Genomic DNA, 115,343 nt, shown 5'->3' with positions numbered 1-115,343 from the left:
GCGGGACGAGCCGGAGCCGTACTCCTTGCCGGCCAGGACGACGAGCGGGATGCCCTGCTCGATGTAGTTGCGGGACGCGTCGTAGATGAACGACACCGGCCCGTCCGCCTGGGTGAAGTCGCGGGTGTAGCCGCCCTCGGTGCCCGGCGCGATCTGGTTGCGCAGGCGGATGTTGGCGAAGGTGCCGCGGATCATGATCTCGTGGTTGCCGCGGCGCGAGCCGTAGCTGTTGAAGTCGCGGCGCTCGACGCCGTGCTCCGTCAGGTACTTGCCGGCCGGGGTGTCGGCCTTGATGGCACCGGCCGGGGAGATGTGGTCGGTGGTGACCGAGTCGCCCAGCTTGGCGAGCACCCGGGCGCCGGAGATGTCCTCGACCGGGGCCGGCTCCATGCCCATGCCCTCGAAGTACGGGGGCTTGCGCACGTAGGTGGACTCGGCGTCCCACTCGAAGGTGTCGCCGGTCGGGATGGACAGCGCCTGCCACTGGGCGTCGCCCGCGAAGACGTCGCTGTAGGACTTGGAGAACATGTCCTCGCCGATGGCGTTGGCGACGACGTCGTTCACCTCGGCCTCGGAGGGCCAGATGTCCTTGAGGAAGACCGGGTTGCCGTCCTGGTCGGTGCCCAGGGCGTCCTTGGTGACGTCGACCTTCATGGAGCCCGCGAGGGCGTAGGCGACGACCAGCGGCGGGGACGCCAGGTAGTTCATCTTGACGTCGGGGTTGATCCGGCCCTCGAAGTTGCGGTTGCCGGAGAGCACCGAGGTGACGGCGAGGTCGTGGTCGTTGACGGCCTTGGAGACCTCCTCCGGCAGCGGGCCGGAGTTGCCGATGCAGGTGGTGCAGCCGTAGCCGACGAGGTTGAAGCCGACCTTGTCGAGGTAGGGGGTCAGGCCCGCCTTCTCGAAGTAGTCGGTGACGACCTTGGAGCCCGGGGCGAGGGTGGTCTTGACCCACGGCTTGCGGGTCAGTCCCTTCTCGACCGCCTTCTTGGCGACCAGGGCGGCGGCGACCATGACGTACGGGTTGGAGGTGTTGGTGCAGGACGTGATGGCCGCGACCGTCACCGCACCGTGGTCCAGCTCGTACGAGGTGCCGTCGGGGGCGGTCACACGGACCGGGTTGGACGGGGCGCCGTTCGGGGTGACGGCCGGGGAGTCGGAGGCCGGGAAGGACTCCTTGCCCGCCTCGTCCACGACGTCCACGTAGTTGAGGACGTCCGACTTGAACTGCTGGGCGGCGTTCGCGAGGACGATGCGGTCCTGCGGGCGCTTCGGGCCGGCGATGGAGGGGACGACCGTGGAGAGGTCCAGCTCCAGCTTCTCGGAGAAGTCCGGCTCGGCCTTCGGGTCCAGCCAGAGGCCCTGCTCCTTGGCATACGTCTCGACGAGCGCGACCTGCTGCTCGCTGCGGCCGGTCAGGCGCATGTAGTTCAGCGTCTCGTCGTCGATCGGGAAGATCGCGGCGGTGGAACCGAACTCCGGCGACATGTTGCCGATGGTGGCGCGGTTGGCGAGGCTCGTGGCCGCGACGCCCTCGCCGTAGAACTCGACGAACTTGCCGACGACACCGTGCTTGCGCAGCATCTCGGTGATGGTCAGCACCAGGTCGGTGGCGGTGGTGCCGGGGGTCAGCTCACCGGTCAGCTTGAAGCCGACGACGCGCGGGATGAGCATGGAGACCGGCTGGCCGAGCATCGCGGCCTCGGCCTCGATGCCGCCGACGCCCCAGCCGAGGACGCCGAGGCCGTTGACCATGGTGGTGTGCGAGTCGGTGCCGACCAGGGTGTCGGGGTAGGCCTTGCCGTCCCGGGTCATGACGACGCGGGCCAGGTGCTCGATGTTCACCTGGTGGACGATGCCGGTGCCGGGCGGGACGACCTTGAAGTCGTCGAAGGCGGTCTGGCCCCAGCGCAGGAACTGGTAGCGCTCGCGGTTGCGGCCGTACTCCAGGTCGACGTTCTGCTTGAACGCGTCGTTGGTGCCGAACTTGTCGGCGATGACGGAGTGGTCGATGACCATCTCGGCCGGGGAGAGCGGGTTGATCTTGTTCGCGTCGCCGCCGAGCTCCTTGACGGCCTCACGCATGGTGGCGAGGTCGACGACGCAGGGCACGCCGGTGAAGTCCTGCATGATCACGCGGGCCGGCGTGAACTGGATCTCCTGCGACGGCTGGGCCTGCGAGTCCCAGCCGCCGAGGGCGCGGATGTGGTCGGCGGTGATGTTCGCGCCGTCCTCGGTGCGGAGCAGGTTCTCCAGCAGCACCTTCAGGCTGTAGGGAAGGCGCGCGGAGCCCTCGACCTTGTCCAGCCGGAAGATCTCGTACGACTCGTCGCCCACCTGCAGTGTGCTGCGGGCGTCGAAGCTGTTCGCCGACACGACAGTCTCCTTCATTTATGTGCGCGTACCACCGCATCCTGCCGCCACGCCGCCCTGGCAGATCCGCTGAGGTAAGGCTAAGTTAGGTAACCCTTACCAGGGTGGCGGCTGCGGTGCGCCTCGGCAGATATCTCGATGTCGAGATAACTCTAGTACATGGGGGCGCTCCGGTCATGTCCGGGCGCCATGTGGCGTGCGCCCCACCCCGAGTGACCCGTGCGGCCATCACTACGCCGAACGGGGGTATCCGATGCCTGCCGGGCAGTCCCGGCACGACCCGGAAGGGGGCACGATGCCGCTCACGTTCCGCAAGAGTTTCCGAATCCTCCCCGGAGTGCGGCTGAACATCAACAAGCGTTCCTGGTCCCTCACGACCGGCGGCGGGAACGGCCCGCGGCACACCCGCAGCAGCACCGGACGCCGTACGACATCGATGGATTTGCCGGGACCTTTCGGATGGCGCCGCACCACGACGGCCAAGCGCCGCTGAGGTGCCACCGGGGGTTCCTTGACGTCACGTCACCCGAACGGACCCCCCGAGAGGCGTGATCTCATATCTGAGATAGCCTCAACCTCATGGCAGACGACTACCTCGTACGCATCGGCAAGCTCATCCGTGACGCCCGGCAGCACCGCGGCTGGACGCAGTCACAGCTCGCGGAGGCGCTCAACACCAGCCAGAGCGCCGTCAACCGCATCGAGCGCGGCAACCAGAACATCAGCCTTGAGATGATCGCCCGGATCGGCGAAGCGCTGGACAGCGAGATCGTCTCCCTGGGCTACTCGGGCCCGATGCACCTGCGTGTGGTCGGCGGCCGTCGCCTCTCCGGTGCCATCGACGTCAAGACCAGCAAGAACGCCTGCGTGGCCCTGCTGTGCGCCTCGCTGCTCAACAAGGGGCGCACGGTGCTGCGCCGGGTCGCCCGCATCGAGGAGGTCTACCGCCTCCTGGAGGTGCTCAACTCCATCGGCGTACGCACCCGTTGGATCAACGACGGCACCGACCTGGAGATCGTGCCGCCGGCCGAGCTGGACATGGAGGCCATCGACGCCGAGGCCGCCGTCCGCACCCGCTCCATCATCATGTTCCTGGGCCCACTGCTGCACCGCATGGACCGCTTCCGGCTGCCCTACGCCGGCGGCTGCGACCTCGGCACCCGGACCATCGAGCCGCACATGATCGCGCTGCGCCGCTTCGGCCTGGACGTCGCCGCGACCGAGGGGCACTACCACGCGGTGGTCGACCGCACCGTCCGCCCGAACCGCCCCATCGTCCTGACCGAACGGGGCGACACGGTCACGGAGAACGCCCTCCTGGCGGCCGCCCGCCACGACGGCGTCACCGTCATCCGCAACGCCTCCTCCAACTACATGGTCCAGGACCTGTGCTTCTTCCTCGAAGCCCTGGGCGTGCGCGTCGAAGGCATCGGCACCACCACCCTCACCGTGCACGGCATGCCGGTCATCGACGCCGACGTCGACTACTCCCCCTCCGAGGACCCGGTCGAGGCGATGAGCCTGCTGGCCGCCGCCGTGGTCACGGAGTCGGAACTGACGGTGCGCCGGGTCCCGATCGAGTTCCTGGAGATCGAGCTGGCGGTCCTGGAGGAGATGGGCCTCGACCACGACCGCACCCCGGAGTACTTCGCCGACAACGGCCGCACCCGCCTGGTGGACCTCACCGTCCGCCCCTCCAAGCTCGAAGCGCCGATCGACAAGATCCACCCCATGCCCTTCCCGGGCCTGAACATCGACAACGTCCCCTTCTTCGCGGCCATCGCGGCCTCGGCGCAGGGCCAGACCCTCATCCACGACTGGGTCTACGACAACCGCGCCATCTACCTCACCGACCTGAACCGCCTCGGCGGCCGCCTCCAGCTCCTGGACCCCCACCGCGTCCTCGTCGAGGGCCCCACCCGCTGGCGCGCGGCCGAGATGATGTGCCCGCCCGCCCTGCGCCCCGCCGTGGTCGTCCTCCTCGCGATGATGGCGGCCGAGGGCACGTCGGTACTGCGCAACGTCTACGTCATCAACCGCGGCTACGAGGACCTCGCGGAGCGGCTGAACTCGATCGGGGCGCAGATCGAGATCTTCCGGGACATCTGAGAGCTTTAAGAAGTCGTCGCGCGAAACCCCTCTTGACTTGCGCAGATGCGAGCCAGGAGGGGACTCGGCTTCGCCTGTGGGACTTCTCGGGGACATTTAGGCCAGACCGAGCAAGGGCGGACGCGGTCGCCGAGGACATCGCGCATACGCAAGCCATACCCCAGTGTATGGGCCTGTTACCGCACCACCCTGGACGAGGGGTAGCACGACGATCCACCCCGCTACCTCAACCAGGCCCTGCTCCCGGAACTGAGGCCCGTGCTCCGCACCCTCGTCGGCCGCAGCTGTGCGCAATATGGGCTGCACACGCGGCCCTGGCGGATGTGATCGCGCCCACTCACGATTGTCCGGAACACGGGTACATGCACCGCGACTCAACGGCGAGTGGCCCGCCTCGCGCCTCTCACAACGGTGACGAACTCCTCCAAGCACGGACGAGAGCGCTTCCGTCAGGAAGAATTCCTCGTACCTGCCGGAACAGAATGCGCATCACGCCCAGCGCCAAGATGGCCCCGCACCCCACGGCTATCCATCCCATTGAGTCGCCTCCTCGCGTCGGACACCAGAGTCTCCGCGCAGAGGGGGAAAGTCTGTACCGCCGGTGGTACTTTTCGCGTTCTCGAGCCTCGGTCCCGTAGCATCACTGTCTACATCGGAGATCGAAGTCAGCCTCATATAGCAGGCTTTTTGTGATCTCCGGATCCAGGGCCTCGGCCAGACACCTGGACGTAGCCGCAGCAACTGCGCTCGGTCCAGTGTCCGCTTCAGGTATCGCTTCGGGGCGGGAGCAGCGGCGCCAGGAAGCGACTCGGTTCTCCGTGCCAGGTGATGGCCAGGGCGTCACGGGCGCGGGTGGCCGCGACGAAAAGCAGCGAGCGCGCCCGGTGCAGCTCTCGCCGATGGCGGCTCGGGTCGGTGTGCTCCCACGTGTCCACGGAGGCGCGGGGGACGAGGCCCTCGGCCACCCCGGCGATGATCAGGCAGCGGTACTCCAGTCCCTTGAAGCGGTACATGGTGCCGATGTGGACGCCCTGATCGCCGCGCGGCCCGTCCTGTGTGATCTCGGTCGGGCTGATGCCGCGCCGGGCGAGGCGTTCGGCAAGCTGGGTGACCATGTCGTTGGTCGGGACGCAGATCGCCGTGGACTCACGGGGCACGTCGCGCCAGGCCCGCAGCTGTTCCACGACGAGGTCCATCTCCTCGTCCCAGCTCCGCGCACCGCGCAACGACGGAGCCGGGCCGTGCAGGACCGAGCGGTACCCAGCGAGGGTGTCGCTGTCACCGTCCAGGTCGTCGTAGTCGGCGTCGCCCAGCACCCGGATCGAGTCGCGAAGGATCTCCCGGGTCGTGCGATAGCTGAGGGTCAGCCGGGAGGACCGGCCACGGATGTGGACACCGAGGCTGCCGAGGGTGACCTGGTTGTCGTAGATCCGCTGGTGCGTGTCGCCCACGAGGAAGATGTCGTCGGCCTCGGACGGCGCCATGGCACGCAGCATCTTCCAGTGGGCGGCGCTGAGGTCCTGGGCCTCGTCGACCACGATGTGCCGGTACCGGTGGCGCAGCCGGGCTCCGGACCCGGCCTCGACGTGGAGGTTGTCCAGGCCGCCCCGGTCCTCGCGCTCCTGTGACCGCTCGTCGATCCTGGCCTTGCGGGTCATCTCCAGCCGCGCCGCCCGTTCGGCGACCTGGCGGTGGGTCTCCAGCCCCTTGGTCTCCAGCCGTTGCGTGAAGCGTTCGGCGAGTTGCCAGATGCCGGCGCGCTCGGCGCGGGTGACGCTGCGCCCCCTGCCGGCGCGCCGGACGGTGAAGTAGTCGCTCCGGGAGGCCACGGCCTGGCCGAGGATGACCTGGTTCCATTCGTCGCTGAGGAACTCGGCGCTCCAGCGGGTCTCTCCCGCCTCCACCAGCAGGTCTCGCCACTCGCGGAGCGCCGCCGTGTCGTCGATGCGCCGCTTGGCGTTGCCCGGGTCGGCCTCGCTGACGATGCGGGTGGCGAGTTGGTCGACGTGTGCGATGTCGACCCTGGCCAGTACGTCGGGTCCGCCGAGGGAGAGGAGCCGGGAGCGGAGGTCGGCGGCAAGGTTCCGGTTGAACGTGGTGAACAGGACGGGCTTGGTGTGGCCGGGCGGGAGCTGTCGCACCAGATGGCAGACACGGTGGAGGGCGACGATGGTCTTGCCCGTTCCCGGGCCGCCACCGACCCGGGCCGGGCCGGAGTAGCGCCGGTGGACCAGCTTCTCCTGGGTGGGGTGGAGGAAGATCTTCCAGCGCCCGAAGTCGCCCTCCTCCAGGATGCTCTGCAGGAATTCGTCGTCGGTGATCGCCACGGTCTGTGAGCGGTCGACGGCTGCCTGCCAGTCGGCGGAGTCGAGGTTGCGCTCCGGCTCTTCGACCGCGACGGGCGCGGTGACCTCGTCCATGACCGTTTCGTAGGAAGCACCGTCGCGCAGCCGGAGGAGGACCTCCCCGGTGTGGCGGGGTGCGTACTCGGCGAGGCCGAGCAGTTCGTCGTCCGTGGTGAGTTTCCGGACGATGGGGATGAGCGGTTCGGCGACGCCGAGATCGGCGAGCTGCTCGTCGGTGTAAGCCTCGAAGAGGGGTTCTTCCGGCTCCTCCAGCCCTTCCGGCTCCTCCGACGGCTTTGGACGGGCCGGTTCCGCAGCGGGCACGGGCGTCGGAGCCGGGACCGGAGCGGCGGGCGGGGTGAGTCCGCGGCGCAGCACGCTCTCCTCGACGACCTGGAGGTCGACGTATTCGATGGCGCCGGTGATGTGGTTGATGCCGTAGTTGAGCCGGTCCAGGTTCTTGTGGACGTGGCTGCGGTGCTTGACCGAGACGAGCAGCCAGTCGTCGCCGCCGAGGCGGATCATCAGGGCCCGCCACTCGCGGTTGACGCGTGCCGACCAGAGACGGTCGTGGCCTTCCAGCTGCTTGAGGTCGAAGCCGCCGGCGTCGGGGTTGCGGCGGAAGTCGTGCTGGAACTTGTAGAACGCCCCGAGGACTGCGCGGTCCAGTTTGACGATCTCCTTGTCGGCCTTGTCCAGTAGGCGCAGCGTCACGCCCGTCCTCGGCACGCCGGTGACCGTCATCGCTCGTTCTCCTCGTGGTGGTGCGTTGCTCTGTCCGCGTCCCGGCCGGCCAGGGCGGCGAGTGCGTCGACGTCCCATTCCGCCGCGGTACGGACCTGCCAGCCCGCGTCCCGGTAGGCCCGGTCCCGTTGTTCGGCATCGATGTCGCGTCGGGTGGCGGGGTCCGGCCGGTGCGCGAGGACGATGCCCACGCGGGGGCCGGGCCAGGCGAGTTCGGCGGGCCAGGCGGCCGTTCCCAGTTCGTAGCCGGCCTCCGGGGCGGGCAGGCCCCGGTCGGCGAGCGCCCTGGCGAGGGCGGGCAGGCCCGGCTCGTCGACGAGGTACTCGATGACTTCGTCCCAGGCGGGGTCGCGCACGGCGGCCGGAGCCTCCTCGGCGCCCTGCCCCTCCGCGACCGGCTGCCGCCCGAGGGCCGACTGCGATCCGACGGTCGGCTGCCGTCCATCCGGAACAGGTTCCTGCCGGTGCTGCCGTGAGCTGAGCCATCCGGCGCCGCCGGTGACCGCCAGCTCGGCCGGGTCGAACGCGGGGAGCATGCCGGTCGTGAGCTGGACCCCGTCGCCCTCCCCGGCGTCGAGGAACTGAAGCAGGTTGCTCCAGTAGAGCCAAGCCTGCCAGCGTCTGCGGTGGGCGGTCTCGTCGGCGTCGACCGTGTCCGTGCTGTCGTCGAGGACGGTCAGTGCCGTCCAGGCTGCCGCGCTCTGGCCCCCGCGCAGGTCGAGCGCGATGGCGAGAGGGCACCCCGAGGCGTCCCGCGTCGCCATGACCTGGACGGCGCCCTGTCCCTGCGCCAACCGGTGACCGTGCAGCGCCTCGCTGATCCTGAGCCCGGTCTCCTTGCCTGCGGCCAGGGCCCTGCTGGTCGCCGACACGGCGGCGAAGCCCGCGAGGGCGCTCTGGGTGCGGCGCCGCCAGACGTCGGGGTCGGGGTCGGTCAGGTAGCCGATCAGCGTCTCGACCGGGTTGGCCCACACCAGCCTCGGCAGGTCGCGGGTGTCTCCGGCGTGCATGCGCCGGTGGACGTCCATGGCCGTCTTCTGCGCGGTGTTCGGGTACGGCTTCCACGGGGGGTCGGCCCGGAGCGTGGTCCGGCCGGTCCAGGTCTGTACGTCGTCCCAGGTGAGCTGGAAGACCTGCCAGCCTTCCGCGCGCAGCCGGGTGCGCTTGACGGCGTCGGCCTCGGCGGTGAGGTGCTCGGGGCTCGCGTGGTAGCGGTAGCCGTCGAGGTAGACGGCGACCCGGCGGTCGTCGTCGGTGCTGCGGAAGACCACGTCCGGCCGGGTGAAGTCGAGCGGGGTCTGGGTTTCCATCTGCCAGCCGCGGACGGTGCCGTCGGGTGCCGTGAAGCGCAGTGTCGTGTCCCGGGTGCCGTCGGCCGTGAGAGCGGTGCGGACGCTGACGTCGTCCACCCGCTCGGCCCATTCGAGCAGCCCGCGCCGGAAGAGTGCCTCCAGCTCGCTCTCCACCTGGTGCACCAGGGTGATGTCTCGGGTGGTGGCGACCGGTCCGACGCTCCAGTGGTCCGCGGTGCGGCCGAAGAGGTCGCCGAGCATGTCGAGGGCGTGCTCGCGGGAGACGAGTTCGTACTCGCCGTCGGTGACGTGCCGCAACAGGCAGCGGTGGCACGCGGACCGGCCCTGGCCCACGCACACGCACGTCTCGATCACCTGCCGGGCGTCGTCCAGGACACCCTTGAGACCGTCCCGGCCGGCGAGGCGGTGCAGGTAGCCGGTGCCGCCGGGGAGCGTGTCGTACAGGACGAGGAAGTGGCGGCGGAGCGGGGTCTCACCGCGTTCCTCGGGCATGGAGTCGGTGACGACCGCGAGGTGGTCGGGGTCGCCGCCGTAGCTGCGGGCGATGCCGGCCAGCAGCAGCGCCTTGAAGGACGCGAGCCGTTCCCGGGTGTGCGCGGTGACGGCGGGGATGAGGACGCGCAGTGCGTCGGTGCGCAGTTCGTGGGCGAGCAGCACCCGCTCGCCGCGTCGTACGGCGTCGGCTCCGGCGCGCCGTCTGGGACACCACGGCCGGTGGTACTTGGCGTGTGCCGACGCGTCACCGGCGTCGTGCGCGGCGGGTCCGCCGTCCGGGTCGGCGTAGCCGCAGGCGTCGCAGACCCAGAAGGGGTTGAGGCGGACCTCCTGTCCGGCGAAGGTGGTGTCCGCGCCGCCGTCCACGCGGGCGGCGCCGACGTTGAGATGCCGGACGTGCGCCTGCCGGGTGAACTCCCAGCCGAAGGTGGCGTGTTCGTGCTTCCAGGCCTGTTCGATGTCGTCGGCGTCGATGTCGACGGCGGGAACGACGGTGTAGTGGCGCCGCTCCCGTTCGTCGCTGTCGTCGCGGACACGGACGTCGTCGCGTTCGTCCCGGGAGGTGACGCGGCGCGGCACGAGCACCTTGTGCAGGCAGCCGACGTCGCCGATGGCCGCGGACCGGCAGCGAGGGCAGGGGGACGCGTCGTCCTCGGCGAGGTGGGTGCGGACGTGGCCGCAGTCGGGGCACACGCGCCACCAGAGCCAGGCCGGGCGGCCGGGCCCGCCGATGTCCACTCCGGTGACGCGGTGCTTGTAGCCCTGGACGTAGTAGTGGTTGCCGGGCGCGAACTCGGTGAGGGCGAGGCGGGCGGGGCGGCTGTGGCGGAGGGTCTTGCTGTGGTTCTCGCGGCCGCCGTCGGCGGTCTTCTCGGTCCAGGTGAGGGTGGCCTCCAGCTCGGTGGCCGAGTCGATGAGGCTGTAGTTCGGCAGCAGGCCGAGGTCGACCAGGGCGCCGTGCGCGGTGGTGCGGCTGATCTCCCGGGAGATGCGGCCCACCTCGCGCCGCTCGGCCCGCAACTCGCGCCCCTGCCGTGCGTGGTCGGGGTCGCCGGCGACGAGCAGCCCGTGCGCCCGGTCGATGGCCTCGGTGCGGCGCTGGAGGTCCGCGCGGCGCTCCTCCCAGCGCCTGCACGCGGCGACCAGAGCGCCGGCCAGTCCCTCCTCGCCGGGGTCGGTGGCGTAGGCGGTGAGGGCGGTACGGGCCTGCGGGCTGACGCCCGTGCCGCGGCTCTCCTCGTACGGAGGGAACAGGTCCAGGAAGCCCCGGACGAGTCGTTCGCCGTCGGCCAGCGCGGCCTCGCTGAAGTCGGCCTGCCAGGCAGAGGCGCCGAACAGTTCTGTGGCCCGCCCGGGCAGCGGGCGCAGCGGTGTCCCGTCGGGGGCGGTCAGCCGTCCGGCGCCGGCGAGGTCGAGGAGGTGGGCAAGGTACTGGCGGCGCAGGATCTCGGCCGCGGACAGGTAGCAGCCGGGCGGCCGAACCTCCCCGGCGATCATGAGGCGGGGTTCTTCGAGGTAGTAGCGGTCGCGCGGCCCCCGGTCGACCATGGTGAGCAGGTAGGCGTTGCCGGTGGAGCGGCCCGCGCGGCCCACCCGCTGGATGTAGTTGGCCGGTCCCTTGGGCAGCGAGGCGAGGACGACCGCCGAGAGGTCGCCGATGTCGATGCCGAGTTCGAGGGTGGGGGTGCAGGACAGCACCTGCGGGTTGGCGTAGTGGACGCGGGTGCCGTCGCGGAAGGCCTTCTCGACCGCCTCGCGCCGGGCGCGGCTGAGGGTGCCGGTGTGTTCGGCGGTGTTGATGGTGAAGACGCCGGCCTCGCGGTACATGCGCCGGTAGAAGTCGTCGGTGTAGTCCCGTTGCCTCAGTCCGCTGTCCAGGTCGCGGCCGGTGCCGAGAGTGCCGCCGCAGCGGTAGCGGGGGCAGGGCTGACCGTGCCACTGGCCGGCCAGGTCGGGGTGGATGGTCTGTTCCCAGAAGCAGCGCGGGCAGTGCGCGGTGGCGTCAGGCAGCGTGTCGTCGGCGAGTCTGCGCACCCGGATGTGGCCGGGCTGGAGTCCGTAGACGCGGGTGGCGCCGTCGAGCGCGGTGCGCGCGGAGACGACACCGATCTCGGCGAGCGCGGGCAGCAGCCGGCTCAGGAACGTGGCGGCGGCCTCCGGGCGCAGGCCCAGGGAGCGTACGGCCCAGTCCTGGTACCAGCCGAGCCGTCCGGTGAGGACGTCGAAGTCCTCGCTGCCCTGCTTGGGGCTGCCCAGCAGGAAGGCGGGCGCGGAGACCCCCCGGGGGAAGGCGGGCATCCCGTTCTCGCGTCCGCCCCAGATCGCCCATCGACGGACCCCGGCCTGGTCCAGCCAGAGGTCCAGCCAGGCGTGCCGGACGGCTCCCCGGATGCGCATGCGCTCCAACAGGCCCCGGACGAAGCCGATATGCCGGTCGTATCCGGGCACGGACCCGTCGGGCAGGGCGATTTCTCCCGGCGTGGTGAGCAGTGTCTCCCGTACGAGTTCCGCCACAGCGTCGGGGTCCTGGAGGGGCACGTCGGCGGCGACGGTGCGGGTCAGTTCCAGGGTGCGGCCCTGCCTGGAGCGCAGGCCGAACTCCATCACGGTGGCGAACGCCAGGCGTTGTGCGATCAGTTCCCAGGTGGGCCGGGAGCCGCGGCTGCGGCCGGAGAGCAGCGTGTCCACACCCCTGACCAGGTGCAGGTCGGGCGGGATGACGGCGGCCTGTACGGCCTTGCTGTCGACGACGTCCGCGATCAGGTCGGCGGCCAGGTCGTTCAGCGTGATCGGCTCGTCCTCATCGATACGGCTGGCGAGCAGGGCACGGAGCGAGAAGGTGTACGAGCGGCTGGCGACGTATCCGGCGCGGTGGGCGGCGTCCTGTACGGAGTCGTTGAAGAGGAGGGTCTTGTCCTCCCCCAGGTTCTTGTCGAGTTCGCCGCCGGTGAAGAGCTGGGTGACGGCGGCGGCGGCGAGCGCGGCGAGGCCGGTGCCGAGGTAGCGGACGGAGTTGAAGGTGCGGCAGGCGGGGCACTGGTCGCGTTCGGCGGCCCGGTCGCCGTCGAGGTCGGCGTGGACGAACGCGGCGTTGTGGAGGGTGCGTGGCCGGCGCGGTCCCTCGCCGTCCGTCGGGGCGGTGAAGTCGGCGTCGGGTGACAGGGGCCGAAGCCGCCCGCCGTGGCCCTCCAGCACCATGACGGATGGGCCGCCGCGCCGACGCTCCGCCCCCGCCCCGAAGGCGGCCTCGTGCACCTCTCGCGGAGTCGCGGCGATCATGTTGCGCACCCGACGCTTGTCCCGGCCGACGGAGGCGCGGCGGATCTTCGTGGCGTTCAGTTCGAGCTCGGCGGGGTCTACCTCGGGCGAGTACGCGGCCCAGCCGGAGCGTCCGCACTCGCGGCAGAACACGGCCGGCAGAAAAACCTCGGCGGGCGGCGGCGCGCTGTCGTCGGCCGGTACGGCGGCCTGCTCGGCGGCGTCGAGGGGTACGGCGGGTCCCTCCCCGTCGTACGGGGACGGCCGGGCGGCCGGGCCGGGGACCTTGCGGGTCAGCGCACCGCCGGAGGTCACCCGTTCGTCGTCCCAGCGGAACTCGGCGCGGGCCGCACTGATGCCCCGCAGCACACGGGAGACCGAGCGTACCCAGTGGTGGATCTCGATGGACAGCAGCGGCCGTCCGGGGTGGTCCGGGTCTCGGGCGTACGACAGGAGGGCGATGTACCGGGCCAGGCCCTGGGCGGCGACACGCGGCTGCTGCTGTACGGCCATGCCCCAGTGGTAGGCGTAGCGGGGCAGGACCTCGGTGATCTCGGAGATCGTCCTGGGCGTGCCGTCGAGGATCTCCAGGACGGCGGCGGTCAGCCGGTGCCGGCGCAGCACGGCCCCGAGGTCCTCCGGGCTCGGCCCGCTCAGCCCGGAGAAGGCGGTGACGAGGTCGTCCATCGCGCCCGGGTCGCGGGTGGGGTCGCCGAGTCCGGCGACCTCGTGGGGCGAGGGGAACGGCAGGCTGAAGTCGCTCTCGCCGGTGAAGTCCCTGGTGGAGCGCCGGTCCTCCCCGACGACCGCGTCGGGCGGGAACGGCACACCGAAGACCTGCTCGGCGACTTCCAGCATGCCGGGGCCGCTGCCGGGGCGGGCCGCCGGGCCCCCCGCACCGCTGTCGGTGGCGCCGGTGCCGTTCTCGCCGAGGGTGGCCGACGTGGCGACGGGGCAGACCGGCCCCAGTGGCCGTCCGGGTTCGGCGAGCCCGGTGACCGAGCCGAGGCGGCGCAGCAGCATGGCGACGTCCGTGCCCTGGGCGCCGTCGTAGGTGTGGAACTCGTCGAGGACGACGTAGGCGAGCGCCGAGTCCTGCCACAGCCGCTGGTCCTCGGGCCGTTGCAGGAGCAGGTCGAGCATCTTGTAGTTGGTGATCAGGATGTCCGGCATGGTCCGCCGGATCTCGTCCCGGTCCACGGTGATCGCCGGATTGGCCTGCTTGAACTCCTGGGACGGCCGGTCCCCGATGTAGAGCCCGGCGCCCACCCCGGCGTCCCGCAGCCGGGTGTCCTTCGGGTCGTTCAGCCGCTCGCCGATGCGGTGGGCCTGGTCGGTGGCCAGGGCGTTCATCGGGTAGAGCAGGATCGCCTTGACGCCCTTCCGCCCGGCCAGCCGCTGGCGGTAGCAGTGGTCGAGGATCGGGACCAGGAACGACTCGGTCTTGCCGGATCCGGTGCCGGTGGTGACGAGGGTGGGCCGGGCCGGGCCGTGCAGGGTCGACAGCCGCTCCCAGGCGGCTTCCTGGTGCCGGTACGGGGTCAGCTCGGGGTGCCAGGTCAGATGCCGCTTCCAGTCCGTGCCCACGGCGGTGCGGAAGGGGGTGCGGACGCGGAGGTAGGGGCCGCGGAAGATGCCGTCCTCGGGGTCGCCGAGGAAGTTCTCCAGGGCGCGGCGGGTGCTCTCGTCGGCCAGCGCGTACGTCGTCGCGAGGTACTGGCTCAGGCTGGCCCGTACCTGGTCGGCGGCGAGGGTGGGACGCACGCGCGGTCCTCCTTGGTGCTGGTGGGGCCGGTGAGCGGCCGGTCAGGGGCCTACGTTAGCCGGGGCGGCCGGGCGGGCTCCGGGGTGGATCATCTGTTGCCGCGTTTCCGCCCGACGTACGCGATGCGCAGGGTGCGCTCCTCGTGGAGCAGGCGGAAGTGCAGGCGGCCCGGCATGCGCCCCCGCTCCGGCAGGAACTCGCTGTGCCAGTCGAACAGACGCGTCTCACCGTCGGTGTCCTCGAACCAGCACAGGCGCCGCCGGTTCTCGAACTCGGTGCGCACGTAGGAACGCCACTGGGGGCAGATGGGCCGCAGGGCCGGGTCCCAGTCGCCGACCGCGTCCTGCAGTTCTCCGAGCCGCTCACCCACCGGTCGCACCCACGTCTCCGGCAGCTCGGTGAAGTGTTGCTCAGCCAGCGTCGTGAACTGGAGCAGTGGGAAGAGGTCCGAGCGCAGGCGCCACAGTTCGGCACCGGACCGCAGGCCCTGGACCGCCTTCTGCCGGCCGGCGTCCGCACCGCGTCGGATCCAGGGCAGGTGCGGCGCGACGTGCTCGGTGCCGGCGACGTGCCTGACCTCGACCTCGGTGAGCACGGACCCCGTGTCCTCGTCGTCCACGAGCTGTTCCCGCACCAGGGTGAGCGTGTCGGCGTTCCAACGAGCTTCCAGCGGGAGGGAGATGCCGATGCCGCCCAGCAGATGCGCGTAGCGCAGCCCGTCCACCGGATCGCCGTCGTGCCGACACGCGACGTCGGAGAAGGTCTCGCCCTCGGGGAAGACCGTCTCGTAGGGCGATTTGTCCTCCAGCTTCTTCAGCAGGACGCGCAGGTCCTTGGTGTCCGGGGCGCCCATCCACTTGCTGATGGGATGTCCCTGGGCCAGCTGTAAAGCCATCAGGGAGCTGGCGTGGGTGACCAGCGCCGTGCCCTTGGGGTCTTCCCTGGCGATGGCGAGGACGGCCTCAACCATGGTGCTCATGGCCCGGTTGACACGGTCCGGCTCGGCCGTCGTCTCGCAGGACTTCTCGTTCAGGAACAGCTGCGGCACGTGTCCCCCTCCGCGATGATGTGTGCGCCTCGACTCCGCCCTCCCCAGGCGGGTATCAGGCGATGAGCTGGTCGAGCGTGTTCTCCAGCTCGTCGAAGAACCCGTCGGGCCACTGGTCGAGTTTGCCTGCAGGGTTGACCCGCGGGCTGACGACCTCCACGCCGGTGCCGACGCTGCGGAAGTAGTGGAACACCGTCTGTTCGGGGGCGATGTGCCCCTGCTTCACGGCGAGCCGCACGCCGTTGATGACGTGGTCGCTGTGCGTCTCCGTGATCACCTGGGCCCCCTGCGCGGCGGCCGCGGCTGCGAGCGCGGCCATCCGGGTCTGCCCGTGGGGGTGGAGGTGTGCCTCCGGGTTCTCCAGGAGGACCAGGGAACCGGGCCGGGCGGTGAGGCAGGCGACCACGATCGGCAAGACGTAGGTGAGGCCGAAGCCGACGTTGCCGGGGCGTCGGCGACGAGTGCGACCGAGCGGCCCCTGGAAGTCGTACGAGAGGAGTACCGCGTCGGCGCCCTCGATGGCGTCGGCCTGGACGTTCACCCCCGGGCACAGGTCGCCCATCCATGCGGCGACCTGGTGGCGCAGCACGGCGGACCGGGCACGCGGATGGTGCAGGGGCCCCTCGGGCACCGGGTCGTCGGCATGGTGGCGGAGGAAGTTGACGGTGTGCTCACCGCGTACGCCGAGGAAGCCGCGGCCGATGGCCGCGTGGTGGTCGCGCGGGTAGAACTCGGCAGGCGAGATCCGGTCGGCGTGCAAGTACTGGAAGGGGGCGGTGAGGAACGCGGGCGTCACGGCCTCGGGCCCGACGGGCGCGGCGACGCCCTCCGAGTCAAGTGGCAGTTCCACGCCGAGCAGGGGCAGCAGGTTCTGTCCGGCCTCGTACTCGACGGTCCAGCCGTAGTGGTACGGGCCTTCGTCGACGGCGAGGGCGATCCGGGTCTCGTCCGACAGTGCGTCGCCCTCGCACAGCACATCCTCTCCGGTGCCGAGGCCGACGAGTTCACCGTTGAGGAGGAAGCCCTGATTGGCGACGGTGGTACGCAGGCCGGACCTCCGCGCCTCGGGCAGGTACCGGGAGGCCTCCAGGTCGCCCGCCTCGTAGGACTGGCGCAGCAAGGCGATTGCCTGGAGGACGCTGCTCTTGCCGGAAGAATTCAGCCCCGTGAGGAGAGTGAGGGGACCGAGCGGAAGCGACATGTCCTGGAACGCCTTGAAGTTGCGCAGCGTCAGTCGGTCGATCACTGTTCGGCCACCCCTCGGAACACTGGCTCTACGTGCTGGAATCTCGTGCGGATCTTCGCCGGGTTCCCGGTGCCCACGGAGATCGCCCGGTCGAAGTCCCAGTTGTTCATGAGCACGAAGAACCTGTCGAGGACCTTCGACCGAGAAGCTACCAGCCGCGCCCGCCCGTGATCGTCAAGAAGGGCGAGAGTGACGGAGATTGTCTCGAACAGCGCCTTGTTGATCACTGGGGAACTGCGTTCCCCACCATCCCACTTGCGGAAGGCGTGCTCGCCGAACAGTTCTTGCGCGCACTGCATGGCCGCCCGGAACTCCCGGGCGTACTGCTCCCGCCGATGATCGGGGAGTTCGTTGACCCTTTCCATTGCGCCGATGAGGAACCTGTCGAAGTCCCTCTCGGTGTGCTTCGAGGGACTACTCATCCGGAAGGCGAGGAAGCGCAGCACCATCTCCCGGTCGGCCATCCGCTCGTTGGACACGCTCCAGCGGGTGGCCTCGCCGAACGCCGGGTGCTCGGCCAAGTCGGCGAGGTAGTCCCGGACGGGTCCCGGCACCAGTGCGTGCCGCAGCTCCTGCGGCTTCAACGGCACGCCGCCGGTGTTGATCCGGGAGAACACGTTGTACTTGACGGCCTCCGGCGTGCCCTGTTCCAGGATGTGCACGGTGATCTGCGTCTCGCGCAGCCGGATCTTCAGTCGCCCGGTCAGGTCCTGGTATGTGTTGCCGTTGAACCTCCACAGGTACTCCAGGCCCCGCAGGGTCAACGGGCTGAGGCCCGTGAGTCCCGGCTCCATGAAACGGGCGACAGCGGTCAGCCGCTGCACGCCGTCCACCACGGCCCACTTGTCCGCGTCGCCCTGGGCCATGTGGAGGTTGGAGATCGGGATGCGCAGCAGCAGCGACTCGATCAGACGGCTCTGCCTGCGGTCGCTCCAGATCCCGGCCCGCCGCTGGAAGTCCGGCGCGAGGTCGATCATGCCCTCCCGGAGGCGGGAGAGGAGGAGGTCCACGGTGGTGGTCTGCGTGCGGATCCTGATGCTGTCCGGCTGGAACGGCGCGGAGGAGTCGTCGTCACCGTCCTCGCCCTCCTCGTCGTCCGGCAGCTCCAGTTCCACGCCGGTCGGCCGGCCGTCGGAGCCGACTTCGACGGGCACCCCCAGCGGCATGCCGAGGGCATCCGGCTCGTCGATGTCCGCCGCCGTGGCGTACCCTCGGCGCCGCACGGACCGGTCCCGCCCGGCGCTCTCACCACCGGTACCGCCCTCCAGGTCCGTCATGGTCGCCGTAGCCCTTCGCCGCTGCCCAATGCCGTAACCGGTCCAGCCTATAGACGGGCCTTCCCGCCTGTCAGCGCGACAGGTCCAGCTCGGCGACGACCGTCTTGCCGACGGGGACGCGGTCGAGCACGTCCCAGCGGTCGGCGAGCGCCTCCACGAGGAGCATGCCCCGGCCGTTCTCCGCGAGCGGCTCCCCTTCGGGGCGGGCGGCGCCGGGAGGCGGGGGCCGGAGCTCGCCCCGGGTGTCGGAGACCTCGACGCGCAGGGTGCGGCCGAGGAGCTTGACGGTGACCTCGAAGTCCCGGCCGGGTACGCGGCCGTGCGTGACGGCGTTGGCGGCGAGTTCCGCGACGAGCAGGGCGGCGGTGTCGGACGCCTCGCTGCCGTGCGGGACGCCCCAGGTGTCGAGCTGGTGCAGCGCGAGCCGGCGGGCGAGGCGTGCTCCGCGCGGGGTGGAACTGAACCGCTGGGTGAACACACGTACGGTGACGGGCGCCTGGTGGGTCGCGGGGGTGGGCGGTGGTGTCATATGCCCAATCTGGCGGCGGGCTCGGGCGGTTCGCCAGCACCGACCCGCGTACGCAGAGTCAGCGTACGTACACATTCGGTGGACAGTACGTGTCACTCCGCGTGACGATGGAGCCGAGTCAGAAGCGGTACGGGCGGTGACGGTGCGCGGGAGGTGGCCGACGGTGGCCTACGAATGTACGGACGGCGGTACGGGGGCGGGCGTCGCGGAACCGGGGGCGTCGGACAGTCTGCGCACGTTCGGCGCGGTCGTCCAGGCCCTGCGGGAGCACGCGGGCCTGAGCCGCGAGGAGTTCGGCGCCCTGGTCCGCTTCTCCAAACACACGGTCGCCTCGGTCGAACAGGGGCGCCGGATGCCGGACCGGGACTTCGTGGAGCGCGCGGAGGAAGCCCTCGGCAACACGGGGGCACTGCGGAAGGCGGCGCCGCATCTGTCGCGGCAGGCGGGGTTGGCGAGCTGGTTCCGGCAGTGGGCTCGGCTGGAGGCGACGGCGATCAGCCTGTACACCTACGAGTGCCGGGTGGTGCCGGGCCTGTTGCAGACGGAGGCGTACGCGCGGGCGGTGTCCCTGAACGTGCCGCCCCTGCCCGACCCGGAGGAGCTGGAGGAGCGGATCGCGGCGCGGATGGCTCGGCAGGAGCTGCTGGCGGTGACGCGGAAGCCGCCGACAGCGTTCAGCTTCATCGTGGAGCAGGCGGTGTTGGAGCGGTGGACGGGCGGGGAGGCGGTGACGCGGGAGCAGTTCGACCGGTTGCTGGGGGTGATCGAGGGGAACTGGAATGTGGAGTTTCAGGTGATGCCGCTGCGGCAGCCGTCGCATGCGGGGACGGACGGGCCGATGCGTCTGGCCGAGACACCGGACAACCAGTGGTTCGCCTACTCTGAAGGGCAGCAGAACGGACGGCTGATCGCCCATGCGAAAGAGATCAGTCTGCTCCAGCAGCGGTATGCGAAACTGCGCTCGCAGGCCTTGACCCCCGAGGACTCCTTGGGCCTGTTAAAGCGATTGCGAGGAGCGCTATGAACACGTCCGACCTGGCCTGGTTCAAGAGCAGTTACAGCGGCTCGCAGGGTGACGACTGCATCGAGGTGGCGAACGGCACGCACGCGATCCACGTCCGGGACTCCAAGGACCAGCGGAGCCCCGAACTTGCCCTCTCCCCGGCCGCGTGGAGCAACTTCGTCTCCTACGCCGGCCAGAACTGACCCTCACGCCCCGCGCCGGAGCCGTCCGACGCGGGGCGCTGCCCTTCACTTGCCCTTGGCTGTGGCTTCCTGTAGCCGCGCGGTGAAGTAGGCGTGCGCCTCTCGCATCTCCTTCTCGCGCTCGGCCTTGTAGAAGGGGGCGGTGTAGCCCTCGGGGGGCTCGGCGCGGCCCTGCTTCTGGTAGGCGAGCAACTGCTCGTAGTGGTCCTTGGTCTGGCCGAAGCCGTACGTATGCCGAACGCCCGCAATCTTCCGCTCGTTGGCGTCGAACCAGGTGACCGCGTCGAACTCCTGCATGATCGGGAAGCGGGACTTGTACATGGCAGCGAGGGCGTCTGCACTCACTCCGAGCCAGACCGCGACAAGGGCATCGATCTCCACGAGCGCGGCTCTGCGCGCCCGCTCGCTGCGCAGCGGGGTCGACCGCTCCCATGTTGGGCCGACCTCGTGAAGAGGCTGCATGGCCGGCCATTCCACTGCCCAGGGTTCGTAGCCGGGCCAAGTCGACTCGTACAGCTCCTCCCACAACTCCGCGTAGGCAGCCGTGAGGCAGTTCAGGCGCAGGGTTCGCAACAAGAGTGCCGAGGCCAGCGGGTGGTCGGCGGCCGGCGCGGGGAGCCGCCTGGCCGGAGCCACATCAAGGTTCCTTACTCGGGCTGTGCGCAGCAGGTAGTCCACCGGGAGTGAAGCCCAGAAGCCGGCTAGCAGGGCAGTGCTTCGGTTGTCAGACAGCGCGCCACTGCGCAACGCATCAATGTGTGCGGCACCCGGGGGCAGCAAAGCTGTGTAAAGGGCCCTCTCCGTGTCGGGCGCGATCATCTTGCGCCACGCCACCCGATAGAACTCCGTGTACGGCCTCCGCAGCCGCCGCAGCAGCTCCGCCTCCACCTGCTCCTCGGTGACCTCCGATGCCGTCACCCCGAAGCGCCCGGCGGCAGCGTTCTGCGCCCGTGTCACCTCACGTTCGGACGCCTTGAGCTGCTCCAGCGTTCGGTCGTCGCTCCACACGTCCTGTGCGGCCCGGTACACCTCGGACTTCGCAACGTAGACGTACTCGGACTCGGGCACGGCGTCGTCGGCCAGCGTCATCGGGTTGAGGCCCAAGACCTCGCCGCCGCCCTGGCTGGGCTGCTTGAACATGGGGTTGGCGAGGCCGATCTGCGGGCCCTTGAGGATGACCTCGGACCAGTCGGCTGGCCGTCGCACCACACCCGTGTCGTCCGGCGCGTTGTAGTCAATGAGGTCGGCTGCCTTGGCTCCGCTCTCGTGATAGCCACTGCTGATCTGTGGCTCGTGCTGAGCGAGACGCAAAGGGTAGTCCGCCAGCGCCTCGATCGCCTGAGCCTCCGCCGTACTCACCGGCGACAGCAGGCGGGCCTGACGGACTGGCTGTGTCTCGTCGCCGGTCAGTTTCTGCCATTGGGCGAGCAACGCCTCGTCCACGCGGACGATCCGTTTGCGATGCGGACGTTCGTCCCAACTGACGCCGAATTTGATCCCAGGATCCGGAGCCGTTCCGTCGTCTTCCGCTGACAGTCGCAGGGCATCTACGGAAACGAGCCAGGACAAATGGTCAAAGCCGACCTCTCCTTCTTCCCCGTAGATATGCACGCCGAAGTGACTGGCGTGACCGACAGGGGGCGGGAAGAAGCGGTTCCCCTGGTTCACGAAGTCCCCGTGCACCCGCAGCCTGGTGTACGCGGCCTCCCGCAGCCGCCCCTCCCTGTCACCGCTGAAATGCGAGTCCGGGTGGACCAGGCCCACCGAGCCGTTCTTCGCCATGTGCTGCCAGGTCTGGCACATAAACGCCCGGTACAGGTCCGGCTGAGTTCCCGCAAGGAGGGGGTACACCGGGCCGGAGCCCAGCATCTCGCTCATCCCGGTCGTTGCCGCGAGCTCGGCAAGCAGATATGCGTGGACACGGGGAGACTCCAACAGCTGCTCACGCCGCCGCGTCCGCTCCGCCTTCGTCGGCTTCTCGATGAGCATGAACCACGGTTCGTGCTCGGCGAGGATCGGGTTCTCCAGCCACCTGGGCTGTACCCAAGGCGGATTCCCCACCTGAAGGTCGAACCCGCCCCCCGGCCCCCGGAACACGTGCGCGAAGTGCAGCTCCCAGTGGAAGAAGCCGTGGCCGTCCTCCGCCTTTATGTCCTTCTCCGTCGTGCCCGCGATGTCCTCGACCGTGTTCAGCCAGGGGAAACGGAACGGCAGGCGGCCGGGCGCGTCCATGCCGAGGATGCCGTCGAGGCGTACCTCGATGTCCGACAGGAACTCCAGTGCCCGGTCCACCGACATGTCCTCGATGCCTTCGAGGGGCGAGCCCTCCGGGTCCCTGGTGCCGAGCAGGGCCTCCAGGAAGTCCAGCCAGTCCCCCATGTTCCGCAAGGGGATGCACGGCCGGCGCGGGTCGGTGATCCGGGCCTCGCGGCCCGTCGTACCGCGCTTGCCCCGGGTCTCCAGGCCGGCCTCCTCGTCCGCCGCGCCCAACTCGCCCTGCTCACCGTCCGGATGGTCGAACAGCCCAGCCGCCCGCCACAAGCGGCGGTCCACGGGAGACTCCACCGGCTCCACGGGCCGCACGGCGGAGGCGAGCAACCCCGCCACCGACGACTCGTCGACCAGCGTGCCGCCCGTCTCGTACACCGGGTCAGTGCCGTCGAGTTCGCCTGCCTTGTCCAGCGGCCAGAACCACAGCGCGCACCACGCGTCCATCACGGTCTTGAGGCGCCAGTACGGCGTGCCGTGGCGGGTGAGGTCGTCGAGGACCTTCTGCTTGTCCTCCGCCTCCGCCCGCGAGGTCTGCTCCAGCCAGTCCGCGCCCCACACGTCGATACGGCGGGAGACCGCCCGCTCGGAGAGTTCGAGGCGCGTCGCGACGAGCGACCACAGGAACTCGGCGCGGCGGGCCAGGGCCTGCAACCGGCCCAGTTCGGTCTTGTCCGCGGCCTTGCGCCACCGGTCGTAGCGCTTCTGCCGGGCCTCGGCGGTCTCGGCGCCGCGCTCCTGGAAGGGCTTCGGTGCCTTGGGGGCCTTCTGGACGCCCTTGCGCCACGCCCCCAGCGCCTTGGCCGCGTCCTCCGCGAGCTTCTTCGCCTCGGACTCTGCCGCGACCGCGCCCCAGCCGATGGCGGGCAGCAGGAACTGGTGGACCGCGCCGTCCGGCAGCGGGCCGGCGCGGAAGGGCAGGTCGGTCGGCGGGAGAGTGTTCTTCTTCGCCAGCCACCCGCCGCCCGGCAGAGCGTCCGCCTTGTAGACCTTGCGGCCCGCGCCAATGAGTGAGTTGCCGCGCCGCAGGTGCAGGCCGAACCAGGGGGCCCGCATGCCCGGGTGCATGGAGTTGAGCCAGAGGGAGACCTCGGCCAGTTCCACCGCGGTGGCGTTGAGGTCGACGCCGTAGGCGTTGTGCAGGGCGATGTACGCCTTGGTCTTCTGGAGTTCGAGCTGCCGCAGCTCGGGGTCGACGCGGCGGCCCAGTTCGCGTTCGCGGCGCCGCAGGTACTCGGCGGCCACCTGATCGATGGCCTCGTTGAGGAAGGCGCCGGAGCCGAGGGCCGGCTCGCAGATCGTCCAGGCCAGGAGCTCCCTGGCCTGGGTGACGGTGCCATGCTGGTCCAGCCGGTGCTTGAGGGCCAGCTCGACGGTGACCTCGGTGAGGGACTTCGGGGTGTAGTAGGAGGCGGAGGTCTGGCGGTCGCGGCCTGCCAGGCGGTAGACGAACGAACCCTTGGGGTGGACCACGCGGTCCTTGCGGCCGGTCTCCTCGTCCGTCCGGGTGACGAAGACCTTGTCGTCGTAGTGCTGGACGCGGGAGGCGGGGATCGTCCAGCTGCCGCCCGACTCGTCGCCCTTCTTGGCGACTTCGTACAGCTCCTCCTCGGCGATGGAACCGGTGTAGGACATCAGGCCCTCGTACACCGCGCCGAGCTGGTTGATGCCGAGCTGGGCGTACGAGATGAAGCCGCCGCGCTCCCTGCCCCGGCCCTTGGTGAGCATCAGGCGGCGCAGCACCTTGTGCAGGGTCTCGTTGCGCAGCCGGGTGTCCAGGAACGGGCGCCGCTTCTCTCCTTCGCCGCCCCGGTAGGCCGGGTTCTCGATGCGGTCGTCGGCGATGAGGCGGACGGCGTCCTTGGTGAACAGCTCGGAGTGCAGGGCCTCGAAGCGCAGGCCCGCGCTCGTGCTGCGAGCGGCGGCGCGGCGGGCGCGGTCGGCCTCGCGGACGCGTTCGGTGTGCTCGGCCGGGGTGATCTCGCCGGCCGCGAGGAGCCGCGCCGCCTCCCGTTCCGCCTCGGTGGCCTCGCGGGCGGCGGCCTCGGCGGCGAGGTCCTCGGGCTCGGTGCCGTAGCGGCGGTGGCCCTTCTCGACCTTGTCGAAGAGCAGGTTCAGCGACTCGTACAGGTGGAAGCCGCGCCGGGAGCGCTCGCCGACGAGGTCGCGCAGGACGAGGTCGCCGAGGCGCTGGAGGCCGTAGCCCTGCTCGTACTCGGGATAGTCGGAGGGCAGGATGCCGAGGGTGGGGCTAGCCTCCGCGTAGAGCAGGAACAGGATGCGGTAGAGGTAGCGCAGGGACTCTCGGCTGAGTTCCTTGGCGAGGCGCGCCGGGTCGTCGAGGTCGGCGGGGGTGATGCCGTTCTCGGGGTCGCGCAGGCGTTCCAGGACGGCGTTCGCGATCCACTCGACGCTCAGGCGCAGCCCCTCGCGGAGTTCGGTGGAGACGCCGACGGCGTGCTTGCCGGACCGGTCGACGAAGGAGGCGAGGGGGGCGGTGCCGCCCTCGGTCGGGACGCGCAGCGCGTCGGCGCCGAAGAGGGCGGCGAGTGTGTCGAGTTCGCCGCCGTGGCGGTCGTCGCGGCGGTGGAGGGCCGCGTCGAGGTCGGCGGCGAGGTAGCGGCCCTCTGGCCAGGCGAGGCGGTCGGCGAGGACGATGACGCCGCCGACGAGCAGGAGGACGTAGCGCGGAGGCGCGTCGCAGGCGAAGAGGAAGTCGGTGAGGGCCTTGGCGTCTTGGAGGGGTGGCGCCGACTGCTCCAGTGTCACGGGGTGGAGCAGTCGGCCGGCGCCGTCCGGGTCGAGGGCGGCGTCGGGCTGGGTGGTCCAGCCGCAGGAGACCGCGTAGAGGCCCGGTTCGGCGTGAACGACCTGGACGGCGTATGCGTGGTCGGTGCGGTGGACGGTGACGGGCTGCTCGTGCGCGGCGGTATAGCCGAGGGCGTGCAGGGTGTCCAGATGTGATTCGGTCAAGCGCTTGCGCCAGCCCTCGGGCTGGGGAGCGCCGGGTTCGGCGAGGGCTTCCGCGTCCTTGGCGAGGGCTGCGCGGCCCGCGAAGTAGGGGCCGTGCAGGGCGCGCAGGCCCTCGCGGGGGGTGCGGGCGCGCGGCGGTACGGAGTCGCGGCCGAGGCCCTGGCGATCGGCCTCGGCGACGGCGTCGGCGTGGCGGCGGCGTTCGTCCTCCTCGAAGGCGGCCCAGCGGGAGAGGAGGCCGTCCTTCGCCTTGAGATCCTTGGGGAGGACTTCGGCGAGATAGTGGGGCGAGAGGTAGTCGCCGTGGTTGACCAGCGAGTCGTACGTCACGTCAGTTCTCCGCCTGTGCGTCGGACGGGTGGGCGTCGGCTGCAGGCTCGTCGGCTTCGGGGGTGTCCGGAACGCCGGGGCGGGCGAGGACGGCGAGGACGCGCAGCAGCGGGCGGCCGGTGGTATGCAGTTGGTCGAGGAGCCGGGCCAGTTCGTCGGCGGTCTCCTCGACGACGCGTTCGCGGCGGCCCGTGACTCCGGGCAGCAGGGAGTCGGTGCGCCACTGGGCGACGTGGGCGCGGTAGGCGGCGAGAGGCTCGCTGATCCGCTCCTCCCACTGGGCCCGTCCCTCGTCCAGGTGGTGGCGGGCCGCGGCGACGGCGGCGGGCACGAGGGTCTGGAGCCGGTCCAGGTCGCGCGGGCCGCCGGTGCGGGCGAGCCGCGGGCCGACCTTCGCATCGCGCAGCGCGTCGGCCATGGGTCGCACCTCGGGTGTGCCGGTGCCGTCGGCGCCGAGCCCGGTGACGGCCATCCAGCGCACCACGGTGGGGCGGCCCAGGGCGTTGGAGTGGATGCCCTGGACCAGGAAGACAGGGCTGTCCACGTGCGGCGTGGTGATGACCGGGGCTTCCTGGCGGCCGAACTCGACGAGGACTTTGTCCGTCAGCCATTCCACCACCGGGTGGATGTCGGTGAGGAAGGAGACCTCCGGCCACATGCTGGTGCTGCTGTCCCTGGCCTCGGTGAGCTTGCGCTGCGCGAGGGTACCATCGAAGGTGACCAGCATCCGCTCGGCGACCCGCTGCTCTTTGAGATAGGAGGGCGGGAGGGCCTTGAGGCGGTGGAGCAGGTCGGGGGCCTGGGCGGGAGAGAGCGAGAAATAGGCGCCGCCCTTGGCGTCGGTGCCGGAGGAAAGGCCGATCGCGTCCTCGGCGCGCTCCTGGTAGACCTCGTCGAGGGCGGTGGAGACGAAGGCGGCAGTGTCGCCTTCGAAGAGCGAGATCAGTTCGGCGCGTGCGGGCAGCTCCTGCTCGGTGATCGTGTCCACCTGGCCGAACAGGTCGGCCAGGGCGGTGTCGTCGGCGCCGGGACCGTCGTCCAAGAAGTCCTCGACGGTGCCGCCGCGGACCAGCTCCTTGATGAGCCGGCGCTCTTCCTCCTCGGCGCGGTAGAAACCGGACACGGCCTCGGCGGTGCCGTCCAGTTTGTGCGCCTCCTCCTCACGGCGGAGCAGCTTCTCGGCGACCGTGCGGTCGTCCTTGGCGCCGGGTACGGCCGAGGTGAGGATCAGCGCACTGAACTGGGGCTCGTACGTCTGCCCGTACCGGTCGATGCGGCCGTTGCGCTGCTCGATGCGGATCAGCGACCACGGGATGTCGTAGTGGATCAGGTGGTGGCACTGGCGGTGCAGGTTGACGCCCTCGGAGGCGACGTCGCCGGTGAACAGCAGCCGGACCGGGGTGTCGGCGAGGCCGAACGCCTCCAGGACGTCGCCCTGTTCATCGTCGCTGAGGCCGCCGTGCATCACGGACACGGCCTTCGCCGTGCCGTCGGCCGCAACGGGGAAGCCCAGCCGGGCGGGAACGACCTCGGCCAGCCACTTGAGCGTGCGGACGCGCTCGGAGAAGATCACGGCCCGCGTGGTGGACCGGGGGCCGACGCCGATCTCCCGCAACTGCTGGACGAGCGCGTCGAGTTTGGCGGAGTCGCCGGGCGCTCTGCCGTCTCCCATACCGGCGACGATCTCCCGCAGCCGGGCGAGGGCGGCCTGCTCTCCGGCGATGGCCGGGTCGGGGCGCAGCCCCTTCTCCTCGGCCCTGCGGACCCTGTCGCCCAGCGCGGTGATGCGGTTGGCGACCGTCTCGCCGAGAGCGACGTGGGAGGAGAGGAACGTCTTGAGCAGGTTGTAGGCGAAGACGGCTTCAGTGGCGACCGAGGCGGGGTCCTCGTCCGCCGTGCCGAACTCCGTGCTCTTCGGCGCGGCGGGAATCCAGTGCTCGGCCAGTTCGGCGAAGACCCGTTCCTCGGCCCCGGTGGCGGCACAGTGGAGGGAGACGGTGGGGCCGCGGTCGGGCCACTCGGTGCCCATCTCGTCCCGGACCTCGCGGCTGATCTTGGTGCGCCGGATGTAGAGGTGGCCAAGGTCCTCGGCCGGGTCATAGTGGTCGCGGTCGGCGATGGCGGCCGGGTCGAGCAAGGAGATCAGGTCGGCAAAGGACCGCTTGTCACCGTTGTGCGGGGTGGCGCTGGCCAGCAGCAGGGCGTCCGTGCGCGGGGCGAGGATCTCGGCGAGGGCGCGGCGCTGGCTGCCCGGGTTGATCAGGTTGTGGGACTCGTCGATGACGACGGCGTCCCAGCGGATGCGCTCCAGGTGGTGCCGGTACTGGCCGATGTTCTTGAGGGTGTCCACGGAGATGATCACGCGCTTGTAGTGCGTGAACGGGTTCCGGCCGGCCGGCAGCTCGCGCTGGATGCGCTGGACCCCGAGCGAGTCGAGCCGCACTAGCGGGATCGAGAAGCGGGTCCACAGCTCGTGCTGGAACTGCTCCAGGATGCTCTGCGGCGTCACGACCAGGATGCGCTCGCCCCGACCGCGACGGATCAGCTCCGCGAGGGTCAGGCCGATCTCCAGCGTCTTGCCGAGACCCACCACATCGGCGATCAGGACCCGCGGGCGCAGATTGCGCATCGACAGGGCCAGTTCGGCGGGGCGCTGCTGGTAGACGAGCGGGTCCAGCAGGAAGCCGTCCGCGAGGGCGAGGCCGCGCTCCGACTGGGGCAGCGGGGTTTTGCGCAGGACGGCTTCGAGGAAGAGGCGGCTGCTGCGGAAGTACGAGGAGGTGTCGGGGATCAGGCGGGTCTTCTCCGGATCGAGCAGTTCCACCTCGTCGATGCCGCTGAAGAAGACGGCCTCCTCATCGCGCACGAACTCCGAGACGCCGACCGCCTCGATCCGTTCCCCGTCGTGGTCGGTCGTGGTGGTGTTGCGGACCAGCCACTCCTCGTCCCGTACGGAGATCTGCGCCCCCGGCGGAAACCGGGTCCCCTCCTGTGTCGCCCCCTGGTCGGTCACCCGCGGCCCCTTCGTCTTCCCGTGCGTCGTGCGGTCCTGCGACGGCAAGTCTGTCACGGAGGCGGAGGGGTCCGTACGGGCTTCGGGGCGCGAACCGCGGCTGCTCAGAAGCGTGCCTCTCGGGCGTACGCGGCGCGGATCCGCTCGGCGATCCTCAGGGGTGCCGAGGGACGGACGCCGATGGCCCCGCGGCTTCGCGGCGGGGCCCCGATCTCCTCGGGAACGGTCTCCCGCGGGGCGAGGGAGACGGCGTTCCCGGCTTCCTCGCCGGCTTCGGCGTCGGCGTCATGCCGCCCGGCCCCGGCGGGCACCGACGCGTCCAGCCGCTCCCCGTCCTCGGCCGCCGTCGGGTCGATGGCGCCGGGCGTGTAGGCGTAGGTGTCGGTTCCGGACGCCTGGCCGGGGGGCGGCGCGGGAAGGTGGGGCACGACGATTTCGGGCGTCAGGTCGGTCAGGCGACGCTTGGCCTGGAGAGCGGTCAGCCCCTGGTCCCGGATGGCCCGTACCAACCGCTCGATGACCTCGGGCAGGGCCGGCCGCGCAGTCGGATCCGGGGCCAGCATGTCCGTGATCAGCGGTGCCAGCTCCGGTGGGACACCCGTGAGGTCGGGCGGGGTGTGCGGGTCCTCGATCTTCAGGGCGACGGCCTGCCAGGTCGGCCCCTCGTACGGGTAGTGCCCGGTCGCGGCGAACAGCAGTACCGCACCCAGTGCGTAGACGTCGGCCGACCGGTCCAGCCGGTGCTCGCCCCGGGCCTGCTCCGGCGGCATGCAGAGCACGCTGCCGACGACGAAGCCGGTCGCCGTCAGGGTGGTACGGCGTTCCGCGAGCACGGCGAGACCGAAGTCGATCACCTTCGGACCGTACGGGGACAGCAGGATGTTCGGCGGCTTCAGGTCACGGTGGAGCAGCCCCGCGTCGTGCACCGTGCCGAGCCCCTCCGCCAGCAACGCGCCCAGGCTGGCGGTCTCGGCAAGCGGCAGCGGACCATGTCCGGTGACGAGCGTGCGCAGGTCCGGTCCGGGGACGTACTCCACGGCGAGCCAGGGCTGGTCCGCGTCCGCGTCCGCGCCCACGAACGCCGCGACGAACGGCCCGTACACCGTGCGCAGACTGTCCACTTCGGACACGAAGCGCGCCCGGGTGTCCTCATCGAGGACCGACGGCTTGATGACCTTCACGGCGGCCTGGTGGCCGGCCGCGGACTCCCCGAGAAACACCTCTCCCATGCCGCCGGACCCGATCCGGCATACGAGCGAGAAGCCCCCGATCTCCCTCGGGTCCTCGTCCCTCAGTGGTTCCACGTCGCCGAAGCCTCCCCTGCGTGACCTGCGACCGCTGCTCTGGAAGGCGGACCGGCCCAGAACGCAGCCAGTCTATGCAAGGCCGCGCGCTGCACGTTCGCCGCCAGGTGCGGACGCCGGGCCCGCTCGCTCAACTCCTGACCGAGGCGAAATACCGCGGCCACACCGTGGCAATTCAGGTCGAGATCCATCACAGCCAGACCGGACACCGCTCTCCTTGAGACTTCCCTCTCCGTGCTGAACAGCACGCGCGAAGCTGCGACCGTGAGCGCGTGACTCAGACGACTCCAGTGATCTTGAATGCGGCCCAGAACAGCGGATTCTCGGCGACCTGCTGGTCAAGGTGGCTCCGCCAGTCCGGAAGTATCGTGTCGATGGCTGATTCGGCGGCGCCCGCCGGACCTGCCCCAGAGGGCACGTGCCACCGATACTCACGTAGGTAGCGGATGGTGTCGGCGTAAGCGCTGTGGGAGTCCAATCCAGCACCGAGGTGTGCGTGGAGCACGGCGGAGAACACGACACCCTGCAGGTCCGTGATGTCCCACAGGGTGGAGATGACCGCTTTCGCGCCGCGGGCGAGGAACGCGGACTCGATGCTGCGCAAGGTCTGCACGGTACGGCCGGTGCCTTCGTGCGTGCCTGTTCTGCAAGCGTTCAGGATGACCAGGTCGACACTGGAGAAGATCCCGTCTGCGAGGATCCCACTGGAAGTGAGCATGGCCTTCCCGAGCGAACCGCCGTGCAGGGCGAGTCCGGCGGCCCAGCGATTCGGGTGGGTCAAGCCGTGTGCCGCGACGTGGACGATCCGGGCCATGGGCATCATGTGCAAAGCGCGGGCCGGAGTCGCCTCCTCTTCCATGACAACTTCCACGCTGTCGTGAAGACCTTCGATCACATGGGCTTCGCACAGTGGGCCGCCAATCAGCTCGAGGCCGGGGAGGTGACCACCGCCGTGTGCCACTACCAGCACCTCGACCACAGCCGCTTGCCGCTGGGAACTCTCGATGGCGGACACGAGTCGAGCCGTAGGGGCGTAGACCACCTGCTCGAAAGCATCGATCAAGGTGGAGGTGCGCGCGCTGCCGAGCGGAGCTGCGTGAAGGGGCAGGAGTTCCAGCGGAGCTGTGGGGCTGAGCACCAACCGACGGACTTCATGGGGCGTAACCGTCTCGACGATGGCTTGTGCCGGCCCACCGCACTCAGTAACCAACTGCTCCAGGTAGTCGTGCCACTTACGTTGGGGGTGATCCGGTGCTTGCCGCGTCCATTCATCGACCGCACCGGCGAGAGGTACGAGGGGAAACCCCTCACACGTAACTAGATCGAAGTGCGAGTGGCCCGCACGGGTCCGGCACACCGCAAGCTGGAGAGTTCCGTACCGGTTGATGAGGTGGACGAACGCAGTCTGTTCGTCCACGGAGGGTCTGTCGGAGCGGTCAGTCCATCGTGGCTTGCCCTTCCCACGCCCCGTGGTCGCCCGAAGCAGTTCCAGAGCTCTCTGCCTGTCCTCGGCAGCGGCCTTCAGTTCCGTATCTCCCTCCAACGGACCTTTCCCGTCGAGCAGGTCGGCGGCATCCCGAGAGCGAAGCATGGCGAGATGGCGTGCGGCTGCGATGAAGGACTGGTGCTCAGGGGCGTCGGACTCCAGAGCTAGCTCGTCATGAATGTCCTCGCCCTTGGCGGTTTCACAGGTCTGGAAGGCGACCTCTGCGGCCTGGTCTCGGCCCTCAAGGGCGATCCTCTGCCTAATCGTCTGCGTCTCGTCACCGACCAGCCGACGAAGCGCTGCGATCGAGGCTTCCTTTGCCCGGGCGCACACCTCTTCCGGCAGACCGAGCCGGATACTGCCCACTGCCCTGAGCTCACCGTCGCCTACCAGACGGACGACGCTGAGACGGGCGTACCCAACGGTCGCAAGATGGAGGAGTTCCAAAGCATGTTCCGCCCAGGAGAGGGAGTAGGTGTAGGGGGCCCGGAAGGGAGGGTCGGGGTCGGCCGGATGTGCGGGGAACTGGAACCACAGTTTCAGACCGTCATCGTAGTCTTCGACCCCGAAGCCGTACCGTGTTGGCGGCTCCATCAGCATTCGCACGGCCGCCATATGCGCGTCCGTCTCCACTGTGGCCAACCAGACGGGGTGAGGACCTGCCTGCCTGTGGAAAAAGCGGGTACCGCACGTGATGATTTCCTCGGCCATCCAATCGGGCACCGAGGAGTCCCGGGCGACGGAATCCGGTTGCCACAATAAAGCGTCGTCTGGGTTCAGTTCGGCTCGATGCAGGCCCCAGCCCGCCCGAAGGCACTCCTCGCCGTACCGCTCATCCTCCGTCATGGGCGTGAACAGCTTGACCTCTTGTGCCGTCAAGTGAGAGGCCAGCTGGCCCATTCGGGCATCCCACGCTTCGAAATCTCTGCGTAAACCCGTCAAGAGGTCTGGCGAAAGACCCCGGACACGCTGCACAGTCTCTTCTAGATCGACGCGGTGGTACCAGCGTTTCAGAACCTCCGTGAGCTCCGGTCTGTCCACCAGCCCTGGCCTGGTGCTCAGGAAGGCGTCCGGGAGGGTGATCTTCATCAAGCCTCTGGTGACGAGGAACTGCGTGCACCCCCTCGCCGTTCCGGTGGCGGACTCGTGCAGGAGATCCGTGGGCAGGAAGGTGAAGGGGTCCTCCGTGTTGTCCAGGACGGCGTCTACAACCCGGTCGTCCTCAAGGCACCAGACTGCCTTGAGCTCGTCGCGGACCTTCTCCGGTGGATGTGTCGACAGTCGGCGTCCCGCCCACAACTCGATCAGCAAGGCGTGCAGTCCGTACACATCCCACCACTGTTCCCACGGCACGCCGCCCTTGCGGACCGTGCGGAGGACCGGCACGACAAGGTCGCGGGCCACCACAGATCCGGGTACTCCTGGGAGGACGAGGCCGGTCGATCGAAGTCGATCGCTAATGGTCTGCGGAGAGCGGCACTCAATGTCGTCCGTCGCGACGCGGGTCAGCACAGTGGCGAGTGTCAGTTGATCATCCGCGACCCATGAGGGGAACATGTCGGAGCGGCATGTCTCGGGCCTGAGACCGTGGCAGACCCGAGCTGCGAGACTGTCAACCCACGTGGTGCGTAGGCGCAGCAGATCGTCATGCATCAGTTGTCCCAGCCTCCCCAACAGTGGGCAATCATCACGCCAGTATGTCTGTGGTACCTGCAAGTCATCGTGGGATCAGGCGACATTGGGCCATCAGGTCGCGAAGATCCTGCACCCGCTGTTCGGAAGGGCATACGACGATGCCGCACGCGCCCACCACAGTCACCCAGGTAGTGATCGTTCTTCTTCTGGTGCTCCCCGGCGTGACCTACCAGTTCGTCCGCGAACGCGCCCGTGGCCCGGTCCCGGGTCACAGAGACCTCGGAGAGCGCATACTCCGAGCCGTGACCGCGGGTATCGCTCTCGACACCCTCTACGTCCTGCTCGCCGGCCCATGGTTGGTGCATCTCGTCTACGACCGTCGCCGGGGCTGGCTGACCGGCGCGGCCGACAACCCTCGCGTCGCCGCGCTGACGGCGACGACCCTGTTGATCGTGGTGCCGGCCGCTGCCGCCTGGCTCACCTCATGGCTGGGCTCGCGAGGAAGCCGGTCCACCTACGACCCGACCCCCACCGCATGGGACAAGGTCTTCCAGCGCAGGAGCCACTGTCTGGTACGCGCCCGTCTGAAGAGCGGCCTCTGGGTGGGCGGGTACTACGGGGAGCGGTCCTACAGCTCTGGCTATCCGGAAGCCGCAGACCTGTACTTGCAGACCGCATGGGCCATGTCCGGCGCCGGATCCTTCGAACGTCCACTGCCGCGTTCCGGCGGAATCTATATTCGGATGGATGATGTGGAGTTCCTCGACTTCATCGAGGTACTTCCCGGGGCCGAAGAAGGAGACACGGCAGGTGACCGAGACACGACCACAGTTGGACCCCAACGGGAAGAGGGGGTACCGGCCCGCCGGCAATCGGCCCGAGCCGACTCAAGCTCCGCCGACGCCGGCTCCGACCGCTGAGCCGGACAACGGCGCCGGCACGGCCGACGAAGAATGACGCGGCGCTCAACACCCCGCCCCGGACCAAGCACTGGGTCGCGAGCCAGGTCGACCTGTGGAACGTGGCGGTCACCCGGACCAAGTCGCAGCTGCTCACCGTCGGCAGCCTCGCGTTGTGGCAGGAGCAGAGCGGCTTACCGGCCCTCCTCCCCGCACGCTCGGCGCCGCTGGAAGCGGGCGACGACGGCGCTCCAGCCGAAGCGGGCACGCCCGGCCCTGCGGCCGAGGCCCGCGAGGACCTCGCCGACCGCCTGCAGCGGTACCTGACCGGACGGGGGATCACCGATCTGGAGCGAACCGTGCTGGTGGGCGGGCACCTGGTGGAACCTGCTGTTCACCGACGCAAAACCCTGCCCGGTGAGCCGGACTGTGCGGGTGCCCGCCTGGCGGATCCTGTCGGGCGAGCACGCGCTGGCACCGCTGATCGACTGAGCCGCGCACAGGACGGCCGGCCTTTCCTCGGACGTTCAACCCTCGGACAGGCTCCGTACGACGTGCGTCATGTGCTGAAGGTTTCCCGCCTTCAGCCACTCCGCGGGCCCGCCCACACCCTCACTGCTCGTGAGCGGGCCGTTCGCACAGTCACTCAGCCACTGCTCACCCGGCCCGGCCCCAGAACCCCGAAATTCAGCCAGCTCGATGATCCGGCGGGCCGCGGCGCGGTTGACGGCGACCCGGTCCGAGCCTCGGGTCAGCGTCTTGACGACGAAGTACGAGCTGTCGGTCGTGTAACGGAGCGCCCCCCATGGTGGTCCACCCTTCCTCTCCGGCGCCGGGGCCTGCGCGAGGGCGCAGGGGGGCTGCACTCCGTAATCGCCGAAGCCAAGCACCGGGGCGTAGGCCCGGCCCGTCGCGCGCACCTCGTGCCACATGCGCCACTCCGCCCGCGACGCCTCGCACGATCCCTCCTCCAGCATGTCGGCGGTGGCCCTCGGAAAGCCACCTCCGAGCAGGGCGGCGCCCCGCCAGACGGCCAAGGGCATCAGCGCGTCGAGGGCGCGCAGCGCCTCCTTGCCCGCCTCGGGCCGGTCGTCGAGGACCGCGCCCATGTCGAGCAGCAGATGCAGGGGCATCTCCGGACCGGTCAGCGCCAGCAGGCCCCTGACGCCCTCCCCGAGGCGGCCGTCCCACTCCCCCGTGACCCGCACCCGCACGCCCAGGCCGCGCAGGCAGCGCCGGGCCGTCTCCACGGCAGCCGCCTGCTGCTCCGCGGTCCTCTCCGGCCCGGTGACCGGTCGCAGCCGTCCCAACTCGCAGTAGACGGTCAGCGCTTCGGCGATGGCGGCGGTTTGAGCGTCCTCACCGAAGGGAGCGTCGATCCATCCACCGTGACAGCTCACGGCACTCACCCGACCGACGTACGTGCCGATCACCGTACCCAGCGTCTCCGGCAGCACCCCGGGCAATGGCGGCAGGTTCCACAGCGGCCTGATCGCAATCTGGACGTCCGGCCAGAGCCGCCGGAAGGCCCCGGCCGCGTGCGGCTTCGTCGGCAGAACGGGAACGTAGAGCGGTCCGGACATCGCGGTTCCCCCCTCGGCACCGTCCGTGAGCGTCCCTTCCCGCCAGGGTCCATCCGCCTCGGAGCAGTTGAAAAGAGGGAGATTTCGGCCCGCGTGGCCGATGTGGGCCAGTGCCTGGTGAGGGTGTGACGCGAGTGTCCGCTTCGTGATGCTCGGTAGTCGGTCAGACAGCTTGAAGGGTGGTCGGGCATGAGCAAGGGGAGTCCCCTGGGACTTTTCTGGGACTTCCGGCTGCATCAACAGGCACGAACGTGAAACAACCGAAAGCCCATTCGCGCAGGTCAGCGCCCCGTGATTGACCATTACTGCAGGTCATGGCGCTGGCCGGTCCCTCCCGGGACATCTGAAGGAACCCCTCCGGGACTCACCGGGTGCGACGCAGGCGGGGCCGGAGGGACGTGTCGTGCCTCCGGCCCCGCCGTGCTGCCTGGGCCCCGCCGGCCTCCGCGCGGGACCGGTCGTCCCGGGGGCTCAGGCGGTCTGTGGGTCCGCCGGTCAGTAGGCGGAGTCGACGTTGTCCATGGAGCCGTACTTGTCGGCCGCGTAGTTGCAGGCGGCGACGATGTTGGCGACCGGGTCGGTGATGGAGTCCTTCGTGCCCTTGACGTGGTAGGTCTCGAAGGTGGGCTGGATCGTCTGGAGCAGACCCTTCGAGGGGATGCCGTTCTGGGCGTTGACGTCCCAGTTGTTCTGGGCGTTCGGGTTGCCGGACGACTCGCGCATGATGTTGCGGTGCAGGCCCTCGTAGGTACCCGGGATGTTCTTGGCGTCCATGACGTCCAGGGCGGTGCGGATCCAGCCGTCGAGGTCGTCGCCGTGCTTCTTCACGCCGGCCTTGACGATGGCCTCGATCTTGTCGGTCTGGGCCTGGGTCTGCGCGGTGGACGTCTTGGCCGGCTCGGCGGCGTGTGCCGGGCTCGGGGCGAGGGTGAGGGTGACGGCGGCGGCGCCCGCGGCGGCGAGGGAGGCCACGGCGGACTTGCGGATGCTGGGGCGGCGCATGATGGCGTGCACGGGTGTACCTCTCCATTCGGGAACGTGATGGGGAGGCCGACGGGGGGTCGGCGACGCGGTGTCCGCGTGGGACGCGGCTTCGCGTCATCAGGGCCGGTGTCTGGATCACGGACGGGCGCTTCCCGTCCGGTCCCGGCGCTCGGCTCCCCGGTACGCCGAACAGACTGCGGAACGCCCCGGCGCCGCGACAAGTGTGTGACCTACTACGCCGCTTCGTAGACCGGCCGCCTGACTCGCCCGGACGACCGCCGCCCCCGCGGCGAGCGGCCCTCCGGCGTCTACTAACCCCGGCCCCGTGTGACGTGGGCCCTGTGCGCGCCCTCACAGAGCCGGTCACCCGGCGGTCGCCCCTCGTCACCCTGCGGAGGCCGGTGCCTCACTCGACGAAGCGGCGCAGTCACCTTTCGGGGTCGCCTGTGAAGGCCGGCGTCCCGGTACCGGGCCAGGTGGCGCACGAGGACGCGCGTGACGAGGGTGTGTCAGCCGGTACGCGCGGAACTCCGCACCCGCCGCGGCCGGGGGCGTGCCTCAGCGGGACCGCGTGCCGAGGTCCGTGAGCAGGTCGTTCAGCAAGCGCGGGTCAGCCACTCAAGGCTCCCAGACGTCGCAGGTCACGGCCTTGGCCGGTCTCCCCCGGGACATCTGACGCGCGAGCGGGGTGCTAGTTGGCGGACCTGCGCGGGCGGCCCAGGTTCTCCTCCAGGAAGCGGCCCAGGGTGTCGTCCACCTTCTTCTCGACTGCCAGTCGATGGCAGGCCTGCCGACCGCTGCTGGTGGCGCTGATCATCTCGCTCCGCCCGCCCTTGACGATCAGATAGTCACAGCCGAAGAGGTACTCCAGGAACTTGCGGGCCAGCGGCACGTTCCGCTCGGCGGCGCCCCGCTGCTGGACCCCACGTCGCTGGTGCTGCGCCCCGTCTGCGAGAACCTTGCAGATCTTCTCGATGACCTCGAAGTCGGAGTTGGTGGCGAACACGTAGTACGGGTTGACGTCGTCGGTGACCGCGCCCTGCGCCCGCAGATAGCCGATGAGGTGCTCGCCGGTGATGATCTGGGCGCCCCGGGAGGTCTTGACCACGGCGGTCGAGTCCCGGTCCAGGGCGGTGAAGTCGGCCTCGGCGCACCGCAGGCCGGTGATGTCGCAGTCCATGATGAGGGCCCGCTTGAAGGAGGCGCCGTCGGCCACGGCCTGGGACAGATTGCACGCCTCGAAGATCGAGTCGGAGAAGTTGGACCGCTCGATCCGGGCCGCGCGGAAGGAGACCCCCGACAACTCGGTCTCGGAGGCACTCAGCCGGTGCAGGTCCGAGGGCCGGGCGTCGGCGGAGAAGTCGACCTGGCTCAGCCGGGACTTGGAGATGTCCAGACCGGGGCCGACGATCCGGGCGAGGATGTCCCGCTTGTCCTCGGTGGCGGGGGCGTTCTGAAGGAGGGCGGGCCAGAGCAGCGTCAGGATGCGGTCCAGGCTCTTGCTGTAACTGCGGTTGGGCCAGCCCATGGCGAGTTGGGCGAGGGAGCCCTCCAGGACGTCCTTCGGCATGGACCGGGAGAAGGTCAGCATCGCGTCGGTGAGCTGGATCTGCCGGGGCAGTGAGCGGCCGGACTGGTGCTCGCTGACCAGGAAGGTGAGGGCGAGGTACTCGCGCAGGGAGTTGTGCGAGAACTGCCAGGCGTACTCGCCGGGTTCACGGGAACGGGTGAGCGTGGAGGAGGAGCGGAGGTCGTCGAAGAGGGCGTCGGCGGCGTCGGCGGTGCCAGTGGCCCGCTGTTTGGCGAGATGGCCGGGGAAGCGCTCCTCGATGAGTTCCCGGAAGGCGGCCTCGCGGATCGACCGGCGGCTCTCGGAGGAGAGCCGGACCGCGAGATGCCGGAGGAACTCGAGGCGGTCCGACGGGGGGAGGTTCTTCACCCGAGCCCAGTCGCGCAGCATCAGCTTGTTGATGATCAACTCGTAGATCTGCCACTCGGTGAGCTTGCCGCCGCTGCCACTGGCCTCGTCGCGCTTGAGTTCCTCGACCACGTCCAGGAGGTAGCTGACGATGACGGGTTTGCCGCCGAGGGAGTACTCACGGGTGCTCTCGGGGCGGAAGACCCGGCTGAGGATGCCGGTGACCGCCTTCTCGCCCGCGGGGTCGTCCCCGAGGCGCTTCTTCACCAGATGGATCGTCTGTTCCGGACTGAGGTCGCGCAGTTGCCGCTCGGCGCGCTGGATGACGAACTGCTCCAGCATCCGGTCGACCTGCTGCTCCTGTTCCAGGACCTCCTTGTCGAGGGCTGCGGCGCCGATCTGGGACCGGGTGTCGAGGTTGCGGTAGAGCACCTCGAAGACCTGGAGTTCCTCGGCCTCGGTGAAGTAGTTGGGCCGGCTGGTGAGGATGCCCCGGACCCCGTCGCCGGAGAGTTCGGTGAGCGCCTCCAGGCAGGCTCTGCGCTCTCGCACGTTGAGGAACTGGGCCATCTCGTCGTAGCCGTCGAGGATGAGCATGACGCGCCCGTTGGCGATCATGGACTCGACGAAGCTGATGTTGAGGTGGGCCAGTTCGTTGCGGTCGAGGAAGTGGTGGAGCAGGCCGCGGGCGTCGAACTGGCGACTGAAGTCCCTGAGTTCCACCCGGAACGGCAGCCTGGTCAGCCGGCCCTCGCGGTAGTCGCTCATCCAGCGCCGCTGGAGAACCCGGGTGAGGGCGGTCTTTCCCGTGCCGTACTCGCCGACGACCACCACCCAGCGGGACGGCTCGGTCTCGTCGCCCACCCAGTGGGTCAGCCACTCGGTGGCGCGGTGCACGCCCCGGTCGTCGTCGAAGTCGGGTTCCTCGTAGACCTCGTCCAGATCGCGCAGGGATTCGGCGAAGTCGCCGTCCCCCAGGACGTGCTCGATATACGGGTCGGTGCGCTCGAACTGCCGGAAGAGCTCCTGGAACGTGTAGACCAGAATCCCTTCCATTCGCGCATGGTCGCGCGCCTCGTCGGTGAATCCGCCGGACGACACGAGTACCTGCTGCGAACCGAGCACCTGCCTCCGCGCCAGGACCAGTTTCGCTATCAGCCCCTCGTGCTTCACCATGTTCACATGGTCGATCGTGACTTCGATGAATACCTTCTGCTCGACCAGTCCCGCCATCTGTTTCGCGAGGAGCGGGAAAACCACGTCCTGGACGCTGACATCCTCGGTGACCGAGTAGCCGTTCGACTCGAAGAGCCAGGCCACCGCGCGGGGCAAGGTCTGCTCGGTATAAGTGAAGTCCACTGATCAACCCCCCGGTTCCGTGTACCTTCACCTGCCAGCCTAGTGGCCCGTGGGACGCCTGTCTGTGTGTCCCGCCAAAGTGCAATTCACCTGATATCAGCCCGATTCCTCATCAGATATAATCAATACCCGAAGAGTGCGACGCCCTATACTGCCGCCGCCCACTTCATGGACCGGGGGGAACATGGAAACGCCAGCCACGACCCACCGCTGTTTCTACATAGCGCCGATCGGAGCGACGGGCTCCGACATCCGGCGACGCAGCGACCAGATTCTCCGACACATCGTGAAACCGGCGGCCCTGGAATGCGGGTATCAGGCGACCAGGGCCGACGAGATCGACTCCTCGGGGCTGATCAGCACACAGGTCCTCGAGCGGATTCTCGGCGACGGACTGGTGATCGCCGATCTGACCGACCAGAATCCGAACGTCTTCTACGAACTCGCGGTGCGGCACACCACCGGCAAGCCCTTCATCCAGATCATCTCCGAGGGCCAGCCCGTTCCGTTCGACGTACAGGGGCTGCGGACCATCGAACTGGACCACCGGGACCTGGACAGCGCCGCGGAGGCCCGGGAGGCGATCGTCCGGGCGATCAAGGCCGTCGAGGCGGGCGAGGCCGTGAACACACCCATGACGTACACGATGGACCTCGCCGAACTCCGCAGCTCGGACAAGGTGGAGGAGCGCGGGGTGGCGGACATCCTCGAGGTAGTCAAGGGCATCCAGCGGCAGCTCAGCAGGCCCGCCACCGAGACCTCCGCCCGGCACGACCTGGCCCTCCTCCAGAACGTCATCGGGATGTGGGTCCAGCAGGGCCACCTCCAGCGGGACAGCCTGATGGTCCTCATGGGCGAGCTGAAGTCCAAGAACGGCTCCGCATGGCTCCAGGACCTGATGCACAGCACGTTCCCGGGGACCACGGCCCCGGCGCAGGAGGCCTGAGCCCCGGGCGCCTCCATGCACGCGTACCGCAGAAGAGAGGAGCACGCCGTGTCCTGTGGCTCAGGGGCTGCTGGGGCCCGACCGTGATCGTCTTCCGGGCGGACCGTTACAGGGGCCCGGTCCAGGGGACTCGCCGCCCATGGCACTCACACAGGGCACGCACCGCTCGCGCGGCTCCGGCCGAGGGGCGGCCGCGAGTATCGGCATCGGTACCGCGGCGGGTATCACGGCCGCGGCCGGCCTGCTGTTCGGCCGGAAGGCGGCCACGGTCGGCAGGATCGGCAAGGGGCACCCGCTCAAGCACCGCGCGCTGGACCTGGCGGCCGGGGCCATGCAGCGGAAGTACCCGCTGGAGGCGATGAGCACGTACCTCAACGGCTTCCACATGTACGCCGACGACATGGGCCGGCAGGTGGAGGCCACGCACTTCTGCATCCACCTCCAGCACGACCTGCACCAGTGCGTCATCTTCGACCGCAACGCGCCCGACGCCCGGCTGATCGGCATCGAGTACATCATCAGCGAGGAACGCTTCCGCGGTCTGCCGGAGGACGAGAAGCGGCTCTGGCACAGCCACCACTACGAGGTCAAGTCGGGCATCCTCACCGCCCCCGGCATCCCCGACCTGGCCGAGCACACCTACTTCGAGGATCTCGTGACCACGTACGGGAAGACGTTCCACACGTGGCAGTACGACCGCGACGACTTCCCGTACGGCATCCCCCAGCTCATGATGGGCTTCACCGAGGACGGGCAGGCGTCGGACGAGATGATCCGGGCCCGGGACGACCGGCTCGGCCTCTCGACGTCGGGCAAGCGGGAGAACCGGGCGGACATCCCCATGCCGGAGGTGGCACCGGGCGCGAATGGCTGGGAGAGCGGCCGGACGGTACAGACCCGCGTCGAGGAGACGGACCTCAGGCGCTGACCGTCGCGGCGCGTCACCCCGTCGGGCAGGGGCGGCGCCGAGGCACCTCTTCCCCGTCGGCGCACGGGAACGTAATATCGCCAGGTCATCGCCCACCGTGTCCGGTGGTTCGGCCTGGTCGGTCCGGGCTCCCCGGCGGCATCCAAGGAACCAGCGGCACGTGGTACGTCGAAGTCAGAGCAGCAACCCCCGTTCGACCGTCGTCCTGACCTCGGGTACGGACTGGGGCACCCGTGCCGCCGGGCAGCGGCGTGCCAGTGGGGCCGAGGTTCCCGTACCCAGGCGGCAGCCCGCGAAGATCAAGGCGCTGCACCAGGCCCTCGGCCTGGCCCGCGCGGCGATCAACAGGAAGAACTGGAACGCGGCACGCTACGCGCTCAGCCGGGCCCGGGCCGTCGCCAACGCCCTGCCCGCCGACGTGGTCGTCCAGGAGCGCGAGCAGCTCTCGGCGCTCCGCAAGAAGTACGCGGCACGGGACACGCCGGCCGCGAGGGCCGCCCGGCAGGCGAAGGGAACGCCGGTCAAGCGTACGGGCGGTGGCGGCAAGAAGGCCGCTTCGAAGCCGACCGCGAAGCAGGTCCCGGCCAGGAAGGCCGTGCGGACGCCGAAGCCCGCCCCCGTGCGCGAACTCGGTGACCGTCTCATCGACCGCGCGTCCCTCGGCTACGCCCCCAGGGACCAGGCCGGGGGCCGCCCCGTCTGACCGGCGATCGCCCGATCGCGCGCCCTTGGACGCTTTTCGTACAACGACATGGGCGAGCCGGTGTGAATTCTGGATTGCGTAAGTATCGCAGAAATCGTTCACTCGACTGCCGCGCATCCGACGGACTAGGCAGACGTTACTTCGGATATGACCGAGGAACACGGGGAATTGACGGCGCTTGGCCCGTACACCTACAGGCCCGGCAGATATCACTGTCCGTCACCGAGCGGCGGAACTCTGACCAGAGGCGGGCACCTCGTCCCTCTCCGTGTGACCGAGCCCGTTCTGCAACGCTTCCTGGACGTCATGACCGAGTTGGAGTCCGGCCTCGCCGAGCGGTGGGGGCGCGCGCAGGGCTCCCTGGCGTACAGCCGGACGGAGTGACCGGCCCGTCGTGTACGAGGAACACACTCATCCCCACATGCCCTACGGCGAAGGACTGCTCCACCCCACGGGCACCGGTCGGCACCGGGCGCCCGAGGGGTTCTTTCAGGAGACCCTGGTCCCGCCCGAACCCGGTTGGGACCCGGCCGAGGAGCTCGCGTTCCTGCTGCAGGACGCGATGGAGCAGCAGGCCCCGGCCCCGCCCGTGACGGACGCCTCGGCGCTCGCGCCCGCCCCGGGCACCCCGTTGAGCAATCTGCAGGAGATCACGGCGGAGCTGCCCCCGTTGAGGGAGTCCCCGACGAGTCACCGCAGGGTCCGCAGGAAGGTGAGCCGGCTGCGGGCGGCGAGCCTGTTCGTCGCCGCGCTCGCCGCGGTCATCGCGGCCTCGGTGAGCCTGTTCGGCGGCATGGTGGCCTACGAGCCGTTGCGTCTGGCCGCCGTGACGCGCACCCGCGGCAGCGTCGTGTCCTGGTGGCCGCTGCTGGTCTACGGGCCCTGGCTGGTGGCCTCGCTGGCGGTGTTGCGGGCCGCGCTGCACCAGCGCCGCGCGGTGCACTCCTGGGCCGTCGTCCTGCTGTTCTCGGCCATCGCGATGCTGCTGTGCATCGCCGAGGCGCCCAGAACGCTCAGCGACGGTGCGGCGGCGGCGCTGCCCGGTCTGGCCTCGCTGGTCTGCTTCCAGCAGGTCATCCGGCAGATCACGCTCACCCGTCCGCCCCGGCGGGCGGTGCCGCGCCATCGGCAGCGCCTCGCGGTCACGCCGGGTGACGAGCCGTCGGGCGGGGCGGCGTCCGACGCGGTGTCCCTTCCGCAGCAGCGGCGGAATGCCGTGCGTTCACCGCGACCCGGCGCGGGCCCCCGGTAAACGACCCGACCAGGTACGGAAGAACACGGGCGGAATACGCTTCCATTCCTTCCGGAGGTTAGGCGGAAAGGGAATGCGGAAGTCGTCGGCGGTCTCGGTCCGAGGTGGGCGACGGAGACCGCCGGGAGGGGTCAGGACGCCGTCAGCGTCACGTCCTGAGCGTGCCGGGCGTGGAAGCTCGGGAGCGGCACGATGCCCATGGGGCGCAGCTCCATGAGGGTGGCCTCGACGTGGGCCGCGCCGGGCTTGAGGACGACCGTGTCGGGGGTGCCGGTGTTGACCCAGCGGTGCTCCAGTCCGTCGCAGACCGCGCGGGTGCCGCCGACGCCGTACCGCGCGGACTGGTCGCTCTGGCTCACGGTGGAGCTGACGAAGACCGGGCCGGTGCCGCCGGTGCAGCGGTAGGTGCCGGAGAGGGTGATGCTTCCGTCGGCGGCGATGCGGCCGACCGGGTCGACGGTCACCGACTCCGCGACGAGGCGGGCGTCGTGGGGTGCGGCGGGGGTGGCGGGTCCTGCCGTGGCGGCGGGGGCGACGGGCAGGAGCAGGGCGGCGCCGGCGGCCGTGGCGAGGGCGGCGGATCGTACGCGCATGGGGATTCTCCCGGTCAGGTCGGAACGAGGGGTTCCACTGGTACCGGGCAGAGGGGCGGGCGGCAGTGACCGTCACTCCTTCGGTGGCGAGTCCGCGTCGGTTGTCTCGGTCGTCTCGGTCGTCTCGGTCGTCTCGGTTGCCTCGGTTGCCTCGGTCGTCTGTCTCGGTTGTCTCGGTCGTCGTGGAACCGTCGCCGGCTTGTCCGGGTGTTGTCACGCCTGCCGCCAGGGTCTTGGCGACGGCTTCCCGGCGGGCGCACGGTCGGTACACGCGACGGTCCCGACGACGGGACGGTCTCCCGACGTGGAGGTGCGCCATGTGTACCCACCGGTCTTCCTGCCCCGCAGCCGAGTCCCCCGCCCCCGCGCACATCGTCGTCGGCCACCCGGAGCAGGGGTGGAGCCTGCTGTGCGACGGCACCATCGTCTTCGACGACACCGGCGAGCTGCGGCCGGGCGGCCGGGTCGTCGCCCCGCACCGGATGCCGGGCGGGCCGGTGGCGATGGCTGCGTGATCCGGCCGCCGGGGGCGATCAGTCCTTCTCGGCGATGAACTCCCGCAGCAGCGAGGCGAGCAGCTCCGGCTGGTCCTCGGGGACCAGCGTCCTGGCGTCCTCGACCTCCACCAGCCGCCCCTTCGGGAGGAGTTCGGCCAGGCGTCGCCCGTGGGCGCGGGGCATCATCAGGTCCTCGGTCGCCCAGACCACGAGCGCGGGCCGGTCGAACGTCCGCAATCCCCGGGCGGCCTCGATGAGTTCGTCGCGGCGGACGTGCGTGTTGTAGTACCGGAAGTCGCGACGGATCGCCGGGTCGGTGCGCAGCGGGCGCAGCCAGCCGTCGACGACCGTGTCCGGGACGGGCCGCTTGGTGAGGGCGCCGATGCCGACGGGGAGGCGTCGCAGGGCCTTGAGGCCCAGGGTGCGGACCAGCAGGGGCACGCCACCGGGTGTCCGGCAGGCGACGCCGATCAGCTTTCCGGGCAGGCCCGGCGGGTAGTTGTCGAACGCCTCGCACGCGACGAGCACCAGCCGCGCGAGGCGCTCCGGGTGCCGGGCGGCCACCGTCTGGGCGCGTCCGCAGTCGTTCTCGACCAGGGTGACGTCGGTGAGGTCGAGGCGGTCGAGGAACTCGGCGATCAGTTCGTTGACGAGGTCGGGTGTCGGGGGCCGGCGCATGGGGTGGCGGTGGGCGCCGTAGGGCAGGGTCGGGGCGACGACGCGGTGGTCGGTACGCAGGTCGGCGACGACCTCGCGCCAGACGGTCCGGTCGTGGACGAGACCGTGGAGGAGGACGACGACCGGGCCCTGGCCGCCGGTGTCCTCGTACTCGATGGTTCCCGCGCTCAGTTCGATGTCCGGCATGCCGGAATGGTAGAGGCCGCGGACCCGCTGCGGCAGTACGGCGGCTACGGCAGTACGGCGAACCCGTCGAGTTCCACCAACGCCCGTTCGTCCCACAGGCGTACGACCTGCACGACCGCCATCGCCGGGTAGTCGCGGCCGGCCAGGTCGCGCCAGGTGCGGCCGAGGTCGGCGGCGTGGGTACGGTAGGCGGCGACGTCGGTGGCGTAGACGGTGACGCGGGCGAGGTCGGCCGGGGTGCCGCCGGCGGCGCGCAGGGCGGTGAGGAGGTTGGTGAGGGCCTGCTCGAACTGGGCGGCGAGGGTGTCGCCGGTGATCCTGCCGTCGGTGTCGAGGGCGGTCTGGCCGGCCAGGAAGACGACGCGGGTGCCGGTGGCGACGACGGCGTGGGAGAAGCCGGTGGGCGGGGAGAGTGCGGGCGGGTTCACCCGTTGGGCGGTCATGCTCCGGCCTCCTCGGTCGTGGCGTGCTGGGTGCGGTGCGTCCGGTACAGCTCCTTGGCGATGATGCCGCGCTGGACCTCGCTGGCGCCCTCGTAGACGCGGGGGGCGCGCACCTCGCGGTAGAGGTGTTCGAGGAGGTGGCCGCGGCGCAGGGCGCGGGCGCCGTGCAGTTGGACGGCGCGGTCGACGACGTACTGGGCGGTCTCGGTGGCGAGGAGTTTCGCCATCGCGGCGCGCTTCGGGACGTCCGGGGCGCCCGCGTCGTACGCCGTCGCCGCCGCGTACACCATCAGGCGGGCCGCCTCCGTGCGCAGCGCCATCTCGGCGACCTGGTGGGAGACGGTTTGGAGGTCGCGCAGCTTGCCGCCGAAGGCGTCACGGGCGGTGGTGTGCGCGAGGGTCGCGTCCAGGGCGGCCTGCGCCATGCCGACGGCGAAGGCGCCGACGCTGGGGCGGAACAGGTTGAGGGTGTCCATGGCCACCCGGAAGCCGTGGTCCGGCTCGCCGAGCACGTCGTCCGCGGTGACGGGCACGGCGTCGAAGGCGAGGGCGCCGATGGGGTGCGGCGAGAGCATGTCGAGCGGGGTGCCGGTGAGGCCGGGGCGGTCGGCGGGCACGAGGAAGGCGGTGACGCCGCGGGCGCCGGCGCCGGGGGTGGTGCGGGCGAACACGGTGTAGACGTCGGCCTCGGGAGCGTTGGAGATCCAGCACTTCTCGCCGGTCAGCCGCCAACCCGGGCCCGGTCCCCCGCCCGCGTCCGGTTCCGCCCGCAGGGACAGGGCCGCCGCGTCCGAGCCCGCGTCGGGCTCGGAGAGGGCGAAGGCGGCCACCGCGGTGCCGTCGCCGACGCGGGGGAGCCAGCGGGCGCGCTGGGACTCGGTGCCGTGGGCGTGCACCGGGTGGGCGCCGAGGCCCTGGAGGGCGAGGGCGGTCTCGGCCTCCGTGCAGGCGTGGGCGAGAGACTCCCGCATCAGGCACAGGTCGAGGGCGCCCGAGGTGAACAGGCGGGCCGGCAGACCGAGGGCGCCGAGTTCGGCGAGCAGGGCGCGGTTGACCCGGCCCGGCTCGCCCCTGTCCGCGAGCGGGCGCAGCCGTTCGGCGGCGAGGGCGCGCAGCTCGTCGCGCCAGGCGAGTTGTGCCGGTTCGAGCGAGAATGCGGTCATCGCCGGTCCCTTCCCCTGCTCCCCTGTCCCGCCGGGTCACCGCCGAGGCTATCGCGCCCCGTTGACTGCCGTCACCGACACGATACGCTCGTTGCGCGAGCCCACCACGACAAAGGGGGCGAACCGCCATGGCCGACGCGCGCCACGCGGAACCGCACGGCTCCGCCCACGTCGACACCTTCGCGCGCGAGCACCTCCCGCCCCCGGACCAGTGGCCGGAGCTCCTCCTCGACCTGCCGGAGCTGCGCTACCCGGCGCGGCTGAACTGCGCCGCCGAGCTGCTCGCCGGCCCGCCCGACGACCGTCCGGCCTTCCGCACCGGGTCCGGGGACACCTGGACCTACGGCGGGCTGCGGGCCCGCGTCGACCGGATCGCCCACCTGCTCACCGGCGGCCTCGGCGTCGTCCCCGGGAACAGGGTGCTGCTGCGGGGGCCCACCACCCCGTGGCTGGCCGCGTGCTGGCTGGCGGTGCTGAAGGCGGGCGCGGTGGCCGTCACGGTGCTGGCCCAGCAGCGCCCGCACGAACTGCGCGCGATCTGCGAGATCGCCCGGGTGCGGCACGCCCTGTGCGACGTCCGGTCCGTCGACCACCTCGCCGAGGCCGAGGTCCCCGGCCTGCGGATCACGACGTACGGCGGGGACGCGCCGGAGGACCTGCTGCACCGGGCGGGCGACGGTGCGGCTCCCGGCACGCCCTTCGAGGCCGTCGGCACCGCCGCCGACGACGTGGCGCTGATCGCGTTCACCTCCGGGACCACCGGGCGCCCGAAGGGCTGCATGCACTTCCACCGTGACGTGCTGGCGATCGCCGACACCTTCTCCGCGCACGTGCTGAGGCCGCGCCCCGACGATCTCTTCGCGGGCAGCCCGCCGCTCGGCTTCACCTTCGGGCTCGGCGGTCTCGTGGTCTTTCCGCTGCGGGCCGGGGCGAGCGCCCTGCTGCTCGAACAGGCGGGCCCCAGGCAGCTGTTGCCGGCCGTCGCCGAGCACCGGGTGTCGGTGCTGTTCACCGCGCCGACGGCGTACCGCGCGATGCTCGACGAGCTGGACGCGTACGACGTGAGCAGCCTCAGGCGCCTCGTCTCGGCGGGCGAGAACCTGCCCGCGGCCACCTGGCGGGCCTGGCACGAGCGCACCGGCCTGCGGATCATCAACGGCATCGGCGCCACCGAGCTGCTGCACATCTTCGTCTCCGCGGCCGACGACGACATCAGGCCCGGTACGACGGGCGTTCCGGTGCCGGGGTGGCACGCGCGCGTGCAGGACGGGTACGGGGTGCCCGTGCCCGACGGGGAGCCGGGCCTGCTGGCGGTGCGCGGGCCGGTGGGGTGCCGTTATCTCGCCGATCCGCGTCAGCGGGAGTACGTGCGCGACGGCTGGAACGTCACCGGGGACACCTACGTCCGCGAGCCCGACGGATACTTCCGGTACGTGGCACGCGCCGACGACATGATCATCTCGGCCGGGTACAACATCGCGGGGCCGGAGGTGGAGGACGCGCTGTTGCGGCATCCGGACGTGGTGGAGGCGGCGGTGGTGGGCCGGCCCGACCAGAGCCGGGGGCAGGTCGTGGTGGCGTACGCGGTGCTGCGGGAGGGGGCCGGGCGGGACGCCGACGCGCTGCGCGACTTCCTGCGGTCGGAGCTGGCGCCGTACAAGTGCCCGCGCGAGATCGTCTTCCTGGACGCGCTGCCCCGCACGGCGACCGGCAAGCTCCAGCGCTACCGGCTGCTCCCCTCGCCGGAGGGCGGTCCGGGCTCGCTTCCGGATCCCCGGGGCGACCGGGCGTGAGGCCGACGACATAAGATGATCAATGTGTCCGACCAGCACGCGCAGCACACCCCGAGGTCCCTGATCGTCACGTTCTACGGCGCCTACGGTCGCTTCGCGCCGGGCCCGGTGCCCGTCGCCGAGCTGATCCGGCTGCTGGCCGCGGTCGGGGTGGACGCGCCCTCCGTGCGCTCGTCGGTGTCCCGGCTGAAGCGGCGCGGACTGCTGCTGCCCGCCCGTACGGCCCAGGGCGCGGCCGGTTACGGACTGTCGGACGAGGCACGCGAGCTGCTGGACGACGGGGACCGGCGCGTCTACGCCACCGCACCCCACGGCGACGAGGGCTGGGTGCTCGCCGTGTTCTCCGTGCCCGAGTCGCAGCGGCAGAAGCGGCACGTCCTGCGCTCCCGCCTGGCCGGCCTCGGCTTCGGCACCGCGGCCCCCGGGGTCTGGATCGCCCCGGCCCGGCTGTACGAGGAGGCCCGGCACGCGCTGGGCCGCCTGGGCCTGGACTCCTATGTGGACTTCTTCCGCGGTGAGCACCTGGGCTTCACGCCGACCGCGGAGGCGGCGGGGCGCTGGTGGGACCTGGCGGCGATCGCCAAGGAGCACGAGGCGTTCCTCGACCGGCACGCGCGCGTGCTGCGCCACTGGGAGGCCCGGGCCGACACCCCGCCCGAGGCGGCCTACCGCGACTATCTCCTCGCCCTGGACTCCTGGCGCCACCTGCCCTACGCCGACCCGGGTCTGCCCGCCCGGCTGCTGCCCGGGGGCTGGCCCGGCACGCGCTCGGCGGCCGTCTTCCGGGCCCTGCACGAGCGCCTGCGGGACGCGGGCGCGCGGTACGCGGCTCTGGGAGGGACCCCACCACCCAGGTGAGTGAGTCACGTCACACTTCCCGGGGTCAGGGAACCCTCAGCCTCCTCAGACCCTCTTCTCAGGTTCGCCGCCTACCGTGCGGAGGCATGAGTCTCGCGCGCAGAGTGAACCGGGCCCTCGCCGCCACCACCGGCCTCCAGGTACGGAGAGCGCCCCGGGCGGCACCGGGCAGGGAGTCCGCCGCCGCGGATCCCGCGGCGCGGCGGGAGGCCGCGTACCGATGTCCGTCGGCCGGGGAACTGCCGACCGACCGGCTGCTGCGGCGGCCCGTGTTCATCATCTCCTCCATCCGTTCCGGCTCCACCCTGCTGCGCATGATGCTGGGCGCCCACCCACGGCTGCACGCCCCGCACGAACTGCACATCGGCAAGTTGGAGGTCACCTGCGCCAACTGGTTCTCCGAGCGGGCCATGGGCGCTCTCGACCTGCGGCGCGGCGACCTGGAGCACCTGCTGTGGGACCGTGTCCTGCACCGCGAACTCGTCAGATCCGGCAAGGACTTCGTGGTGGAGAAGACACCGGCCAACGTGTACATGCACCAGCGTCTCAAGGACTGCTGGCCCGACGCGCGCTTCGTGTTCCTGCTGCGCCACCCCGAGTCGATCGCCCGCTCCTGGCACGAGACGGACCCCGTCAAGCGCCCGTACGACACGGCCGTCACGGATGTGCTGCGCTACATGACGGCCGTCGAGGAGGCCCGCGCGGCGGACTCCGACGGCTTCTGCGTGCGCTACGAGGACATCACCGAGGATCCCGGGCGCGAGATGCGGCGCCTGTGCGCGTTCCTCGGCGTCGACTACGCGCCGGCCATGCTGAACTACGGCAGGAAGAGCGACGCCGACCTGGTCAGGGGCCTGGGCGACTGGCGCGAGAACATCCGCACCGGCACCGTGCAGCCGGGGCGCTCGCTGCCCGGCGCCCAGGAGGTTCCCGAGCGGCTGCGCGCGATGTGCGGGGCCTGGGGCTACCCGTCCTGACGTCGGCCGTGCGGCGTGAGCCTCGGCTTGGGGTCGTCGGTGCGTCCGGTGCGCGGCGGGCGGCTGCCCGCGCGGTACGGCGCCGGCCAGACGGCACCCGGGCCGTCGTAGCCCTGCTCGGCGGCGGCGTGCAGCGTCCAGTGCGGGTCGTACAGGTGCGGACGGGCGAGGGCGCACAGGTCGGCGCGTCCGGCCAGGACGAGCGAGTTGACGTCGTCCCAGGAGGAGATCGCGCCGACGGCGATCACCGGGACGCCCGCCTCGTGCCGGATGCGGTCCGCGTACGGTGCCTGGTACGACCGTCCGAACTCCGGCCGTTCGTCGGCGACGACCTGGCCCGTGGACACGTCGACGGCGTCGGCGCCGTGCGCGGCGAAGGCGCGGGCGATGTCCACCGCCTCCTCGGCGCCGGTGCCCCCCTCGGCCCAGTCGGTGGCGGAGACCCGTACGGTCATGGGCCGTTCGTCCGGCCACACCTCGCGTACGGCGTCGAAGACCTCCAGGGGGAAGCGCAGCCGGTTGTGCGGTGAGCCGCCGTAGGCGTCGGTGCGGTGGTTGGTGAGCGGGGAGAGGAAGCCGGAGAGCAGATAGCCGTGGGCGCAGTGCAGTTCGAGCAGGTCGAAACCGGCCCCGGCGGCCCGTGCAGCGGCGTCCCTGAACCGCCGTCGCACGTCGGTCAGTTGTGCTCGGGTCAGCTCGCGCGGGGTCTGGCTGCCGGGCCGGTACGGCAGTGGGGAGGGTGCCACGAGGGGCCAGTTGCCCTCGGGCAGTGGTTCGTCCATGCCCTCCCACATCAGCCGGGTCGAGCCCTTGCGCCCGCTGTGGCCGAGCTGCACGCCGATCGCGGTGCCGGGCGCGCTGTCGTGCACGAAGTCCGTGATCCGACGCCACGCCTCGCCCTGCCGGCCGGTGTAGAGGCCGGTGCAGCCCGGGGTGATGCGGCCCTCCGCGCTGACGCACACCATCTCGGTCATCACCAGCGCGGCACCGCCCAGCGCCCTGGCGCCCAGGTGGACCAGGTGGACGTCGCCGGGGACGCCGTCGGTGGCGGAGTACATGTCCATCGGGGAGACGACGACGCGGTTGCGCAGGGTCAGGCCCCGCAGCCGGAGGGGGGTGAACATCGGGGGCGTGCCCGGTGGGCAGCCGAACTCGCGCTCGACGGAGTCCGTGAAGCCCGCGTCGCGCAGCCGCAGGTTCCCGTGGGTGACCCGGCGGCTGCGGGTGAGCAGGTTGAACGCGAACTGGCGGGGCGGCTGGCCGAGGTAGCGGTCCAGGTCCTCGAACCACTCCAGGCTGGCCTTGGCCGCCCGCTGTGTGGAGGCGACGACGGGGCGCCGCTCCTCCTCGTACGCGCTCAACGCCGCCTGGAGGGTGGGGTGTTCCTCCAGGCAGGCGGCGAGCGCGAGGGCGTCCTCCACGGCGAGCTTGGTGCCGGAGCCGATGGAGAAGTGGGCGGTGTGGGCGGCGTCGCCGAGCAGGACGGTGTTGCCGTGCGACCAGCGTTCGTTGACGACCGTGCGGAAGGTGGTCCACGCCGACTTGTTGGACCGCAGCGGGCGGCCGCGGAGCGCTTCGGCGAAGATCTCGGCGCAGCGGACGGTGGACTCGGTCTCGCCCAGTTCGTCGAACCCGGCGGCCCGCCAGACCTCCTCGCGCATCTCGACGATGACGGTGGAGGCGTCCGGTGCAAAGGGGTAGCCGTGCAGCTGCATCACGCCGTGCTCGGTCTCGGCGATCTCGAAGCGGAAGGCGTCGAAGGCGAAGTCGGCGGCGAGCCAGATGTAGCGGCAGCGGTGGGAGGTGAGGTGGGGCCGGAAGACGTCGCGGTAGCGCTCGCGGGTGGCGCTGTGCACGCCGTCGGCGGCGACGACGAGGTCGTGGGTGCGGGCGAGCTCGTCCGGGGGCGGCGCCTCGGTGCGCGGGCGCAGGTCCACGCCGAGGTCGCGGCAGCGGTCGTGCAGGATGTCGAGGAGGCGGCGGCGGCCGAGGGCGGCGAAGCGGTGTCCTCCGGAGGTGTGGCGGGTGCCGCGGTGGACGATGTCGATGTCGTCCCAGCGGACGAAGTGCGCCTTCAGGGCCTCATGGACGACGGGGTCGGCGTGTTCGATGCCGCCGAGGGTCTCGTCGGAGAGGACTACGCCGAAGCCGAAGGTGTCGTCGGGGGCGCCTCGTTCGTAGACGGTGACCTCGCGGTCGGGGGCGAGGCGTTTGAGGAGGGCGGCGGTGTAGAGGCCGCCGGGGCCTCCGCCGACGATCGCCGCGTGCAGGGGGTGGCTTGTCTGCGCCGGCGAGTGCGGGTTTGTTGTGGTTGTTCGCGCAGTTCCCCGCGCCCCTGGGCCGACCGGACTTCCCTGGGACGAGACCATCCCCTTACCTCCCTTGCCACTTCGGGGGGCGTTTCTCCGTGAAGGACGCGTGGAACTCGGCGTAGTCCTCCCCCGTCATCAGCAGGGCCTGGGTCGACGCGTCCAGTTCCACCGCGGCCGCCAGCGGCATGTCCAGCTCGGCCGTGAGCAGGGCCTTGGTCTGGGCGTGCGCGAGGGCCGGGCCGTCGGCGAGGCGGTGGGCCAGGGTGTGGGCGGCCTCGTCGGCACGGCCCTCCTCGGTCAGTTCGCTGATCAGGCCGATGCGCTCGGCCTCGGGGGCGCGCACCGGGTCGCCGAGCATCAGCAGGCGGGTGGCGTGGCCGAGGCCGACGACGCGGGGCAGCAGGTAGGCGGCGCCCATGTCGCCGCCGGAGAGGCCGACGCGGGTGAAGAGGAAGGCGAAGCGGGCGGACGGGTCGGCGACGCGGAAATCGGCGGCCAGCGCGAGGACCGCGCCCGCCCCGGCGGCGACCCCGTGCAGCGCGGCGATCACCGGGAACGGGCACTCGCGTACCGCCCGCACCACCTGGCCCGTCATCCGGTTGAAGTCCAGCAGCCGGGCGGTGTCCATGGACAGGGTCGCGCCGATGATCTCGTCCACGTCGCCGCCTGAGCAGAAGCCGCGCCCCTCGCCCGCCAGCACCAGCGCTCGTACGGAGCGCCCGCGGGACAGTTCGGCGAGCAGGTCGCGCAGGTCGGCGTAGGCCTCGAAGGTGAGGGCGTTGAGCTTGTCGGGGCGGGCGAGGGTGACGGTGGCGACGCCGTCGGTGATCTCGACACGCAGGTGCCGCCAGTCGGGGGTGGGGGCGGCGGAGCCGGTGAAGGGACTCATGACACTCGAAGTTATCACCGTTCTGTGACTGTCGTCACGAGTGCGCGACAGATCGACGGTGTCGAGGGCCGAAGGTCCCGGACCGTGCCCGTCCAACGGCTCTGCCGGGCGGCGCCGTACCATTCATAAGGTTGAAAGCAGGACAGGACACCCTGCTCCACGAAACGGACCCGCCGTGCACGATCACTTCCCCGTACCCGCCTCCTGGCGCATCGCGCTGCCGCACTCCGCCGCGGCGGTGCCGGTGGCCCGTGCCCTGGTGCGCAGGGCCCTGGCCGAGCTGAAGCACACGGCCGACGGCGACACCGCGGAGCTGCTGACGGCGGAGCTGGTCGCCAACGCCGTGGAGCACACCTCGGGCGAGACGCCGATCGAGCTGGTGGTGGAGCTGCTGCCGACCGGCTGCCAGGTCGAGGTCCACGACCCGGACCCGGTGCCGCCCGCCGACCTCACCCGCCCGGGGGTGGAGCCGCCCGACCCGTGGCGCGAGGACGGGCGCGGTCTGCTTCTGATCCGCGCCCTCAGCTCGTCCTGCGGTCACCGGCCCACGGGGTCGGGCAAGGCGGTCTGGTTCAGGCTCCCCGCGGTGCCCGCTCAGCGTCGTCCGCGGTGACCGCGCTTCCCGCGAGGCGGGAGTGGCGGCGCCCGTAGGCGGCGTACACCAGCAGGCCCACCGCGAGGAACACCGCGAACTGGAGCCAGGTCCCGCCGCCCGTCTCGTACATCAGGTAGAGGCAGAAGCCGACCCCGAGCAGCGGTGTCACCGGGTAGAGCGGCACGCGGAAGGTGCGGGCGAGGCCCGGTTCGCGGCGCCGCAGGGTGATCACCGAGACGTTGACGGCGGCCATGGTGGCGAGGGTGCCGATGGTGCACAGGTTGACCACCGCGTCGAGCGGGGCGAAGGCGGCGGGGACGGCGAAGACCACGCCGACGATCAGGGTGCCGGCGACGGGGGTCGCGGTGCGCGGGGAGACCTTCTCGAAGACCCGGGGGATCAGGCCGTCCCGGGACATCGACATCAGGATGCGGGTCTGGCCGTACATCACGGCGAGCACCACCGAGGCGATGGCGACGACCGCGCCGAAGGCGACCACGCCGCCGCCGATCGCGGAGCCGGTGACCCGGTCGACGACGTAGGAGAGCGCGGCGGGCCGGTCGCCGACCGCGTCGCCGCCGACGGCGCCGGTCGCGGCGAGGGCGACCGCGCAGTAGAGCAGGGTGACCAGGCCGATGCAGACCAGGATCGCGACGGGGATGTCCCGGCGCGGGTTCTTGGCCTCCTCGCCGGCCGTGGTGATCGCGTCGAAGCCGATGTACGAGAAGAAGGCGGCGGTGGTGCCGGCGCCGATGCCGCCGAGGCCGGCCGGTGAGAAGGGCGTGAGGTTGCCGTCCTCGAAGGCGTAGAAGCCGATGGCGCAGAAGGCGAGCAGGACGGCCAGCTTGAGGACGGCCATGGCGGCCGTGGCGCGGGCGCTCTCCCGCACGCCGCGCACCAGCAGCACGCAGGCCAGGGCGATGACGATCACCGCGGGCAGGTTGACGGCGCCGCCTTCGCCGGGGCCCGCGGAGAGCGCCTGGGGCAGCCGGAGGCCGAGGACGCTGTCGAGCAGTTCGTTGACGTACTGGCTCCAGCCGACCGCGACCGCCGAGACGGACACGCCGTACTCCAGGAGCAGGCACCAGCCGACGAGGAACGCGGTCCGCTCGCCGAGACCGGCGTAGGCGAAGGAGTACGAGGAGCCGGAGACCGGGATGGCGCCGCCCAGCTCGGCGAAGGAGAACGCGGTGAACACGCAGGTGATCGCGGCGAGGACGAAGGAGACGACCACGGCCGGGCCGGCCTCGGCGACGGAGTCGGACAGGCCGACGAAGATGCCGGTGCCGACGATCGCCCCGACGCCGAAGCAGACGAGCTGGAACAGCCCCATGGTGCGCTTGAGACCGTGGCCTTCGCGGTCCGCGCCGGATTCGGCGACGAGGAGGTGGGGGGACTTGACGCGGGAGGCGGGCATGGCGGGTGGTGCTCGTTTCTGGTGGTGCGGGGGGCGCGACGGTGGTCGCGGTCGGCGGCGGCGGAAGGGGTGGCTCCGCTGCCGCCGGTCAGGATAACGGGCCCGGCGGGGCCGTCCGGTCAGGCCAGCGTGGCGACCAGGACCGCCTTGATGGTGTGCAGGCGGTTCTCCGCCTCGTCGAAGACGACCGAGTGCGGCGACTCGAAGACCTCGTCCGTGACCTCCAGGGAGTCCAGACCGTGTGCCTCGAAGATCTCCTGGCCGACCTTGGTGCCCAGGTCGTGGAAGGCGGGCAGGCAGTGCAGGAACTTGACGTCCGGGTTGCCGGTGGCGCGCAGGACGTCCATGGTGACGGCGTAGGGCGCGAGGGCCTTGATCCGCTCCGCCCAGACGTCCTTGGGCTCGCCCATGGAGACCCAGACGTCGGTGACGACGAACCCGGCGCCGCGCACGCCCTCGGCGACGTCCTCGGTGAGGGTGACGCGTGCCCCGCTGGTCTCGGCGAGCCCGTGGGCGCGGTCGACGACCTCCTGGGCGGGCCAGTACTGCTTCGGGGCGACGATGCGCACGTCCATGCCGAGCAGCGCCCCGGTCACCAGGTAGGAGTTGCCCATGTTGAAGCGGGCGTCGCCGAGGTAGGCGAAGCTGGTGTCCCGCAGGGGGCGGTCGCCGTGCTCGGTCATCGTGAGCACGTCGGCGAGCATCTGCGTGGGGTGCCAGTCGTCGGTCAGGCCGTTGTAGACGGGGACGCCCGCGAAGGCCGCCAGCTCCTCGACCTTGCCCTGGCTGTCGCCCCGGTACTCGATGCCGTCGAACATGCGGCCGAGGACGCGCGCGGTGTCCTTCACGGACTCCTTGTGGCCGATCTGCGATCCGGACGGGTCGAGGTACGTGGTCGAGGCGCCCTGGTCGGCGGCGGCGACCTCGAACGCGCAGCGGGTACGCGTCGAGGTCTTCTCGAAGATCAGCGCGATGTTCCTGCCCTGGAGGTACCGCTTCTCCGTCCCGGCCTTCTTCGCGGCCTTCAGCTCCGCGGCCAGCTCGACCAGGCCGCGGAACTCCTCCTCGGTGAAATCCAGCTCCTTGAGGAAGTGGCGGCCGGCGAGGGCGGTCGGGACTGTCGCCATGGGGGCGCTCCAGAGGTGCAGGTCGGGGACTGACTCCTGGAAGTCTATACGAACTTCTGAATTTCTATACAGGGCGAGTCCCCCGACGGACTCCCGCTATACGGGCCCCCGCTCCACCGGGCAGCTCATGCAGCGCGGCCCGCCCCGGCCGCGGCCCAGTTCGCTGCCCGGGATCTCTATCACCTCGATGCCCTGTTTGCGCAGGTGGGTGTTGGTGGTGGCGTTGCGTTCGTAGGCGACGACGACGCCCGGCTCGACGGCCAGGACGTTGCAGCCGTCGTCCCACTGCTCGCGCTCGGCCGCGTGGACGTCCTGGGTCGCGGTCAAGACCCGGATCTCGCCGAGCCCGAGGGCGGCGGCCATGGCGCGGTGCATGTGCTCGGGCGGGTGGTCGGTGACCTTCAGGTCCTTCTCCCCCGCGCCCGGCTCGATGGTGTACGAGCGGAGCATGCCGAGCCCGGCGTACTGGGTGAAGGTGTCGCCGTCGACCATCGTCATCACCGTGTCCAGGTGCATGAAGGCCCGCCGCTTCGGCATGTCCAGGGCCACGATGGTCCGGGCGGACCCGGCGGCGAACAGCTTGTGGGCGAGCATCTCGACGGCCTGGGGCGTGGTGCGCTCGCTCATGCCGATGAGCACGGCGCCGTTGCCGATGACGAGGACGTCGCCGCCCTCGATGGTGGAGGGGTAGTCGGCCTGCCCCTCGGACCAGAGGGGGAACGTCGCGTCGCGGAAGAGCGGGTGGTGCCGGTAGATCGCCTCGAAGTGGACCGTCTCGCGCTGCCGGGCGGGCCAGCGCATGGCGTTGATGGAGACGCCGTCGTAGATCCAGGCCGAGGTGTCCCGGGTGAAGAGGTGGTTGGGCAGCGGCCCGAGCAGGAAGTCGTCCAGCTCCATGGCGTGGAAGCGCACCGAGGTCGGCTCCGGGTGAGCGTCCAGGAACTCCCGCTTGGTCATGCCGCCGACCAGCCACTCGGCCAGTTCGTGGGCGGGCAGCGTCTCGAAGGCGGCCCGGAGGTGGTCCGTGGCCAGCACTCCGTACTCCTTCTCGTCGAAGACCCGGTCCAGGACGAGCCGCCGGGCGGCGGGGACGTCCAGGGTCTCGGTGAGCAGGTCGCCGAAGAGGTGCACCGCCACCCCGCGGTCGCGGAGCACGTCGGCGAACCCGTCGTGCTCGGCGCGCGCCCGGCGCACCCACAGCACGTCGTCGAAGAGAAGGGCGTCCTTGTTGCTGGGGGTGAGCCTTTTGAGCTCGAGATCCGGCCGGTGCAGGATGACGCGGGTGAGCCGCCCGGCTTCGGAGTCGACGTGGAATCCCATGTCTCCATCCTGACCACTCGGGCGGGTGTTCACCCCCCGTTCGTGCGGGCCCGTCTCCTGTGGTCCGTCGCCTGTCAGCCGCCGGGCCGCGGACGGTGCAGCTCCGGGCGGGCCAGGACGCGCCGGGTGGCGTGGCCCGGGTCCAGGGCCGCGCGGGCGACGATCCAGCCCGAGAGCGCGTGCGGGTCGGCCGGATCCCGCGCCAGGTCCTCGGCGTAGCCGTTCAGGGCGGTGGCCGGGTCGCCGACGGCCAGGTACTCGTCGGCGGTACGGGGAACGGCGGGGCGGACGGCGAAGACGTGGGTGCGGGTGTCGGGCCAGAAGCCCCGGTCGGGGCGGAAGCGGAGGGTGCCGTCCGGGGCGGGGGGTGTGGCGACGTTGCGCAGCCGCCACTGGGCGCGGTGCAGGGCGGCGGCCGTGCGGGCCCGGCGCAGGGCGACCGGGTCGACGGGCACGCGCAGCCAGCCGTCCAGCGTCCGGGCGAGGCCCTCGACCAGCCGGCGCCCGGGCGCGGTGAGCCGGGTGCTGGTCAGCAGGGTGCGCACGACCAGCCGGCACTGCAGCCGGCGCAGCGCGAAGTGGTAGGCGGCGGCCTCGGCGTACGCCGGTTCGGCCAGCCGGTCCCGCCAGAAGCCCGCGACGCCGGTGAAGGCGTACGCGCCGTGCAGCAGCCCGGTGAGGTGGCGGGGGTCGGCACGCCAGGGGGCGTAGTAGCGCTCCTCGCGGTCGTCGTCGAGGAGGGGGAAGAGGTGGAGCAGTGCGGCGAGCTTGCTGTGCTGGAACTCGTGCACGAGGGTCTCCGCGAGGGCGAGCGCGGATCCGGGGCGGGAGATCACCATGGCGCCGAAGGCGTCGCCGCTGGACGCGGAGACGGCGACGGCCGGTGCGGCGGGCGGGGTGGCGGCGGTGCGCCCGTAGGGCACGACGGCGCGTATCAGCGCCGGGTCGAGCCGCCCCGGGCCCTGGTCGGTGCCGGTCGCGGCGAGCACGGCGACGGCACCGTCGAACACCCGCTGCCACTCGGCCGCCTCCTCGGCGTCGAGCCGGGCGGGCGGGACCGGGTCGTCGAGGTCGCGGTAGGGGTCGAGGTCCTCGAGGGGGATGGCGACGGGGCCGGTGGGGGTGGTGTGGGTGAGGGTGCGGAGCGGGAGCCAGGCGCCCGTGCCGACCGAGGTGCTCGCGCGCGGGACGGCGTGCCGTGCGTCCGCGGGCCCGTCGAGCCGCCGCTCGCCCGCCGACACCCCCTCCGCACCGGAACCGTCCGTCGCAGCGGAACCGGTCGCCGCCTCGGGTTCGCCGCCAGGATTCGGCCCCGGCCTCCCGGACCGCGCCAACGCCTCGGCGCCGGATCCGCTTCCCGGGCCGCATGTATCCGGGCCGCCCACCGGCACGGAAACCGGCCGGCACGTCACGGGTCGAAGGGACCGGCCTCGGGCCGGGGGGCCCGAGACAGTGAGTTCGCCCGACCGCGTGGTGGCGCGAGCGACGGACGGGCCGGGCGCGGAGGGGAGGCGGAGGAGGCCCAGCCCCGGCAGGTGCAGGCCGCGGCCGGTGAGCGGGACCGTGAGCACCGTCTCCGTACCGGCGCGCACTGCGGCGGTGAGGGCCAGGACGTTCAGCCGCCCGGCCTCGGCCCACAGCGGCGGCCCAGTCGCGGTGCCGTGCACCCGGCGCAGCATATGGGCTATCCAGGCACCGGTGGTCGGCGCGAGCAGCAATCCGTCGACCCCCTCGGGGTTTTGTGCGGCGGCGTCCTTGAACACCTCCCAGACGTCCGCGACCGGCGTCAGCGGCGTGGGCAGCTCCGCCAGCCGGTCCAGCAGCGTCCGCAGCAGGAGCAGCCGCCGCGCCCGTTCGCCGCGCTCCAGGAAGACCACGGCCTCCGCGGAACCGCCTCCGGCGGCCAGTTCCGCGAAGAGCCGGTCCGGTACGCGGAACGGGGCGGGACGCGGCTCACTGGTCATGGGCGGGGACCTCCGGTCGGGACGGCGTGCGGGAGCCCCCGGCGGGCACTCGGTCTCGTCGGGTTCCGTCGTCGGCGGGCCCGGGCGGTACCGCGGTGGCGGACGGGAAGTGCGGCTTCGTCGTCGGGTGCGGGCGGCGGCTACTCGGCCCGGGCGCCGCCGCCACCGCCCTCGCCGCCGCCTCTGATGCTGCCCCTGGCCCGCAGGACCTCCTCCAGCAGGCGGGCGGTGGGGCGCAGCGGTGCGAGACCGTCCACGGCGGTCAGGGGCAGCGCCGCGACGTCCGCCAGGTCCGACTCCCAGACGTCGGCGCGCCCCGGGGTGGCCGACTGTGCGCGGGTCGCGGCTTCGGCATGGCGCAGAGCGGGCGGCTGGTCCAAGATGCTCCCCCTTCTCGCACGATGGCACTCGATGCCTCGTGCACGTGTTCCTTCCATCATGGCCATTTCCGGCGCTGTCGAAAACCGTACGATCACGCCACTCGATCACCGCCGGCCTCCGCCGGGTCTCTGCGACGCCGCCAACGCTTCGAGGGCGAGGCCCAGTTCGTCCTGCCGGTCGGCGTCGCCGTCGACGGACACGACGGCGTCGTACAGCGTCCACAACTCCTCGGGACGGCGGCGGGCGAGCGCGTTGAGGATTCCGGCCGCGTCCGTGCGTGCCTTGGTGTGACGGGGCAGTACCGCGGTGACCGCCGGGTCCAACGCGGCCACCACGGTCTGCCGTTCGGCGGGGTCGCCCATCAGGGGGTAGGCGAGGAGTGCCTCGACCGCCCGGGCCAGCGGCGAGGCCGGGCGGGGCGCCGACGGGCGGGGTGCCGGGTCCAGCGTCTCGGTACGCTCGGGACTCCGCAGCCGGATCTCGGGGTACTGCAGAGTACGACCCGACTCCCTGAGGGCCCCGATGCGCGCGCGTACGGCCGGAAACAGTTCCTCCGCATCGGGCGGCGCGGGCAGCGTGTCGCTCCGCTCGGCCAGCAGGGCGAGCAGCACGTCGGAGAAGAGACCGGTGGCACGCCGCGGGTCGTTGGCCGCGGCCCGGCCCCGGCCCGCGGCCCGCAGCACCGTCTGCCGGTGGCCGAGGGTGCGACGCCCCACGGGCAGGGCGTCCGGCGGGAGTTGCTCGCGGAAGGCCAGGTCCTCCTCGAAGGTCTCGCAGGCGTCCACGACCCACAGCTGCTCGGCGAAGCCCGGCACGGCGTCCCCGCCGTACCGGGTCAGCGCGGAGTCCAGGTCGATGCCCAGCTTGTCCGCGGTGGTGGCGTCGGCGCAGAAGAGCCGCAGCCGGTCGGCGAGGTCCAGGACACCGTGGCCGCCCCACCACACCCACAGGACGTCGCCGGAGGCCTGCGGGAGGTGCCGTACCAGGGTGCGGCGCAGGGTGGCGTGGTCCGCGGGGGCGTAGGGCACGTCGGGGGTGTAGGGAGGCAGCGGGGACAGGTGGACGTGGAGGTTGTCCTCCGGGACCCCGGCCGTCCGCAGCAGGTGCCTCAGGCGCACGGCGTCCCGGGCGGGCCCGGGCAGGTCCCAGGACGGGCCGGCGTCGTAGGCCTCGATGCCGACGATCAGCGCGTGCACCCGCGCGGGGTCGGTACGCGGCGCGGCCCGCGTGGGCGCCGCCCCGGTGGCGGGCTCGGAGCCGGTCACGGCAGGCGCTCCACGATGTGGCGGAAGACGGCGGGGTTCGTCCAGTAGGCGCTGTGCGCGGCCGGGAAGGGCTGGCGGCTGTCGACGGCGGTGTCGGTGACGCGCCCCGGGAAGAGGCCCTCCCCGAGGTAGGAGAGCAGGTCCCGCCGATCGTAGAGATTCAGCCAGTCCGGGACGTGGGGCGGGAGCGGCGCGGGATGTTCCAGGGTGGGCAGGGACCCCGACTCGTACAGGAACGGCGCCTGGGAACCGACCGTCACCAGGAGCCGCACCTGGGGCAGCGGGGCCGAGATCAGGGTGTCCAGGGCGATGATGCCGCCGAGGCTGTGCCCGACGAGCGCGACGGGGGGCCGCAGGCCCGCGACGAGTGTGCGCAGGTCGGCGCGGACCGCCTCGCCGCGGCTGAGGTAGCGCAGGATGTCGGCGGCCGCGGGGTGAGCGGCTTCCGTGAGGGCGCGTCGGCGGCGCACGGCGGCACGCGATGCCGCGGAGCCCGCGACACGCAGCACCAGGGAGCGCACTCCGCGCTCGGTGCCGGCGTCCGGTGCTCCGAGGGCCGCGGCGAGCCGGGCGACGACCGCGTCACGGATGTCGCCGCCCGGCACGAGCGGACTGTCGGAGTCCAGGGCCCCGGCGACGACCCGTGCGGTGAGAGCGCGCGCCGCGACGACGGCCAGATCACCGGGTTCGAGGGCGTCGGCGGCCGGACCGAGGAGGGGATGGGCGGCCAGGTCCCCAGCGGCACGGGAGAGCCCGTCGCCCAACTCGGCCGCGGCGGCGTCGCCTTGGGCGGCGAGCGCGAGCAGCCGCCCGCGCAGCCCCTGCTCCGGCGGCACGGTCCCGGGCGGCCGTTCGGCACCCGTGCCGCCGCCGGCCGCGGCGAGCGCGAGTTCGGCGTAGGGGTCGGCGTAGCGGGCGGCCCACTCGTCCGTGGTGTCCTCCCCGCGTGCGCGGCGCGCTCCACGACGGCCGGCCCGCCCTCGAACGCGGCCGGCCCCCGGGCCGTGGCGCCCGGCCCCGGCGGGAGGCTGGCCCCGTCGGCGGCGAGGACGGCGCCGTGCGGGCCGCCCCAGTAGTACGGGACGATGCGCAACCCGTCGCGCAGCGAGGTCAGCCCCGCTCCCACGCGCCCCGCGAGCTTCGAGAAGCCCGGTTCGCGCACCCCCGTGCCGTGAATGAAGACGACCGCCGTCATGTGCCCCCCGTGACACCAGTGCTCTGCTGTGTACGACTCCATGGTGACGCCAAGCTACCCATACCCTCCAGTACTTGGGCCGACGCGATGTCGACGGCCCGTACCGCTGCCGGGCCACCGGCACCGGCAACCGCACTCCCGGGGGACACGCCGTGAGCCCTGAATCGACGATCACGCACTTCCTGCTCGCCTCGGCACTGATCCTCGCGGTCGGCCACGGAGCCGGCTGGGCCGCCCGACGGCTGAAGCAGCCCTACATCGTCGGACAGTTGGTGGCGGGCATAGTCCTCGGCCCCTCGCTGCTCGGCAGCGCGGCACCCGATGCCTACTCGGTGCTGTTCCCGGACCGGCTGGCGACGGCGCTGACCGGCCTGGCCCAGTTCTCCCTGGTGGTGTTCCTGTTCGCGGTGGGTTACGAGCTGGACCTGAAGGTGCTGGGCGAGCGCGCGCGTACGGTGCTGACCGTGGCGGCGGCCGCCTTTCTGGTGCCGATGGCCGCGGGCAGCGGCGCCGCACTGCTGTTCCGCGAACAGTTGCACGCCCTGGGCGTGTCCCGGCTCAGCCCGGCCGTGGTCGTGTTCGCGGGTGTCGCGCTGTCGATAACCGCGGTGCCGGTACTCACGGCCATGGTGCGGGAGAACGGCCTGGCCAGTACGGTCCCGGGCGTGCTGGCGGTCTCCGCGGCCGGTCTGATGGACGTGGTCGGCTGGACCGTCCTGGCCGGCACCCTGCTGGACGGCGCGGGCGAGCAGTCGCTCGGCCCGGGGTGGCGGGCGGCGGCCGCGGTCGTCTTCATCGGCCTGATGCTGGTGGTCGCCCGTCCGCTGCTGCGCCGGCTGCTGTGGCGTACCCAGTTGGAGCCGCTGCTGCGGCTCTCGCTGCTCATCGCCTTCGCCTTCGGGTCGGCCTGTGTGACGCAGTACCTGGGGCTGCACGCCATCTGCGGTGCGCTGCTCGCCGGCGTGGTCTGCCCGCGCGAGACGAACGGCACACTCGACCCCGACCTCCTGCGTCCGCTGCACGACATCAGCTCACTGCTGCTGCCCTTCTTCTTCGTCTTCTCGGGCCAGGCCGTCGTCCTGAACAGCCTGACGGCCTCGGGGTGGGTCGCGGTGCTGGTGACGACGGTGCTGGCGGTCACCACGAAGATCGGCAGCGGTACGGCCGCGGCGCGGCTGGGCGGACTGGGCCGCGACGACGCCCGGACGGTGGGCGTCCTGCTGAACACCCGCGGACTCACCGAGCTGATCGCCCTCAACGCGGGCTACCAGGCCGGTCTGCTGAGCAAGCCCCTGTACACGGTCCTGGTGCTCATGGCGCTGGCCACGACGCTCCTCACCCAGCCGTTGCTGCTGCTGGTCGACCGGCTGTCCGCGTCCCGGGCCGACACGGACACCGACGACCGGCCGGGCGTGCTCGTCGGCTCCCGGCTGGCCGACGCCGACGGGCCGCCGGCCCGGGACCGGCCCCTGGAGGACCCACCGGCCGCCGCGACGCCGGACGCGGGCTGACACCGGCGGGCCGTGGGAGGCGTTTCCTCCCGCGGCCCGTCCCGGCCGCGTCCCGACCCGCACGATGTGCGCGACCTCCGCGAACGGCGCCGGATGCCAGGCGCCCGGCGTCCCGCGAGGCACTGCCCTAGATCGGCATCGGGGCCAGGTCGCACTCGATGCGGCGGCGCCGGCTCGCCGCGAGGAGCCAGGGGTTGTCGGCGCGGACGACGCGGGTGAAACCGTCCACCGCCTTGCGCTGCAGCTCGTCCGCCTCGGTCCCGCGGCTCAGGCCGCGCAGGTCCAGGGCGAGGTTCGCCATCACCGACAGGGTCAGCGGGTGTTCCTCCCCCGCCTGCTCGGCCAGCAGCGGGAGATTGGCCTCGTCGATCCGGTGCGCCCGGTCGAAGTCGAGCCGCGCGTACGCCGTGTTGGCCTGTCCGATGGCCACGGTCAGGGTGAGGACGTGCTCGGGCCCCACCGTCTCGCGCAGCCGCTCCGCCACGTCGTCCTCCATCTCCTGCGCGGCGTCGAGGCTGCCCAGCGCCCGCAGCGTCGCGGCCGCGTTCGCCCGGGTCAGGAGCGTGTGGGCGTGGTCCGCGCCGAGGCGCCGGGTGAGGCTGCGCACGGTCTCCTCGGCCAAGGCGCGCGACGCCTCCAGATCGCCGGCCACCCGCTGGTCGACGAACAGGTTGGTCGCGGTCGACAGGGAGTCGAAGTGCTCGGGGCCGTAGCGGGCCCGGAAGTGGCGCAGGGCCTCCTCGGCGAGTTTGGCGGACTCCGTGAGGGCGCCGTCGCGGCGCCTGCACACCGCCAGGTTGCGGGCGATACGCAGGGTCAGCGGGTGCTCGTCACCGAGGGTGCCCCGGGCACGCCGATAGACGTCCTCCTGGAAGTCCCGGGAGCCGGGGTAGTCGCCGCTCTCCCGCATGTCGATGGAGAGGCCGTTGAGCGAGTTGAGGGCGAAGAAGTGGGCCGGGCCGAAGACCAGTTCGCGCTGGCGGGCGTTCTCCTGGTCGAGGGGCAGCGCCTCCTTGAACCGGCCGCACAGTCTCAGCGCGACGCAGTAGGCGTGGGTGGCGCGCAGGGCGATCGGATCCTCGGGGCCGAACAGGGAGCGGGCCAGCTCCGTGGCCTCCTGGGTCAGGGCCCGGGCCTCCTCGAAGCGCCCCTGGTACCCACGGGCGTCGGCCAGCTCGCACAGGGAGTCGATCAGGCTCTCCGGGTCGTCGTCGATCCGGCGGGTCACCTCCAGGGCCCGCTCGGTGAGCGGAAGGGACTCGGCAACCTGTCCGGTCTGGCGCAGCAGGAAGGCGAGGCACTTGGCCATGCGGATGGCCTGGAGGTCCTCCTCGCCGGACGCCGCCAGCCAGGCGTTCCACGCCTGGCGCGCGAAGGAGGCCGCGCCTTCGTGGTCCCCCCAGTAGTAGAGGAACCATGCCGTGTCGGCGACCAGTTCACGCACATAGGTGTCGGTGCTGGTCACCGCCTGCGAGGCATGGATGTGGGGCAGCAGCGCCTGGTAGGCACGCCATTCCAGCGAGGAGCCGGAGGGGCCGGGCTTGGCCGCCGACAGCAGCTGGTGGGCGGCGTCCCGCATGCGCTCGCGTTCGTCGGCGCTCAGCTTGCCCAGGAGCACCGTCTGGAGCAGGCGGTGCATCTGCAGGGTGTCGGACCGCGGGTCCACCCGCACCAGGGAGAACTGGCTGAGGTCGCGTACGGCCCGGTTCAGTTTGATCGACTCGCGCAGCAGCGGGTCGACGTCGGGGGTCACGCTGACGCCTCGGCTGCCGCGCAGCATGGACCGCGGGATCGGCTCCGGTGCCATGCTGGCGCAGATGTCGAGCAGTTGCCGGGCGCCCGGGTTGTTCTGCCGGATGCGCTCCAGCGAGATGTCCCAGGCGGCGGCGACCGAGACCGGGTAGTCGGGGGTGGGGTCGAGTTCGAGGATCTCGGGGCTGCGCTGAGCGAGCAGGTCGAGGTACTCGTCCACGAGCATGCCGGTGACCGCCCGCCAGGCGCCCGCCTGTTCGACGGCCAGGGGCAGGTCGCCGAGGGCGTCGGCGAGCCGGTCGGCGTCCTCGGTGGACAGGTCGGGCGAACGCTTCTGGAGCAGTTCGACGGACTCGGACCGCTCGAAGACGTTCACCGGCAGGGGGGTGGCGACCCGCTCCCACGCGCGGTTGCGGGAGGTGACGACGACCTTCCCGGGACCGTTGGTGGGGAAGTACTGCCGTACGGCGTCGACGTCCTCCGCGTTGTCGAAGACGAGGAGCCAGTTGTCCCACGGCGTACCGGCGCGCAGCGCCTCCAGTACGGCGGGGACGGCGGTGTTGGCGGTGAGGCTGCCGCCCGCGTCCTGGCCGGCCGGGGCGATGCCCAGGCGGGCGGCGAGGCTCGCGAGGGTGGCCAGGATGAGGCTCTCCCGCTCGGCGGGGATCCAGCAGATCACCTTGTAGTCGTGCTGGTGGGTGTAGATGTACTCCAGCGCGAGCTGGGACTTGCCGACGCCGCCCAGGCCGTGCAGCGCGTGCGGCAGCACCGCGGCCGTGTCCTGGGAACTCAGTTGCTCCTCCACGGCCCTCAGCAGTCCCTGCCGGCCGACGAACGAGGTGTTCCGCAGGGGAACGTTCACCAGTAGGGCGGGCGTCGCGGTCGTGGTGCTCTGCATGAGCTGCTCAGCCTCCGGGGCTTCGGATGGGGTCGCGTCGGTTACCAGGGGCGGCACGTGGTCTCCAGGTTCGTCGGGGTGGCGCCGAGCTGCTGAGGATCGCCCAGGAGGCCGCCCGGCGCGCGGGCGAGCTGCTGCGGGACGGCCGCCCGGCCGACCTCGCGGTCGCCGCCACCAAAGCTCTGACGCTGGATCACTGCCTCCTTGGCCGCCGGATGATCCCCCGCCGCCCGCAGGGTTCACCTCAGTGGGTGTACCCGCGGGCAAACCGGCGCCCACCCATTCGGCCGCACCGGACGGCGGGCGCCCGGAGAGTCGGGGTTCGATGCGCCTGGCCCGCTCGGAGTAGGGCCCCGAGAGGGCGCGCATCACGGCCAGTTCGCTGCGTGCCCAGCCGCCTTCGGCCGGGTCGGGCAGCGCTGCTCCGGCCGGGTCCTGCAATGCGGCGCGCAGGGCGACACCGCGCCGTCCGGCGGCGGGCAGATCGCCCACCATGCTGACGGTGCGCGCCAGTTGGCTGCGGGTCGTGGTGGCGAGCAGCGCCTCGCGGACCCCCTCGGCGAACTCGGGGCGTCCCTCGCCGCCGCTGTTCCAGTCGATCAGCCCGCCCATGAGGATTTCGGCGAGGTGGTCGGGACCGGTCTCCGGCATGGTCCGCCGCCGCATCTGCTCCACGAGGTCGAACTCGAAGGGGATGGCCGCCAGTTGGGTGGCGAGTCGGCGCGCGGCGGGGGTGGCGAGCGTGAAGAAGCGGCGTACGGCGGCGGTGGCGGCGCGCGAGAGGCGCGGGGCGCGCAGACCGGGGGCGGGCGCCCCCTTGGCGAGGGCGCCCGCGAGGACGACGGGCAGGGACCGGCGCACGCCCCGCTCGCCGGTGACGAGGTCGGCCCAGGTGCCGAGGGAGCCGGGTTTGAGGGAGAGCACGGGCACCGGTACCGAGCCGTCGCCGGCTTCGGGCAGCGGGCGCAGCGGGTCGGGACCACCGGGCGGCGCCCAGTGTCCGAGGCCCGCGTTGGCGGCGCCGAACCCGTCGGCCTCCAGGACCGCCTGGTAGGGGTAGAGGGAGGTGCGGTGGCGCAGGTGCGGGGGCAGGAGGTGGACGAGTGCCGTCGGGCCGGCGTGGCCGAGGCGGCCGAGCAGGTCGTCCGCGGCCGGGGCCGCCCAGCCGTGGGCGAGCCCGTCGGTGACGACGAGGAAGACGCGTCCGCCGCGGCCGTCGAGGAGTTCGGCGGGGTCGGCCGCGGCACCGTCGTCGGCGCGGCGCAGGGCGGCGGTCCCGGTGCGCGGTACGTGGACCCGGACGGCGCGGACGCCGCGGAAGGCGCCGCTGTGTTCGGCGGCCTCGGTGAGGCGGGCGCAGGTGTCCTGCCAGATCCGCATGGTCGGGGCGTCGTCGACGAGCAGGACGAGGTCGAAGGCGGTCGCCCGGGCGGGCCGCAGGAAGGGCAGCCACAGACCGTCCGACAGGCCCTGTTCGGCGGTGGCCTCCTCGTCGAGTTCGAGGGTGTGGCGGGAGGGGATGCGCCGGGCCAGTTGGTGCAGGGCCCGGGCGAGCAGCGCGGTGGTGCGGCCGGGTCCGGGCTGCGGGCGCTCGGCGGCGGGCAGCAGCGGCCGCCCGACGTGCAGGGTGAAGGTGCCCTCCGGGTCGGGTAACAACCCGCTGCGGGCCGCCTGTTCGGCAAAGGCCGCGGTCTCCGCCGAGGGGCCGGTGGCCGCGGCCGGGTCCGCGGGGCCGGGCGCGGGTTCGGGCAGGCTGCGGGGGCCCGCGCCGGGGTCGGCCGGCGATGCGGCGCCGGGGGCAGGTGTGGTCTCCTGCGCCGCGGGCGCCGCCGGCGGCCGGGCGTCGTCGGTGTCGGACCGGGTGTCCGCACCGGACCGGGTGTCCGCCCCGGACCGGGAGTCGGACCCGGACTCGGTCCCGGGCCGGGGGTCGCTTCCTGGCCGGATGTCGCTCCCGGTGGCGGCCGGGAGGGCGGGGTCGGCGCCCGGCGCCGGGGCCGGGTGGCCGCCGTCGGGTCCGCCGTGGCGGTCCCAGTACGCGGCGAGCCACACCGCTTCGGCGACCTCCCGCCAGTGCGCGTCGGCCGCCTCCGAGTCCTGCGCAGGGTGCTGTTCGCGGGCGGGCGGCGCCTCGGTCAGGGCAGAGGTGTGCGCCGCTCCGTGCCCACTCGCGCCTTCGACGGACTCGGGGAACGCCGACGGAGGCGACGTCCCTGATACGGGATCACCGTCGCCCGGTCCGGATGCGCGCTCCCTGGGAAAGCCGGTCATTCAGCGGCCCTTCGCGAGGTCGCGGAGCAGCATTTCCACGAGCTTACGCCCGTCACCGTGCGCCTGGAAACCACCCGCGGTAGTCATCTGGACGGCGTTGAGCAACTGGTCCAGGGAGTGGGTGCCACCGGACCGGATCCGGCCCACGAACTCGTCCACCAGGCGCTCGGTTCCCTCGGGCCGGACGCCCAGGTGGCCTTCCACCAGGGCGAGCAGCTGCTCGCGGCTGGGGGTGCGCAGCTCCAGCGGCAGGCAGCGCCGACGGAAGGCGGCGGGGAACTCGCGTTCTCCGTTGCTGGTGATCACCACGACCGGGAACTCCCGGCACTCGACGCGACCGCCCCGCACCAGCGCCTGGCCGGCGGGGTCGCTGGTGTGGACGCGCGCGGTGTCCGTGGCGTCGCGCACCAGCTCCGGGACGTCATAGCTTCCGTTCTCCAGTACGTGCAGCAGATCGTTGGGCAGGTCGATGTCGCTCTTGTCGAGTTCGTCGACAAGGAGCACCCGGGGACGATCGTAGGGCAGCAGAGCGGTGCCGAGTGGCCCGAGGGTGATGAAGTCCCCCAGAACAGGGGGCACTTGGCGGTGTGTTGATACGACTGAGGGGTTGACGGCGCCCGGCCCGGGTGCGGCACCCTCCGCGGGGGCCGCCACCGGGCCCGTCGCGTCCGGTTCCTGGGCCGTCGCGGCGCCGCGCAGTCCGGCCTGCCAGGCGGCGATGGCCTGGGCGCGGCCCATGGCGTCGTGGGCGTACAGCCCGTCCCGCAGCGTGGTCCGGCTGACGATGCTCCATTCCAGGACCCTGCCGAGGCCCAGTTCCCGGGAGATCACGTAGGCGAGCGTGGACTTGCCGATGCCGGGCGGTCCGGTGATCAGCAGCGGCCGGCGCAGCAGCAGCGCGGCGTTGACGGTGTCGATCTCGTCGGGGCCGAGTTGCGGGGCCACGTCGCCGGGGCCCAGTCGGCGCACCGCGGCCTCCGGTTCGTCCGGCGGGGCGGGCTGGGACGGTGCGCCGAGGAAGCGCCGCCAGGGCGGTGCCTGGGGCAGCGGGGGCGCGGTGACCGGCGGCCGGCCGGTGCCGTGGAACACGCGCCAGCCGTTCGGGGACGTCTGTTCCTGCGTGCTCATGCCGGTGCCTCCTCGCCGGCGATCTCGCCGGGGTCGATGGTGTGCATGTCGACGACTCGAGTGGGATCGTCCCAGAAGAATCCGATGTGCCGCCCCAGGAGCCGGCCCGGACCCTGCCGGTTCAGTTCGGCGTTCTGCCGCAGGCGGTGGATGGCGAGCGGGATCTGTCCGGGCCTGGGCACCGCGGCGAACACGGCGGTCACCACTTCGCGCCGCTCCTCGGGGAAGGCACCCCTGCGGTCCCACACCGCCAGCCCGATGCCTTCCGCTATGGCGGCCTTGAGCGCCTCCATGGCGGAGACCCTGGCCGGTGCGTCGAGCACCACCGCCGTGTGCCTGGTGTCCCCCGCGAGTGCGGCCTGCCACGCGTCGAGTCGTCGCGCGTCCGGCTCGCTCCAGCCGTGCACGCCGACCCCGTGGTGTCGCAGCGCGTGCCAGCGCTCCTGCCACTGGTGCCGGACCAGGGCGTCGTCGGTGCGCATCCGCTCCAGGCTCCGTAGGTGGACCCCGTACTTCAGCCCGAGCGGCAACGGGCGGCCGTCGCCGACCCGGTACGTCAAACTCGCCACATCGTGGTTGAGGAGGTCGTACGGAAGGACGAACTCCACGTACGCCGACGGCTGTCCGCGTCCACCGGCGGCCGGGTCCCCGGGTGCGGTCCACAGCCGGGCTCCCTGCCGCAGCGCGCCGTCGACGGCCGGCCCGAGCGCGTCCAGGGTGGTCACGGCGGGCGCCCCCGGCTGCGGATCCCACTGGCCCGGCGCGGTGTTGAGCCAGGGGCGTACGACGACGTCGTCGGAGCCGTCCCGGGCGGGCTCGACCGCGACGATGAGGGCGCGGGGGATGTCGGGGTCCCTTACGACCCGGGCGCGGGCCTCCCGGCGCCGTTCGAGTTCGCGCGGGAGGCCGGCCCGCTTGACCCAGTCGTCGACCCAGTCGGTCAGCGCGTCGCGGTGGCCGGGCGTGGCGGCGAGCGGGGCCGCCCGGTCGAGGAGGAGGACGGCGGGCGGCAGGCCGTCCGGCTGGGTGTTCCACGCGAGGACGTGGAGGAAGAGTTGTTCCGGCAGGAGCCCGGCCGGGAGGTCGAGGCCGTTGAGTTCCTCGGCGAGGTCGTCGCGCAGCCGGCCCGCGGGCAGCTCGCCCCTGGCGAGGACGGCCCGTGCGGCGGCCTCGTCGTCGCTGCCCAGGGGGCCCGGCGGTGCCTCGGGGCCGGCGGGCGGGTCGGGGGTGATCACCCGGTCCAGTTCGTCGCCGGCGAGGGGTCCTTCGAGGATGCGCACCACGGCGACGAGTACGCGTTCCCCGCCCGCCACGTTCAGGGCGGTGCGGACCAGGGTGACGACGTCCTCGCGCTGTTTGACACCGCGCAGGTCGACGGGGCGGCCCAGCTGGTCCCCGAGCACCGCGGCGAACTGGCCTCGCCCCTGCGGGTCCTCCGTGCAGCTGAACGCGCACAGCGCCTCGGTCAGCTCCAGCAGCAGGGCGAGCCCGCGTGCGTGCCCGGAATCACCCTCGGCTCCGCCGAATCCCGTGGCTGTCTCCACCGACTGTCCCCCATGAGTCGGTACGTCCCTCTGACCGACCTGCGAAGTTAGCACGGGAGCTGACGGTTCACCAGGGACCCGTGGGGTGCCGGGGACGCGGAGTCCGGCCGAGTCGCCTCCCCCGGGCGACTCGGCCGAAAACGTGTGTCACAGCCGCGGGTCCACCGGCTCCGACTCCAGCGCCAGCACCCCGAACACCGCCTCGTGCACGCGCCACAGCGGCTCGCCCTCCGCGAGACGGTCCAGGGCCTCCAGGCCGAGGGCGTACTCGCGGCTCGCCAGGGACCGCTTGTGGTTCAGGAAGCGGTGCCTGAGCCGGGCGAGGTTGTCGGGACGGGTGTACTCGGGGCCGTAGATGATCCGCAGGTACTCGCGGCCGCGGCACTTGATGCCGGGCTGGACCAGGCGGCCCTCCGCGTCCCGTACCAGCGCGCCGACGGGCTTGACGACCATGCCCTCGCCGCCGCGGCCGGTCATCTCCAGCCACCAGTCGACACCCGCCGCCACCGACTCGGGGTCGCCGGTGTCGACGTACAGGCGGCGGGTGGTCCGCAGCAGGCCGCTGCCGTCGTGCTCGACGAGCCGGTCGAGGAGGGCGAGCTGCTCGTCGTGCGGCAGGGCGGCCAGGCTGCGGCCCTGGACGGCCAGGATCTGGAACGGGGCCAGGCGGACGCCGTCGAGGCCGTCGGTGGGCCAGCAGTAGCGGCGGTAGGCGTCGGTGAAGGCGGCCGCGTCGACGGACCGGGCGCGCTGGCGGTCGAGGAGGTCCCGCACCTCGACGCCGCGCGCCGCGGCGCCCTCCAACGCGCTCAGCACGCCCGGGAACACCGCTCCGGAGGCGGCGCCCACGGCGGCGTACTGGGAGCGCAGCAGCCCGGCGGCCTTCAGCGACCACGGCATCAGCTCGGCGTCCAGGAGCAGCCAGTCGGTGGCCAGTCCGTCCCACAGGCCGGCGTCGCCGATCGCGGTGCGCAGCCGGTCGAGGATCTCCTCGGTGATGGAGGAGTCGTCGAGGAAGGGGCGGCCGGTGCGGGTGTAGAGGGAGCCTGTGGGGCCTCCCCCACTCTCGGCTGCGCTCGAGCGGGAGGTGCCCCCACCCCCGAAGCGGGCGCGGGCCGCGTCCGCGTCGCGGCAGACCAGGACCACCGCCCGCGAACCCATGTGCTTCTCCTCGCACACCACCCGCGCGACGCCGTCCGCCGCGTACTGCGCGAAGGCCTCCTTCGGGTGCTCCAGGTAGCCGTCCACGCCGGAGGTGGCGGTCGGTGCCATGGTCGGCGGGAGGTACGGCAGCAGGCGGGGGTCGGTGGCGAAGCGGCTCATGACCTCCAGGGCCGCCGCGCCGTTCTCCTCGCGCACGGTGATCCGTCCGGCGTACCGGGTCTCCACCACGCGGCGGCCCTGGACGTCGGCCAGGTCCAGCGGGCGGCCGTCGTGCCCGCCGGGCGCCTCGGTGCGCAGCGGCTTGACCGGCTCGTACCAGACCCGCTCGGCCGGTACGTCGACGATCTCCCGCTCCGGCCAGCGCAGCGCGGTGAGCCTGCCGCCGAAGACGGCGCCGGTGTCGAGGCAGATGGTGTTGTTGAGCCAGGTGGCCTCCGGGACGGGGGTGTGGCCGTAGACGACGGCGGCGCGGCCCCGGTAGTCCTCGGCCCACGGATAGCGCACGGGCAGGCCGAACTCGTCGGTCTCGCCGGTGGTGTCGCCGTACAGGGCGTGGCCGCGGACCCGGCCGGAGGTGCGGCCGTGGTACTTCTCCGGCAGACCGGCGTGGCAGACCACCAGTCGGCCGCCGTCGAGGACGTAGTGGCTGACCAGGCCGTCGATGAACTCCCGTACCTCGGCGCGGAACTCCTCGCTCTCGGCGTCCATCTGCTCGACGGTCTCGGCGAGTCCGTGGGTGTGCTGGACCTTGCGGCCCTTCAGGAAGCGGCCGTACTTGTTCTCGTGGTTGCCGGGGACGCACAGGGCGTTGCCCGACCTGACCATGGACATCACGCGGCGCAGCACGCCGGGGCTGTCGGGGCCGCGGTCGACGAGGTCGCCGACGAAGACGGCGGTGCGGCCCTCGGGGTGGACGCCGTCGGTGCCGTAGCCGAGCTTGCCGAGCAGGGTCTCCAGTTCGGTGGCGCAGCCGTGGATGTCGCCGACGATGTCGAAGGGGCCGGTGAGGTGGGTGAGGTCGTTGAACCGCTTCTCGGTGACGACGGTGGCGTGCTCGGCCTCCGCGGCGCCGCGGAGCACGTGCACCTTGCGGAAGCCCTCGCGCTCCAGGTGGCGCAGGGAGCGGCGGAGTTCGCGGGTGTGGCGCCGGATGACGCGGCGGGGCATGTCGGCGCGGTCGTCGCGGGTGGCGTTGCGCTCGGCGCAGACCTGCTCGGGCACGTCGAGGACGATGGCGATGGGCAGTACGTCGTGCTTCCGGGCCAGGTCGACGAGCTGGCGCCGGGCGTCCTGCTGGACGTTGGTCGCGTCGACGACGGTGCGGCGGCCGGCGGCGAGCCGCTTGCCCGCGATGTAGTGCAGGACGTCGAAGGCGTCGCGGCTGGCGCTCTGGTCGTTCTCGTCGTCGGCGACCAGGCCCCGGCAGAAGTCGGAGGAGATGACCTCGGTCGGCTTGAAGTGGCGCCGGGCGAAGGTGGACTTGCCGGAGCCGGAGGCGCCGATCAGCACGACGAGGGAGAGGTCGGTGACGGGCAGGGCGCGGGCCCGCACGGGGGTGTCTTCAGCAGTACCGGTGGTGCCGGTGGTGCCGGTGGTGTCCGCGGTGCTCATGCGGCCTTCGCCTCCTTCTCGGTCGCGGGGGTGGTCGCGGTGGTGGTCGTGCTCGCGGGAGTGGTCTCGGGCGTGGTCTTCAGGGTGAACAGGGCCAGCTGGGTGGGCGGTCCCACCTCGGGGTCGTCGTCACCGACGGGCCGGAACTCCACGGTGTAGCCGTGCCGTTCGGCGACCGTCCCGGCCCAGGTGCGGAACTCCTCGCGGGTCCACTCGAAGCGGTGGTCGCGGTGGCGGACGTGACCGGCGGGGAGGCTCTCCCAGCGCACGTTGTACTCGACGTTGGGTGTGGTGACGACGACGGTGCGGGGGCGGGCCGCGCCGAAGACCGCGTACTCCAGGGCGGGCAGCCTCGGCAGGTCGAGGTGCTCGATCACCTCGCTGAGCACGGCGGCGTCGTACCCCTTGAGGCGCTTGTCGGTGTAGGCGAGGGAGCCCTGGAGGAGCTGGACGCGTGCGGCCTGCCGCTCGCCCATGCGGTCCAGCCTGAGCCGCCGGGAGGCGATGGTGAGGGCGCGCACCGACACGTCCACGCCGACGATCTCGGTGAAGCGCGGCTCCTTGAGCAGCTCGCGCACCAGGTGTCCCTCGCCGCAGCCGAGGTCGAGGACGCGGGCGGCGGCGTGGTCGCGCAGCGCGGTGAGGATCGCCTCGCGGCGCCGTACGGCGAGCGGGGTGGGCTTCGCCTCCTGCTCGGCCTCCGCCTCGACCGCGTTGTCGATCTCCTCGACCTCGCTGTCGTCGGTCTCGGCCAGCCGGATCAGCTCCAGCCGGTCCATCGCCTCGCGGGTCAGGGACCAGCGGCGGGACAGGAAGCGGCTGGTGATGAGCTTGACCTCGGGGTGGTGGTGCAGCCAGGCTCCGCCGGCCCGCATCAGCTTGTCGACCTCGTCCGGGGCGACCCAGTAGTGCTTGGCGTCGTCGAGCACCGGGAGGAGGACGTACAGGTGGCGCAGGGCGTCCGAGAGGGTGAGGGACTCGGACTCCAGTACGAGCCGGACGTAGCGCGAGTCGCCCCACTCGGGGAACGCGGTGTCCAGCGGGACGGCCTCGACGTCGACCGTCCAGCCGAGCGGCTCGAACAGGCGGCGTACGAGGCCGGGGCCGCCGCGGGCGGGCAGCGCCGGGACCTCGACGCGCAGCGGGAGCGGCCGGGCGGCGCGCTCGGGGCGAGCCTTGCACACGCCGCGCATCGCGCTGGAGAAGACGTTGCCCAGCGCGACGGCGAGGAGGGACGAGGCCGCGTACGGGCGGTCGTTGACGTACTGCGCGAGTGCCGCGTCGGGGGCGCCACCGCGGCCCCCCCGCTTGCCGCGCCTCACCAGCGCCACGGCATCGACCTCCAGCAGCAGCGCGGCCGTGCAGCGCTGTTCCTCCGCCTCGGGGTAGAACACGTGGGCCGTGCCGAACGAGGTGGAGAACGCCTGCGCCTTATCGGGATGCTTGTGCAGCAGGAAACCGAGGTCGGTCGCGGGGTGCTCGGGAGTGCCGGTGGTGGTGATGGTCAGGAACATGCGGAGGGCCTCTCCGGCTGGGTGGGCGGGACGGGTCGCCGTACGCGCGGAAGCCCTCGGGGGCGTACCCCGAGGGCTCCGGCAGGACGACGGTCACACGATCGCACAGGGCGGGTGACCGGCGCCTTCGGTTATTCCGGCTGTCTGTCGGGCGGCCTCAGGTCAGCTGCGACCCGACCTGGGAGGAGATCAGTTCCAGGTGGTCCAGGTCGTCGAGGTCGAGGATCTGGAAGTAGATCCGCTGGGCGCCGGCCTCGGCGTAGCGGCCGATCTTCTCGACGACCTCGGCCGGGGAGCCCGCCAGGCCGTTGGCCTTCAGCTCCTCGACCTCGCGGCCGATGACGGCCGCGCGCCGGGCCACCTCGGCGTCGTCCTTGCCGACGCAGGCGACGAGGGCGTTGGAGTAGGTGAGGGCGTCCGCGCCGCGGCCGGCCGCCTCGGCGGCGGCCCGCACCCGGCCGAACTGGCGCTCGGTGTCCTCGATGGAGGCGAACGGCATGTTGAACTCGTCGGCGTACTGACCGGCCAGCCGCGGGGTGCGGGTGGCGCCGTGGCCGCCGATGAGGACGGGCACCTTGGCCTGTGCGGGCTTGGGCAGCGCGGGCGAGTCGGTGAGGTCGTAGAACTTCCCGTGGAAGTCGAAGGTCTTGCCGGCCTCGGTGGCCCACAGACCGGTGACGATCGCCAGCTGCTCCTCCAGCCGGCCGATCTTCTCCTTCGGGAAGGGGATGCCGTACGCCTTGTGCTCCTCCTCGAACCAGCCGGCGCCCAGGCCCAGCTCGACGCGTCCGCCGGACATCTGGTCGACCTGGGCGACCTGGATGGCGAGGACGCCGGGCAGCCGGAAGGTGCCGGCGGTCATCAGGGTGCCCAGGCGGATGCGCTTGGTCTCGCGGGCGAGACCGGCGAGGGTGATCCAGGCGTCGGTGGGGCCGGGGAGGCCGTCGACGGAACCCATGCGGAGGTAGTGGTCGCTGCGGAAGAAGGCGTCGAAGCCGAGGTCCTCGGTGGCCTTGGCCACGGTGAGCAGAGTGTCGTAGGTGGCCCCCTGCTGGGGCTCGGTGAAGATACGGAGATCCATGTCTCCCATCCTGCCTGCTCGGCGCGGGTGAGCGGCACAGGCTCGGGCCGCGGCACGCGGAGCGGCCGTGGGGTCGCGGGGGCGGTCGGCGGTCGCGCCGCGGCGGCTAGCCCGCCTCCCGCTCCAGTAACTCGCCGTCGCGCTCCGCCAGTTTGCGCAGCATCTCCAGGACCCGGTCCCGTGACTCGTCCGCCGCGTCGATGGCCTCCACGCACTGCCAGTACGTGGCCTCGTCGTCCGCGGCGCAGGCGATGCCGACGAGGGCGATTCCGGTCTCGCCGAGCAGGGTGCCCAGACGCATCAGGGCCTGGCGTGCGTCGCCCAGCTCGGTGAGCTGGTCGGCGCGCGCCCCCGGGGCCGGTCCTCCGGGGCGCAGCACCCCGCAGCCGCGGGCCGCCAGCTCGCTCAACCCGACGGCCTCGCCGCGCAGTTCCGGTGGCCCGTGGAGCGCCAGCCGGCTGCCGATCGCCTGCGCCAGGGCCTGCACCTGCCACACCTCCGTCAGTACGTCCGGCACCTCGCCGCCGGCGGCCAGGGCACGTCCACTCGTCACGATGAGCCGCACAGCGTCCATGCGCTGCCCCCATCTGTTTCCGACGCGCTCACGGCGCGTCCGCCCGAACTCCGTTGTCCACTACCCAGAGTGAAGGCTTGTGGGGCGAAAAGCCAGAGGTAGGGGGAAATCTTCGGACAATAAATTGACTTCCGACCGGAATTTGACTGCGGAGAGTGATAACGGAGCTTCCGGCTCCCTGGTTCCCGGCTCCCCGGTGCTCAGCTCGTCGGCGCTCGGTCCTCCGGTCCCTGCGGCACGGGGAACCTGGACTCGTTGCGTTCGATCTTCGCCTCCAGTGCGGCCAGCGGGTCGACGTCCAGCACCTCGCAGAACTGGAGGAGATACGCCAGGACGTCGGCGACCTCGTCCCGGACCCGGTGGGCGGCGTCCGGGTCGGTCATGACGCGCACCGACTGCTCAGGCGTCAACCACTGGAAGATCTCCAGGAGTTCGGAGGCCTCGACGCTCAGCGCGGCGGCCAGGTTCTTGGGGGTGTGGTACGGCTGCCAGTGGCGTGCGGCGGCGAACTCGGCCAGCCGGCGCCGCAGGGCCACGAGGTCACGGGGGTGATCGGTCACGGGTTCAGGTGTACCACCGTGACGCCGTCCAGCCCGGCCGCCCACGAGGCGTCGGCGACGGCCGCGACCAGGCGGATGTGCCCGCGGTCGCACATCCGCGCCGCCAGCCGGAGCAGTTCGGCGCGCTGGCGCACGTCCAGCCCGCGGTCGAAGCCGTCGGCGAGGACGGTCAGCGTCTGGAGCGCGGCGGGCACCTCGCCGGCCGGGTCCACCTCCAGCACCCCCGGCCCGGTGAACAGCACCAGGGCGAGGGCCAGGTAGCGCAGCTCGCCGTAGCCGAGGCGGGCGAGGCCCGTGCGGACGCCGTCGCCCCGGTCGAGGAGTGCGTGGACCACGCCGCCGACGACCGGCTCGGCCAGCACGTCCTCGACCGGGCCCGCGCATCCGGTCCGTACCGCCGCGACGAACTGCGCGTGCCGCCGCCCGCACTCGGCGCGGGTGCGCCACAGTACGTCGGCCAGGTTGTCGCAGCCGCCGAGCAGCCGCCCCGAACCGGGGGGCACGGGCTCCCTCATCCGGCCGGGCCGCGGATCGCAGGCGAAGGCGGAGCGCAGGGCGACCACCATCTGCTCGGCGGCGGCCAGCACCCTGCGCTGCCCGTCCGTCTTGCCGGCCACCCGCAGCGGCAGCAGCGGGGTCCCCAGCCGGTCGTCCGGCAGCGGGGCGCGGGTCACGGGAGCCGACCCGGCCGTGTGCCAGGCCGCCTGTACGGCACGGCGGCCGGGGTCGCGCAGGGCCGTCTCCAGGAGCACGACGCCGTCCGCCGTCAGCCGCTCCCCCACGATGCGCAGTTCGGGCTCGGCCTGCACGGCGACGTCCAGGTGCACCGGGCCCTCGGCCCCGTCGGCCGTGCAGCCGATGCGGAAGCCCCGGCGGTGCTGGGCGTCGGGCCGCGCCCGTTCGGGCACGCACGAGCCCGGATCCGGGAACACCGCGCCGAGTTCCGCGCCGCCGCCGAGCCGGGCCAGGGCGTCGTAGGCCCTGAGCGCGCTGGTCTTGCCGCAGCCGCTGGGCCCCGCGAGCACGGTGAGCGGCTCCAGCCGCAGCACCGCGCGCCGGTGCCCGGCGTAGGCGGACAGCCGGAGTTGGGTGACGCGGGGCCGGTCCGGGAGCGGGGCGGCGGACGCCGCCGGCGCGGAGGGCGCTGAGATCGCGGGTGACGCGGAGGACGCAGGTGACGCTGCCATGTGCGGACCGTAGGACCGCCCGGGACGGCGAACCGTTTTGCCCGGGCGGCTTTCCTACGATCGGGGGACCGGGCGGTCAGGACCGCGAGGGACCGTCACACTCCGGGAACCCCCACCGCGCCCTCCATCAGCCCGTTCACCTCGGTCCCCGCCGGAGTCAGCAGGAACACGTTGCGGTCCACCCGGTGCATCCCGCTGGCCAGGCCGAAGACGACGCCGGTACTGAAGTCCAGGACCCGCTTGGCGACGTCCCCCTCGGCGCTGGTCAGGTCCAGGAGGACCGGGATGCCCGTCATCAGTGTCTCGGCGACCTCGCGGGCGTCCGCGAACACGTTGACCCGCAGGACGACGAAACGGCGGCGCCGCTCCGTCTCGGCCTCCGGCATCGCCCGGTGGCCGACCGCCGACGGCCAGGCGTCCCGCCCGCGCAGCGGAACGACCTGGGCGAGTCCTTCCCACTGCTCATCGGTGACGTCGTGGCTGTTCACCGGCTCCCCCGATTTCACTCGCGTTCATTGCGTGCACCAGCCAATTCTTACGCCAAGTCACCCGTTCGGCCCAACAGCGACACGGTTGGCGACGCTCCGTGTCCGGTGATTGCCCCGCCGCGACGGGGGTACTCAGCGACGGCCGCTGCGCCCGCGCGTACACCGCCGCCGCGCCGACACCCGGAGCCGACACACGAAGGAGAGCCCATGGGTGCGCTGGATCTGCCCGAGCCCGTCACGCGCGAAGGGGCACCGCCGCCGGTCGACACCGACTCGCTGCGGGCGGCGCTGCGGGAGCGGGTCGACGGCGAAGTCAGGTTCGACGCCGGGAGCCGCGCCGCGTACTCCACGGACGCGTCGAACTTCCGGCAGACGCCCCTCGGCGTGGTCGTCCCGCGCACCCCGGAGGCGGGCGCCGAGGCGGTGGCCGTGGCCCGGGAGTTCGGGGCGCCGGTGCTGTCGCGGGGCGGCGGGACGAGCCTGGCCGGGCAGTGCACCAACGCGGGTGTGGTCATCGACTGGTCGAAGTACTGCACGCGCGTGGAGTCGGTGGACCGCGACGCCCGTACCTGCGTCGTGCAGCCGGGCATCGTCCTGGACGACCTGAACCGGCAGTTGGCGCCCCTCGGCCTGCGCTACGGCCCGGAGCCCGCCACGCACGCCAACTGCACCCTCGGCGGCATGATCGGCAACAACTCCTGCGGTGCCACGGCCCAGGCGCACGGCAAGGTCGTCGACAACATCGCCCGCCTGGAGGTGCTGCTCTACGACGGCACCCGCTTCTGGTGCGGGGAGACCAGCGACGAGGAGTACGCCGAGATCGAGCGGCAGGGCGATCTGCGGGCGACCGTCTACCGGCGGCTGCGCGCGCTGCGCGACACCTACGGGGACGAGGTCCGCCGCCGGTTCCCGGACATTCCGCGCCGGGTCTCCGGCTACAACCTGGACTCGCTGCTGCCGGAGTACGGATTCGACGTGGCCGGACTGCTGGTGGGCAGCGAGTCGACACTGGTCACCGTGGTGCGGGCGGAGCTGGAGCTGGTGCCGGTGGTGAAGGAGCGGACCCTGGTGGTGCTCGGGTTCGACACCATCGACAAGGCCGCCGACGCGGTGCCCGACATCCTGCCGCACGAACCGATCGCGCTGGAGGGCGTCGACGCCCGGCTGGTCCGCGACGAGCGGATCAAGCACCTCAACGAGAAGGCGCTGGCCGAGATGCCCGAGGGCAACGCCTATCTGATGGTGCAGTTCGGCGGTGACACCGTCGAGGAGGCGGACGGCCGGGCGCACCGGATGCTGGAGGCGGTGCACCGCTCCGCACACGACGCGGACTGCGCGTTCATGGACGACCCCGCGTACGAGCAGGACCTGTGGCAGGTCCGCGAGGCCGGACCCGGCGCCACCGCGCACGTCCCGGGCAAGCCGGACACCTTCGAGGGCTGGGAGGACTCGGCGGTGGACCCGCGCAAACTGGGCGACTACCTGCGGCGGCTGCGGGCGCTGTTCGAGGAGTTCGGCTACCTCAGCGACACCGGGCCCAGTCTGTACGGGCACTTCGGGCAGGGCTGCGTGCACACCCGGATCCCGTTCGGCCTGTACACCGCGGACGGGGTGGCGACGTACCGCAGGTTCATGGAACGGGCGGCCGACCTCGTCGTCGAGTTCGGGGGCTCGCTCTCCGGTGAGCACGGGGACGGGCAGAGCCGCGGCGAGCTGCTGTCGCGGATGTTCGGCGACCGGCTCGTCGAGGCGTTCGGGCGGCTGAAGGGCGTCTTCGACCCCCTGGACCGGATGAACCCGGGGAAGATCGTCGCGCCGTACGGGCTGGACGAGAACCTGCGCCTGGGCGGTGACTGGGCCCCGTTCGAACCGCGTGACCTGCACTTCGGCTTCCCGCACGACGGGGGCTCGTTCGCCAAGGCGGCCAACCGCTGCGTCGGCGTCGGGAAGTGCCGGCAGCACACGAGTGACGGCACGGTGATGTGTCCGTCGTACCAGGTGACGCGGGAGGAGGAGCACTCGACGCGGGGCCGGGCGCGACTGCTGTTCGAGATGCTCGACGGGCACGGGGACGGCGCGATCCGGGACGGCTGGCGTTCGCAGGAGGTCAAGGACGCCCTCGATCTGTGCCTGGCCTGCAAGGGGTGCAAGAAGGACTGTCCGGCGGACGTGGACATGGCCACGTACAAGGCGGAGTTCCTGTCCCACCACTACGCGGGCCGGCCGTGGCGCAGGCCGCGTTCGGACTGGTCGATGGGCTGGCTGCCGGCGCTCGCGCAGGTGGTGGGCCGCACCCGGCTCGGGCCGGTCGTCAACGCGCTCACCCACGCCCCGCTGCTGTCGAAGGCCGCGGTGCTGGTGGCGGGGGTGGCCGACCGGGAGGTGCCGCTGTTCGCGGAGCGGACCTTCGAGCAGTGGTTCGCGGACCACGAGCCGGAGGGCGACGGGCACCGCGGGTCCGTGCTGCTGTGGCCGGACACCTTCACCAACCACTTCCACCCGCACATCGGGCGGGCAGCGGTACGGGTCCTGGAGCACGCCGGGTGGCGGGTGGAGCTGCCGCACGAACCGCTGTGCTGCGGGCTGACCTGGATCTCCACCGGGCAGCTCGGCACGGCGGAGAAGGTCCTCGCCCGCACCGTGCGCGCCCTGGCCCCCCAGGTGCGGGCGGGTGGCCTGGTCGTGGCCCTGGAACCGAGCTGCACGGCCGTCTTCCGGGCGGACGCGGCGGAGCTGTTCCCCGGCGACCAGGACGTGCTGCGGCTGGCCGAGCAGACGGTGACGCTGTCGGAGCTGCTCACCGAGCACTCCCCCGGCTACGAACCGCCGCACGTGCCCGAGCGGTCCGCGCGTGCGCTGGCCCAGGTGCACTGCCACCAGCACGCGGTGCTCGGCTGGGAGGCCGACCAGGAGCTGCTGCGCCGGGCCGGGGTGGACGCGGAGCGGCTGGACTCCGGCTGCTGCGGGCTGGCCGGCAACTTCGGCTTCGAACGCGGTCACCTGGACGTCAGCGAGGCGTGCGCGGAGCGGGTGCTGCTGCCGCGGCTGCGGGAGGAGGACGAGTCGACCGTCGTCCTCGCGGACGGCTTCAGCTGCCGCACCCAGATCCACGAGTTCGACAGCGGCGGCCACGAGGGCGTGCACCTCGCGGAGTTGCTGGCTTCGGCCCTGCCCGCCGCCGCGGACGGTACCGCGGGCGACTCGGGGGTACCGGGCAGCGCGTACGGCACCGCGCCGGGCGCCCGCCCCAAAACCCCGGGACGACGGGCCCGCGCCCTGGCGCTGGCGGGCACGGGGGTGGCCGCCGTGGGCGCCGGGCTGGCGGCCGTACGCGCGGGGACGGCCCTGGCGCGCGGCCTGCGGCGCCGCTGACGCGTTGACGCTGCCGACGCGCCCCTTCGCGCCGGAGCCGCCCCCGCCGTTCGGCGCGGGGGCGGCTCCGGCGCGTGGGGCGCCGTGGGCTCAGGCGCGGGCCGAGCTGTCCTGGCGGCTGGCCAGGGCCCAGATCACGAACACGTCGATCGCCATCATGATCACGGACCAGACGGGCGAGTACGGCAGGAACAGGAACTGGGCGATCAGGCTCAGCGAGGCGAGGACGATGCCCGCCATCCGGGCCCAGGTCATGTCCTTGAGCAGGCCGTACCCGGTGACGAACACGAGGGCGCCGAGGACGACGTGGACGATCCCCCAGCCGGTGAGGCTCATCTCGTAGATGTAGGTGCCGACACGGGCGTACACGTCGTCCTCGGCGATGGCCGCGATGCCCTGCAGCACGGCGAGGGCGCCGGTCAGCAGCAGCAGTACGCCCGCGAAGACGACACCGCCGGTCACCCAGCCACTGGTGCGGTCGCCCGAGCGCTGGGCCCAGGAGGCGTCGCCGCCGCCGTGGGACGGCCGGCCGGGAGAGGGTTCGGCGTGCTGGCTCATGAGCGGAGTCCTTTCTGTATCCCCCGTACGGGGTAGCGGCCCGCCGGCCCCGACGGCGCCGACAGGTCGTTCCGAGCCTGCGGGTGTCCGGGCCCCCCGGCCACGCGGGTCCGCCGGACGGGTGAACCGCGCCCGGGCGTGCGCGTGCGCCCGCACAGGGACTCGCGTTGACTGAAACGGCATCCGCGGGCCCACCGGCCGACCGGCGGCGGGCCGCGGGGCGGACGAAGGAGGGCGTGTGACGAGTCGGCCGCTGCCCCGGCGGAAACCGCGCGGGCGGGTTCCGTGACCGCGCCGGCGAACGCCGTTCCGGCCCGGGCCGAGCAGTCCCTGCGGCAGACCCTGCTCAGCCCCGGCTACCTGCGGCTGTTGCTGCTGTGCGTGCTGCTGGGCGTTCCCATCGCGCTGGCCTGCTTCTTCTTCGTCGGCCTCCAGCACGAGCTGCAGCACTGGGTGTGGACCTCGCTGCCCGAGGCGGTCGGTTACGGCGCCCCGCCCTGGTGGTGGCCGCTGCCCGCGCTGGTGCTCGCCGGGCTGGTCCTGGCGCCGATCGTGACCCGGATGCCGGGCGGCGGCGGCCACCTCCCGGTCGACGGCCTCGGCGGTGCGCCCGTCGGCCCCCGCGCGCTGCCCGGCGCGGTACTCGCCGCGCTGGCCACGCTGCCGCTGGGCGTGGTGCTGGGCCCGGAGGCCCCGCTCATGGCCGTCGGCAGCGGGCTCGCCCTGCTGGCGGTGCGGCGGGCGGGCGCGGGCGGGGACCAGCGGGCGAGCGCGATCCTCGCCACGGCCGGGTCCACCGCCGCGATCTCCACCATCCTCGGCGGACCGGTGGCGGCCGCGGTCCTGCTGATGGAGGGGGCGGGGCTGGCCGGGGCCCGGCTGGTCGCGCTGCTGCTGCCCTGTCTGCTGGCCAGCGCCACGGGCGCCCTGGTCTTCACCGGCTTCGGACAGTGGACCGGCCTGAAGATCGGCGCGCTCGCCCTGCCCGACCTGCCGCCGGACGCCAACCCGGACGTGGGCGACTTCCTATGGGGACTGCCCACGGCGGCCCTGATCGCCGTACTGGTCGCACTGGCCCGCGCGCTGGGCCGGCGCACCGTCACCTGGACCCGGCGCCGCACGGCCGCCCGCACCGTGGTCTGCGCCACCGCGGTCGGCGTCTGCCTGGCCGCGTACGCGCTGATCACCGGCCGTTCGCCCGCCGAGGCGGCGCTGTCCGGCCAGGCCACCCTCGCCCAGCTCGCCGCCCACCCGCACGCCTGGCCCGTGGGGGCGCTGGTCGCGCTGGTCGCGTGCAAGGGGCTGGCCTGGGGCATCGCGCTGGGCAGCCTGCGCGGCGGCCCGATCTTCCCGGCCGTCCTGCTGGGCGCGGCGACGGCGACGGCCTGCTCCGGGCTGCCCGGTTTCGGCGCGACCCCGGCCCTCGCCCTCGGCATCGCCGCCGCGTCGGCGGCGGTGACGGGGCTGCCGCTGGCCAGCGCGGTCCTGGCGGTGCTGCTGATGGGGCGGGACGCCCACGACCAGATGCCGCTGATCGTCACCGCGTCGGTGGTCGCGTTCGTCGTCTCCCAGGTGGTGCGGCGGACGGATCCGGCGGCGGACGGGGCCGCGTCGCCGGGGGCGCGGCGGTGAGGGGACGCCGGGCCGGACGGCCCCGCGCCGACCGGCATGCCGTCCTGCCCTGGCTCGTGCGCGGCCTGATCGCGGTGGCGGTGGTCGCCGCCTACTTCCTGCTCCCCCTCGACCAACTGGGCCCGCAGCGCCCCGTGCTGAGCTGGGTGCTGTTCGCCGCGCTGCTGACGGGCGTGGCCGTGCTGCTGCTCCGGCAGATCCGCCACGTGCTCCTCGACCGGCCGGACAGCCGGCCCGGGGTGGTCATCTCGCTGCTGATCGTCCTGTCCGTGCACGTCTTCGCGGCCACCTACTACGCCCTGGCCAAGCAGCCCGGCGAGTTCAGCGGGCTGCGGACCCGGGTCGACGCGCTGTACTTCACCGTGGTCACGCTCGCCACGGTCGGCTACGGGGACATCACCCCGCGGGGGCAGGCCGCCAGGATCGTGGCCGTGCTGCAGATCACGTACAGCTTCGTCTTCCTGACGGCCGCCGCCACGGCGCTGACCACCAGGATGCGCGACATGGTGGTCCGGGGCACCGACCGTGGCCGCTCCCGCTGACCGCGGTGGGGCCCGCTTGTGCCCGCCCCCGTGCGCGCACTACTGTCGCCACGCCTTGGTGAACGGGAAACCGGTGTGATGCCGGTGCGGCCCTCGCCACTGTGAATCGGGAAGTCCGGCTCCGGCCCTCAGGGGCAGCCACTGGGTCCTTGCGACCCGGGAAGGCGGAGCACGGGCGGTGGTACCCGTAAGCCAGGAGACCGGCCAAGGCGCGTCGTCCATCCACGAGGTGCTGGAGAGGGTCTGCTGAGCCATGCACATAGCCGAGGGCTTTCTGCCACCGGCGCACGCGATCGCCTGGGGTGTCGCGTCCGCGCCGTTCGTCGTCCACGGAGTACGGTCACTCACCCGTGAGGTCAGGGAGCACCCGGAGAGCACGCTGCTCCTCGGCGCCTCCGGGGCCTTCACGTTCGTCCTGTCCGCCCTGAAACTGCCGTCCGTCACCGGGAGTTGCTCGCACCCGACCGGCACCGGTCTGGGCGCCATCCTCTTCCGGCCGCCGATCATGGCGGTTCTGGGCACCATCACCCTGCTCTTCCAGGCGCTGCTGCTCGCACACGGCGGGCTGACCACGCTGGGCGCCAACGTCTTCTCGATGGCGATCGTCGGCCCCTGGGCGGGGTACGGCGTCTACCGGCTGCTGCGCCGCTACGAGGTGCCGCTGATGGTCACCGTGTTCTTCGGCGCGTTCGTCGCCGACCTGTCCACCTACTGCGTCACCAGCGTGCAGCTGGCGCTGGCGTTCCCGGACCCGGGCAGCGGGTTCCTGGGCGCGCTCGGCAAGTTCGGGTCGATCTTCGCCGTCACGCAGATCCCGCTCGCGGTCAGCGAGGGCCTGCTGACGGTGGTGGTGATGCGGCTGCTCGTGCAGTCGAGCAAGGGCGAACTGACGCGGTTGGGCGTCCTGTTGGCCAAGGCCGGCGAGCGCGGGGCGGTGGCCCGGTGAAGCGCGGTACGAAGATCAACGCCCTGCTGCTGCTCGTCGTGGTCGCGCTGGCGGTGCTGCCGCTGGTGCTGGGGCTCGGCGACCACAAGGAGGAGCCGTTCGCCGGTGCCGACGCCGAGGCGGAGACCGCGATCACGGAGATCGAACCGGACTACGAGCCGTGGTTCTCGCCGCTGTACGAACCGCCGTCCGGGGAGGTCGAGTCGGCGCTGTTCGCGCTGCAGGCGGCGCTCGGCGCGGGCGTGCTGGCGTACTACTTCGGCCTGCGCCGGGGCCGCCGGCAGGGCGAGCGGCGGGCGGTGACGGGGGCGGCTCTGGCCGATGCGGGGGCGGACACGGCGCCCACCCGGGCAGTGGCGGGGGCAGTGCCGGGGGACGCCCCCGAAGGGGACTGAGTGCTGCCGATCGACGCGGCGGCGCACGGCAGTCGGTGGCGCCGCCGCCATCCCGTGGACAAGGCGGTGCTCGGTCTCGGCCTGACCGTGCTGGCGATCTCGCTGCCGCCCTGGCCGGGCGCGGCGCTGGTGCTGGTGGCGGCGCTCGCGGTACTGCTCGGCCCGGCGGGCGTGCCCGGGCGCCGGCTGTGGCGGGCCTACCGGGTGCCGCTGGGGTTCTGTGTGACGGGGGCGTTGCCCCTGCTGGTGCGGGTCGGGGGCCCCGACGGGTTTCTGGGGGCGGCGGAGGGCGGCCCGCTGCGCGCGGCCGAGCTGCTGCTGCGCACCTCGGCGGCCTCGCTGGGCGTGCTGCTGTTCGCGTTCACCACGCCGATGTCGGATCTGCTGCCCCGCCTGGCGAGGGCGGGGGTGCCGGCGCCGGTCGTGGACGTGGCGCTGGTGACGTACCGGATGAGTTTCCTGCTGCTGGACTCCGTGCACCGGATCCGTCAGGCGCAGGCCGCGCGGCTCGGGCACACCACCCGGGCGGCCACCTGGCGTTCGCTCGGCGGGCTCGGCGCCACCGCCTTCGTGCGGGCCTTCGACCGGGCGGCGCGGCTCCAGTCGGGGCTCGCCGGGCGCGGTTACGACGGCACCCTGCGCGTCCTGGTGCCCGAGGCCCGGGTCTCGGTGCCGTTCACGGCGGCGAGCGTCGCGCTGCTGGTGGCGCTGGCCGCCCTCACCCTCGTACTGGAAGGACCGCTGTCGTGAGCGAGACGGAGCGGGCGGCGGACGGGACCGCCGGGACGGACGGGGCGGCGCTGGTCGCCCTGCGGGGCGTGTCCTTCGGGTACGAGGAGGGCCCGGACGTGCTGGTGGGGCTGGACTTCGCGGTGCGGGAGGGGCGCGCGCTGGCGCTGCTCGGCCGCAACGGCAGCGGCAAGACGACGCTGATGCGGCTGCTCAGCGGCGGACTGAGGCCGCGCGCGGGGACGTTGACGCTCGCCGGGGAGCCGGTGGTGTACGACCGCGGGGGGCTGACCCGGTTGCGGACCACGGTGCAGTTGGTGGTGCAGGACCCGGACGACCAGCTCTTCGCGGCCTCGGTGGGCCAGGACGTGTCCTTCGGGCCGCTCAACCTGGGCCTGTCCGACGCGGAGGTACGCTCCCGGGTCGGCGAGGCCCTCGCCGCGCTGGACATCGCGGAGCTGGCCGACCGGCCCACCCACCTGCTGTCGTACGGGCAGCGCAAGCGGACGGCGATCGCCGGGGCCGTGGCGATGCGGCCCCGGGTGCTGATCCTCGACGAGCCGACCGCGGGACTGGATCCGGACGGTCAGGAGCGGCTGCTCGCCACCCTCGGCCGGCTGCGCGCGGGCGGCACCACCGTGGTGATGGCCACCCACGACGTCGACCTGGCCCTGCGCTGGTCCGACGACGCCGCCCTGCTCACCCCGGACGGCGTGCGCACGGGTCCGGCCGCCCCGACGCTGGCCCGCACCGACCTGCTGCGGCAGGCCGGGCTGCGGCTGCCCTGGGGCATCGCGGCGGCCGGACTGCTGCGGGCCCGGGGGCTGTTGGCGGACTCGGCGACGGGCCCGCGTACGGCGGAGGAGCTGGCCGCGCTGGCGGAGTGACAGAGCCGCCGGGGCCGGGGTTCAGCCCCGGGAGCGGCTCAGTTCGGCGTCCTGCTCCTGCGCCGGGCTCTCCGCCGCGGTCTCCTCGGCGGCCCGGCGGGCCCCGCGGCCCGGCAAAACGGCGAGGACGATCAGCGTTCCGGCGGCCATGATGACGCCGCCGACGAGGCTGGTCGTCGAGACGCCGTGGGCGAAGGCCCGGTTGACGGCGTCGGCGAGGGCCTGCGCCTGCTCCGGTCCGGCGGCCGGGTTGGTGGCGAGCCGCTCGGCGACGGCCAGTCCGCCGCCGACCGAGTCCTGGGCGGTGTCCAGGGCGGCGGCCGGAAGCCGGTCGCCCACCAGGCCGGACAGCTCGTCCCGGTAGGAGGTACCGAGGAGGGACCCGAGGACGGCGATGCCCAGCGAGCCGCCGAGTTCCAGCGCGGTGTCGTTGGCACCGCCGCCGACGCCGAGTTCGCTCTCCGGGAAGGAGCCCATGATGGTGTCGGTGGCCGGGGAGACGCTGAGTCCGATGGCGAGACCGAGGAGCAGCATCGGGGCGAGGAAGTCGCCGTAGGTGGAGCCCTGGTCGATGAGGACCAGCAGGAAGACCCCGACGGTGCCGATGGCCATGCCGGAGCCGACCATGGCCCGCACACCGAGCCTCGGGGTCAGTCGCCCGGTGACCGCGGCGCCGACGAACACGGCCCCGGCCAGCGGCAGCAGCCGTACGCCGGTCTCCAGCGCGCCGTAGCCGAGCACGAACTGCAGGAACTGCGTGGCGTAGTAGATGGCGCCGTAGGTGCCGAAGAAGAAGAACAGCACCGCCAGCATCGAGCCGCTGAAGGGGCGGAGCAGGAACCGGCGCACGTCCAGCATGGGGTGCGGGTGACGCAGCTCCCAGGCGACGAAGCCCACCAGCGCGACCGCCGCGACGACGGCCGCGGCGACGGGGCCGGCGCCCCAGCCGAAGTGCGGTCCCTCGATGGTCGCGTAGACGAGGCTGCCGACGGAGACGATGGAGAGCAGACCGCCGACGTAGTCGATGCGGCCCGTGCCGACCGCCCTGGACGGCGGTACGAGGATCAGCGCGCCGATGACGGCGACGACCGCGATGGGGACGTTGACCAGGAAGGTCGAGCCCCAGGCGTGGTCCTCCAGGAGCCATCCGGCGACCAGCGGCCCGACCGCGATGGCGAGCCCGGAGGTGGCGGTCCAGGCCGTGATGGCGCGGGCCCGCTCGCCCTTGGGGAAGACCGCGACCAGCAGGGACAGCGTGGCCGGCATGACGACCGCGGCGCCGACGCCCATGATCGCCCGGGCCGCGACGACCAGCCCCGTCTCGTGCACGAGGCTGCCCATGACCGAACCGCCCGCGAAGATCACGAGACCGGTGACCAGGGCGCCGCGGCGGCTGTACTTGTCGCCGATCGCGCCGAGCACCAGCATCAGCGCGGCGTACGGCACGGTGTAGCCGTCGATGACCCACTGCAGGTCGCTGCTGCTGAGCCCCAGGTCGGCCGTCATGTCCGGGGCGGCCACGATGAGGGACGTGTTGGCCATGACGACGATCAGCAGGCTCAGGCAGAGGACGAGGAGAGCCCACCAGCGCCGGGCGTAGGGCCCGGGCATCTTCTCGACGGGTGTGGTGGCCAGTAGGGGCATCGGGGCTCCCGGGAAACGAGCTGGGGCGACTTAATTGCCCATGGGTGTGCAGACACGGGCAGCGTAGTTTGTTGCACACGGGCGTGCAAATACGACGATGCCGTGTGTCTGCCGTGTGTCGTGGTCCGGCGCGCGGCAGACCGCTCGGAGGGGGCGCGGGACCTACTCGGACCGGAGAGGGGCGCGGGGCCTGCTCGGTCCGCAGGGGGCGCGGGGTCTACTCGGCCGGGACGGGCTTCGCGGGCACCGTGGGGCCCACGCCCTCGACCACGGTGCGGGCCCGCCGCTGCGGTACGCCGGCGGCGATGAGCGTGGCGACGGCGGCCCGGGTGCCGTCGTCCTCCAGGACGCCGGCGTTGACCTGCTCCAGCAGGGCGACGATCATCGCCTCGAGTCCGGCGCTCAGCGCGGCGGGCGGCAGGTGGGCGGGGAAGGCCCCGTCCCGCTGGCCGCGCTCCAGGATGGCGGTGACCTCGGCGCGGGCCGGGGCCAGGATCTCGGCCACACGCTCCACGCCCAGATCGTGCCGGGCCAGCGCCAGCAGCATGCGGTAGCGGTCGCCCACGGGCCACATCAGCAGCGTGAAGTGCGCGAGCGCCCGGTCGGCCGGTTCGGTCGCCTCCGCCGCGTCGGCCATCGCGCCCCGCAGCACCTCGGACGCCTCCTCGGCGAGGGCTTCCAGCAGCGCCGCGCGCCCCGGGAAGTGGCCGAAGAGGGTACGCCGGACGACACCGGCGGCCCGGGCCAGCTCCTCCAGGGTGGTGTCCGGGTTGCGCCCCAGCTCCCGGCGGGCCGTGGCCAGGATGCGCGCCCGGTTGGACCGCGCGTTGCGCCGCTGCGGCTCACGGGCGGCGGGCTTGGTCACGGGAACCTCGGGGCGGGACGATGCGGGGAGGAGGGGGACGGGACACGGACGTGGATCGTCCATTCTGTCACGGGGGCGCTGTGAGCAGGACGACGAGGCCCGGCACCGTGCGCCCCGGGTGAGGGCGCACGGTGCCGGTCGGTACGGAGGCCCGCTATCCGTGCCGGAGGTCGAGTTGGTACTCGAACGCCGTGTGGATCGGCACGTAGCCGAGCGCGTCGTTGACGCGGCGCATGTACGGATTGTTGTCGGCCGTGTCGGTGAGCAGACCGCCGAGGTCCGGATACCGCTCGTGGGCCCGTCGGATCGAGGCGGCCTTCATCCAGCGGGCGAGGCCGTGGCCGCGGTGCCGGGGCAGGACGCCGGTGCCGTAGTGCTGGCCGTCACCCTTCCCGTCGCCGGGGACGACCAGTTCGGTGAACCCGGCGATCGAGCCGTCGGACGCGTCGAGGGCGGCGACGGTGTGCAGGTGGTCGCCGCGCTTCTCGACGGCCGCCGCCGCGGCCCGGACCCGGTCCAGGTCCCAGGTCACCGTGCCGAAGTCGGTGCCGCCCATCGGCATGTCGTCCATGGCGTGCCGCGACGCGACGAACGTCTCGGCGAGGCCGTCGGGAACCGTGCCCTCCCACGACGTCAGCCGGTAGCCGGGGTGCGGCCGGTCGGTGATCGCGGCGAGGGCGGCGGGATCCGCCTCGGCCAGTGGCAGCCGGGTGAAGGTCAGGGTCAGGACCCTGCGAAAGCCCCGGGCCGGCAGGAACCGGTCGCCGGGAGAGCCGGCCCCGGCCTGGGTGACGACGCAGCGTCGGCCGTCCCGGCGTGCGGCGGCGACGGCCGCGTCCAGGAGCCGGGAGCCGGTGCGGTTTCGCCGCTCGGCCGGATGGACGTGGAGCTCCAGTACGGCGAGATGGCCCTGCCCCGCCCCGGTGTGCAGGCGCAGGAACGCCGAGCCGACGGGGGTTCCGTCGGTGTCGGAGGCCAGCCAGGCCAGGCGGTGGCCAAAGGGGCTGGTGTCGGGGTCGGTCAGCGCGGTGATGCGAACGGACAAGGTGTCTCCGTCGGAGGAAGGTGGAAGGTGCCGGGGTCCGGGTTCGACTGCTGACCACTCGTGCGCATGTGCTGCACGCCTCCTCGACGACGGTGCCGGCCGGGCCGACCGGCAGCCCGGTGAAGGTAGCCGCTCCGCCCCGGAGGGGGCAAAGGGTTTCCGGGGTGCCCGGCCGGCGCGGTACTACCGGCTCTCAGCTCTGCGGACGGCTGCCGTGGTTCGCACCGTTCTTGCGGCGGGCCTTCTTCTTACGACGTCGCTTCGAGGACATCGGGCTCTCCTCTCCCATCGGATTCACGTACTGACCACCGGATTGTCACCGCGGTGGACCACAGAGCCCCTTTCCGGCCGACGCGGTGGCAAACATCCGGTGCCCGAATGCACACGGGTGGCTCACGTCACGGCCGCGCGAGCCGTTCCCCCGCTCGTCGCCCGTCCTCCCTGAGGAGGAGAAGGCGCTCGGCCTCGTGCGGACGCAGGAGGGGGAAGTGACGGCAGGCGCACGACGCCGTGAGGGGCGTCCGCCGCGAGCCTTGGAAGGCACCCAAGACCGGATACGGAGATTCCAGACACGTGGCTACCTTCCTCTCTCGCATGGGCCGCGCCGCCTTCCGGCGGCGCCGACTCGTGGCACTGCTGTGGGCGGTGATCCTCGGCGCGGCCGCGGCGGGCGCGCTCAAGGCGCCCGCCGCCGGCGACGACGGCACGTCGTTCATGCCCGGCATCGAGGCGCAGCGGGCCTTCGACCTGATCGGCGAGCGCTTCCCGGGCTCGGACGCCGACGGGGCGAGCGCGCGGATCGTGTTCATCGCGCCCGACGGCGAGAAGGTGACCGCCGCGGACCGCCGCTCGGCCATCGACGCGTTCGTGGCGGACGTCGGCGACGGGCCGCAGGTCGCCACCGCCCTGAACCCCTTCACGGCGAACGCGGTGAGCGAGGACGCCTCCACGGCGTACGCCACGGTGACCTACGAGGTGAAGGCCGACGACCTGACCGACGCCGGCCGCACCGCGCTGGAGACGGCCGTCGACACGGCCCGCGACTCCGGTCTCACGGTCGAGGTCGGCGGCAGCGCCCTGGCCACCCGGCCGGCGGCCGGCGGCGCGGCGGAGGCCGTCGGCATCGGTCTGGCCGCCGTCGTCCTGCTGATCACCTTCGGCTCGCTGGCGGCGGCCGGTCTCCCGCTGCTCACCGCGGTGGTGGGCGTCGGGATCAGCGTGTGCGGGATCCTGGCCCTCGGCAGCGCGCTGGGGCTGTCCATGACCACCGGCACGCTCGCCTCGATGCTCGGCCTCGCCGTCGGCATCGACTACGCCCTGTTCGTCGTCTCCCGCTACCGGGAGGAGCGGGCGAACGGACACGAGGCGCCGGAAGCGGCCGGTCTGGCGGTCGGCACGGCCGGTTCGGCGGTGGTCTTCGCCGGTCTCACCGTCGTCATCGCGTTGGCCGGGCTGTCCGTCGTCGGCGTGCCGATGCTGACCAGGATGGGCCTGTGCGCCGCGGGCGCGGTCGTGGTGGGCGTCCTGGTGGCGCTGACCCTGGTGCCCGCGCTGCTCGGGATGTGGCCGAACGCCGTCCTGCCCCGCACGGCGCGGAAGCGGGGCGGCGCCGTCACCGCCTCGGCCTCCGCCCCCGCCTCCGCCGAGCGGCGTGGCGGTGCCGGGGCCGGGGCCGGGGACAACGGCGGTACCCGGTGGGCCCGGTTCGTGCTGCGCCGCCCGGTGGCCGTGCTGCTGGCCTGTGTGGCCTGCCTGGGCGTCCTCGCCCTGCCCGCCGCCGACCTGCGGTTGGGCATGCCCGGCGACGAGGCCAAGCCGGTCTCGACGACGGAACGGCGTGCCTACGACGCGCTCGCCGACGGGTTCGGCCCCGGGTTCAACGGCCCGCTGACGGTCGTCGCGGACCTCGCGGACGCCTCCGACCCCCAGGCGGCCGCGAAGACGATCGCCGCGCGGATCGGGGACACGGACGGTGTCGTGTCCGTCTCCCCGCCCCGGTTCAACGCCCACGGCGACACCGCGCTCTTCTCGGCGGTCCCGGCCACCGCGCCGAACGACGAGCACACCAAGGACCTCGTGCAGACCATCCGGGCGAAGCGCTCCGGCCTGGAGAGCGGGACGGGCGCGGTCTTCGAGGTGACCGGCAGCACGGCGATGAACATCGACGTCGCCCAGGCACTCCAGGACGCGCTCGTGCCCTACCTCGCGGTGATCGTGCTGCTCTCCCTCGCCCTGCTGATGCTGGTCTTCCGGTCCGTGCTGGTGCCGGTCAAGGCGGCCTTCGGGTTCCTGCTGTCGGTGCTGGCGTCGCTGGGCGTGGTCGTGGCGGTCTTCCAGTGGGGCTGGGGCGCCTCTCTGCTGGGCGTCGAGCAGACCGGTCCGATCATGAGCCTGATGCCGATCTTCCTGGTGGGCATCGTCTTCGGCCTGGCCATGGACTACGAGGTCTTCCTGGTCTCCCGCACCCGGGAGGCGTACGTCCGCGGCGAGCGGCCCGCGCAGGCGGTCGTCAGCGGTTTCCGGCACAGTGCCCGGGTGGTCGCCGCCGCCGCGGTGATCATGATCGCGGTGTTCTCGGGGTTCGTCGGTTCCGGCGAGTCCATGATCAAGACGATCGGTTTCGGCCTGGCCGTCGCCGTGCTCCTCGACGCGTTCGCGGTCCGGATGGCGCTGGTGCCCGCCGTCCTCGCCCTGCTCGGGGACCGGGCGTGGTGGCTGCCCCGGTGGCTCGACGGGCTGCTGCCCCGCGTCGACGTCGAGGGCGCCGCTCTGACCGAGCGGCCCCCGCCCGCCCCGGGCACCGCGGCCGAGGACCCCCGGCCGCACGAGTCGCTCCGCACCTGAGCCGTCCCGGCGTCCGGTGGGCCGTGGGACCGCGTCCGGCGGTTCCACGGCCCGCGTCTGTCACGATGTCACCCCAGCCCCACTCGGAGAATCGCGCGATGAGCACACCCTGGCAGCGTCGGGCGGCACGCCGCCCCCGGACCACCGAGGCCGTCACCGTCGCGCTCGTCCTCGTGTCGGCCCTCTCCGGCTGCCTTCTCTCCTACGGGGTGATGTCGGGGCCGCCGCTGTGGCCCGCCGTCGCCCTGTCCGTGCTCGCCTGCGCGGTCCTGCCCCGGCGGCGCAGGGCGCCCCTGCGGGTGCTGGCGGTGACCGCGCTGTGCGTGGTGGCCGTGTCCGCGCTGGGCCACCTGGTGACGGCGATGACCATGGCACCCCTCATGGTCGCGCAGTATTCCGTGAGCCTGCGCGTCGAGCGGCGGGCCGCCTGGTACGCCGCGCTGGTGGTCACCGCGGCCCTGGTCGCCTCCGGTCTCTTCCACGGCGAGCTGCGCCACCAGTGGCTGATCGGTCTGGTCAATCCGGCGGCGTGGGTCCCGTTGTCCGCGGCCCTCGGCGGCTACGTACGCGTCCGCCGCGAGTACGCCGCCGCGCGCGCCGAGCACATCACCCGCGAACGCGAGGAGGAGGCCCGTCACCGCGTCGTCCAGGAACGGATGCGCATCGCCCGCGAACTCCACGACGTCGTCGCCCACCACCTCACCCTGGCCAACGCCCAGGCGGGAACCGCCGCCCACCTCGCCCGGTCGGCGCCCGAGCAGGCCTACGAGATCCTGAGCACGCTGTCCGAGACCACGACCGCGGCCCTGCGCGAACTCAAGTCCACCGTCGGCCTGCTGCGCCAGGACACCGACGGCGAGGACGAGTTGGCCCCCGCGCCGGGCCTGGGCCGGCTGCCCGACCTGGTGGCCGCGTGCGCGGCGGCCGACCTGGCCGTCGCCGTCACCGTGGACGGGGGCCCGCGACCGCTCACGCCGGGGCTCGACCTGACGGCGTACCGCATCGTCCAGGAAGCCCTCACCAACGTCACCAAGCACGCCGGTTCCCGCACGGCGGACGTCCGGATCGCGTACACGCCCCGCTTCCTGACCCTCACGGTCACCAACGACACCGTCGCCGCCCGCCCCGCACTCCCCCCGGGGCCCGACCACGGTTTCGGGCTCCTCGGCATGCGCGAGCGCGCCCTGGCCGCCGGAGGAACCTTCCACGCCGGGCCCCGCCCGGAGGGCGGCTTCGAGGTCTCCTGCGCCCTCCCCCTGCACGGACCCGGCCCGCACGGACCCGACGAAAGCACGGCCCCATGACCATCCGCGTCCTGCTCGCCGACGACCAGGCCCTGCTGCGGGCCACGTTCCGCATCCTCATCGAGTCGGATCCCGGCATGACCGTCGTCGCGGAGGCCGCCGACGGTCAGGAGGCGATCGACCTCGCCCGCGCCCACGGGCCGGACGTGGTGCTGATGGACATCCGCATGCCCGGCACCGACGGCCTGGCCGCCACCTCCGGGATCTGTTCCCTGCCCGAGCTGGCGGCCACCCGGGTCCTGATCCTCACCACCTTCGAGAACGACCAGAACGTCGCCAGGGCCCTGCGCGCCGGTGCCAGTGGTTTCCTCGGCAAGGACGTGGGCCCGGACGTCCTGCTGACCGGCATCCGCACCGTGGCCACCGGCGACTCCCTGCTCTCCCCCGCGGCGACCCGCGCCCTCATCGGCCGCTTCCTGGCCACCCCCGACAACGAGACACCGCTCGCCCCGCCCGAACGCCTCGCCACCCTCACCGAACGCGAACGCGAGGTGATGTCCATGGCCGCCCACGGCAGGTCCAACGCGGAGATCGCGGCCCATCTCGTGGTCAGCCCGCTGACCGTGCGCAGCCACATCCAGCGCGCCATGACCAAGCTCGGCGCCCGCGACCGGGCCCAACTCGTCGTCATCGCCTACCAGAGCGGCCTGGTGCGGCCGCGGGGCGACGTGTGACCGGCGCCCGAGGACCGGTCGGCGACCGGCGCCGTTCTCGACGCGTTCGAGGCGTTCGAGGCGTTCGAGGCGTTCGAGGCGTTCGAGGGTCTCGGGGATGAACCCCGGGGCCGGCCACCGGTCTGGCCTCGACGTCCCAGCAGGTCGGCATCACCCTGGGAACGCCCGTGATGTCCGCCCTCGTCACCGCGGCCACCGCGTCCCCCGGGGGGTCACCACCGCCATCGCCGTCAACGCGGGACCGACCCTCCTCGGCGTCCTCCTCGCCGCGCTCTTCCTGCGCACCCGACCCGGCGTGCCCCCGTCTGACCGGTTGTCATCCACAGCCCCAAAGCTTGACCACTAATTCCACACATCCCCTCTACATACCGGCCCCGATGGTCTAGATTGACCGTGCTTCAGCTGTTCGGACACAAGGCGACCAATAAATGATCTTTGGGTCCGGCACTACCGAAAGCCGGCGGTTCCGTCCCCGCAGTCAGAGGTGGAAATGATCATTCCGCCGCACACGAATGCCGTACGGGTCCGCTGTCGTCAGGGTGGGTAGTTCAGGTAGCGCCGGATCAGCCGGGATGTCGTGCGCGGAAGGCGGGGGCCTTTCGCAGGGGAGGAACAGCGCGGCGCGGGGGGCGGGGCCCTCCGAGGGGTGGACTGTGCGGGGGGCGGGGGCCCTCCGCGGGGAGGAACAGTGCTAGGCGAACACGTCGAACCACTGGGAACCTGGGGGGTTCTGTGCGGCAGGGGGGATTACTCAGCCCGTTTCCGTCGGCGCGCGGGCGTCTGGCGAACGGGGCGATCAGCCAGCCCGCGATCGACTGGGAGCAGCGGTACCGCCGTGCCGTGATCACCAGCGACACCGTGGCCACCGCCTTGGTGGTGGGGGTGATCGGCAACTTCTTCGGGGCCCGCGACGCGGCCAACTGGCACGAGAAGTGGGGAATTCTCGCATTCGGCACCGAACTGCTGGTGCTGGTGGCGCTCGGGGTGAGCCGGTCATGGGCACCGGCGGTTCTCGGCCAGGGCGCCGAGGAATTCCGCCGGCTCGGGCGCTCCCTGTTCATGGCGACCGTCGTACTGGCACTCGGCGGTATCGCTCTCACCTCGCGCAACATCAAACTCTGGATTTTCGTCGCCATTCCCGCGATCGCGATCGTCACCATGATCGCGCGGTATGTGCTGCGCCTTTCGCTGCACAGACAGCGGAAGGAAGGCCGGTGCCTGAGACCGGTGCTCGCCGCCGGGAGCCCGGACACCGTGCGCGACCTGATCACCCGGACCCGAAGATTCCCGCACCTCGGCTGGCGGGTGGACGCGGTGTGCACGACGGACGGTGTCGGGCTCCCGGGCGGCCAGTTGGACGGAGTGCCGGTCGTGGGCCGGCTGGCGGACGTCGCGGGCCACGTCCGCCGCGACGGATACCGGGTCGTCGCGGTCACACCGGACCCCCACTGGTCGCCCGACCGGTTGCAGCGGCTGGCCTGGAACCTCGAGGGCAGCGACGCCGAGATGGTGGTGGCCCCCGTACTGATGGAGGTGGCCGGCCCGCGGCTGCACGTGGACGCGGTGCTGGGGATTCCGCTGCTGCGGGTGAGCATGCCGGCCTTCACCGGGGGCCGCCGGGCGATCAAGGGCGTCGTCGACCGGCTGGGCGCGGCGGTCCTCCTGGTGCTGTTCGCGCCCCTGATGGTGTGCGTCGGGCTGCTCGTGCTGGTGGACAGCCGGGGCGGGGTCTTCTACCGCCAGCGCCGGGTCGGCAAGGACGGCCGCGAGTTCACCATTCTCAAGTTCCGCACCATGGTCGCCGGGGCGGACCGGGCACGGGACGCGCTGGCCGACCGCAACGAGGGTGCGGGACTGCTGTTCAAGCTCCGCCGGGACCCGCGGGTGACGCGGGTGGGAGCGGTGCTGCGCCGGTATTCGGTCGACGAGCTTCCGCAGCTCTTCAACGTGCTCACCGGATCGATGTCGCTCGTCGGGCCACGGCCTCCGCTGCCGGAGGAGTCCGCGGCGTACGGCCCGGACATCCGGCGGCGGCTGCTGGTCAAGCCCGGTCTCACCGGCCTGTGGCAGATCAGCGGACGCAGCGACCTGCCCTGGGAGGAGGCGGTCCGCCTGGACCTGCGGTACGTGGAGGACTGGTCGCTGGCCCTGGACACAGTGATCTTGTGGAAGACGCTGCGTGCGGTGCTCTACGGCCAGGGGGCCTACTGATGCGCGGGGGCCGTCGGGCCGGCGCGCGGACCGCGGGCCACCAGGGCCCGCGTGGGGGGAGGGGTGTGTCATGAGGGTCAGCGTTTTCGGGCTCGGCTACGTGGGCTGCGTGTCGGCCGCGTGCCTGGCGAGCATGGGTCACGAGGTCGTCGGGGTGGACGTGAACCAGGTCAAGGTCGACCTGGTCAACGACGGCAGGGCACCGGTGGTCGAGGAGCGGATCGGCGAGCTGATATCCGACGTCGTGGGCACCGGCGCGCTGCGCGCCACCGCCGACGTCCGCGAGGCGATCATGGACAGCGAGGTGTCGCTGATCTGCGTGGGCACACCGTCGGAGCCCAACGGCAGCCTGTGCACGACGTACTTGGAACGGGTCACCGAGGAGATCGGCGCCGCACTGGCCGAGCGGGGCGGGCGGCACACCGTCGTGTTCCGCAGCACCATGCTCCCCGGCACCTGCCTGAACCTGCTGGTGCCGATCCTGGAGAAGTACCTCGGCGGCACGGCCGGGGTGGACATCGGGGTCGCGGTCAACCCGGAGTTCCTGCGCGAGGGCACGAGCGTGCGGGACTTCTTCGACCCGCCCAAGACCGTCATCGGCGAACTCGACCCGGCCAGCGGCGACGTGGTCGCGCGGTTGTACGACGGCCTGCCCGGCGAGGTGTTCCGGGTGCCGGTGCCGACGGCCGAGGCGATCAAGTACGCGGACAACGCCTTCCACGGCCTCAAGATCGGGTTCGCCAACGAACTGGGCGCGGTCTGCCAGGCCCTCGGGGTGGACTCGCACCAGGTGATGGACGTGTTCCTGGCCGACCGCAAGCTGAACATCAGCCCCGCCTACCTGCGCCCCGGCTTCGCCTTCGGCGGCTCCTGCCTGCCCAAGGACCTGCGCAGCCTCATCCACGCCGCGCAGCGGGCCGACGTCTCGGTGCCCATCCTCTCCCACGTACTGCCCTCCAACACCGAACACCTGCGGCGCGCGGTGGAGTTGGTCGAGCGCACCGGCAAGCGCAGGGTCGGCCTGTTCGGACTGTCCTTCAAACCCGGCACCGACGACCTCCGGGAGAGCCCGCTCGTCGAACTGGCGGAGAGACTCTTCGGCAAGGGATACGACCTCAAGATCCACGACGCCAACGTGAGCCTGTCCCGGCTGCTCGGCGCCAACCGCGAGTACGTCGAGACCCGGCTGCCGCACCTGGCGCAACTGCTCGCGGACTCCGTCGACGAGGTGCTGGAGCACGCCGAGGTGTGCCTGGTCGGCACCAGGGACCCGGCCGTGCTGGCGGCGCTGCCGCACGGTGACGGACCGGTGATCGTCGACCTCATCCGCCTTCCCGACGCCGACGCGCGCCGGACCGAACCGGGGTACGTGGGCCTTGCCTGGTGACAGCACGTTCGACGAGCGGCCGGGGCGGCGCGCGCTGGTCCTGGTGGAGAACCTGTCGGTGCCCTTCGACCGGCGGGTGTGGCAGGAGTGCACGACGCTGCGCGACGCGGGCTGGGAGGTGCACGTCGTCTGCCCCCGGGGCGGCAGACGGGACACCGAGGCGGAGGCGGTCGTCGACGGGGTGCGGATCCACCGCTACCCGTTGCGCGCGGCCACCGGAGGACCGGCCGGCTACCTGCGGGAGTACGGCTCGGCGCTCTGGCACACGGCCCGGCTGGCCCGCAGGGTCGGCCCCGTCGACGTGGTCCACGCCTGCAACCCGCCCGACCTGCTGTTCCTGCCCGCGCTGTGGCTGAAGCGGCGCGGCGCGCGGTTCGTCTTCGACCAGCACGACCTGGTGCCGGAGCTGTACCTCTCCCGGTTCGGCCGCGGCCGGGACCTGCTCTACCGCGCCGTGTGCGCGCTGGAGCGGATGACGTACCGGGCCGCGGACATCGTGCTCGCCACGAACGAGAGCTACCGGGACGTCGCCGTGCGCCGCGGCCGGCGGCGGCCGGAGGACGTGTTCGTGGTGCGCAGCGCACCGGCCACCGACCGCTTCCAACCGGTCCCGGCGGAACCGGAGTTGAAGCGGGGCAAGCCGCACCTGCTGTGCTACCTGGGCGTCATGGGCCCCCAGGACGGTGTCGACTACGCCCTGCGGGCCCTGGCGAAGCTGCGCGACGACCTCGGGCGGACCGACTGGCACGCGGTGTTCGTCGGTTCCGGCGACGCCTTCGACGCGATGGTGGAGCTGTCCCGGCGGCTCGGCCTCGACGGGCAGGTGGAGTTCACCGGGCGCGTTCCGGACGCCGACCTGGTGCGCTACCTGTCCACCGCGGACGTGTGCCTCTCCCCCGACCCGCGCAATCCGCTCAACGACGTGTCGACCATGAACAAGGTCCTGGAGTACATGGCGATGGGCCGGCCGATCGTCTCCTTCGAGCTGCGGGAGGCGCGGGTCTCCGCCGGTGAGGCCGCCGTCTACGCGCCCGCCAACGACGAGGGCGAGTTCGCCCGGCTCGTCGCGGGGTTGCTGGACGACCCGGAGAAGCGGGCCCGGATGGGCAAGATCGGCCAGGAGCGGATCGACGGACCGCTCTCCTGGCGGCATTCGCAGGCGTCGCTGCTCGCCGCGTACGCCGCCGCCTGCCGTGACCGCGGGCCGGTGCCGGCGGGCGGCCCGCTCGGCACAGGGAGAAGGCAGCGCCGTTGAGCGATGACACGATACGCCTGGTCACGATCGGGCGGATGCTCCGTCGCAGGCGGCGCCTGCTCGCCGTCCTCGTGGTGGTCGGCGCCCTCGTCGGCTACGGCGTCTCGCTGCTGTTCCCGCCGCGCTACACGGCGTCGGCGTCCGTCCTGCTGCCGGGGCAGTGGGAGGAGCGCGAGCTGCTGACCCAGGCGGAGGTCGCGACCAGTTCGGCGGTGGTCGACCGCGCCGCCGCCGCGCTCCGCCTGCCCGGCGTCGACGGCCGCGAGCTGCGGGACCGGGTGAGCGCCAAGGCCGCCGACGGGAACATCATCAAGATCTCGGGCACGGACGAGAGCCCGGAGCGCGCCCAGCGACTCTCCGACCAGGTGGCCCAGCAGTTCGTCGCCTACGCCGCGCGGATCGCGGGCGGCGGCGCCGGCACCGGCGCGACGGCACCCGAGACGCTGCGGGAGCAGGTGGCTGAGACCAACCGCCGCATCAGCGAGCTGGCCGCCTCCGCCGATCCGGGGCAGACCGTGGAGAGCGTGCAGGCGCGCACCGAACTCGAGCAGCTGCGCACCGCGCTGCAGGAGGCCGTGCAGAAGCTGGACGAGACGGAATCGGCGAACCACCGGGCCGGCATGGTCGTCATGGGACCGGCGGCCCGGCCGACCGGCGAGGCACCCCCGACGCGGGTGCAGCTCGTCGGGGGCGGGGCGCTGCTGTTCCTCGTGCTCGCGGTCGTCGGTCACCTCGCCGCCGCACGGGTCGACCGCCGGCCGCGCGGCGAGGCGGAGATCGCCGCGGTGCTGGGCTCGGCACTGCTGGGCACCGTCGACGTGGCCCATGAACGGGCCGCGCACCGGGTGAAGGCCCGCGGCGCGCGAGCGCGGACGCGCCGGATCCTGGGCACCGACACCCGGTGGGACCTGCCGGACCCGCGGACGCCGGGCACCGAGGCCGACGCGGGCGTCCGCTACCGGCGGGTGTGTGCCCGGCTGCGGGACCGGCAGCCGGCCCCCCGGCGGCTGCTGGTGGTCGTCCCGGACGGCGACGAGACCGCCCGCCGGGCCGCCGGACGGCTGGTCACCGAGGCGCAGGGCGATCCGCTGCTGCGGGTGGCGCCGGTGTCGGTGTCCCGGCCGATGGTGCCCGACCGCGACACCGAGTCCGGTGCCCTGGTCGTGCTGAGCGCGGGCAGCTGGACCGCGGAGGAACTCACCGGCATCGGCGAGGCGTGTGCGGACGGCGGCCACGAGGTCGTCGGGGTCGTCGTCGCCGGCACGGTCCGCACGCGTCCGGCGCGCTCCGCCGGCCGTCCGCCCGCGGGCCGCCCCGCGGCCGACGCGAACGCCGCCGACGCCGACGCCGCCAACGCGGACACGGACGGGGACGCGGATGCCGCGGACGCGAAGGCGGCCGGCCCGACCACGGCGGACGCGGTCCGCGGCCGGGTGACGGGAGGTTCCGTGTGACGACGAGCCCGACCGCGCAGTCGTCGGCCGCCGCTCCGCTGCTGGACCTGCAGTCGCTGGTGGTGGCGGTGCGCAGGCGCCGCCGCCTGTGGTGCTGTCTGGCGCTGCTGGGGATGCTGGCGGGAGCGGCGGTGGCCGTCCTGCTGCCGCCGGCGCCGACCGCGGAGACCAAGGTGCTGGTCGCGCACCAGGAGGACCAGCCGAACGACACCGGAACGCTGATCCGCACCGACGTCGAACTGCTGACGACCACGCAGATCGCCGACCGGGCCCTGCGCGCCCTCGGTTCCTCGCAGAAGCCGGAGGACTTCATGCGGGACTACCGGGGCACCGGCCTGACCAACAACCTGCTGCGGATCGAGGTGACGGGTGACACCGACGCGGAGGCGGTGGCCCGGGCCAAGGCGCTGGCCGACGCGTTCGTCGCGGACCATGTGAGGCGGATGCGGGAGGCCGCGGCGGCCGAGTCCAAGGCCCTGCTCGACCAGCGCGACCGCATGCGGGACGAACTCGCCGAGGTCAACAGGGCCATCGGGGGCCGCTCTCCGGACACCGACCCGACGGCGTCGGCGAGCCTCGAGACGCTCTTCGCCCGCCGGGCCGAACTCGACTCGCGCATCGCCGAGTTCGACCAGCGTGCCGCCGAGGCGCGCACCGGGGCGCCGAGGGTCGTCGCCGGGACGCAGATCGTGGACGCGCCGCGCGCGGTGCGGCACTCGCTGCCCAGGGCCCTCGCCACCGACGCCGCGATCGGGCTCGTCCTCGGCCTCGTGCTCGGGCTGGCGCTGGCCGCGGTCTCCGCGGTGGTGGCGGACCGCCCCGTGCTGCGCCGGGAGATCGCGGCGAACCTGGGCGCCTCCGTCCTCGCGGAACTGCGCCGCGCACCCCGCCGGCCGGGCGGGCGGTGGCAGCGCCGGCGGACCCGGGCGGCCCGCGAACGGCTCACCGGGACCCTGACGCGCCTCGTGCGCCGCTCCGCGGAACCGGTGTCGCTGCTGGAGCTGGGCTGTGCGCGCGGCACGAGCGTGATCGCGCTGGACGTCGCCGGGGCGCTGGCCGAGGACGGACCCGTGGTCGTCGTCGACGGCCTGCCCGGCACCCGACTCGCCGACGCCCGCGGGAAGTCGGGCGGACCGCCCGTGGTCGACGGCGAGCGTGCCGCCGCCGAACCGCGGCAGACACGCCGGCTCGGCGTGGGCTCGGTCGCGCCCGGCACGGCGTGGACCGACCTGCGCCACCTCGGCGACCGGACGGTGCTCGTCGTGCGGGCCGGGCACGGCAGCGCCGCCTGGCTGCACACCGTGGCGCGGCAGCTCGCGGACCAGCGCGTCGAGGTGATCGGGGTGGTGCTGATCGACCCCGATCCGCGGGACCGGACCGACGGCACCCTGTGGGACGGGGCGACCCTCGCCCCGCGCGGCCCCGACGAGCGGCGGGCCCGGCACAACGGGACCGGCCGGCCGCGGCCCGAGCGGCCGTCGGCGCCGGCCGGGGTTCCGGACAGCGACCAGGAGGCACGCTAGACATGTGTGGCATCGCAGGCACCTACCGCTGGCCGGACGGGAAGGCCGTGACCGACCGGCTCACCGACGTCCTCGCCCACCGCGGTCCGGACGGGGCGGGACGGTACAGCCACGCGGCCGGTGACGGCGAGGTGCACCTCGGGCACCGCCGGCTGGCCATCATCGACCTGTCCGACACCGGCGCCCAGCCGATGGTCTCGGACGGCCTCGTCCTCACGTACAACGGCGAGCTGTACAACGCGCCCGAGCTGCGCACCGAGTTGGCGGCCGCCGGGGTGCGCTTTCGCGGCACGTCCGACAGCGAGGTGCTGCTGGAGGCCTGGCGGCGGTGGGGCACGGACTGCCTGCCCCGGCTGCGCGGCATGTTCGCGTTCGCGGTCTTCGACGAGCGCACCGGTGATCTGGTGCTCGCCCGCGACCAGTTGGGGATCAAGCCGCTGTTCCTGCTGCGGCGCGGCGAGGGCCTGGTGTTCGCCTCCGAGCTGAAGGCGCTCGCCGCGGTGACCGGCGGGAAGCTGGAGGTGGACCACGCGGCGCTGGTGGCCTCCCTGCTGTACTACTGGGTGCCGGACTCGCGGTGCGCGTTCCGCGAGGCGGAGAAGCTGCCGCCGGGCAGCTGGCTGCGGTGCCGGGCCGACGGCCGGGTGGAGCGCGGCCGGTACTGGAGGCTGCGGGACGTCGCCGCCCGGGGCGCCGAGCGGGCCCGGAGCGGCGAGGTGCCGGACCTCGCGGCCGTCGTCGAGGAGTCGACCCGGCGCCATCTGCTCTCCGACGTGCCCGTGGCGACGTTCCTGTCCGGCGGTCTGGACTCCAGCTACCTGACCGCGCTGGCGGCCCGCCACCGGCCGGGGATCTCCGCCTACACCATCGGGTTCCGCGCCGAGGACGCCCGGTTCGAGGCGATGCCGGACGACCTGCGCTACGCGCGGCAGGTGGCCGAGCGGTTCGGCGTGGACCTGCACGAGATCGAGATCGCCCCGGACGTCCTGGACCTGCTGCCCCGGATGACGTACCACCTGGACGAGCCGATCGGCGACCCCGCCGCGATCAACACCTTCCTGATCTGCTCGGCCGCCCGGGAGGCCGGGGTCAAGGTGATGCTGTCCGGGATGGGCGCGGACGAGCTGTTCGCCGGGTACCGCAAGCACCTGGCCAATCTGCTCGCGCTGCGCTACCAGCGCGTCCCGCGGCCCCTGCGGCGCGGGGTGTCGGCGGCCGTCGGGCGGCTGCCGGTCGCCACGTCCCGCCGGGGGCTCAGGTCGGTGCGCTTCGCGAAGCGGTTCCTCTCCTTCGCCGATCTGCCGGAGGAGACGGCGTTCCGGCGCAGTTACACCATGTACGACCGGGACGAGCTGCTCTCCCTGGTCGATCCGGATCTCGCGGGGACGGTCGACGACGTGCTGACCGAGCACGCGGACGTCTACCGGGACAACGACCTCGACGACTTCGTCAACCGCATGTGCCTGGGCGACGCCCGGATGTTCCTGCCGGGCCTGAACCTCGCCTACACGGACCGCTCCAGCATGGCCGCGTCGACCGAGGTGCGGGTGCCGTACGTGGACGTCGACGTGGTGGAGGCGGCGTTCGCCGTGCCGGGCGACCGCAAGATCGCCGGACGGCAGGGCAAGGCGGTCCTCAAGGAGGCGGCCGTCTCGGTGCTGCCCCGGGAGATCGTGTACCGGCCCAAGGGCCTGTTCAGCGCCCCGCTGCGGGCCTGGATGAGTCGGGACCTCGCGCCGCTGGTGCGCGAGGTGGTGAACGACGGCGAGCTGGTCAGATCCGGGATCCTGCGCCGCGACGCGCTGGCGCGCATGGTCGCCGAGGACGCCGCCGGACAGCAGGACTTCTCCAAGCATCTGTGGCACGTGCTGACCCTCGAGTACTGGTACCGCGGCGCGACCTCCGGGTCCGGCCCGACCCCTTCCCCGACGGCGTAGAGACAGAGGACTTCCGGTGAAACAGGTTGTGCAGAACTACAAGAGCGGCGAGCTGGCGCTGCTCGACGTGCCCGTGCCGGGGTGCAAGCCGGGCGGTGTGCTGGTGCGGAGCGCGTACTCGCTGATCTCCACCGGGACCGAGCTGATGAAGGTGTCCGAGGCCGGCATGTCGATGGTGGGCAAGGCCCGCTCGCGGCCGGACCAGGTGGCCAAGGTCGTGCAGAGCGTGGCCACCAACGGGGTGCCCGCCACCTACCGCAAGGTGATGGGCAAGCTGGACTCCTACACGCCGCTGGGCTACTCGCTGTGCGGGGTGGTCGAGGAGGTCGGCGCGGGGATCGACGACGTGAAGGTCGGCGACCTCGTGGCCTGCGCGGGCAACGAGCACGCGCTGCACGCCGAGTTGAACTGGGTGCCGAAGAACCTCTACGCCCCGGTGCCGGACGGTCTCGCGCCGCGGCACGCGGCCTTCGGCACCGTCGGGTCGATCGCGTTGCAGGGGGTGCGCCAGGGCGAGTCGCGGCTCGGCGAGGTGGCCCTGGTGGTCGGGCTGGGGCTGATCGGGCAGCTGGTGGTGCAGTTGCTGGCCGCCTCGGGGGTGCGTGTCGTCGGGGCCGACCCGGACGCGGAGCGCTGCGAGCTGGCCGAGCGGCTGGGCGCGGCGGCCTGCGGCGACCCCGCGTCGGCGGCCGTGGAGAGCGCGGTCGCCGAACTGACCGACGGTCACGGTGTGGACCAGGTGTATCTGGCCGCGGGCGGCGGCAGCAACCAGCCCGTCGAGCTGGCCGCCCGGCTGTGCCGGGACCGGGGCCGGGTCGTGGACATCGGCAAGTGCCGCCTGGACCTGCCGTGGAACGCGTACTACGAGAAGGAGCTGGACGTCCGGTTCTCCCGCAGTTACGGCCCCGGCCGCTATGACCCGGAGTACGAGCTGGAGGGGCGCGACTACCCGATCGGCTACGTCCGCTGGACCGAGCGCCGCAATCTGGCGTGCTTCCTCGATCTGGTCGCCCGCGGCCGCGTCGACGTGGAGCCGCTGGTCTCCCGGGTCGCCGACTTCGACGACGCCGTCGAGACGTACCGCGGGCTGAAGGACGGCGAGGTGAAGGCCGTGGCCGTGCTGTTCCGGTACCCCGGGGCTACGGCGGAGCCGGGGGCGGCGGCGCCGACGGTGGCGGTGCCCGCGGTGCGGCCGGGGGTCGGGGCGCCCGCCCCGGCCCGGGTCGCGAACCGGCCGGTGCGCGTCGCGTTCGTCGGCGCCGGGAACTACGCGACGTCGATGCTGCTGCCGCACCTCGCGGGGCGCGACGGCGTCGAGCTGTCGACGGTCGTCACCACGACGGCGCTGTCCGCGGCCAACGCGCAGCGGAAGTTCGGCTTCGCCGGGGCGACCACCGACCTCGACGCCGTGCTCGGCGACGAGTCCGTCGACGCGGTGTTCGTGGTCACCCGGCACAGCTCGCACGCCGACCTGACCCGGCGGGCGCTGCTGGCCGGCAAGGCGGTGTTCGTGGAGAAGCCCCTGGCCCTCACCGAGGAGGAGCTGGCCGGGGTGCTCGCCGCGGTGGAGGAGTCCGGCAACGACCGGCTGCAGGTGGGCTTCAACCGCCGCTTCGCGCCCCTGCTCCAGGAGGCCAGGACGCGGTTCGGGGAGCGCACCGGTCCGGCGAGCCTGCGCTACCTGGTCAACGCGGGCCGGCTCGACCACGGCAGCTGGTACCTTCGGCAGGGCACCGAGGGCTCGCGGTTCGCGGGCGAGGGCGGGCACTTCGTCGACACGGCGAGCTGGCTGCTCGGCGCCGACCCGGTGTCGGTGTACGCGGTCGCCGCCTCGGGCAACGAGGATCTCCACGTCGTCCTGCGCTACCCGGACGAGTCCACCGCGACCGTCAGTTATGTCACCACGGGCGCTGCGGGCTTCCCCAAGGAGACCCTGGACCTGGTCGCGGACGGCAGGGTGCTGCGGCTGGACGACTTCGTGCGGGCCTCGGTCTGGGACGGCCGCAGGCGGTGGGTCAGTTCGCGGCTGCCCAAGGCCCGGGACAAGGGCCAGAACGCCGAACTGGCCGCGTTCGTCGGGGCCGTGCGGACCGGCGGGCCGATGCCGGTGCCGCTGGAGTCGCTGGTCGCCACGACCGCGGCCACCCTCGCCGTCGGGGCGGGCCTGGCCGGTGGTGTGCTGGTGACGCTGGCTCGGACCGCGGCGGGCGACACGGCGGGGGCGCGATGACCATGAGCACGGGCTGGTACCTGCGGCGCCTGTCCCGGATGGGGCCGCGGGAGGTCGGCGGCCGGGTGGGCGACGCGGTGCGCAGGCGGCGCTGGCGGTCCGCGCCGCCTAAGAGCCCCGCGGTGACCGGCGCGCGGTTCACCGCCGTACTGCCCGCGGGGACGCTCGCCGCGGTGCCGCCGGACGCCGCGAAGCGTCTGGTCGCCGAGGCGGACCGGCTGATGGACGGGCACGCCGAGTTCTTCGGGGTGGCCCGCGACGACCTGGCCGACCCGGACTGGGCGTACGACCCGAAGACCGGGCGCCGGGCCCCGGCGGGCTACGCCTTCGACGTGCCGTACCGCGACGAGGACGCGGTCGGCGACATCAAGCAGATCTGGGAGCCCTCCCGGCACCAGTACCTGACCCGGCTCGCCGCCGCCTACGCCCTCACCGGCGACGACCGGTACGCGGAGCGGGTGGCCGCGCACCTGCGGTCGTGGTGGGCGGCCAACCCGCCGCTGCGCTCGGTGCACTGGACCAGTGGCATCGAGCTGGGTATCCGGCTGCTGTCGTGGGTGTGGGTCCGCAGGCTGCTCGACGGCTGGCCGGGCGCGGCCGCCCTGTTCGAGGGCAACCCGGTGGCGCGGGACCAGATCTGGCACCACCAGCGCTGGCTGGCCGCCTTCCCGAGCCGGGGTTCCTCGGCGAACAACCACGCCGTCGCCGAGACGGCGGGGCAGTTCGCGGCGGCCTGCGCGTTCGGGTGGTTCCCCGCCTCCGCGCGCTGGCGTGCCGAGGCGCTGCGGTCGCTGGACCGGCATCTGCGGGGCAACACGTTCGGCTCCGGTCTCAACCGGGAGCTGGCCACCGAGTACCACGGGCTGGTGCTGGAGCTGGGGCTGGCCGCGCTGGCGGAGGCGGACGCGGCCCGGGTACCGGTCCCGCCGTCGGTGCGGTTGGTGCTGCTGCGGATGACCGACGCGCTCGCGGCCGTCGTGGACGGCCGGTTGCGGCCACCGCGCCAGGGGGACGCGGACGACGGGCACGGTCTGGTGGTGGACGGCGCGGGCACCGACCGCTGGGGCTCGCTGCTGGCCACCGGGGACGCCGTGTTCGGTCGGCTCGACTGGTGGCCGGTGGTGACCGGCACCGATGTGCGCACCACGCTGCTGGCGGCGCTCGTGCGGCCGGACGCGGACGCCCGGCCGGACGCGGCGCGGCGGGTCCGGCGTCCGGCGAGCCGGCCCGGCCACTTCGCCGACGCGGGGCTCACCGTTCTGCGCAGTCCGTCCGGGATCTGGTGCCGGTGCGACGGCGGGCCGCACGGCTTCCTGTCCATCGCCGCGCACGCCCACGCGGACGCGCTGGCCGTGGAGGTCCGGCACGACGGGGTCGACGTGCTCGCCGACCCGGGGACGTTCTGCTACCACGGACAGCCCGAGTGGCGGCGGTACTTCCGGTCGACCCTCGGCCACAACACCCTGCAACTGGACGGCGGGGACCAGTCCGCCTCCGGGGGTCCGTTCCTGTGGACCCGGCACGCCCGCAGCCGCGTCCTGGTCGCGGAGACGTCCGAGGAGGGGCCGTCGCGCTGGCTGGCCGAGCACGACGGCTACGGGCCCTCCGTGCACCGCCGCCGGGTGGAACTGGACCCCGCGAGCGGCCGGTTGAGGGTGGTGGACGAGGTGAGCGGCCCGCGCCGGGCGGTGCGGCTGGCGTTCCACCTCGGCCCGGCGGTCGCCGCCGAACTGGACGGGAACCGTGCGGTGCTGACCTGGGCCGTGGACGGCGAGGAGCGCTCCGCCGTGCTCGACCTGCCCGGGGAGTTGTCCTGGCGGGCCCGTCGCGGCGAGACCGCACCGCCGCTGGGCTGGTACTCCCCCGGTTTCGGACGCAAGGAGCCCGCCACGACGCTGGTCGGCACCGGCTTCACCGACGGCTCCCGGGGGTTCACCACCGTCCTCGGGTTCCGAGGCTAGGAAGGAGGGAGGGCGCGTGGGGAGCACGTGGGGGCGCCGGGCCTGGCCGGTGGCGCCGCTGGTACTGGTCCTGCTGGCGACGGCCGGCTGCGACAGCGGCACGTCGGACGCACGGCCGCAGCCGACCGACGCGCCGTCCGCGTCCGCGTCCGCGTCCGCGTCCGGGTCCGGGTCCGGGTCCGCCTCAGGGGCGCCGTCCGCGGCCCGGGTGTGCGCCGATCCCGAGCCCGGTCCGGCGAAGGCACCGGCGGGCGCGGTGACGGTCGACCCGGCCGTCCCGGGCGACCTGGCGGCCAAGACCGGAAGCAGCCCCCCGCACACCACGTTCTGGCTGCGTCCCGGCACGCACACGCTCGCCCCGGACCGCTACGCGCAGGTCGCCCCGAAGGAGGGCGACACCTACCTCGGGGCGCCGGGCGCGGTGCTGGACGGCCGGAAGACCAACCAGTACGCGTTCGGCGGCAAGGCGCCCGACGTCACCATCCGCCATCTGACCGTGCGGGGTTTCGTCGCGCCGCACGACGAGGGCGTCGTCAACCACGACTCGGCCGACGGGTGGGTCGTCGAGCACACGACGATCCGGGACAACTCCGGCGCGGGGCTGATGGCCGGTGCCCGCCAGCAGGTGCGCGCCAGCTGCCTGCGCGACAACGGGCAGTACGGCATGAACGCGTACAAGGGCGACGGCCCCCTCCGCGACCTGGTGGTCGAGGGCAACGAGATCACCGGCAACAACACCGGCGACTGGGAACTGCGGCGTGAGGGCTGCGGCTGCACCGGGGGCGTCAAGTTCTGGGCCGTCGACGGCGCCGACATCCGCGGCAACTGGGTGCACGACAACCGCGGGACCGGGCTGTGGGCGGACACCAACAACAACGACTTCCTCATCGAGGACAACGTGCTGGAGGCCAACGACGGTGCCGCGCTGATCTACGAGACCAGCTACAACGCGGTCGTCCGCCGGAACACGATCCGGGGGAACAACCGGGTCGAGGGCCGCAGGTACGCCGAGCGCGGCGACGACTTCCCGTTCGCGACCGTCTACGTGTCCGAGTCCGGCGGCGAACCCCGGGTCCCGGCCCGCACGGACAGGATCGAGATCTACCGGAACGTGCTGGAGGACAACTGGTCCGGGATCACCCTGTGGGAGAACGCCGACCGGTTCTGCAACAGCCCGGCCAACACCTCCTCCGGCGTCTGCACGCTGCTGGTGGACAGCCCCGACCGATGTGCCCGGCCGGGGATCGCCTCCGCACCGCTGTACGCCGACTGCCGGTGGAAGACCCAGCGGGTGGACATCCACGACAACCGCTTCGTGCTGGACAAGTCCGTCCTCGACTGCACCGAGAAGTGCGACCGGATGGCGGTGCTCGCCAACTACGGCACGTACCCCGACTGGTCCCCCTACCAGGGCGAGCGGGTGGCCGAGGCGATCACCCTGGACCAGCACAACCGCTGGCACGACAACGTCTACGTCGGGCCGTGGAAGTTCGTCGTCCACGACCCGAGCCGGGTGCTGGACTTCGACCGGTGGCAGGCCGAGCCCTACCGGCAGGACGCGGGCAGCACCCTCGGCCCGCGGGCGGGGGGCTGAGATGGACGCGAACCGCACACCGAAGGCGGTCGGCACGGCCTGGGGGCTGCTGATCCTCAACACCCTCGGCTCCACCGGGGCGGAGACCATCGTTCCGCTGCCCCGCTCGCTCATCCAGATGGTCACCATGGGGGCGCTGGTCGGCGCGTTCACGCTGGCGCTGGCCCTCAACCTCCGGCTGCGGGTGCGGCCCAGCGCGTACGTCTTCCTGCTCACCCTGCTGCTGGTGCCGAGCCTGATCTCCAGCGCGGACCTGGAGGCGGGGTTCGGCGCGCTGTTCCGCTGCGGCCGGCTGGCGGTCTTCGTGGCCACGCTGTGGCTGCTCAGCCGCTGGTGGGACGGCGGCCTGACGTTCGTCCGGCACCACATCCGGATCTACTTCGCGGTGCTCGCGTCGGTGGTCGCGGGGGCGCTGGTCTCCCCCGGCGCCGCCCTGCCCGACGTCTACGGCGGGCGGCTGGTCGGCGCGTTGTGGCCGCTGACGCCGCCGCAGATCGGGCAGTACGCCGCGGTGATCATCGGGCTCACCGTGCTGCTCGTCGTGGGCCGCCGGACCGACGGGCGCAGCGCGGCGCTGGTCGTGGTGCCGTCCTTGGCCGTGCTCCTGCTGACCCACACCCGCACGGCCATGCTCGGGCTGCTCGTCGGTCTGGTGCTGGCGATCGGTTCGCTCGTGCTGACCAGTGCCGCGGCCCGCCGGTTCTTCGCCTGGGCGGCCCTGTGCGCCGCGGTGGCCGCCGTCGGGTTCGCCTCCGCGCTGCACGCGTGGTTCCTGCGCGGCCAGAGCCAGGAGAACTTCAGCAACCTGACCGGCCGGGCCAAGGTCTGGGACGCCCTGCTGGCGGCGCCCCGGACCACGGGGGAGGAATGGTTCGGCGTCGGCCTGGGCGACAAGTCCTTCGACGGGCTGCCGATCGACAACAGCTGGCTGGCCGTCTACCACGAGCAGGGGCTGACCGGCATCGCCCTGGTCGCGGCGGTGGTCGTCGTGCTGGGCGGGGTGGCGCTGCTGCGGCCGCCGTCGCTGCCGAGGGCCTGCGCGATCTTCCTGATCAGCTACTGCGCGCTCGCGTCCTACACCGAGGCCGGTCTGGGCGACGCCTCGCCGTACCTGCTGCATCTGGCCGTGGCCGCCTCCCTGCTCGCGGCACCCGCCGCCGGCGGTGGGGCGGACGCGCCCCGCACGCCGTCCGAGGCCCGCACGGCGTTCGAGAAGCCCTCTCGACGGCGTGTCCCGCGGTGGGCCCGAAGTTCGGAGGTGATCTGACCATGCACGTCCTCGTGGTGCACAACCGCTACAACTCCGCGCAGCCGAGCGGGGAGAACAGGGTCGTCGACCAGGAGGTGGCGCTGCTGCGGGCGGCCGGCCATCGCGTCGAGGTGTTCGAGCGGCGCAGCGACGACATCGCCGGGCGGTCCCTGCTCGGCAAGGTGGCGGTGCCGCTGCTCGTGCCGTGGAATCCGGGGGTCCGCACCGAGTTGGCCGGGCGGCTGCGCACGGGGCGGCCGGACGTGGTGCACGTCCACAACGTGTTCCCGCTCCTGTCGCCCGCGGTGCTGGCGGCCTGTGCCGACGTCGACGTGCCGGCCGTGGCCACGCTGCACAACTACACCCAGGTCTGCCCGCCCGGCACGCTGCAGCGGGACGGCCGGCCGTGCGCCGAGTGCGTGGGTTCGACGCCGCTGCCCGCGGTCCGGCACGGCTGCTACCGCGGTTCCCGGCTGGCGACGGTGCCGCTCGCGGTCGGCCTGTCGGTCAACCGGCGGCGGTGGTGGTCCGGGGTCGACCGGTTCTTCTGCATCTCGGCGGCGCAGCGCGAGGTCCTGGTGCGGGCCGGGATGCCGGCCGGGCGGCTGGCGGTGAAGCACAACTTCGTGCCGGAGCCGGAGGTCCGCCGCTCGGGCCCCGGCGAGCACCTGCTGTACCTCGGCCGGCTCGCCGAGGCCAAGGGCATCCGGCTGCTGATGGCCGCGTGGGACGAGATCGCCGCCGACGGCGGTGTGGGCGTGCCGCTGGTGATCGCCGGCACGGGGCCGTTGGAGCGGGAGGTGACCGCCTGGGCCGCGGGCCGGGACGACGTGCGCTACGCCGGCCTGTTGGACCCGGCCGAGTGCGGGCGCATCGTCGC

78 protein-coding genes and 1 riboswitch (2 of these 79 only partly in view) are annotated in these 115,343 nt (G+C 72.4%); of the genes, 36 read left to right on the top strand and 42 right to left on the bottom strand.

The features are described 5' to 3' along the window. Positions 1 to 2,376, bottom strand: partial view of an aconitate hydratase AcnA gene (acnA, locus tag BJ961_RS09865; RefSeq protein WP_271320939.1) — the 5' portion only. Its footprint begins 342 nt before the window's first position; only the first 2,376 of its 2,718 coding nucleotides appear in the window; it begins with the start codon at positions 2,374 to 2,376; its stop codon lies beyond the left edge, outside the window. Between the two features lie 292 nt (positions 2,377 to 2,668). On the opposite strand from acnA, the gene BJ961_RS09860 reads away from it, so the two are divergent. Then, positions 2,669 to 2,866, top strand: coding sequence for a DUF4236 domain-containing protein (locus BJ961_RS09860; protein ID WP_271320938.1), 198 nt, complete (start codon positions 2,669 to 2,671; stop codon positions 2,864 to 2,866). Between the two features lie 86 nt (positions 2,867 to 2,952). Beyond that, positions 2,953 to 4,482: a helix-turn-helix domain-containing protein gene (locus BJ961_RS09855; RefSeq protein WP_271320937.1), complete on the top strand. Its 1,530-nt coding sequence runs from the start codon at positions 2,953 to 2,955 to the stop codon at positions 4,480 to 4,482. 764 nt (positions 4,483 to 5,246) lie between these two features. Here the strand turns inward: BJ961_RS09855 and BJ961_RS09850 are convergent. The 6 genes from BJ961_RS09850 to BJ961_RS09825 form a co-directional block, all read right to left on the bottom strand. Further along, positions 5,247 to 7,571 (bottom strand): UvrD-helicase domain-containing protein, encoded by a 2,325-nt coding sequence (locus BJ961_RS09850; RefSeq protein WP_271320936.1) that lies wholly within the window; start codon positions 7,569 to 7,571, stop codon positions 5,247 to 5,249. Then, on the bottom strand, positions 7,568 to 14,401 hold the full coding sequence (locus tag BJ961_RS09845) for a DEAD/DEAH box helicase (protein ID WP_271320935.1): 6,834 nt from the start codon (positions 14,399 to 14,401) through the stop codon (positions 7,568 to 7,570). The genes BJ961_RS09850 and BJ961_RS09845 overlap by 4 nt, the downstream gene beginning before the upstream one ends. 89 nt (positions 14,402 to 14,490) lie before the next feature. Beyond that, positions 14,491 to 15,450 (bottom strand): hypothetical protein, encoded by a 960-nt coding sequence (locus BJ961_RS09840; protein WP_271320934.1) that lies wholly within the window; start codon positions 15,448 to 15,450, stop codon positions 14,491 to 14,493. A gap of 55 nt (positions 15,451 to 15,505) precedes the next feature. Then, positions 15,506 to 16,696 (bottom strand): AAA family ATPase, encoded by a 1,191-nt coding sequence (locus tag BJ961_RS09835; RefSeq protein ID WP_271320933.1) that lies wholly within the window; start codon positions 16,694 to 16,696, stop codon positions 15,506 to 15,508. Further along, complete coding sequence (locus tag BJ961_RS09830; protein ID WP_271320932.1) at positions 16,693 to 17,973, bottom strand: DUF262 domain-containing protein; 1,281 nt, start codon at positions 17,971 to 17,973, stop codon at positions 16,693 to 16,695. Before BJ961_RS09830 ends, BJ961_RS09835 begins: the two co-directional genes overlap by 4 nt. A gap of 70 nt (positions 17,974 to 18,043) precedes the next feature. Next, positions 18,044 to 18,502 (bottom strand): ATP-binding protein, encoded by a 459-nt coding sequence (locus BJ961_RS09825; RefSeq protein ID WP_271320931.1) that lies wholly within the window; start codon positions 18,500 to 18,502, stop codon positions 18,044 to 18,046. Between the two features lie 163 nt (positions 18,503 to 18,665). Between BJ961_RS09825 and BJ961_RS09820 the strand changes: the two genes are divergently transcribed. Beyond that, positions 18,666 to 19,526, top strand: a complete 861-nt coding sequence (locus tag BJ961_RS09820) for a helix-turn-helix domain-containing protein (RefSeq protein WP_271320930.1) — start codon at positions 18,666 to 18,668, stop codon at positions 19,524 to 19,526. Then, on the top strand, positions 19,523 to 19,708 hold the full coding sequence (locus BJ961_RS09815) for a DUF397 domain-containing protein (protein WP_271320929.1): 186 nt from the start codon (positions 19,523 to 19,525) through the stop codon (positions 19,706 to 19,708). Before BJ961_RS09820 ends, BJ961_RS09815 begins: the two co-directional genes overlap by 4 nt. A 45-nt stretch (positions 19,709 to 19,753) precedes the next feature. Here BJ961_RS09815 and BJ961_RS09810 read toward each other — a convergent pair whose 3' ends face one another. The 4 genes from BJ961_RS09810 to BJ961_RS09795 all read right to left on the bottom strand — a co-directional run bounded on the left by BJ961_RS09810 (position 19,754) and on the right by BJ961_RS09795 (position 32,594). Then, complete coding sequence (locus BJ961_RS09810; protein ID WP_271320928.1) at positions 19,754 to 25,279, bottom strand: hypothetical protein; 5,526 nt, start codon at positions 25,277 to 25,279, stop codon at positions 19,754 to 19,756. A 1-nt stretch (position 25,280) separates the two neighbouring features. Further along, entirely contained in the window at positions 25,281 to 28,292 is a 3,012-nt protein-coding gene (locus BJ961_RS09805) for an SNF2-related protein (RefSeq protein ID WP_271320927.1), read from the bottom strand. Between the two features lie 104 nt (positions 28,293 to 28,396). Continuing rightward, entirely contained in the window at positions 28,397 to 29,596 is a 1,200-nt protein-coding gene (locus tag BJ961_RS09800) for a serine/threonine-protein kinase (protein ID WP_271320926.1), read from the bottom strand. Positions 29,597 to 29,873: 277 nt separating this feature from the next. Further along, a complete protein-coding gene (locus tag BJ961_RS09795; protein ID WP_271320925.1) occupies positions 29,874 to 32,594 on the bottom strand; it encodes a CHAT domain-containing protein in 2,721 nt (906 codons plus the stop codon). Between the two features lie 281 nt (positions 32,595 to 32,875). On the opposite strand from BJ961_RS09795, the gene BJ961_RS09790 reads away from it, so the two are divergent. Continuing rightward, the gene (locus BJ961_RS09790; protein ID WP_271320924.1) at positions 32,876 to 33,637 is read left to right on the top strand and encodes a DUF6338 family protein; all 762 of its coding nucleotides are present in this window, start codon (positions 32,876 to 32,878) and stop codon (positions 33,635 to 33,637) included. A 173-nt stretch (positions 33,638 to 33,810) separates the two neighbouring features. Here BJ961_RS09790 and BJ961_RS09785 read toward each other — a convergent pair whose 3' ends face one another. The 4 genes from BJ961_RS09785 to BJ961_RS09770 all read right to left on the bottom strand — a co-directional run bounded on the left by BJ961_RS09785 (position 33,811) and on the right by BJ961_RS09770 (position 39,460). Then, positions 33,811 to 34,014: a hypothetical protein gene (locus BJ961_RS09785; RefSeq protein ID WP_271320923.1), complete on the bottom strand. Its 204-nt coding sequence runs from the start codon at positions 34,012 to 34,014 to the stop codon at positions 33,811 to 33,813. A gap of 129 nt (positions 34,015 to 34,143) precedes the next feature. Beyond that, a complete protein-coding gene (locus tag BJ961_RS09780) occupies positions 34,144 to 35,199 on the bottom strand; it encodes a beta family protein (protein WP_271320922.1) in 1,056 nt (351 codons plus the stop codon). Positions 35,200 to 35,694: 495 nt separating this feature from the next. Then, positions 35,695 to 36,213: a transglycosylase SLT domain-containing protein gene (locus BJ961_RS09775; protein WP_271320921.1), complete on the bottom strand. Its 519-nt coding sequence runs from the start codon at positions 36,211 to 36,213 to the stop codon at positions 35,695 to 35,697. Between the two features lie 661 nt (positions 36,214 to 36,874). Continuing rightward, positions 36,875 to 39,460, bottom strand: coding sequence for an NACHT domain-containing protein (locus tag BJ961_RS09770; RefSeq protein ID WP_271320920.1), 2,586 nt, complete (start codon positions 39,458 to 39,460; stop codon positions 36,875 to 36,877). 184 nt (positions 39,461 to 39,644) lie between these two features. Between BJ961_RS09770 and BJ961_RS09765 the strand changes: the two genes are divergently transcribed. From BJ961_RS09765 to BJ961_RS09750, 4 genes are all read left to right on the top strand, one after another. Continuing rightward, positions 39,645 to 40,406 (top strand): hypothetical protein, encoded by a 762-nt coding sequence (locus BJ961_RS09765; RefSeq protein WP_271320919.1) that lies wholly within the window; start codon positions 39,645 to 39,647, stop codon positions 40,404 to 40,406. Between the two features lie 139 nt (positions 40,407 to 40,545). After that, positions 40,546 to 41,334: an OBAP family protein gene (locus tag BJ961_RS09760; RefSeq protein WP_271320918.1), complete on the top strand. Its 789-nt coding sequence runs from the start codon at positions 40,546 to 40,548 to the stop codon at positions 41,332 to 41,334. Between the two features lie 160 nt (positions 41,335 to 41,494). After that, positions 41,495 to 42,037: a hypothetical protein gene (locus tag BJ961_RS09755; RefSeq protein WP_271320917.1), complete on the top strand. Its 543-nt coding sequence runs from the start codon at positions 41,495 to 41,497 to the stop codon at positions 42,035 to 42,037. 421 nt (positions 42,038 to 42,458) lie between these two features. Further along, complete coding sequence (locus tag BJ961_RS09750; protein ID WP_271320916.1) at positions 42,459 to 43,289, top strand: DUF2637 domain-containing protein; 831 nt, start codon at positions 42,459 to 42,461, stop codon at positions 43,287 to 43,289. Positions 43,290 to 43,420: 131 nt separating this feature from the next. On the opposite strand, the gene BJ961_RS09745 is transcribed toward BJ961_RS09750, so the two are convergent. Further along, positions 43,421 to 43,882 carry a DUF6299 family protein gene (locus BJ961_RS09745; RefSeq protein WP_271320915.1) on the bottom strand — a complete coding sequence of 154 codons (462 nt, stop codon included), beginning with the start codon at positions 43,880 to 43,882 and terminating at the stop codon, positions 43,421 to 43,423. A gap of 317 nt (positions 43,883 to 44,199) precedes the next feature. Here BJ961_RS09745 and BJ961_RS09740 point away from each other — a divergent pair, with 317 nt between their 5' ends. Beyond that, entirely contained in the window at positions 44,200 to 44,397 is a 198-nt protein-coding gene (locus BJ961_RS09740) for a DUF5999 family protein (RefSeq protein ID WP_271320914.1), read from the top strand. Between the two features lie 18 nt (positions 44,398 to 44,415). On the opposite strand, the gene BJ961_RS09735 is transcribed toward BJ961_RS09740, so the two are convergent. Genes BJ961_RS09735 through BJ961_RS09725 form a run of 3 tightly spaced genes read right to left on the bottom strand, consistent with a single transcriptional unit; the run spans position 44,416 to position 46,849 of the window. Beyond that, on the bottom strand, positions 44,416 to 45,243 hold the full coding sequence (locus tag BJ961_RS09735) for an alpha/beta fold hydrolase (RefSeq protein WP_271320913.1): 828 nt from the start codon (positions 45,241 to 45,243) through the stop codon (positions 44,416 to 44,418). 44 nt (positions 45,244 to 45,287) lie between these two features. Continuing rightward, complete coding sequence (locus BJ961_RS09730; RefSeq protein WP_271320912.1) at positions 45,288 to 45,686, bottom strand: RidA family protein; 399 nt, start codon at positions 45,684 to 45,686, stop codon at positions 45,288 to 45,290. Further along, entirely contained in the window at positions 45,683 to 46,849 is a 1,167-nt protein-coding gene (locus BJ961_RS09725; RefSeq protein ID WP_271320911.1) for an acyl-CoA dehydrogenase family protein, read from the bottom strand. The genes BJ961_RS09730 and BJ961_RS09725 overlap by 4 nt, the downstream gene beginning before the upstream one ends. A 128-nt stretch (positions 46,850 to 46,977) precedes the next feature. Between BJ961_RS09725 and BJ961_RS09720 the strand changes: the two genes are divergently transcribed. From BJ961_RS09720 to BJ961_RS09710, 3 genes are all read left to right on the top strand, one after another. Continuing rightward, complete coding sequence (locus BJ961_RS09720; protein WP_381157059.1) at positions 46,978 to 48,642, top strand: AMP-binding protein; 1,665 nt, start codon at positions 46,978 to 46,980, stop codon at positions 48,640 to 48,642. 15 nt (positions 48,643 to 48,657) lie between these two features. Continuing rightward, complete coding sequence (locus BJ961_RS09715) at positions 48,658 to 49,500, top strand: PaaX family transcriptional regulator (RefSeq protein ID WP_271320910.1); 843 nt, start codon at positions 48,658 to 48,660, stop codon at positions 49,498 to 49,500. Between the two features lie 86 nt (positions 49,501 to 49,586). Continuing rightward, positions 49,587 to 50,477, top strand: coding sequence for a sulfotransferase family protein (locus BJ961_RS09710; RefSeq protein WP_271320909.1), 891 nt, complete (start codon positions 49,587 to 49,589; stop codon positions 50,475 to 50,477). Here the strand turns inward: BJ961_RS09710 and BJ961_RS09705 are convergent. Next, complete coding sequence (locus tag BJ961_RS09705; RefSeq protein WP_271320908.1) at positions 50,465 to 52,846, bottom strand: bifunctional salicylyl-CoA 5-hydroxylase/oxidoreductase; 2,382 nt, start codon at positions 52,844 to 52,846, stop codon at positions 50,465 to 50,467. The genes BJ961_RS09710 and BJ961_RS09705 overlap by 13 nt on opposite strands. Positions 52,847 to 52,850: 4 nt before the next feature. Further along, positions 52,851 to 53,678, bottom strand: a complete 828-nt coding sequence (locus BJ961_RS09700) for an enoyl-CoA hydratase family protein (protein WP_271320907.1) — start codon at positions 53,676 to 53,678, stop codon at positions 52,851 to 52,853. A 175-nt stretch (positions 53,679 to 53,853) separates the two neighbouring features. On the opposite strand from BJ961_RS09700, the gene BJ961_RS09695 reads away from it, so the two are divergent. Next, the gene (locus tag BJ961_RS09695; protein WP_271320906.1) at positions 53,854 to 54,291 is read left to right on the top strand and encodes an ATP-binding protein; all 438 of its coding nucleotides are present in this window, start codon (positions 53,854 to 53,856) and stop codon (positions 54,289 to 54,291) included. Here the strand turns inward: BJ961_RS09695 and BJ961_RS09690 are convergent. The 7 genes from BJ961_RS09690 to BJ961_RS09660 all read right to left on the bottom strand — a co-directional run bounded on the left by BJ961_RS09690 (position 54,251) and on the right by BJ961_RS09660 (position 62,583). Then, positions 54,251 to 55,690, bottom strand: coding sequence for an amino acid permease (locus BJ961_RS09690; protein ID WP_271320905.1), 1,440 nt, complete (start codon positions 55,688 to 55,690; stop codon positions 54,251 to 54,253). The genes BJ961_RS09695 and BJ961_RS09690 overlap by 41 nt on opposite strands. 119 nt (positions 55,691 to 55,809) lie before the next feature. After that, positions 55,810 to 56,817 (bottom strand): ornithine carbamoyltransferase, encoded by a 1,008-nt coding sequence (gene argF, locus BJ961_RS09685; protein WP_271320904.1) that lies wholly within the window; start codon positions 56,815 to 56,817, stop codon positions 55,810 to 55,812. Positions 56,818 to 56,913: 96 nt separating this feature from the next. After that, complete coding sequence (locus BJ961_RS09680) at positions 56,914 to 58,137, bottom strand: arginine deiminase (protein WP_271320903.1); 1,224 nt, start codon at positions 58,135 to 58,137, stop codon at positions 56,914 to 56,916. A 74-nt stretch (positions 58,138 to 58,211) separates the two neighbouring features. Further along, complete coding sequence (locus BJ961_RS09675) at positions 58,212 to 60,101, bottom strand: aKG-HExxH-type peptide beta-hydroxylase (protein WP_271320902.1); 1,890 nt, start codon at positions 60,099 to 60,101, stop codon at positions 58,212 to 58,214. Between the two features lie 140 nt (positions 60,102 to 60,241). After that, on the bottom strand, positions 60,242 to 60,481 hold the full coding sequence (locus tag BJ961_RS09670; protein WP_271320901.1) for a hypothetical protein: 240 nt from the start codon (positions 60,479 to 60,481) through the stop codon (positions 60,242 to 60,244). A gap of 105 nt (positions 60,482 to 60,586) precedes the next feature. Then, entirely contained in the window at positions 60,587 to 61,747 is a 1,161-nt protein-coding gene (locus tag BJ961_RS09665) for an effector-associated domain 2-containing protein (RefSeq protein ID WP_271320900.1), read from the bottom strand. Beyond that, entirely contained in the window at positions 61,744 to 62,583 is an 840-nt protein-coding gene (locus BJ961_RS09660) for an alpha/beta fold hydrolase (RefSeq protein WP_271320899.1), read from the bottom strand. The genes BJ961_RS09665 and BJ961_RS09660 overlap by 4 nt, the downstream gene beginning before the upstream one ends. A gap of 433 nt (positions 62,584 to 63,016) precedes the next feature. On the opposite strand from BJ961_RS09660, the gene BJ961_RS09655 reads away from it, so the two are divergent. Continuing rightward, positions 63,017 to 64,453: a cation:proton antiporter gene (locus BJ961_RS09655; protein ID WP_271320898.1), complete on the top strand. Its 1,437-nt coding sequence runs from the start codon at positions 63,017 to 63,019 to the stop codon at positions 64,451 to 64,453. A 127-nt stretch (positions 64,454 to 64,580) separates the two neighbouring features. On the opposite strand, the gene fxsT is transcribed toward BJ961_RS09655, so the two are convergent. The 10 genes from fxsT to BJ961_RS09605 all read right to left on the bottom strand — a co-directional run bounded on the left by fxsT (position 64,581) and on the right by BJ961_RS09605 (position 80,225). Beyond that, entirely contained in the window at positions 64,581 to 69,374 is a 4,794-nt protein-coding gene (fxsT, locus tag BJ961_RS09650) for an FxSxx-COOH system tetratricopeptide repeat protein (protein ID WP_271320897.1), read from the bottom strand. Beyond that, on the bottom strand, positions 69,375 to 70,502 hold the full coding sequence (locus BJ961_RS09645; protein WP_271320896.1) for a MoxR family ATPase: 1,128 nt from the start codon (positions 70,500 to 70,502) through the stop codon (positions 69,375 to 69,377). Next, entirely contained in the window at positions 70,499 to 72,046 is a 1,548-nt protein-coding gene (locus BJ961_RS09640; RefSeq protein WP_271320895.1) for a VMAP-C domain-containing protein, read from the bottom strand. Before BJ961_RS09640 ends, BJ961_RS09645 begins: the two co-directional genes overlap by 4 nt. A 147-nt stretch (positions 72,047 to 72,193) precedes the next feature. Next, positions 72,194 to 74,821 (bottom strand): polynucleotide kinase-phosphatase, encoded by a 2,628-nt coding sequence (locus BJ961_RS09635; protein ID WP_271320894.1) that lies wholly within the window; start codon positions 74,819 to 74,821, stop codon positions 72,194 to 72,196. Next, positions 74,818 to 76,335, bottom strand: a complete 1,518-nt coding sequence (locus BJ961_RS09630; protein WP_271320893.1) for a 3' terminal RNA ribose 2'-O-methyltransferase Hen1 — start codon at positions 76,333 to 76,335, stop codon at positions 74,818 to 74,820. The genes BJ961_RS09635 and BJ961_RS09630 overlap by 4 nt, the downstream gene beginning before the upstream one ends. 157 nt (positions 76,336 to 76,492) lie before the next feature. Next, positions 76,493 to 77,416 (bottom strand): LLM class F420-dependent oxidoreductase, encoded by a 924-nt coding sequence (locus BJ961_RS09625; protein ID WP_271320892.1) that lies wholly within the window; start codon positions 77,414 to 77,416, stop codon positions 76,493 to 76,495. 106 nt (positions 77,417 to 77,522) lie between these two features. After that, positions 77,523 to 77,990 carry a DUF6099 family protein gene (locus tag BJ961_RS09620; RefSeq protein ID WP_271320891.1) on the bottom strand — a complete coding sequence of 156 codons (468 nt, stop codon included), beginning with the start codon at positions 77,988 to 77,990 and terminating at the stop codon, positions 77,523 to 77,525. Positions 77,991 to 78,190: 200 nt separating this feature from the next. Beyond that, positions 78,191 to 78,550, bottom strand: coding sequence for a nucleotide pyrophosphohydrolase (locus BJ961_RS09615; protein WP_271320890.1), 360 nt, complete (start codon positions 78,548 to 78,550; stop codon positions 78,191 to 78,193). After that, a complete protein-coding gene (locus BJ961_RS09610; RefSeq protein ID WP_271320889.1) occupies positions 78,547 to 79,737 on the bottom strand; it encodes an AAA family ATPase in 1,191 nt (396 codons plus the stop codon). Before BJ961_RS09610 ends, BJ961_RS09615 begins: the two co-directional genes overlap by 4 nt. A gap of 95 nt (positions 79,738 to 79,832) precedes the next feature. Continuing rightward, on the bottom strand, positions 79,833 to 80,225 hold the full coding sequence (locus BJ961_RS09605; RefSeq protein ID WP_271320888.1) for a cell division protein SepF: 393 nt from the start codon (positions 80,223 to 80,225) through the stop codon (positions 79,833 to 79,835). 207 nt (positions 80,226 to 80,432) lie between these two features. Here BJ961_RS09605 and BJ961_RS09600 point away from each other — a divergent pair, with 207 nt between their 5' ends. Further along, positions 80,433 to 83,597, top strand: a complete 3,165-nt coding sequence (locus BJ961_RS09600) for an FAD-binding and (Fe-S)-binding domain-containing protein (RefSeq protein WP_271320887.1) — start codon at positions 80,433 to 80,435, stop codon at positions 83,595 to 83,597. Between the two features lie 90 nt (positions 83,598 to 83,687). Here the strand turns inward: BJ961_RS09600 and BJ961_RS09595 are convergent, their stop codons facing one another. Further along, entirely contained in the window at positions 83,688 to 84,155 is a 468-nt protein-coding gene (locus BJ961_RS09595) for a DUF7144 family membrane protein (protein ID WP_271320886.1), read from the bottom strand. Between the two features lie 285 nt (positions 84,156 to 84,440). Between BJ961_RS09595 and BJ961_RS09590 the strand changes: the two genes are divergently transcribed. The 6 genes from BJ961_RS09590 (at position 84,441) to BJ961_RS09565 (ending at position 89,286) form a co-directional block, all read left to right on the top strand. Then, positions 84,441 to 85,787: a chloride channel protein gene (locus tag BJ961_RS09590; protein ID WP_271320885.1), complete on the top strand. Its 1,347-nt coding sequence runs from the start codon at positions 84,441 to 84,443 to the stop codon at positions 85,785 to 85,787. Beyond that, positions 85,784 to 86,329, top strand: coding sequence for a potassium channel family protein (locus tag BJ961_RS09585; RefSeq protein ID WP_381157078.1), 546 nt, complete (start codon positions 85,784 to 85,786; stop codon positions 86,327 to 86,329). The genes BJ961_RS09590 and BJ961_RS09585 overlap by 4 nt, the downstream gene beginning before the upstream one ends. A gap of 39 nt (positions 86,330 to 86,368) precedes the next feature. Further along, positions 86,369 to 86,552: riboswitch (cobalamin riboswitch) on the top strand. 30 nt (positions 86,553 to 86,582) lie between these two features. Next, the gene (locus BJ961_RS09580; protein ID WP_271320884.1) at positions 86,583 to 87,275 is read left to right on the top strand and encodes an energy-coupling factor ABC transporter permease; all 693 of its coding nucleotides are present in this window, start codon (positions 86,583 to 86,585) and stop codon (positions 87,273 to 87,275) included. Then, the gene (locus BJ961_RS09575; RefSeq protein ID WP_271320883.1) at positions 87,272 to 87,670 is read left to right on the top strand and encodes an energy-coupling factor ABC transporter substrate-binding protein; all 399 of its coding nucleotides are present in this window, start codon (positions 87,272 to 87,274) and stop codon (positions 87,668 to 87,670) included. The genes BJ961_RS09580 and BJ961_RS09575 overlap by 4 nt, the downstream gene beginning before the upstream one ends. Beyond that, a complete protein-coding gene (gene cbiQ, locus BJ961_RS09570; protein ID WP_271320882.1) occupies positions 87,671 to 88,420 on the top strand; it encodes a cobalt ECF transporter T component CbiQ in 750 nt (249 codons plus the stop codon). Next, positions 88,417 to 89,286 carry an ATP-binding cassette domain-containing protein gene (locus BJ961_RS09565; RefSeq protein ID WP_271320881.1) on the top strand — a complete coding sequence of 290 codons (870 nt, stop codon included), beginning with the start codon at positions 88,417 to 88,419 and terminating at the stop codon, positions 89,284 to 89,286. Before cbiQ ends, BJ961_RS09565 begins: the two co-directional genes overlap by 4 nt. Positions 89,287 to 89,307: 21 nt before the next feature. Here the strand turns inward: BJ961_RS09565 and BJ961_RS09560 are convergent, their stop codons facing one another. The 3 genes from BJ961_RS09560 to BJ961_RS09550 form a co-directional block, all read right to left on the bottom strand. Then, a complete protein-coding gene (locus BJ961_RS09560) occupies positions 89,308 to 90,930 on the bottom strand; it encodes an MFS transporter (RefSeq protein WP_271320880.1) in 1,623 nt (540 codons plus the stop codon). Positions 90,931 to 91,147: 217 nt separating this feature from the next. Then, positions 91,148 to 91,795, bottom strand: a complete 648-nt coding sequence (locus BJ961_RS09555; RefSeq protein WP_271320879.1) for a TetR/AcrR family transcriptional regulator — start codon at positions 91,793 to 91,795, stop codon at positions 91,148 to 91,150. Between the two features lie 154 nt (positions 91,796 to 91,949). Then, positions 91,950 to 92,840, bottom strand: a complete 891-nt coding sequence (locus BJ961_RS09550; protein ID WP_271320878.1) for a GNAT family N-acetyltransferase — start codon at positions 92,838 to 92,840, stop codon at positions 91,950 to 91,952. A 573-nt stretch (positions 92,841 to 93,413) separates the two neighbouring features. Between BJ961_RS09550 and BJ961_RS09545 the strand changes: the two genes are divergently transcribed. The 14 genes from BJ961_RS09545 to BJ961_RS09480 all read left to right on the top strand — a co-directional run. After that, the gene (locus BJ961_RS09545) at positions 93,414 to 95,684 is read left to right on the top strand and encodes an MMPL family transporter (RefSeq protein WP_271320877.1); all 2,271 of its coding nucleotides are present in this window, start codon (positions 93,414 to 93,416) and stop codon (positions 95,682 to 95,684) included. 98 nt (positions 95,685 to 95,782) lie between these two features. After that, a complete protein-coding gene (locus tag BJ961_RS09540; RefSeq protein ID WP_271320876.1) occupies positions 95,783 to 96,988 on the top strand; it encodes a sensor histidine kinase in 1,206 nt (401 codons plus the stop codon). Then, positions 96,985 to 97,662, top strand: coding sequence for a response regulator transcription factor (locus BJ961_RS09535; protein WP_271320875.1), 678 nt, complete (start codon positions 96,985 to 96,987; stop codon positions 97,660 to 97,662). The genes BJ961_RS09540 and BJ961_RS09535 overlap by 4 nt, the downstream gene beginning before the upstream one ends. A gap of 732 nt (positions 97,663 to 98,394) precedes the next feature. Next, positions 98,395 to 99,873 (top strand): sugar transferase, encoded by a 1,479-nt coding sequence (locus tag BJ961_RS09530; RefSeq protein WP_271320874.1) that lies wholly within the window; start codon positions 98,395 to 98,397, stop codon positions 99,871 to 99,873. Between the two features lie 70 nt (positions 99,874 to 99,943). Continuing rightward, positions 99,944 to 101,260, top strand: coding sequence for a nucleotide sugar dehydrogenase (locus tag BJ961_RS09525; RefSeq protein WP_271320873.1), 1,317 nt, complete (start codon positions 99,944 to 99,946; stop codon positions 101,258 to 101,260). Further along, positions 101,250 to 102,515, top strand: a complete 1,266-nt coding sequence (locus BJ961_RS09520; RefSeq protein WP_271320872.1) for a glycosyltransferase family 4 protein — start codon at positions 101,250 to 101,252, stop codon at positions 102,513 to 102,515. The genes BJ961_RS09525 and BJ961_RS09520 overlap by 11 nt, the downstream gene beginning before the upstream one ends. Next, positions 102,512 to 103,969: a Wzz/FepE/Etk N-terminal domain-containing protein gene (locus BJ961_RS09515; protein ID WP_271320871.1), complete on the top strand. Its 1,458-nt coding sequence runs from the start codon at positions 102,512 to 102,514 to the stop codon at positions 103,967 to 103,969. Before BJ961_RS09520 ends, BJ961_RS09515 begins: the two co-directional genes overlap by 4 nt. Further along, entirely contained in the window at positions 103,966 to 105,492 is a 1,527-nt protein-coding gene (locus BJ961_RS09510) for a Wzz/FepE/Etk N-terminal domain-containing protein (RefSeq protein ID WP_271320870.1), read from the top strand. The genes BJ961_RS09515 and BJ961_RS09510 overlap by 4 nt, the downstream gene beginning before the upstream one ends. Before the next feature lie 2 nt (positions 105,493 to 105,494). Then, a complete protein-coding gene (asnB, locus tag BJ961_RS09505; RefSeq protein WP_271320869.1) occupies positions 105,495 to 107,429 on the top strand; it encodes an asparagine synthase (glutamine-hydrolyzing) in 1,935 nt (644 codons plus the stop codon). A 16-nt stretch (positions 107,430 to 107,445) separates the two neighbouring features. After that, positions 107,446 to 109,659: a bi-domain-containing oxidoreductase gene (locus tag BJ961_RS09500; protein ID WP_271320868.1), complete on the top strand. Its 2,214-nt coding sequence runs from the start codon at positions 107,446 to 107,448 to the stop codon at positions 109,657 to 109,659. After that, positions 109,656 to 111,620 (top strand): heparinase II/III family protein, encoded by a 1,965-nt coding sequence (locus tag BJ961_RS09495; RefSeq protein ID WP_271320867.1) that lies wholly within the window; start codon positions 109,656 to 109,658, stop codon positions 111,618 to 111,620. Before BJ961_RS09500 ends, BJ961_RS09495 begins: the two co-directional genes overlap by 4 nt. A 16-nt stretch (positions 111,621 to 111,636) precedes the next feature. After that, positions 111,637 to 113,214, top strand: a complete 1,578-nt coding sequence (locus tag BJ961_RS09490; protein WP_271320866.1) for a right-handed parallel beta-helix repeat-containing protein — start codon at positions 111,637 to 111,639, stop codon at positions 113,212 to 113,214. Between the two features lies 1 nt (position 113,215). Continuing rightward, positions 113,216 to 114,481: an O-antigen ligase domain-containing protein gene (locus tag BJ961_RS09485; RefSeq protein ID WP_271320865.1), complete on the top strand. Its 1,266-nt coding sequence runs from the start codon at positions 113,216 to 113,218 to the stop codon at positions 114,479 to 114,481. A 2-nt stretch (positions 114,482 to 114,483) separates the two neighbouring features. Further along, positions 114,484 to 115,343, top strand: the 5' portion of a protein-coding gene (locus BJ961_RS09480) for a glycosyltransferase (protein WP_271320864.1). Its footprint extends 382 nt past the window's final position; 860 of the gene's 1,242 nt are visible here — the first part of the coding sequence; it begins with the start codon at positions 114,484 to 114,486; its stop codon lies off the right edge, out of view.

The organism is Streptomyces lienomycini (genome assembly GCF_027947595.1).
Lineage (GTDB): Bacteria > Actinomycetota > Actinomycetes > Streptomycetales > Streptomycetaceae > Streptomyces > Streptomyces lienomycini.
The sequence above is the reverse complement of the archived record's forward strand: the minus strand, read 5'-3'. Positions and strand labels throughout refer to the sequence as shown.

What these genes read in the sequence shown, in the direction of transcription:
- BJ961_RS09860 (WP_271320938.1), top strand. Translation starts at nt 2,669, where the DNA reads ATGCCGCTCACGTTCCGCAAGAGTTTCCGAATCCTCCCCGGAGTGCGG.
- BJ961_RS09855 (WP_271320937.1), top strand. Translation starts at nt 2,953, where the DNA reads ATGGCAGACGACTACCTCGTACGCATCGGCAAGCTCATCCGTGACGCC.
- BJ961_RS09850 (WP_271320936.1), bottom strand. Translation starts at nt 7,571, where the DNA reads ATGACGGTCACCGGCGTGCCGAGGACGGGCGTGACGCTGCGCCTACTG.
- BJ961_RS09830 (WP_271320932.1), bottom strand. Translation starts at nt 17,973, where the DNA reads ATGACGGACCTGGAGGGCGGTACCGGTGGTGAGAGCGCCGGGCGGGAC.
- BJ961_RS09825 (WP_271320931.1), bottom strand. Translation starts at nt 18,502, where the DNA reads ATGACACCACCGCCCACCCCCGCGACCCACCAGGCGCCCGTCACCGTA.
- BJ961_RS09815 (WP_271320929.1), top strand. Translation starts at nt 19,523, where the DNA reads ATGAACACGTCCGACCTGGCCTGGTTCAAGAGCAGTTACAGCGGCTCG.
- BJ961_RS09790 (WP_271320924.1), top strand. Translation starts at nt 32,876, where the DNA reads ATGCCGCACGCGCCCACCACAGTCACCCAGGTAGTGATCGTTCTTCTT.
- BJ961_RS09780 (WP_271320922.1), bottom strand. Translation starts at nt 35,199, where the DNA reads ATGTCCGGACCGCTCTACGTTCCCGTTCTGCCGACGAAGCCGCACGCG.
- BJ961_RS09765 (WP_271320919.1), top strand. Translation starts at nt 39,645, where the DNA reads ATGGAAACGCCAGCCACGACCCACCGCTGTTTCTACATAGCGCCGATC.
- BJ961_RS09760 (WP_271320918.1), top strand. Translation starts at nt 40,546, where the DNA reads ATGGCACTCACACAGGGCACGCACCGCTCGCGCGGCTCCGGCCGAGGG.
- BJ961_RS09750 (WP_271320916.1), top strand. Translation starts at nt 42,459, where the DNA reads ATGCCCTACGGCGAAGGACTGCTCCACCCCACGGGCACCGGTCGGCAC.
- BJ961_RS09745 (WP_271320915.1), bottom strand. Translation starts at nt 43,882, where the DNA reads ATGCGCGTACGATCCGCCGCCCTCGCCACGGCCGCCGGCGCCGCCCTG.
- BJ961_RS09740 (WP_271320914.1), top strand. Translation starts at nt 44,200, where the DNA reads ATGTGTACCCACCGGTCTTCCTGCCCCGCAGCCGAGTCCCCCGCCCCC.
- BJ961_RS09735 (WP_271320913.1), bottom strand. Translation starts at nt 45,243, where the DNA reads ATGCCGGACATCGAACTGAGCGCGGGAACCATCGAGTACGAGGACACC.
- BJ961_RS09730 (WP_271320912.1), bottom strand. Translation starts at nt 45,686, where the DNA reads ATGACCGCCCAACGGGTGAACCCGCCCGCACTCTCCCCGCCCACCGGC.
- BJ961_RS09725 (WP_271320911.1), bottom strand. Translation starts at nt 46,849, where the DNA reads ATGACCGCATTCTCGCTCGAACCGGCACAACTCGCCTGGCGCGACGAG.
- BJ961_RS09720 (WP_381157059.1), top strand. Translation starts at nt 46,978, where the DNA reads ATGGCCGACGCGCGCCACGCGGAACCGCACGGCTCCGCCCACGTCGAC.
- BJ961_RS09715 (WP_271320910.1), top strand. Translation starts at nt 48,658, where the DNA reads ATGATCAATGTGTCCGACCAGCACGCGCAGCACACCCCGAGGTCCCTG.
- BJ961_RS09710 (WP_271320909.1), top strand. Translation starts at nt 49,587, where the DNA reads ATGAGTCTCGCGCGCAGAGTGAACCGGGCCCTCGCCGCCACCACCGGC.
- BJ961_RS09705 (WP_271320908.1), bottom strand. Translation starts at nt 52,846, where the DNA reads ATGGTCTCGTCCCAGGGAAGTCCGGTCGGCCCAGGGGCGCGGGGAACT.
- BJ961_RS09700 (WP_271320907.1), bottom strand. Translation starts at nt 53,678, where the DNA reads ATGAGTCCCTTCACCGGCTCCGCCGCCCCCACCCCCGACTGGCGGCAC.
- BJ961_RS09690 (WP_271320905.1), bottom strand. Translation starts at nt 55,690, where the DNA reads ATGCCCGCCTCCCGCGTCAAGTCCCCCCACCTCCTCGTCGCCGAATCC.
- argF (WP_271320904.1), bottom strand. Translation starts at nt 56,817, where the DNA reads ATGGCGACAGTCCCGACCGCCCTCGCCGGCCGCCACTTCCTCAAGGAG.
- BJ961_RS09680 (WP_271320903.1), bottom strand. Translation starts at nt 58,137, where the DNA reads ATGGGATTCCACGTCGACTCCGAAGCCGGGCGGCTCACCCGCGTCATC.
- BJ961_RS09675 (WP_271320902.1), bottom strand. Translation starts at nt 60,101, where the DNA reads ATGACCAGTGAGCCGCGTCCCGCCCCGTTCCGCGTACCGGACCGGCTC.
- fxsT (WP_271320897.1), bottom strand. Translation starts at nt 69,374, where the DNA reads ATGACCGGCTTTCCCAGGGAGCGCGCATCCGGACCGGGCGACGGTGAT.
- BJ961_RS09645 (WP_271320896.1), bottom strand. Translation starts at nt 70,502, where the DNA reads ATGAGCACGCAGGAACAGACGTCCCCGAACGGCTGGCGCGTGTTCCAC.
- BJ961_RS09635 (WP_271320894.1), bottom strand. Translation starts at nt 74,821, where the DNA reads ATGAGCACCGCGGACACCACCGGCACCACCGGCACCACCGGTACTGCT.
- BJ961_RS09630 (WP_271320893.1), bottom strand. Translation starts at nt 76,335, where the DNA reads ATGTTCCTGACCATCACCACCACCGGCACTCCCGAGCACCCCGCGACC.
- BJ961_RS09625 (WP_271320892.1), bottom strand. Translation starts at nt 77,416, where the DNA reads ATGGATCTCCGTATCTTCACCGAGCCCCAGCAGGGGGCCACCTACGAC.
- BJ961_RS09620 (WP_271320891.1), bottom strand. Translation starts at nt 77,990, where the DNA reads ATGGACGCTGTGCGGCTCATCGTGACGAGTGGACGTGCCCTGGCCGCC.
- BJ961_RS09610 (WP_271320889.1), bottom strand. Translation starts at nt 79,737, where the DNA reads ATGGCAGCGTCACCTGCGTCCTCCGCGTCACCCGCGATCTCAGCGCCC.
- BJ961_RS09600 (WP_271320887.1), top strand. Translation starts at nt 80,433, where the DNA reads ATGGGTGCGCTGGATCTGCCCGAGCCCGTCACGCGCGAAGGGGCACCG.
- BJ961_RS09595 (WP_271320886.1), bottom strand. Translation starts at nt 84,155, where the DNA reads ATGAGCCAGCACGCCGAACCCTCTCCCGGCCGGCCGTCCCACGGCGGC.
- BJ961_RS09580 (WP_271320884.1), top strand. Translation starts at nt 86,583, where the DNA reads ATGCACATAGCCGAGGGCTTTCTGCCACCGGCGCACGCGATCGCCTGG.
- BJ961_RS09560 (WP_271320880.1), bottom strand. Translation starts at nt 90,930, where the DNA reads ATGCCCCTACTGGCCACCACACCCGTCGAGAAGATGCCCGGGCCCTAC.
- BJ961_RS09540 (WP_271320876.1), top strand. Translation starts at nt 95,783, where the DNA reads ATGAGCACACCCTGGCAGCGTCGGGCGGCACGCCGCCCCCGGACCACC.
- BJ961_RS09535 (WP_271320875.1), top strand. Translation starts at nt 96,985, where the DNA reads ATGACCATCCGCGTCCTGCTCGCCGACGACCAGGCCCTGCTGCGGGCC.
- BJ961_RS09525 (WP_271320873.1), top strand. Translation starts at nt 99,944, where the DNA reads ATGAGGGTCAGCGTTTTCGGGCTCGGCTACGTGGGCTGCGTGTCGGCC.
- asnB (WP_271320869.1), top strand. Translation starts at nt 105,495, where the DNA reads ATGTGTGGCATCGCAGGCACCTACCGCTGGCCGGACGGGAAGGCCGTG.
- BJ961_RS09495 (WP_271320867.1), top strand. Translation starts at nt 109,656, where the DNA reads ATGACCATGAGCACGGGCTGGTACCTGCGGCGCCTGTCCCGGATGGGG.
- BJ961_RS09485 (WP_271320865.1), top strand. Translation starts at nt 113,216, where the DNA reads ATGGACGCGAACCGCACACCGAAGGCGGTCGGCACGGCCTGGGGGCTG.